This is a genomic window from Nocardia albiluteola, from assembly GCF_018860155.1.
Taxonomy (GTDB): Bacteria; Actinomycetota; Actinomycetes; order Mycobacteriales; family Mycobacteriaceae; genus Nocardia; species Nocardia albiluteola.
Map to the genome: position 1 here is coordinate 1 of NZ_JAHKNI010000017.1, position 112259 is coordinate 112259.

Consider the following 112259-nt stretch of genomic DNA (forward strand, 5'->3'; position numbering starts at 1 on the left):
CACACCACTACCGTTACTCATGGAACGTCCTCCTGCTCTTGCGATGGGACACCAAGCCCGACAAGCGCATCAGGAGGACGTTCCCCACGTCCCGGAAACCGACGCACTAAACGTCTTTCTATGCCGCTGGGCGGGTGTTCGCCGGAACCGCCAGGTGCTGTCGGTGTTCGCGAATAATGCCTTCTGCCGATTGGCGGTGCCGTCGAGATTCGTGAACAACTGCCGTCATAGATGACGAACAAAGCCACTGCTGACCCAGTCTACCTGCGTGGACTTCCTCGACGGGGTGTCCCGTTGCTGGCCACGGGTTTCGGCGGCACGTAGTTGCCGGTGAAGTTGGGTGCCCTCGGTGGTGAGCCAGTACACCGGCTCGGGCCGCTGGTGCCTGCCGGACACGTGCGAGGTCCCGGACTCCACGAACCCCTTGGTGATCAGCCAGCTCAGCGCGGCGATCGTCGGCCCGGTCCGGTAGCTGCCCGCCAGACTGCGAGCCGAAATCGGACCCCGGGTCAACGCGAGCGCGCGAACGGTCCGGATCAGTGCGGGCGACAACGTCGCTTCCCAGCGGGACAGGGGTCGGCGCTGGCCGGGCCGGGCATCGCCTCGTCGCCCAGGTGTTCGGCCACGAAGTCGGCGGCCAGGCTCAGCGCGGTGTCGTGCCCGTCGGCGGCCAGGGGCAGCCACGGCAGCGCCAATTCACTCAGTACCGCCCCGACGTGCCGGTCGGCCAGTGTCCGGAACCTTTGATTACCATCGCGGGTCTTGTTGGTGCCCAACGGGATATCCGGGTCGAGCTGGGTTCGGAAGATCAGGTTGTAACGATCGCTGTGCGTACGGGCGAGGGTTTCCAGATATGCCCATCCGTCCGGATCGGGGGACTCGCCGCGATACTCGAGCGCGGCCCGGTAGTAGCCCAACGCGTCCGGGACCGCGCGGTCAACCAGCACGACATCACCGTGCAGCCATGCCTCGAGTTCGTTGCTGATACCTCTGGTCATGATCCACAGGGTGGAGGTCCACGTGTGGTTCCACAGGATCGGCATGCCCATCCGTTGTGCCTGTTCCCCCAGGTCCGCGACCGTGGAGACTGACAGGCCCGACCGGCGCAGCTCGTGAGCCAGCCGGGCCAGAAAGGTGCTCTTACCGGTGGAATGGGTGCCGACCACTGCGATAGTGACCGGCTGATCGAAGGTGTTCACCACAAGCCTCCTTCGGGTTCGGATTTGGGCACGAATTCGGGCAGACCGGCGGCAGTGATCAGGCCCGGCCAGTCCAGCTCGCCATCGGTGATCAACGCGCACAACAGTTGCCAGGCCGCCCAGGTGTCGTACCCGGCACGGTGGTGGCCCTGCCCGGCAATCGCGCTGGTGTCGAGTTGGCCGCGTTCGATGAGCTTGTCCAGCGCGTACGAATCCAGGCCCCGCCACACCTTTTTCGCGAGCTTCAGCGTGTCCAGGATCAGCGGCGGATTCCAGTCCGGCAGATGGGCGGTGAGTACCTTCCGCTCCACGGTCGCGTTGTGGGCGACCAGCACTCGCCCGCACAGCGCTTCGTCGATTTCCTCGGCAACCCCGGGCCAGGGCGGGCAGTCGGCGAGGTCGGCGTTGGTGATCCCGTGCACCTTGCGCGTGACGATCGGTGTCACGGGCTGTTGCGGGTGAATCAGCCACGACCGCAACGCATCCGGGGTTGTCGGACCGTCGACCGGCAGGACCGCGATTTCGATGATCTCGGGCGGGTTCTGCCCGTTGCCCTCCACATCGACCACGGCCAACTGCCGGTCGTGCAGGGTTTTCGGGAACTCGAGCGGGTTGGTCATGATGGCTTGTTCTCCCTGGTGGTGGGCCAGCCGAGATCGGCGCGGCCGTGGCGGCGAGGGTGGTGGGGCTTATCGATGTCGTGGACCTGGTAGCCGTGACCGTGCTGGAGGGAGTAGCGGGGTTGCTCGTCCAGCCCGGCCACGACCGCGGCGCGGTCGTTGACCTCTACGAGGGTGCCGCCCAGCTCGGCCGCCTGCTCGGCGACATGCCGGGGCTCGGGCCGCTGCCACGATCGCGCGCACCGCCGCAGTTGAGCGGCCGGGCAGATATCGCACAGTTCCCGGATACCGAAGTGACCGTTGTAGTCCGCGAGACCGTGCGCGTAGGCGACCGCGCAACTGGTCTTGCGGAACAACGGCGAACCCGGACGGCCGACATCGGCCGCATCCAGAATGCGCCGCTCCAACACCTCGGGGAACACCTTGCGGCGGGCACCGTCCGCGTACGGTTCGGGCAGCCGGTGCGCGCGGTAGTAGTCGCGAATCTGATCCTTGAAGAACAAGCCGGTGAAGACCGTCGCGTGTGCGTGCTGGCTCAGCTCGAGCGCGCGGGCAAGGTGCGCATCCGAATCGTTGAGCCCCGGCACGATCGGCCGCCAGTACAACACCACCCGATATCGGTCCGCGTGTTCGAACGCCGTCACTAGCGACCGCGCCGCGATCCCCGAGTCCACCGGCTCGATACTCGGGTCGTCGATGCCCGAATGTGTCACCAGTACAGTGACTTTCAGGTTCGTGATCGAGTTCAGAACCGTACAGTCCTCGGGCTCGATCCGCCATCGGGTGATCACGAGAACGTGGTTGGTCAATCCGCGCGCGTCCAGCAGTTTGAGCATGTTGAAGGTGTGCTGTTTGACCCTGGGCAGCATCGGATCAGTTGCCCGGTTCAGCAGTTGAATCGGTGTGACGTGCGGCCGGAAATACCGATGCTCGGTCAACAGGTCGGCGGCCTGCTCGTCGTCCATCAACGCGCGCGGAACCTTCATCTCGAAGTTGTCGAACAGATGCCGCACGCAGTACCCGCAGTCCAGCGGGCACCCCACAATCCAGTTCACGCTGAGCCCGGACTTGCGGTACTCGATCACGTCCAGCAGTTCGGGCCGCATCCCGGCTCGTTGTGCGGTATCCAGCAGCGGAACACCATGACGGGTCGTCGTCGTTGCCATTGGCCTGCGCCTCCCACTCGATTCGGGCCGCCAGATTCGCCGTGCCCACATCGAGCAAAACGCCGCACCCGACCGGCAAGAAAGGTGGCAAGTCGACCGAAACCCCACTTGCCACCCCCGGGCGGTAGGCCAGAATGGACCCATGAACAGGGGGCTAACGACCGACCCAACCAGCCAGCCAGGACGGCAACCAGAGACAGTTGCCGACGAACTGGCGCGCGAAATCAAACGATTGCGAATCGATGCGGGCCTCAGTCAGCGCGCACTCGCGGCCCGGGTCGGATACTCACGCCAGTACGTCTCGATGACCGAGTGGGAAGACGCCACCCTTCCCTCACAAGAGCTCGTAGCGGTGCTCGACGCCGCTCTCAGCGCCAACGGCGCGCTGATCGCCCTTCGTGCCCAAGGCAAGAACGACCAGCAAACGAGACGGCGTGGTCGCACGAATGCACCCGGCACGGCGGTCGAAACCGGAGCGTCGCTCACTGCAAATGTGTTCAGCCCCTTCAACTTCGACAACTCGAGCAGCGACCCGCACGATGGCAGTATTTTTCATTTGCGGCGGGTACTTATGGGATGCATCCCAGATACTTCGCCAGGTACGCAGTCGGAGCTCGCGGCCGAGGTAGTGCGCACATGGGATCTGTTCTTTTCGGCTCGTTTTAGCGAAATGGAACGGACGCTTCCCACAGTCCTAGCAAGCGCTTACAACGCCGCTGAGGCGACCACGGGCGAGCCGCGACGTCGGATCAATATTTCGCTCGCTCAACTCTTGCACGCCTCATCGAACCTTCTCGGCTATGTGGACCAAAAAGACTTGGCGGCCTTGGCGCTTCTCCGTGCAGATGTACTAGCGGCAGAAAGCGGAGACGAACTGACCTGGGCCGCGATCAAAGGATCACAGTCCTGGCTATTGGCGAAAAACGGCATGTACGACGATGCGACAGCGTACGCCGAACATGCCGCTACCGAAATCGAGCCACGGCTGTCTACTGCCACACCACGCCATATCTCCATTTGGGGCGAACTTCTTTGCTACGCAGCATTCGCGGCATCTCGCACAGGAGACTACCGACAGGCGCGACGATACCTACGTTTATGCGAATCGGCCGAGACGCAACTAGAAGATGACTACATCAGCAGGCCTGAGGCGTCCAACATGTTCGATCGCACCTCAGCTGCAAGCTTCGGTGTCGTCAATGAGATGGCGGCGGACCAGCCGCGAGAAGCTCTCAAACTTGCTGCTGCCAGTGGGGCCACCTCAGGGATTCCACCTGTGTTACGCAGCCGCAGATTGATCAATGTCGCGCACGCCCAAGTCCATAACCGAGATAACGCGGAAGCGGTGATAACTCTTCGTCGGGCATGCTCGATGGCTCCAGAATTCGTCGGTTGCATCCCCCTGGCCCATACGCTGACCAATGAACTGCTGACCCGTCGAGGCGCGCAACGACTAGATGGAATTGTCGGAGTGGCGGAACAACTCGGCATATCCGTCTAACCCGTGAGGAATACGATGATCGTCAACCCCTCCGCGTTTACCGTCTTATGTTTTGGTGATTCCAATACTTTCGGCCAACGCTCGGAAGGGCGTGGCCGGTGGCCCGCTGATGTGCGCTGGACCGGTCGGCTACAAGAGCTATTGGGAAACGGGTATTCAGTTATCGAGGAAGGTCTCGGAGGCCGCACCACTGATTTGGACGACCCGGAGCGAAATGATCGCAATGGCCGAACCTACTTTCAACCCTGCCTACGTAGCCACTCGCCGCTAGACATGGTGGTAATCATGCTGGGGACAAACGATCTCAAAATAAGGTTCAATCGAGGACCAGAGGACATCGCCACCGCGTTGGACGGTTACATCGACAACATCGAGCGCACAGCTTGGACCCGCACGGGTGGAGTGCCTACCACCCTCTTGGTCAGCCCCATCCATCTCGATGCCACCAAGCCCGGATTTGCCGCGAACAGTTCGGAATACGATGCTCACTCCGTAGGCAAGTCACGCGAACTCGGCGCGGCAATACGCCGTGTCGCCGACAAACGTAATGCGCTGTTCGTAGACGCAGCTACCGCAGCGTGCCCAGGACATGATGGAACACACCTGAGCCGTGACTCCCACGAACCGCTTTCCAAGCTGATCGCCCAAGAAATCCATCGAAACAGTTAGCCTCGGCTCCCAGCGCCGCCGTCGACGTTTAGGGCGCTCGCCTCTGCCCTGGCCGAGAGTCCGACCGGGCGCATGCGCCGATGGGGGCCGTTACCCCAAATCCGACGGTTGCCGCATTTCCCCAGGTCAGCGAACTAACTATATGCCGATCGGAATGAACACCGACTACTACACGCACCTGGAGCAGGGGCTCGAGCGGCGCCCCTCCGCACAGATACTCGAGGCGCTGAGCCGGGTGCTGCTGCTGAACGAGGCGCTGCACGGCCATCTGTACCAGCTGGCCGGTATTGCACCGCCTGCGCGCGTGTCCTCGCACGAGACGGTCGGCGCCACCCTGCGGCAACTGCTGGAGAGTTATTCGGCCGCACCGGCTTTCGTGTTGAATCCGGCCTTCGACATGCTGGCCGTCAACGGGATGGCCGAGGCGTTCTTCTCGCCGTTCCCGCGAATCGACAATCTGGCGCGGATGACCTTCCTGGAACCGGTCGCCCGCCGCTTCTGCGTGGACTGGACCTGGACGTGCCGGGCGATGGTGGCGGGCCTGCGGCAGGCCGGCGCGCTGTATCCGGACGATTCCCGGATACGGCACGTGATCGGCGAACTCACCTAAGCCAGTGGCGAATTCGCCGAGCTGTGGCGTTCCTATTTTCGACGCGCGCGGGGCCGTGGGCCAGCGGCTGATGGTCTATCGGTCCGAGCCGGACAGTCCCAGTGCGGCCGCGCTGGCCCGATTGGCCGACGGTAGCCGGTCGTGGTGACCGTGTGCCTGGGGGCATCACACCCAGGCGCGCGGACGGCCACCGTGCCTACTATTTCCTGAGCCCGCTGCGAGCCGCTCTTGCAGCAATACCCTCGTGAAGCAGGAGGACTCGTGCCGGATATGCGGCCGACCGCGCCCGTACAGCCCCGTCGCCGGATTCGTCGTCGCCGGATCGCCCTGTCGTGCGCCACCTTTCTCACCCTCGCGGCCGCCGGTGTCGCGGGGCCCGCGATCGCGTGGTCGCAACCCGTGTCCTGCCCGCGTGCCACCGCGACCACCGTCGTCGCCGCGGGCATCCCCTATGTCGACTGGGCCGAGAATCTCGGCTACGACGCGCAGGGCAACCTGTGGGTATCGCGGCTGTACCGGAACGAGGTGCAACGGTACGACCGGGCGGGCCGCATCACCGCGACGGTCACCGTGCCCTCGCCGGGCGCGATCCGTCTCGGTCCCGATCGACTGCTCTACGTGGTCTACGGTGACAATTCGACGAATCTGCTGCCGGGCGTTCACGACAGCGGCGTCGTCCGGTTCGACCCCACCGCCGCCGCGCCACGGCCCGAGACCTTCGTGCGAGGACTCACCATGGCCAACGGCGCCGCGTTCGACGCCGCGGGCAATTTGTATGTGGCCGATACGGGATCCGGCGTCGTCCGTGTTCGCCGCGACGCTACCATCGACACGGCCTGGACCGCGCAGACCAAGGTTTTCGGAGTGAACGGCCTTGCGGTGGACGGTGATTCGGTCTACACGACGGTCTACCTGACCGGACAGGGGCGAATCCTGCGGATTCCGATCGCCGCTCCCTCCCGGAGCTACCCGGTCGCCGGCCTGGGCCTGGCCGACGACCTCGCCGTCGGCCCCGGCGGATTCCTTTATGTCGCAACCACTTCCGGTCATCTGGTCCGTGTGGCCCCCGGAGGCCGCGGCACCTGCACCCTGCTCACCGCGGGCCCGATGGCGGCGGTGACCACGGATTCCCGCGGCGATCTGATGGTCGCCACCGGCCGCGGCGACGTGCTGCGCGTCCAGCTCGACGGCTGAGGAGACCCGCGCCTCGGCGATCGGTCCATTCATGGTCATTAAGGTATGTCTGTGATTTGCCCCCACCCGGTGGTCGTTCGGCTGATTGCTCGGTAGCCTCGCCTCGGGCTTGAAATTGACCTGTTTCACATCATGCGGAAGGCTGGCTCTGCGGCATGGGACTCTTCGACGGCATCAATCGGCGTGACTTCCTCGCGAAGGCGATGACCGCCGGCGGGGTGGCCGCCATGGCCGCGCTGGCGAATCCGATCATCGAGCGGGCGTACGCCGCCGATCCCGCCGGCATGGGCGGGCTGGGGGACATCGAGCACTTCGTTTTGCTGATGCAGGAGAACCGCTCGTTCGACCACTATTTCGGGACGATGCCCGGGGTGCGGGGATTCGGCGACAAGTCGGCGGCCTGGCAGCAGCGCGGCTACGCACCCGGCGTCGGCCCCACCCCGAACGGACACATCGTGCCGTTCCGGCTCGACACCACCCGTGGCGCGAGCCTGGACGGGGAGTGCATCAACGATCCGGATCACACCTGGCCCGGCATGCACCAGGCCTGGAACGGCGGGCGCAACGATCAGTGGATGCCGATGTCGATCGCCAGCGTCGGCGCCGGAAACGGCCCCGCGGCGATGGGTTACTACACCCGCGAGGACATTCCGGTCCATCACGATCTCGCGGACGCCTTCACCCTCTGCGATCACTACCACTGCTCGGTGCTGGGCCCGACCGATCCGAATCGGCTCTACTGGATGTCGGCCCACATCGATCCGGAGGGCGTCGCCGGTGGCCCGCTGGTGGAGACGCCGACGACACTGCCGCAGAACGCCTACAGCTGGCGCACCATGCCGGAGAATCTGTCCGCGGCCGGGGTCAGCTGGAAGATGTACAACAACCGCGACGCCGGCCCGATCTCCTCGGTGTTCCTGGACGGCATGCTGGGATGTTTCAAGCAGGCCGCGGATCCGAACTCCGAATTGGCCCGGCGCGGCAAGGATCCGGTCTTCCCCGCGGATTTCGCCGCGGACGTGGCCGCCAACCGGCTGCCCTCGGTGTCGTGGGTGATCCCGCCGCTGCTCAATTGCGAACATCCGGCGCTGCCCCCCGCCTTCGGGGCCGTCGGCATCATGCAGGTACTGGATATTCTCACCTCGAATCCGCGTGTCTGGGAGAAGACGGCGCTGATCGTCAGCTACGACGAGAACGGCGGATTCTTCGACCATGTGACCCCGCCGACGGCGCCGCCGGGCACGCCGGGGGAGTTCCTGTCCGTCGATCTGAAGCGCGTGCCCGCGGCCAAGGGGGTCGCCGGACCCATCGGATTGGGTTATCGCGTCCCGTGTTTCGTCGTCTCGCCGTATTCGCGGGGCGGGCTGCTGGCCTCGGAGACCTTCGACCACACCTCGCAATTGCGTTTGCTGGAACGGCGTTTCGGTGTCGAGGTGCCGAATCTGACCGCCTGGCGGCGCAGTGTCACCGGCGATATGACCTCGGCCTTCGATTTCGCGTCCAAGCCGGATGCGGTGCCGCCGCGAATCACCGATCCCAATTCCAAGACCGCCGCCGCAACCGCGCAGTGCGGCCCGAATATGGCGCTCGGCACGGCGGACAAAGGCATTCCCTATCCGGTGCCGCCGAATTCGATGCCGACCCAGCCGCGGGGTACCCGGCGCCGGCCCAGCGGATTGGTGTAGCGGGTCCGGGCGGACGTATCAGACCGCGGTCGCGGGCACCCAGGGAACCGCGGCCAGGGCGGTGCGCCGGCGTATGGATGCCCAGCTGTGACGGGCCGGATTGATCAGAGCGATGATCCAGGTCCGGCGATATTGCGCCAATGCGGTGGCGACGGCGGGGTTTTCGAGGCAGTGCACCCCGCCCGGCGTACCCAGTCGGTGGCGCCCCGTCCGGATGTTACGGATGCCCAATGGTGTTCCTTTGCTTTGCTGGTCTGCGGCGAACATTAGCGGAACAAAAGTGTGCGGCAGTTGATTTTGATCGACTTGTGTCCCGGCGTGTCCGGAAGAATCGGGCTCCAGGTTGGCAATGTCCGGAAAAAAGTATCGAATCGGTATCGGCGTTGTCACGGAATGGGAAATGTGCCCGATATGCCGTGAAATGCGGTGGGGAACTGGGTAATCGGCGGAGTTGTCCGGCGCTGACGCCCACCGGACCATGGGGATGAGCTCGGCCGGTCGGTCCGGCGGGGTGAGCCCGGCACGTCGGCGGGACGGATGCGAGACTGAACGGATGTTGCGAATCGGTCTCACAGGCGGCATGGGCGCCGGCAAGTCGACGGTCGCGCGGATGCTCGTCCAGCGGGGCGCGGTCCTGATCGACAGCGATGCCATCGCCCGCGAGGTGGTGGCGCCCGGCACCGAGGGGCTGGCCGCGCTGGCGGAGGCATTCGGGCGCGGCATTCTCGCCGCCGACGGCAGCCTGGACCGCCCCGCGCTGGCGGCGGTCGCCTTCTCCAGTGATGAGGCCCGCGCCACCCTGAATTCCATCACCCATCCGCTGGTCGGCAGGCGCCAGGCCGAGTTGATCGCGGCGGGGCCTGCGGATGCGATTGTCGTGCAGGATATTCCACTGCTCGTCGAGAACGGGCTGGGCCCGGTGATGAGCCTGGTACTGGTGGTCATGGCCGACGTCGAGACCAGGGTGCGGCGGCTCGGGGAATTCCGCGGCATCGCGCGCGAGGACGCACTGGCGCGCATCGCGGCGCAGGCCACCGACGAGCAGCGGCGCGCGGCGGCGGATGTGCTGCTGGACAACAGCGGAACCCCCGACGAGCTGGAGCCGCAGGTGCACCGGTTGTGGGAGGAGCGGCTGGTGCCATTCGAGCGCAATCTGCGGACCCGGACCCGCAGCCCGCGCGGCGAGGTGCGTCTGGTCGCGCCGGATCCGGCCTGGCCGGCGCAGGCGCAGCGGCTGATCGGGCGGCTCGCGGTCGCCTGCGGGGCCGCGGCCCGCCGCATCGATCACATCGGCTCGACCGCGGTACCCGGCCTGCCTGCCAAGGATGTCATCGACATCCAGGTCACGGTCGCCGACCTGGCGGCCGCCGATGCGCTGCGGGAACCGTTGCAGGACGCTGGGTTTCCGCGCGCCCCCTATCTGGCCGACGATCCGAAGCCGGGCACCGATCCGGCGATGTGGGCCAAGCGCATCCATGTCAACGCCGATCCGGGTCGTCCGGCCAACATCCACGTGCGGGTCGACGGCTGGCCGGGGCAGGTGTTCGCGCTGGCGTTCCGCGACTGGCTGCGCGCGGAGCCCGCGGCGCGCGAGGAGTATCTGACGATCAAGCGCAAGGCGGAGATCAGCGCGGCGGCCGCGAGCGGCGAGGCGGCGATCGAGGCGTACCTCGCAGTCAAGACCCCGTGGTTCGACGAGGTCTATCCGCGGGTACTGGCCTGGGCCGAGCGGGCGGAGTAGCGCCGCGCTACATCCAGGTCAGCGTGATGCCGTGGGCCTCGGTGATCCAGCGCTCGAAGTTGTGCCCGTGCGCGGCGATGCCGTCGATGGCGGTGGTGGCGACCTCGATCGCGTGCTGCGCCTCGGCAAGGGTGAGGTAGCCGGCGGCATGGGCGGCCAGTAGTTCGTCCACGTCCAGCAGCTCGACGTCGCGGCCGGTGCGCACGGTCAGGTCCAGGTAGTGGTCGATCGAGCGCCAGCGGCCCGGCGACACCTCGGCGAAATCGCCGACGTCGATGTAGTAGTCCTGGTCCCGGTTGTGTGCCGGGGTGTAGTGAAAGACCGTGGCGCGCAACGACACCGACGGCAGGAACCAGGACTCCAGGTAGCGGAACTCGGTATGGTCGGCCGTGCGGGCCATGTACAGCCCCCACGGCTCGACGTGATAGCGCTCGACGGTCCGCACGAATCCCTTCGGATCGGTGTTGGTGAGCTCACCGATATCGAAGTACTCGACCTTCGGCCGATGCAGATGAACAGCCGGTGCCTGCGTCATGCCTGCATAATCTACCGGTGTTTGCGTCGGCGGTCAGTGTGTTTGCGCCACGGTGAGCAACCCCCGGGCCAACCACGGCGTCACAACCAGGTGAGGGTGATGCCGCGCGACCCCAGCCAGCGCTCGACGTGATAACCGTGTGCGGCGATGCCGGAGACCACGGTGTTGGCTCGCTCGATGATGCGCTGGGCCTCGGTGGCGTCGACATATCCCGCATCGTGGGCGGCAAACAGGTCGTCCACACCGTGCAGCTCCGGGGCGTGGCCGTTGCGGCAGACGATGTCGATGTAGTGGCAGATCGCGCGCCATCGCTTCGGCTCGATTTTCGAGTACTCGCCGACGTGGACGTGATACACCGGGTCCCGGTCGTGCGCGGTGTTGACGTGGCTCATCGTGATTCGCACCGCAGGTTCGGGCAGGAGCCAGGTCTCGGTGAAACGCTCGGGCGGGGCATCGGCCGAGCGCATCAGATAGAGCCCCCACGGCTCGGCGTGATAGCGCTCCACCGAGTGGACGAAGCCACGGGCATCGGTCTTGGTGCAATCCGCGATGTCGAAATATTCGGTCGACGGACGGTGCGGAACTCGCGCGGGCGCCTCGGCGGCTCGCGGCGTGGTGCTGTGCGGCTGCGCACTGCCGAGCAGGGTGCGTGCCGCAGTGCGCAATGGTTGGAGTCCGTTCATTGCACTGCCCTTCTGAAACTGCCTGGGAAACCGGGTTGACAGTACACCTGGATAGCCTGCCGCGCGTGTGCATAAACACACATGCGGCGCGTCGTGACGAATTCGCCACCGAGCGTGAACCAGCTTGCGGCACCGGACAATTCGGACACAATCGGAGCGATCCGGTCATGTGCAATTGATATTGCCCCGAGATGAGAGGGGGGTGGATGGTGTGATCACCCGGGCGTGTGGGTGGCGTCAGGCGCGCGTCGCGTCTTCATCGTCGGTGAGCGAGGGTAGTTCGTGAACCGTTCCGGAGAGGGTGATGCCCAGCGCGAACAGCAGCACGCCCGATGCCGCGGCAACCACATCGAATGCGGTGTCGGTGACGGCGAAGGCGAGCAGCACCGCCGCGGTGACCACGCCGGTGGCCGTCAGCACGGCCGTCCCGGCGATCGAGCGTCGCCGGCCCGGAGCGACGGCGATGTCCGGTCCGAGATTCGCGAGCATCCGGCAGCCGTTCGCCGCTGCCAACAGCCATGCGCCCCACCAGATTCCGAGCGTCGCAAGCCGTAGCGCCGGTGGCGAAGCGGCGGAAACTGTTCCGGTGTGAACCAGGAGCACCACCCCCGCGATGAGCACGGCGGGCAGCGCGAGGCCGAGCACGCAACGCCGGATCAGGACGCCGAGGGCGCGGCGACTCCCTCTGGGGCGCGGGGCGACCAGCAGCAGCCCCACCGCCAATGCCAGTCCGCAGCCGTGCAGGATGGGCGGGAAGCGGGAACCCCCGTCCTCGGTGGTGAGGTTCGCGACGAACCAGCCGTCGCCCGCGACCGCGATCGCCATGGCCGCGGCACGGGCGCGGCGCTGACCGCCGTGGCGGGTGGGCCAGAGTGTCGGATGCAGCCACATGTCGAGCGCCCCCTTCGCGACGTTCGGCCAGGAACGGAAACCGGTGGCACGAACGGTCTCGTGCAGTTCATCTCCCCAGCGCTCACGGCACGGCCTCGGATACAGCCGAATCAGTGCCCGTTCGACGACGCTCATGCCGGATTCACCCCGAGCCGCCGCAGTCCGTTCGACGCGAATCGGGCCATCGAACGCAACTCGCTTTCCAGCAGCTCCTGCCCCTGGTCGGTCAGGCGGACCGGGCGCTGCCGCCCGGAACCGTCGGCGGCCTCGATCAACCCCTTCGCCTCCAGCCGGGTCAGCGCTCCGTACAGACTTCCCGGACCGAGCCGCTGACCGGTGGACTGTTCGATGGCGGCATTGATGGCATAGCCGTGCAGCGGTCCTGCGGCGAGCGCGCACAGGACCAGCAACTGGGCATCGTTGGCGAGCATCGCCGAACCTCCTGGACTGCCGATGATCTCGCACACTAGTACATGTGACGTAATACGCGCTACGTACTACGCTCTGCGTACTAGACGTGTCCGATGAGCGAATACGAAAGTGGTGGTTGTTATGGCGGAGTCGGTGCCGGGCACTGACCTGGACCTCGAGCGGAAGATCGGGTCGGCGCTGCGATGGTCGCTGGTGGTGGCGGCAGGCTTCGTGGCATTTGCGTGGATCACCACGCAGGTGAAGACCGTTCGCGCCGCCAGCCCGTGGCAGAACGACCCCTACGACGTGGTGGTGTCCTTCACCGAATTCCTGGTCCCGGCCCTGGCCTGCCTGGTGGTGGCTCGAATGGTGTTGCGGCGCAGCGGGGAACCGCAGCCGAGGTATCGCACCGTGCAGCTGCTTCGTGCCGCGGCGGCCTCAACGCTGCTGGTGACGGCGACCATGATCGCCGATTGGATCGCCGTCGTGGTTCGAGCCGGCCTGCGCACGTGGAGCGCGCCGACCACGCCGTTGCTCGTGGGCGCGCTCGCGCTGCTCACGGCGGGTGCGGTGACAAATGCGGCGGTGCAGCGCAATGCATTGGGGCGTTTGCCTTCCGCGCACATTCGCCGCGGTGATTGGCTCGACGATCTGGTGCCGCTGGTGACGCTCGTGACCGGCCGCGATCCGGAGAACTGGGCCCATCGATGCGCGCCGATGATCGCATTCGTCCGCCGCCACTTCATTGCTGTCACCGCGCTCGCGGCGGTGACATCCGCACTGGCACTGGCGCTCACGCAAGCCGTCGGCGAGGGTTGGACCGATCCACTGTTGTTCGTGTTCGCGGTGGTCGTGGCCGCCGGGGGATTCTTCGCGGCCGCGGTCATGTGCAACGGGTACCTCGTCGTGGTGGCTCGTCCCCGGGCGACCGGGCGCGTCCGCCGGGCGCTCCGGGCGGCGGGCGCATGCGGAGCATTGGGTCTCCCCGCGACGGTTGCCGTACGCGCCGGGATCCTCCACGTCATCGGTCACGACCACGACGTTTCCGTAGCCCACTTGCTGGTGCTGATACTCGCGGGTGCCGCCTTGGCGGCGGCCGTGGCGTTCGCCGCCGCCCTCGTTCGCCGCCGGCCTCCGGCTCCGGAACGGTGACCGGCCCGGTCGGGGCGGTGAGCGGTGCTTGTTGTCGGTGGGTGGTCCTACTCTGTGGACATGGCTTTCGCATCCGAGATTCCCGCAGACGCCAACACGCCGCTGGCGCATTCGGAGTTCCGGCCCATCGGCGCGATCGAGCGGTCCGAGGGCCGGTTCGAGGTGGTCAGCGAGCACAAGCCCGCCGGCGACCAGCCGGCCGCGATCGAGGAGCTGGATCGGCGCCTGGCGGCGGGGGAGCGGGACGTGGTGCTGCTGGGCGCCACCGGTACCGGTAAGTCCGCCACGGCCGCGTGGCTAATCGAGCGCACCCAGCGGCCCACGCTGGTCATGGCGCCGAACAAGACGCTGGCCGCGCAGCTGGCCAACGAGCTGCGGGAGATGTTGCCGCACAACGCGGTTGAATACTTCGTCTCGTACTACGACTACTACCAGCCCGAGGCGTACATCGCGCAGACCGATACGTACATCGAGAAGGACAGCTCGATCAACGACGATGTGGAGCGGCTGCGGCACTCGGCCACGTCGAGCCTGCTCTCCCGGCGCGATGTCGTGGTGGTCGCCTCGGTGTCGTGCATCTACGGCCTGGGCACCCCGCAGTCGTACCTGGACCGGTCGGTGGAGCTCGAGGTCGGCACCGAGGTCGAGCGGGACAGGCTGCTGCGGCTGCTGGTCGATGTGCAGTACACGCGTAACGACATGTCCTTCACCCGCGGTTCGTTCCGGGTGCGCGGCGACACCGTCGAGATCATCCCCTCGTACGAGGAGCTGGCGATCCGGATCGAGTTCTTCGGCGACGAGGTCGAGGCGCTGTACTACCTGCACCCGCTCACCGGCGATGTGGTGCGCCAGGTGGACATGGTCCGCATCTTCCCCGCCACGCACTATGTCGCGGGCCCGGAGCGGATGGAGCGGGCGGTCGGCGATATCGAGACCGAGCTGGAGCAGCGGCTCGCCGAGCTCGAGCGCCAGGGCAAACTCCTCGAGGCCCAGCGCCTGCGCATGCGCACCCAGTACGACCTGGAGATGATCCGGCAGGTCGGGTTCTGCTCGGGCATCGAGAACTATTCGCGCCATATCGATGGCCGCGCGGCCGGCTCGGCCCCCGCGACGCTCATCGACTACTTCCCGGACGACTTCCTGCTGATCATCGACGAGTCGCACAACACGGTCCCGCAGATCGGCAGCATGTACGAGGGCGACATGTCGCGCAAGCGCAACCTCGTCGAATACGGCTTCCGGTTGCCGTCCGCGGTGGACAACCGCCCCCTCACCTGGGAGGAGTTCGCCGACCGCATCGGCCAGACCATCTACATGTCGGCCACGCCCGGCCCGTACGAGCTGGGCCAGAGCGCGGGTGAATTCGTCGAACAGGTCATCCGTCCCACCGGCCTGGTCGATCCGCACGTCGTGGTGAAGCCGACCAAGGGCCAGATCGACGATCTGGTGCACGAGATCCGGCAGCGGGCCGAACGCGACGAGCGGGTGCTGGTCACCACCCTCACCAAGAAGATGGCCGAGGATCTGACCGACTATCTGCTCGGCCTCGGCGTCCGGGTGCGGTACCTGCACTCGGAGATCGACACGCTGCGCCGCGTCGAGCTGCTGCGCCAGCTGCGCCTGGGCGAATACGACGTGCTGGTCGGCATCAACCTGCTGCGCGAGGGCCTGGACCTGCCCGAGGTGTCGCTGGTGGCGATTCTGGACGCCGACAAGGAGGGCTTCCTGCGCAGCACCACCAGTCTCATCCAGACCATCGGCCGTGCCGCCCGCAACGTCTCGGGCGAGGTGCACATGTACGCCGACAAGGTCACCGCCTCGATGCGCAACGCCATCGAGGAGACCGAGCGCCGCCGTGCCAAGCAGGTCGCCTACAACGAGGCGCACGGCATCGACCCCAAGCCGCTGCGCAAGAAGATCGCCGACATCCTCGACCAGGTGTATCGCGAGGCCGACGAGCCGGTCGAGGTCGGCGGTTCGGGCCGCAACGCGAGCCGTGGCCGCCGCGCCCAGGGCGAGCCGGGGCGCGCGGTCAGCGCGGGCGTCTTCGAGGGCCGCGACATCAAGTCCATGCCGCGCGCCGAGCTCGCGGATCTGGTCAAGGAGATGACAGACCAGATGATGAACGCCGCCCGTGAGTTGCAGTTCGAACTGGCCGGCCGGCTCCGCGACGAAATCGCCGACCTGAAGAAGGAGTTGCGCGGCATGGACGCCGCCGGGCTGAAATGAGTCCCTCGGGGGAGGGCTGCCAGCGACAACTCGCGGCGGATGAGCCTTCGTCAGGTTGTCGGTCAGCGCAGTTCGTAGTCGAACCAGATGCGATGGGTGTTGTCGGCGTCGACGGCGATGCCGCCGGTACCGGTGATTCCCGCGAGATCGCCGGTGCCGCTGGCGGGGACGATCGTGAAGAACTCCGCGGACCGGTCGGTTCCGGAGGTCGTGGCCGAGTGTGCGAAGCAGAAGGTACCCCCCGAGCCGTTCACGCTGCCCTCGAACGACTCCATCGCCAGATAGGTCCCGACCCCGGCGGCCTGATCGAACGCCGCAGTGAACAGGGTCGCCGCGCGTCCCGACACCTCGCCGTCGAACAACTTCTCCATCCGCGCAACGCCTACAGGCACGGCCGTGGGGATCGCGGGGTCGGGTTTCACGTCGGTCGGGACGAAGGATTTCACGCTGAATGTTCCGGTTGCTCGCATGGCCGGATCCTATTGGTCCGATTCGTTCGACTGGTTCGCCATCCACTCGTTGACGCGGCGCTCGGCCTCCTCGCGGGAGACGTCCTCGACGCGGGTCATGATCACCCACCGGTGGCCGAAGGGATCCATGACCAAGCCGAAGCGGTCGCCGGTGACGAAGGTCTCCGGATCGGTCACGCGCTTGGCGCCGTGCTCCCGGGCCAACTTCGTGACCGCGTCAACGTCGGGGCAGTAGTGCACGACGCTGGTGTGCACCCAGTCGGGGTTCGGGGCCAGCACGTTCTCGCTCGGGATGGGCATCCCCAGCTGGAAGGTGGAGTCGCCGACCTTCAGCTCGGCGTGCGCGGCCTGCCCGTCGGGCAGGTCGTTGCGGCTCAGCACTTCGGCGCCGAAGACCGCGCCATAGAACTCGATGGCGGCGTCGGCATCGGGCACGGCCAGGAAGCAGTTGATCGAGTGGTAGCCCTCGGGGATCGGATTCACGCTGTTCGTCATGTGCACAACTCTGCCGGTTTGCCGGGCGCGACTCTTGTAAGAACGCGACAGCGCGCGGATTGCGGGGCGGCCATCCGATGACGTCGCCTGCCGATCGCCCGAAAGGCCCTGTGCTGAAACGTGTTCCGGTCCCGCCGCCGGAGGTCACCAAGGGAATCCTGCGCCCGCGGCGGCAGGAGGAGCACCGCACGCTGACCAGGTTGCCTGCCGGGCCGGAACTGTCGCAATTCGTGGAGTGGTACTGGTGTGTGCAGTGGGATCTGCGCGGGCAGCCGCCCTATGTGGCCGAGGTGCTGTCGTATCCCAGCGTCAATGTCAGTTTCGAACGCACCACCTCCCGGACCGGCGGCTTCGTCAACGGGGTGTGCACCACGAAATTCACGCGTGAACTGTCCGAGGAGGGCGAGACGTTCGCCGTGAAGTTCCGGCCCGGCGGCTTCGGCGCGTTCACCGGCCTCGATGTCGGATCGTTCCGCGATGCGGCGGTCGAGCTGACCGAGGTGCTGCCGCGGGCGCGCGGTCTGACCGAACGGGTGCTGTCCGCGCCCACCGTCGAGACCCGCCGCGATCTGCTCGAGGACTTCTTCGGCGAGGCGGCCCGCACCGCCACCGTCGACGACGCCTACCGCCTGGTCCTGCGGATCATCGCGGCGATGGAGTCCGATCGCGAGTTGACCCGCGTCGACCAGGTCACCGAGCGTTACGACATGTCTATCCGCACTCTGCAGCGGCTGTTCCGGCGCTACGTCGGCGTAAATCCGAAATGGGTGCTGCGGCGCTATCGTCTGCAGGACGGCGCGCAAATGCTCGCCGACGGACGCACCGAGGATCTCGCCGCGCTCGCGGTCGAACTCGGCTATTTCGATCAGGCGCACTTCTGTCGCGAGTTCGCGACGGAGGTTGGAATGGCGCCGCTGGAATACGCCCGATCCGCAGTGTGACCGCCGGGACGCATTTGCCCGCGAGCCGTGCGGCGCTGCGTCGACGACCCTGTCACCGGGGGAATTTGGGACAATTCACGATAATCTCCCGGTATTTCCGGGCGAACCTCCAGCTGCCCGCGTGATCGGCTGCCCGCTCGCGCCGCTCGTGTGACGGAAATCCCAGTGCCGCAGGACCGTTCGCGATTGCGGTGTGCGTCGCGGCATTGCCCGGTCCGGCGGAATAGGCGCTGGTAGTGAAGGCCATTTCGGAAATGTGTGGCGTGCGCGACACGGCATGCCGGTGTGATGTGATGCAGTTTCGGATTTTTCCGGCTCGGCAGCGGTTATGGTCTAGCGCAGTTGCCGCGCGGAGGCCGAACATCGGGTTCCTCTGCGCCGCACCCGACCACTTGTACGTTTGGAGGAAAGATGACCACCGCCTACCGGTCCATTGTCGTCGGTACCGATGGCTCGGACTCGTCGTACGTCGCCGTCGAGAAGGCCGCCGCCCTGGCCGGCGCCGCGGGCGCCACCCTGTACGTCGCCTGCGCCTACTACCCGACCGACGACCGCGACGTTGCCGCCGCGGCCGATGTGCTCAAGGAGGAGGCCTATCAGGTTCGCGGCTCCGCGCCCACCAACGAGATCCTGCGCATCGCGCGCGACAGGGCCCTGGCTTCCGGCGCCACGAACGTCGTCGAGAAGGCTGTCGTCGGTGAGCCCGTCGAGTCGCTGCTGAACCTGGTGAAAGAGGTCGAGGCCGACCTGCTCGTCGTGGGTAACCGCGGCCTCAACACCCTCGCCGGGCGCCTGCTCGGCTCGGTCCCCTCGGACGTCGCCCGCAAGTCCCGCTCGGACGTCCTGATCGTCCACACCGTGCGGTAGGCATCGACAGGTCCGCAGACGAGTGACGGCCGCTCCCGATCGCCGGGAGCGGCCGTCGCGTATGCGTTCCGGTTACCGCGTGCGCCGCTGGAACAGCAGCCCCGCAACGACGCCTCCGATCACGGTGATTGTGCCGAATTCGACCAGGGCCAACCACAATTGGTTGCCGGCGGGTTGGTTCAGCAGGAGCTTCCGTAGCGCGTCGACCGCCTGGGTGACCGGTTGGTTGGCGAGTACGACCCGCAGCCAGCGGGGCATCGTGTCGGTGGGAACCAGTGCGCTGCTGAAGAATACGGGCAGAATGATCAGCGCGGCCAGCTGCTGGGTGACCTCGGGAGATCGCCCGAGCAGTCCGATAAGCGCGGCGAGCCAGGACATTCCGAGCGCCACGAGCACCAGCAGACCGGCCGCCGCAACCCATTCGCCGATGTCCGCGTGCGGGCGGAAGCCGATCGCGATGCCGACTCCGACGGTGACGATCACCCCGAACCCGCCGCGGACCAGGTCCGCGACGACGTGACCGGCGATCACCGAGGACTTGGCGATCGGCAGGGTGCGGAACCGGTCGACCACGCCGTCCTGTACGTCCGCCGCCACGCTGGTCGTGGTGGTGATCGCTGCGAATGCGATTGCGACGATGAGGATTCCGGGCATCACGTAGTCGATGTAGTGCTCGTGCCCGCCGGTGCTGATCGCGCCGCCGAGCAGGTAGTTCATCAGAATCACCGTCAGCACCGGCTGCAGCGTCACGTTGATCAGCTGTTCGGGATCGTGGCGAATATGTCGCAGGCTGCGCTGCGCCATTTCCCAGTAGTCGCTGAGCGCCCAGGCGAGCCGAGCCCCGGAGGGCGCGGGCGAGAGTGTGGTCATGCTGCTTCCTTCGCGTCGGCGGGTCGGGCGTGCCCGGTCAATTGGAAGTACACGTCGTCGAGGTCGGGCTCGCGAACCGCGTAGCTCTCGACGGCGACACCGGCGCGCAGGGCCGTGTCCAGCACCGCCCGCAACTCCCGCAAACCGTCGGAACCGCTGTCGGGCAGGGGGATTCGCACGGTGCGGTGATCGGCGTCCGCGACGGCGCGATGGCCGTCCAGCCCGGCGCCCAGCCGTGCGGCCTCGCGCGCGGACACGGTCGTGAGGACCAGCTGCGTGCTTCCGGCGCGCGCCTTCAGCTCGGCGGGAGAACCGGTGGTGATCAGCCTGCCCGTGTCGAGGAAGGCGATCGAATCCGCCAGCGCGTCGGCCTCGTCGAGGTATTGCGTGGTCAACAGCACCGTCGTGCCCTGGCGGACCTGGCCGCGGATCACGTCCCAGAGCGCGTGCCGGCTGGCCGGATCCAGGCCCGTGGTCGGCTCGTCGAGGAACAGGATCATCGGCTGGGCCATCAGGCTCAGCGCGAGATCGAGCTTGCGGCGCATCCCGCCGGAGTAGGTCTTGACCGCGCGCCCGCTCGCCGCGGCCAACTCGAACGTCTCCAGCAGGTGAGCCGCTCGCTCGCGCACCACGGGCCAGGGCAGTCGCTGCAGGCGGCCGAACATGCGCAGATTCTCGAGCCCGGACAGCTTGGCGTCGACGGCGATCGACTGCCCGGTCAGGCCGATCAGGGCCTGCACCCGCTCCGGCTCGCGCAGCGCATCGTGCCCTGCGACCCGGATATCCCCGGAGTCGGGCCGTAGGAGCGTCGACAGAATCCGCACCATCGTCGTCTTGCCCGCGCCGTTGGGGCCGAGCAGGGCGGTCACCGTGCCCGACGGGACTTCGAGGTCGATGCCGTGCAATCCGGTGCTGCCCCCGAACTCCTTGGTCACCCCCGTGGCCGCGATCGCGGCAGGGTCGGTGTCGGCCATGGTCATTCACTCCGCTCGTTGGGGCTTGCGGTGAGTGTCCCCGGGCCGGTGGCTGTCCCGGGCCGGTGGGGCACCCGGGTGACCGCGATCGCGGCCGGATCCGCTTGCGTCATCGTCGCTCGCCCTGTCCGAGGCGCCGGGCGATGGATTCCTGCAGGCTCACGAATACCCGCGGGGCCTCGGCGTGGTTGCGCTCGGCGCGGGCGTTGGAGTTCCAACGGGCCGCGCGCACGGCGGCGGCCTCGTTCCCGTCGGTGTTCCAGCGCCGCGCACGGGCCTTGCCGGCCGCGTTGCCGCGGGTGTTCCAGCGGACCGCGCGAACGCGGCCGGGGCGGTTCGTGTTTCGGTCGGCGGCTGCTTCGTGATCGGGGAATCCGGGGAGCCGGTGCATGGCGTCGTGGAGGAGATCGTAGCTCATGATGCGCTCTGTTCGTATGACGTACGCCCTATTCGTACGTGATACGAAAACCTTATTCGTATGCTGTACGCATGTCAACGGCCGACAACACACCGATCTGGGCGCGCCCCGAACCGTCGGGGCGCAAGCCCCGCTTCACTCGCGACCAGATCGCGGCCGCGGCCCTGCACATCGCGGACACCGAGGGCTTCGAGGCCGTGACCATGAAACGCATTGCCGCAGAGCTCGGCTCGGGCACGATGACGCTGTACTACTACGTGCGCAACAAGTCCGACATTGTGGCGCTGATGCAGGATGCGATCCTGGCCGACCAGCTCGTGCCCGACGCCGAGCTGCGCGCGGGCTGGCGCCCGGCCACGGCCGCGATTGCGCGTCGCACCCGCGCGGTGCTGATGGCGCACCCCTGGTCGCCGACCGCCCTCACCGATGCCACCTTCGGCCCGAATGCCATGCGGCACATGGAACAGAATCTCGCCGCCCTGGCCACCACGAGCCTCACCAGGCAGCGGAAGCTCGAGCTCATCGCCGCCGTCGACGCCTACGTGTTCGGCGTGTCCCTGCAGGCCATCGAGACCCTGTCCCGCGCGGACGCGGCCGAGGCGGATCCCGAATTCGCAGCCGCCGCGGTCGAATTCGGGATAGGGCTGCTGCGCACCGGCGAGTTCCCGCAGCTGAGCGCGCTGAACGACGAAGCGCCGGAGGGGGATTCCGCGGCGCCGCCGATGACCGCCGACGCCCTCACCGAGCAATTCGAGCGCGGCCTGGACGCACTGCTGGACGGCCTCGCTGCCCGGCTGTCGATCGCCTGACTCGGATTCCGGCGATGGCTAAGGCGCCCCCGGACCGCCGTCTTCCCATGTGCCACAGGCAGGTCATCCGGAGAGTTACCGTGCCGGCGCCGAGGCGATCAGTCGGCGGTGGGCGCTCGGCCCAGCGTGTGCAGGACTTCGGGCAGTTCCCCGCTGTACACCACCGACAGTCGCTGGGTGGCGCGGGTGAGTGCGACGTAGAGATCGTTGAGCCCGCGGGGGGATTCGTCGAGGATGTCCTGTGGCTCGACCAGGATCACCGCGTCGAATTCCAGGCCCTTCACCTCCGGGACCGTCAGGACGCGCACCGAGTCGCCCGCCAGCTCGGCATAGTCGCCGGCGATCGAGTGCGGAACCAGAACCGCGGTGGTGCCCGGACGGTCGGTCTCCGAATCCACCAGCGCGCGAACGGTATCCACCGATTCGCTGGGGGCGACGCGGACCGCGGTAGGGGCGCAACCGGATTCGCGCACCGAGCGGGGCGGGGTGGCGCCGGGGTCGATGGCCGCGAGCACGTCCGCCGCGACGGCCATGATCTCGGCCGGTGTGCGGTAGTTGACGGTCAGCTCGGTGAGCTTCCAGCGCTGGGCGACATAGGGTTCCAGCATGCGCTGCCAGGACGAGGCGCCCGCCGGATCGCCCGTCTGCGCGACGTCGCCGACGACGGTGACCCAGCGATTCGGGATGCGCCGCATCACCATTCGCCACGCCATCTCCGAAAGCTCCTGCGCCTCATCGACGATCACGTGGCCGTAGGTCCAGGCGCGATCGCCCGCGGCGCGTTCGGCGGTGGTCTGGCTGGTGCGCACGTGCTGGCGTTCGGCCAGCTGTGAGGCGTCGATCAGGTCGTAGGCCATCAGGATCTCCGGATCCAGATCGTCCTCGAGATCCTGTGGGGCGGAACCGGTCAGGATGTCCAGCGCGTCCTGGGCCTCGGCCAGCTGGGCGTGCCAGCGGCGGCGCGCCCGCTCGCGTTCCTCGGCGTCGTCGACGCCCAGCAACTCTGCCAGCTCGTCCAGCAGGGGCGCGTCCGCGGCGCCGAAGTTGCCGTCGTCCGGCCGGAACAGCTCCTTGCGGTCCTCCGGCGTGAGCTGGTCGGCGGCGCGCGCGAGCCGGGCCGGATCGGCCCACAGGCCCGCCAGCACCTCCTGCGGCGTCAGGATCGGCCACAGCCCGGCGATGGCGCGCTGGATCTCCGCATCGGCGCGCATCTCGTCGCGAATCTCGGTCAGATCGGCCTGGCTCAGCAGGTTCTGGCCGCCGGACAGGTCCCTGCCCATGGTCTGGGCCAGCTGATCGGTGAGCGCGTCGAGCACCGAGGCCGCGAAGACCGGCCGGGCCAGGTTGTGGGGCCGCCGCGACGAGCGCGCCCGCCCGCGGGCCTTGGTGACGATCCGGCGGTCGATGGTGATCTCGTAGCCGTCGAAGCTCAGCCGGATCGGCTCGGCGGGCACCTGCTGCCAGTCGCGCACGCCCTTCTTCAGCACCTCGATCATGTCCAGCGAACCCTTCAGCTCGCCGGCGCGCAGCGAATCCTCCAGCGTCGCACGCACTCCCGGATAGAGGTTACCGATCGTGGACAGCAGCACCCCGGTCTCGCCGAGGGACGGCAGCACCTGGCCGATGTAGTCCAGGAAGGTCGAGTTGGGCCCGATGATCAGCACGCCGGACTTGTCCAGCTGCTTGCGGTACGTGTACAGCAGGTAGGCAGCGCGGTGCAGCGCCACGGCGGTCTTGCCGGTGCCCGGCCCGCCCTGCACCACCAGCACGCTCCTGTGCTCGGACCGGATAATCGCGTCCTGCTCGTGCTGGATGGTCTCCACGATGTCGGCCATCTGCCCGGTGCGCGCAGCGTTGAGCGCGGTCAGCAGCGCGCTCTCGCTGCCCACGCCGGTGTCGGATTCGATTGCGCCTTCGGCGCGCGCCAGGTCCAGATCCAGGTATTCGTCGGTGACCGTGGTGATCGCGCGATTGCGCGAACGGATGTGCCGACGCCGCGTGACGCCGTCCGGGGTAGCCGTGGTGGCCAGGTAGAACGGGCGCGCCAGCGGCGCGCGCCAGTCCAGCAGCAGGGTGGCGTAGTCGTCGTCCTCGTCCAGGATCCCGAGCCTGCCGATGTAGCGCTGCTCGGCGGTGCCGTCCTCGGCCAGATCGATCCGGCCGAAGCACAGGCCGTGTTCGGCGGCGTCGTACTTGGCCAGGTCCTCGGTGTACAGCTGGGTGAACGACTCGCGCTCGCTGCGAGCCTGCGGGGTGCCGCCGGTCTCCAGCAGCACCGTGCGCAGCCGTCGCTGGGCGTATTCGCGCATTCCGTCCAGACGCTGGTAGAGCAGCGTGAGGTGGGTCTGCTCCCGCGCCAGTTCGGCGGTGTGGCCGGTCGCCGGGTGATCCTCGGTGAGGCGGTCGGGCAAGACGAACTCCTTGTCATCACGGTCGGCCGGGCGGGCCGCGACGCGAAGGGAAAACAGAGTTGTCGATTCTAGTTGGCATTGCCCGCGCTCGCCGTATTCGCAGGTGAACGCGGGGTTGCCGGGACGAATACCGCCCGGGAACCCGGGCTCAGGAGGCGTGTGTGCTGTTCGGCCGCAGCCCCATCGGCGCGCCGTCGCGATGCGCGGCCGGCTTGGCCTGGTACATCGCGACGTCGGCGTCGTTCAGCACCGCCTCGGGCGTGCGGGTGTCGCCGGGACGCAGCGGGGTGATCCCGATGGAGGCGTCGATGTGGATGCGGTGCCCGCGGGCGATGATCGGCTCGGCCATGGCCTGCCGCAGACGCAGGATCAAGACGTTCAGATCGACCGGCAGGGTGCGCCCGGACAACAGCACCAGGAACTCGTCCCCGCCGATGCGGCCTACGACGTCGTCCTGGCGCAGGCTGCGCTGCAGGCGCTGGGCCACGATCTGCAGCACGGTGTCGCCGATCGCGTGACCGAGGGTGTCGTTGATGCATTTGAATCCGTCCAGGTCGATGAACAGCACCGTAGACACGGGCAGACCCTCGCTGGTGCCCAGCGCGGCGGTCAGCCGGGAGAGCACCAGGGACCGGTTGGCCAGCCCGGTCAGCGGGTCGTGGGTGGCCTGGTATTCCAGCTGCCGCCGGCTGGCCCGGAACTCGGTGATGTCGTTGAACGAGGACACCGCGGGCGAGTCCGGATCGCCGGGATTCAGCAGCCGGGACGACCCCGAGAGCCAGCGGCGCTGCCCGTCGGGGCGGTCCACGCCGAAGACGTACTTGGCGATCGTCTCGCCGGTGGCGAGGGTGCGCGCGACGGGATGCCGGGCGGCGGACATCGGCTGGGCGTTCGCGTCCAGCAGGGACAGCGGCAGCGCCGCGATCGCCGTGCCGACCAGGTCCCCACCGTCGTGCCCGAAGATTCGCAGCGCGGCCGGATTGATCGACTCGATGCAGCCGCCGCGGTCGATGACGACCACACCCTCCTCCAGCTGGGACACGACGGTGGTGAAGTGCAGTTCGGCGCGGCGCTGGGCGGCCTCGGCGAGGCGCTGCGGGGTCAGGTCGTGGATCACCACCTGATAGGCGAGACGGTCGTACCAGACGGTCAGCACCGACACGGTTTCCACGTCGACCCGCCGGCCGTCGACGCGGATCAGGGTCATCTCGGCGGGTTCGGAGGCGTCACCGGTCTCGGTCAGGCAGGCGATGCGGGCCTGCATGCCGGGGGCGTCGCGGGGGTCGACGAAGCGGGCGACGGGTTGGCCGAGGAGCTCGGCGACGCAGGTAGCGCCCAGTAACCGCACGATTGCCGGATTTGCGTAGACGAGGTTGCCACGCTCGTGTACGACGACACCGTCCGGGCTGTGTTCGACCAGGGTGCGATACCGCTGCGCCAGCTGTTCGGCGTCGCTGGCGGCGTCACCCAGGTCGTTGCCCACCTCAACCACATGTGCCCCCTGATCATTGACTACTCATGTCATTTTCAGCGCGGGATCATTCGGAATCGGCGTGCAAAGGATCACAACGCCGACGCTATCGGATCGATCACAGTTCGGGTTCTACATCGGGGGTAGATCGGAGACCACTACAACCAAGAGTTTGCTCAGCGATGGCCGACAATTCGCTATCCTGCTCGAACCCGGTGAAGGAGCGAGCTATGCCAGGCAGCACCCCGAGACACCAAGATCATATGACGATTGCCGGGATCGGCGTCGTCAGCGGTTACGGCTGGGGGCGCGAGGCCATGTGGCGCGGGTTGCTCAGCGGAAAGTCGGCCGCTCGGCTACATCCAGGGTACGGGCCCGGACGCGACATGCACGCATGGGTGGCGCTGGTACCCGACGGCGGCGATCCCGCGATCAGTTCCACGCTCTACGGGCGGTCCACGCACGAGTCCGCGCGCGAGGCCGTCGAGGACGCGCTCGCGCGGGGCTGGCGGCCCGGCCGCACGGTCGGGGTCCTGCACGCGATCGTGCTCGGTGACGTGCGCAACTGGCGGGATTTCTACACCGTCGACGAGGGCCACCGGCGCTCGCGCGACTACCTCCGACTATTACCCTCCACGCCGATCGCGGTGCTGATGCAGGAATTCGGCTTCCACGGACCGTCGATGAACGTGTCCGCGGCCTGCAGTTCGGCGAACGTCGCGCTGATCACCGCCCGGATGTGGCTGGATCAGGGCATCGCCGACGACGTGATCTGCGTGACCACGGACCTGTCGGCGACCCCCGACATGCTCGAGCATTTCGTCAGGATGGGTGCGGCGGTGGACGACGCCGAGGCGCTCGACGCGTGCCGCCCGTTCCAGCAGGGTAGCCGCGGTTTCTGCATGGGCGAGGCGTCCGCGGCGTTCGTGCTCACTCGCGACGCGGACGCGCCGTACGCCGACGTGCTCGGCGGCGCCATGACCAACGACGCCTATCACGTGGTGTCGGTCGAGCCGAGCCACGAACAGATCTTCGACTGTGTCACCCGTGCCCTCGACGTCTCGGGGGTTTCTCCGGAGCAGGTGCGGTACTACAACGCGCACGGGCCCGGCACCCGCCAGTGTGACGAGGCCGAAACCGAGGTGCTGGCAAGGATTTTCGGTGATCGGCCGGAGATGTACTCGGTCAAGCCGCTGACCGGTCACTGCCAGGGCGCGGCCGCGGGGGTCGAGGTGGCGGTGGCCGCACTGGGTTACGAGCGCGGCATCGTGCCCGCCGCACCGATCGTCGCGACCGCGCACCCGCGGCTGCTGGATGGGCCGGTCCCGTGCGAGGGCGGGATCACCGTGAAGACGTCGCTGGGGATGGGCGGCCACAATTCGGTCGTCGTTCTGGGTGAGCATCGCGCCCAGTAGTCTGGTGTGTACGGCTGCGATCACGTCAGCCGAAATCCCTGGTCCGGCCCTCCCTTCGCCGCTGCGAAGCAAACTTGTCGGTGGGGGTGCCTAGCATGGCGGCGGGGTAGTAGTCGATGCCGGAAAGACGGATGGGAAGGGACGGCCTGTGGCGGATCGCCTGACGGTGCGGGGTGCGCGTGAGCACAACCTCAAGGGGGTCGATATCGACCTGCCGCGCGACAGTCTCATCGTGTTCACCGGCCTGTCCGGATCCGGTAAGTCGAGTCTCGCGTTCGACACCATCTTCGCCGAGGGGCAGCGCCGCTACGTCGAATCGCTGTCGGCGTATGCGCGCCAGTTCCTGGGGCAGATGGACAAGCCCGATGTGGATTTCATCGAGGGCCTCTCGCCCGCGGTCTCGATCGACCAGAAATCGACCAACCGCAACCCTCGCTCCACCGTGGGCACCATCACCGAGGTGCACGACTATCTGCGCCTGCTGTACGCGCGCGCGGGAACCCCGCACTGCCCGGTGTGCGGCGAGCTGATCGCCAAGCAGACCCCGCAGCAGATCGTCGATCAGGTGCTGGCCATGGAGGAGGGGATCCGGTTCCAGGTGCTGGCACCGGTGGTGCGCACCCGCAAGGGTGAGTTCGTGGATCTGTTCGATCAGCTGAATTCCCAGGGCTATTCGCGCGTGCGGGTCGACGGCGTGGTGTATCCGCTCACCGAGCCGCCCAAGCTCAAGAAGCAGGAGAAGCACGATATCGAGGTGGTCGTCGACCGCCTCGCGGTGAAGGCCGGCTCCAAGCAGCGCCTCACCGATTCGATCGAGACGGCGCTGCGGCTGGCCGACGGCATCGTGGTGCTCGACTTCGTCGATCGCGACGAGCACGCGCACGACCGTGAGCGCCGCTTCTCCGAGAAGCTGGCCTGCCCCAACGGGCATCCCCTGGACATCGAGGATCTCGAGCCGCGCTCGTTCTCCTTCAACTCGCCGTACGGCGCCTGCCCCGACTGCACGGGCCTGGGCATCCGCAAGGAGGTCGACCCGGATCTGGTCGTGCCCGACGGGGAGCTCAGCCTGAACGAGGGCGCCATCGCGCCGTGGTCGCGCGGGCAGACCGCGGAGTACTTCACCCGCCTGCTCTCGGGTCTGGCCGGGGCGCTGGGCTTCTCGATGGACACGCCCTGGAACGAGTTGCCACGGGCGGCCCGCAAGGCGGTGCTGGAGGGCAGCTCCGAACAGGTGCACGTGTCCTACACCAACCGCTACGGCCGCAAGCGTTCGTACTACGCCGATTTCGAGGGCGTGATGCCCTTCCTGCAGCGCCGGCTCGAGAACACCGAGTCCGAGCAGATGAAGGAGCACTACGACGGCTACATGCGCGATGTACCGTGCCCGGTATGCGACGGTGCGCGGCTGCGCCCGGAGATCCTCGCGGTCACGCTGAACAGCGAGGAGGGCCGCCGGTCGATCGCCGAGGTGTCTGATTTCTCCATCCGCGACTGCTCGAAGTTCCTGAACTCGCTGCGCCTGGGGGATCGTGAGGCCGCCATTGCAGGGCAGGTGCTCAAGGAGATCCAGGCGCGGCTGGGCTTCCTGCTGGACGTCGGCCTGGAATACCTGACCCTCTCGCGCGCCGCGGCCACGCTGTCCGGTGGTGAGGCGCAGCGCATCCGGCTGGCCACCCAGATCGGGTCGGGGCTGGTCGGCGTGCTGTACGTGCTGGACGAGCCGTCCATCGGCCTGCACCAGCGCGACAATCGCCGGCTCATCGAAACCCTCACGCGCCTACGGGATCTGGGCAATACCCTGATCGTCGTCGAACACGATGAGGACACGATCCACGCCTCGGACTGGGTGGTGGACATCGGCCCGATGGCCGGCGAGCACGGCGGCCAGGTGGTGTACAGCGGCCCCTATCCCGGCCTGCTGGAGGATTCGAATTCCCTGACGGGCGCGTACCTTTCGCGTCGCGAGCAGATCGACGTGCCGTTGGTGCGGCGTCCGGTGAACAAGAAGAAGCAGCTCACCGTCGTCGGCGCGACGGAGCACAATCTGCGCGACATCGACGTGGCCTTCCCGCTGGGTGTGCTCACCGCGGTCACCGGCGTCTCCGGATCCGGTAAGTCGACCCTGGTCAACGACATTCTCGCGACCGTCCTGGCCAACAAGCTCAACGGCGCCCGTCAGGTGCCGGGCCGCCACACCCGGGTCAACGGCCTGGACCATCTGGACAAGCTGGTGCAGGTCGATCAGTCCCCCATCGGCCGCACCCCGCGCTCGAATCCGGCGACATACACCGGCGTCTTCGACAAGATCCGCACCCTGTTCGCCGCGACCACCGAGGCCAAGGTGCGCGGCTATCAGCCGGGCCGGTTCTCGTTCAACGTCAAGGGCGGCCGCTGCGAGGCGTGCTCGGGCGACGGCACGCTGAAGATCGAGATGAACTTCCTGCCCGACGTGTACGTGCCGTGCGAGGTGTGCCACGGCGCCCGCTACAACCGCGAAACCCTCGAGGTGCACTACAAGGGCAAGACCATCGCCGAGGTGCTCGACATGCCGATCGAGGAGGCGGCGGAGTTCTTCGAGCCGGTCACCTCGATCCACCGCTACTTGAAGACCCTGGTCGATGTCGGGTTGGGCTATGTCCGCCTCGGCCAGAGCGCCCCCACCCTGTCCGGCGGCGAGGCCCAGCGCGTCAAGCTCTCGGCCGAGTTGCAGAAGCGCTCCACCGGCCGCACCGTCTACATCCTGGACGAGCCGACCACCGGCCTGCACTTCGAGGACATCCGCAAGCTCCTCAAGGTCATCAACGGCTTGGTGGACAAGGGCAACACCGTCATCGTCATCGAACACAATCTGGACGTCATCAAGACCTCCGACTGGGTGATCGATATGGGCCCCGAGGGCGGCTCGGGCGGCGGGACCATCGTCGCGCAGGGCACGCCGGAAGATGTTGCGGCGGTGGGGGATAGCTATACCGGGCAGTTCCTGAAGGAGGTTCTCGCCGCACCGCCCGCCCCCGCGAAGAAGGCCCCCGCCCGCAAGGCGGCCGCGAAGAAAGCGGTGGCCAAGAAGCCGGTCGAGAAGGACCCGAAGAAGGCCGCCGCCGCTCGTCGCAAGGCGGCCGCGCTGCGCTGAGAGCCGGTGCGGCGCTTCGGGTTTGCGGCGCGGGAGCTACGGCTCGAAGGTGTGGCAGACGAAGTCGCCGGGCTCGCTTCCAGCCTCCGCCAACGGAATTCCGGCGGCGGACCAGATTCCGGACCGGCCCGACGTCCAGTCGAAACCCCCGCCCGTCGGCCCGGCGAACGCGGCGGTGGCTGCCCAGATGCCGTGGTCGGCCGCGACCCTACGAGCGCGTTCGCCGTGCAGATCGGCCTCGTCGCGACCGTGCACCACACCTGCGACATAGCCGTCGATGCCGTACGCGACTGTCCGGTCGGCGTGCTCGGGTATGCCGGTATCACGGCAGACGGCCAGCCCCAACCGCCAGCCGTCGACTTCCAGCACCGCGGGCTCGCCCGGCCGGAATAGAGCGGCCTCACTGCCGTGCAGGTACACCTTCCGGTACGCCACCCGGGCGCCGGTGTGATCAACGGCGAGGATGCCGATGGATGGGCCGGGCACCGGAGCGCCCACCAGCGCAATCGTGTCGGTCCGCGCGCAGGCATCGACGATGGGAGCTAGCCGCGGGTCCTGCGGCTGGACGACCTCGGCGTCCAGTTCGTATCCGGTCAGCGACATCTCCGGAAAAACCACGACCCGCGCGTTCGCCGCAATGATCAGCTCCGCGTGCGCCTTCGCGTTGGTAGCGACATCGTGGGCCACGCACTTCGGCTGCGCCACCGCGATCCGCAAGGCTTTCCGCATTCCGTCCTCCGATCCGATCTTCGTGGAGAATAACGGACGATCGGCTGGCGCCCGGCGGCGTGCGGGCCTGGTATCCGGAGCCGAGGGGTGTCGGACGCTCGAAGGGCGGGCCGCACGACCTGGAGCGGGCGGTCGCCGATCTCGAGGAGGTGCGCGGGGCCGCGGGTGTCCAGGCGTGGGTGCTGTTGGGCCATTCCTGGGGCTCCGACCTGGCGGTGCGGTACGCGCTGGATCACCCCGATCGCATCCGGTCCGTGGTCGGCGTGGCGGGGCACAACTGGGAGCCGGCCGTTCACGCGGCACTCGGTGAGTCCTTCGTGCGTTGGATCCACGAGCCCGGCCTGCTGCGGCGACTGTCCGACTCCCGTGTCCACATGAAATTCATTGCCCCGCAGCATGATATCCGGCCCTCATGGCCGCTGCGGCAACTGGCGACGCTGGTGCCGCACGGTGCCTTCGAGGAGATACCTGGTGTCGCCCACAACTTTTGGGCGACGGATCCGCAGGTGTGGGCCGAGGTTGTCATGCGGGCTTGTGCTGCGGCATCTTCCGGGGCATAGGCGCTAGGGAGGGATCCGTGCAGAGTGTGTGGTCGGCGCTGCCCTCCGCTACTGCAGAGCCGCTTCCCGCCTACACCTCGAGTGCATCCGGATGTATTGGCCCTTGCTCAGATTGATCGACCCTTGCTGCGCGCCAGGCACGGATGGCCTCGGCCTGTGCTGCGGTGACGGTACGCGGCTCTAGCAGTGCGATCGCCGTGTCGTCGTCCTGTGCTTCTCCCGGGGGGATGTCCGGCGGGAACTCACCGGACCGGCGCACGGTGCTGTCGGGGTAGTAGCGCTCGCCTTCGTCGCCGATCAGATAGGCGTTCAGACTCTCCGCGAGCCGAGCGACGTCGGCCTCCACCTTCCACACGCGGACGACGATCTCGCCCTCCCGCCAATACAGCGACCCCGGCGAGCGCTCGCCGGGGTAAGCCAACGCGTAATGGGAGCGGTCGTGCCGGCTCATGCCCGGCCAAGCGTCGGCGGCCGCGCACCATTCCTCTTCGCTGATCGGGCGCTCGGAACTGCGCGACCAATCGGTGGTTCGAGTGATGTGGAGGTCGTAACCCATGGCATCAGCTTGGCACGGAACGCATCTCCCTCATCCGATGTGGACCACCCGCGCCCACGCGGGCGGCCGCTCCGGGATGTAATGCGGATTGTTCTCGCTCCATGAGCGCTCTCGGCGGAACAGGCCGACGACGGTGCGACAGGCCGGACGGCGGTCGGGCCACGGGGTGTAACCATCGGTCAGCACCACGACCACATCCGGGCGGGGTTGTGCGCGCAGGGCCTTGACGAAACCCGTCCGCAGATCCGTGCCCCCGCCGCCGATCAGCGGTATCCCGTCGGCGCGGCACAGCGGATCCGCGATCCGTGCCGCCGCGTCACAGGACAGCACGGTGAGCAGGTCGCGGCGACCGCCGACGGCGCGGGAGACGGCCGCGGTTTCCAGGAGCGCACTGCCCAACTCGGCGTCGCTGACCGAGCCCGAGGTGTCGATGACGACGCTGACCCGGGGCGGCAAGTGCCGCAGGCTCGGCAAGACGACACCGGGTAGCCCGGCCGAGCGGCGCGCGGGCCGACCGTACGTGTAGTCGTCGCCGATGCCGGGGGCCGAGGCCGCCGCGCGGATGGCGGCCCGCAACAGATCACGCCAGGGCTGGGGCGGATGCAGCGCCTCCTCCGCCCAGCGCCGCCACCCCCTGGGGGCGTCTCCCGGGTGGCCGGCAATGCCCTGTGCCACACGGAATCTGACCGCCTCGCGCTCCTGTTCGCTGAGCCCGTCCGCGCCGTCGGGGCCCAGGTCCCATTCCCGGTCGAGTCCGTCGGCGCCGCTGCCGCAGTCGAGCCATGCGAAGTCCTGCGTGTTGTGTCCCAGCCGGAACCGGCGCAGGTAGTCCTCCATGAGCTCGCCGGTGGGTAGCCCCAAAGTCTTTGGCATGACCGCCCCTTCGGGCTGGACCAATCCCTCGCCGAACGCGTCGTCGTTGATTTCGGCGTCGGCGGCGATGTTCATCCGCAGTCGTTCCGCGGGGCCTACCAGATCGTGTTCGCGGGCGAATCGGTCACTGCGCCGGTGATGTTCGCGCAGCAGATGCGACACCTCGTGCACCAGAATCGAGGCGAGTTCCTCCACCGGTGTGCAGTTCACGAACGCGGGCGAAACGTAGCACCGCCAGTACCGATCCACGCCCATCGTCGGTACCGCGTGCGACTCGAGCAGGTGTAGTGCGTACAGCGCGGTCGCCAGGTAGGGCCGGGCGCGCACGGACAGCAGGCGGGCGGTGAACAGCTTGTCGGTATCCAGTTCCATTGTCCCCATGGTCATTTCGCCGCTCCCGCCGCGATGCGGGCCGCGGCGCGTTCGGCTCCCCGGGATATCGACACCGCACCGGCGAGCTGTTCGATCGCCGCCGGTACCTCCCAGTCGTCCCGGCGCAGCGTGGCGAGGGTGGTCGCCGGGACGACCACCAGGTCCGGCGCCCCGGTCTCCACGGCCCTGACCAGCACCGCCCAGGCCGCGTCCCAGCGCGATCGCTCCGGTCGCTTGCGGACCGCGGCGACGACGCCGTCGAGCACCGCCTGGCGCAGGTCTCCGCGTTCGGGGAGGTCGGCGGCGGCCGGATCGGCGAGCAGCGTCTCCGGATCGGGCAGATCCATCCGGTCGATGCTGGTCAGCAGTTCGAAGCCGGGGCCGTCCCCGACGGCGCCCCGCACCAGCAGGGAGAGCACATCCGGTCCGGCGCCTGCGGCGGTGGCGAAGGCGACCAGCCGCAGGGTCATCTCCCAGCTGCGCGGTGAGGGCCACGCGCCGCCCCGGCGTGTCTCGCTGCCGGGCAGCTGATGCACGAGCTTGGGGCGGGCCGCGAGCAGTCCGCAGACCGCACGCCGAGCGAAAGCCACAGCGTCGGGCAGTTTTTCGGGATCGAGCGCGGGAAGGGTTGCACGCGGCCAGGTCCCGCCGAGGCCGCGGACGACCACGTCGTGGTCGTGGGTCCACTGCAGGTGCACAAAGCGATTGGCCAGCGGCGGGCTCAGCTCCCAGCCGTCGGCCGCCGACGAGCGCGGGTTGGCCGCGGCGACGATGCGGACACCGGCGGGGAGCCGGAGTGCGCCGATTCGCCGCTCCAGGACCAGGCGCAGGAGGGCGGCCTGCACCGCGGGCGGTGCGGTCGACAGTTCGTCCAGGAACAGCAGTCCCCGCCCGGTCCGCACGAGGCGCACGGCCCAGTCCGGCGGCGCCATCGGGATGCCCTGCGCGGCGGGGTCGTCTCCGATGATGGGCAGGCCCGAAAAGTCCGACGGCTCATGCACACTCGCGATCACGGTGGTCAGCGGAAGGTCCAGGGATTCGGCGAGCTGGGTCAGGGCCGCGGTCTTCCCGATGCCCGGCTCGCCCCACAGGAGCACCGGTAGGTCGGCGGCTACGGCAATGGTCAGGGCCTCGAGCTGGATGTCGGTGCGGGGCTCGGTGGTGGTCTCGCCCAGCAGGGTCAGCAGGTCGGCGGCGATGTCGAGCTGGGCGGCCGGGGACGGCAGAGCTACGTTCATATGCGAATCACCTTCGGGTAGAAAAGAATTGAGTGGATATCGCGGGTCGCAGGCTGGTGCGGCGCGCAATCAGCGCGTGGGAGTGGTGCGCATCGCGCGGCGCGGATGTGCGCGGCGCGGGCGCCGGGGAGCGTGCGTCGAGTCCGGACCCGGCGTCGTCAGCCCGGCCCGGAACAGCCCGTAGGTGATCCGCCGCCGCGCGGCCGACTCCAGTTCGTCTCGCAGCGCTCCGTCGCGCAGCGACGCGTCCGGTCCGAGCAGGCTCTCGACGACCGCCAGGGCACCGGCGACATCGCCGTGGCCCAGGCGTTCACGAACGCCCGCAAGACAATCCGGATGGCGATGTGCCTGGTCGATGGCCCGCAGGCAGGGCGCCGGAGTGCCGGTCAGTGCGACCAACAGCTCTTCCCGCCGAATCTCGGCCGGACTGTGATCCAGTGCGGTCAGCACCCCGTCCACCAGCCCGATTCGGTGCCACTCACCCCGGCAGTCCACCGGATACTCCCCGCTTGCCCGGTCGGCGTCGCCGGGAACCGCGTCCGGCGTGTGGCCGGGTACGAGTGCCGAAGCGACAAGCGGATGCAGCCGATCGGCCGAGATCGCCCCGGCGCGAATCAATTCCAGATCGGGCATCGTCCAGGTCGCCGCGTGCGGCAGCATCGGCAGCGCGGAAACTTCGGCGGGAGGGTATCTCTCGGCGATGCGCAGCACCGGGGGATCGTCTCCGTGCGAGGACAATTCGAGGACCATCCGCCGTCGAGCCCCGTATCGCACCAGCAGCGGACCGACGGGGCGGCCCTGCGCCCGCAGCAGAATTTCCGCCTCGGCCGCCCAGCGATCGATGGCGCAGCCCCGCGGTGCTCGCTCGCGGACCGCGGGGTCCACACCGTCATCGTGTGTGAATTGCTCTGCCCCGGAACGGATTCGTAACTCACCGACCTGGTCGGCGTCCCACAGGTGACGGTGGAGGTCGAGCCGGAAACGCGGGTCGGGCCGTGGATGCGGATGCGGACCGCTGCCGGGCCGGGATTCGTCCCACAGCGCGAGCCCGATGCGCTGGCCGCCATCCGCCCAGGCGGGTGCGGTGCGGACCACAAGATGCACCGAATCCATACTACTGGAAGGACTTCCGGAGATATCGGGACCGTACCGCAGCAACGACATCGTCAGGCCGGGCCGAAGCAGCCCGTCGGGAGCGATCCGGGGCATGTGCCACCGCAGCAGATCCGGCGCCAGCCGGCGCAGATCGGCCCGCACGCGCGCGGCAAGTTCCCGTCCACGGGTGCGGGCCAAGGATCGCAGGTCGATATCGACATCGAAACCGGCTGCCGCACATGCCCCGGCCCAGTCTCCGGCGCAACGCCGGGTGGTCGCGGTCTCGATCATGGAGGGCGGCACGGCGAACTCGCGCACGCGCAGCCAGAGTGAAATTCGGGAATCGTTCCCGTTCGTGGTCGGAGCGCTCATCAGCACTCACCCACGAACGAGACCCCCGATCTTTGATCGGAATGAATAGTCATCGCAACGACCATATACGACGGCCCCGGTTCCGGGCCAGGGGTAAATCATGCGGTGATGTTCTGGGGGAGTAGCGCTTCGGTGAGCAGTCGCCACTGCGGCATCGCCGATCGGCCCGGCTCGACGCCGATCACCTGCACGGCAAGGTGATCGGCGCCCGCGTCGATGTGCGCGCGCAACTTCTCGGCGACGGCGCCGGGTTCGCCCCAGTAGACCAGGTCGTCGACAAGGCGGTCGCTGCCGCCTCCGGCGATGTCGTCCTCCGAGTAGCCCAGGCGACGGTACTTGGCCACGTTGAAGGGGGTGGTGAGGTAGATGTGCAGGTGTTCGCGGGCTATCGCGCGCGCGGTGGCGGGGTCGGACTCGAACAGTGCCGCGTGTTCGACGCCGAGAAATGCGTTCGGCCCCAGTATTTCTCGCGCCCGGGCGGTGTGATCGACATTGACCTTGTAGGTGTGGGCGCCCGCCGCGCGGTCGCGCGCGAGTTCGAGCATCCGGGGGCCGTAGGCGGCCAGCACGCGGGGGATCCGCGGTTGCGAGGCACCGGCCGCGAGCGCATCCAGCTCGTCGAGGTAGCCGTTCATGGCGGCGAGTGGCGGTACTCCGGGTAGCCCGTCGCCGATGCCGAGGCCGAGGGTGTGCCGGCCGGGATAGGCGTCGGCGAGCAGCAGGGCGCCGCCCTGGGTGGCGGTGGCGGTGCGCTGCCCGATCCTGGCGATCCCGTTGACGATGCGCATCCGGCGGGTTGCGGCGAGCAGGAGGCTCACGAGCGTGAACGCCTCGCGGCCGCCGACCTCCGGGAACCACAGGCTCGGCCAGCCGAGCTCCTCCAATTCCTCGATATCGGAGCGGATCCCCGCGGCCGATCGGTGCTCGAACCCGAAGGCGTAGATCCCGAACCTGCCCAGGTTCTGGCCGGCGATGGTGTTCATCGGGTGACTCCTTACGATGCATCGTTAAATCGAAAACTCTCGATGTATCGTAGCATCGCAAATTATCGATATGAAAGACGTGGGGTTGCCTTCGCGCCGGGTGGTCCGGATCAGCTTGCGCCGCTAGAGATTTCGGCCGAGCGCGGTGACCAGCTCGGCGATGTGCTCTTCATCGCGGCGATAATGCGTCCACTTACCGATCCGCGTGGCGCGGACCAGTCCGGCGCGCTCCAGCTCGGCCATGTAAGCGGACACGGTGGACTGTGCCAGGCCGATCGTGGCCTGGATGTGGGTCACGCAGACGCCCACCTCGTGCGGATCGGCCATCGCCCCCTCCAGGACGAAGTTGGCCTCGGGATCCCGCAGCCACTGCAGTATCTGCAGGCGAATCGGGTTCGCCAGGGCTCGCAGCGCCTGGATCAGGCGAGGATCCGCTGTCGTCGGAGTCGTCGCCATGCCTCGAGTATAGGCGGCGATAATCGGCAATTCGAAGGACGTCGATATGTGTGGACCTCGTCGCGTCTTCGGGGCATGTCGAATCCGGGGCCGTCCGTTCGTATAGATCACGAGGGCCGGCGCAGGGCCGGTTCGGAGATGGGAGCGAACACAATGGACGTGATGACATCGGCGGCCGCCGGCGCGGTCCGTATCGATCGGCGCGACGAGGAGGGCACGGCATGACCAGGTATCTGCTCGGGATCTACCAGCCCGAGGGCGGGACGCCCCCGGAGAATCTGGACGAGATCATGCGCGAGGTGGAGGCGTTCAACGACGATCTGCGCGCCGCGGGCGCGTGGGTGTTCTCCGGCGGCCTGCATGCGCCCGACACCGCCACCGTGGTGCGGGCGGACCGGGGCGAGGCCCTGGTCACCGACGGTCCCTACGTCGAGAGCAAGGAGTATCTGGCGGGCCTGAGCATCATCGACGTCGCCGACCTGGACGCCGCCATGTCGTGGGGGCGGCGGCTGGCCGAGATCCTCGGCGGGCTCCCGATCGAGGTCCGGCCGTTCGTGGGTGAATAGATGAGTTCCGGTGCGGCGGAGTCGGTCTCGGCCATCGAGGTGGTGTTCGCCGAGCACTATGGCCGCGCCGTGGCGAGCCTGATCCGCGTCTTCGGCGATATCGATCTCGCCGAGGACGCGGTCCAGGACGCGTTCACCACCGCGACTCAGCGCTGGCCCACCGAGGGGGTGCCGCCCAGCCCGCCCGGCTGGATCATGACGACCGCCCGCAACCGGGCCGTCGATCGACTGCGGCGCGATGCGGCCGGGGCGGGGAAGCTGGCCGAGGCCGCGCGGCTGCGGGGCGGTGGGGCGGAGAAATACCTGGACATCGAATCCGACCCCGTCGAGGAGGGTGCGGTGCGAGACGACCGGCTGCGCCTTATATTCACCTGCTGCCATCCGGCGCTGGCGCCCGCCGGCCGGGTGGCGCTGACCCTTCGCCTGCTCGGCGGGCTGTCGACTCCACAGATCGCGCACGCGTTCCTTGTCTCGGAATCGACCATGGCGCAGCGCATCTCGCGAGCCAAGGCCAAGATCCGCGCCGCGCGCATCCCGTATCGGGTGCCGCAGGACGCCGATCTGCCCGAGCGCCTGCGCGCCGTGCTGACGGTGCTGTACCTGATCTTCACCGAGGGCCACACGGCCACCGCGGGTGAGGGTGTGACCAGGGCGGATCTGTGCGCGGAGGCGATCAGACTGACCCGCACCCTGGTCGAGCTGATGCCTGACGAGCCCGAGGCCCTGGGCCTGCTGGCCCTGATGCTGCTCACCGAGTCTCGCCGCGCCGCCCGCACCGCCGCCGCGGGCGTGCTGGTGCCGCTGGCGCAGCAGGATCGCCGGGAGTGGGATCCGGCGCTCATCGCGGAGGGGCAGGAGCTGGTGCGGAGGTGCCTGCGCCGCAACCAGCCTGGGCCGTTTCAGATACAGGCGGCGATCAACGCGGTGCACGCGGATGCGATCGAGACCGCCGCGACCGACTGGAGCCAGATCGCGCAGCTCTACGACCAGCTCATGGCCGTGGCGCCGAGCCCTGTCGTGGCACTGAATCGGGCCGTCGCGATCGCCGAGATCGACGGCGCCGCAGTGGGACTCGCGCTCGTCGATGGGCTGGAACTGGACGACTATCACCTGTATCACGCCGTCCGGGGTGACCTGCTCACCCGACTGGGACGCGACGACGAGGCGGAGGCGGCGTTCAATGCGGCGCTCGCGCTCACCGCCAATGCGGCCGAACAGGATTACCTGCGGGACCGCCTGCACGGCCTGCGGCGCGAGCCTTCGGACTGAGCCGCCGCCCCCTTATGCCGCGCCGGAATGCCGTGGCCTACCAGGGATTCCAGTTGTCGGCCGGGCTGTCGGCGGCGCCCAGGTGGCGACGGCTCTTGCGGCGCTGGTAGAAGACCTCCTCCACCGACATCGTCGGTGCGGCCTCGGTGATCGCGGAAAGTCTGGCGTCGAGGTGATGCTCGTGGATGTGCCATTGCAGCCCGGCGCGGCGCTCGGCCGAGAGCGTCGCCCAGGCCGTGCCGAACCGGTCCTGCACGGTCGGATCCGCAACCGCGATGAGCTGCAACAGCATCGGCCACATATCGGCCTCGGTGGCGCGCGTGGGCAGGTCGATCACGATCGCGTCCGGCAGCCCCGCCAGCAGGCGTGCCGTGCGCCGCTGCACATCGGTGCCGGTGCGGGCGGCTAGCGCGAAAAACCCTCGCCAGCAGTTCGGTTCGGAGTGGCCGCGCAGTGCCGCGACTATCGCGTCCATGGTGTCGTAATTGTCGAATGCCGGATTTGCGGCCATCTTCCCGAGCGACTGCCGACTCAGGTTTCCGGCCAGCACCAGCATCTCCGGGACCGCGCCGACGCGGATCGCGCCGGTGATGAGATTACCGATCGCCGGGGGTGATCCGACGGCGAACAGGATATCTCCGATGGTGCGGATCACCTCGGGCTCACAGCGGGCGAAGACCGATAACGCCGCTAGTTGCAGATCCGGCGGTCCGGCCAGGACGGTGCGCACCATCCGCGGAATCCGTTGTGCGGGACCGCTGACCAACTGGCGCATGATCGCACCGACGCTCTCGGCGGAGTAGGCGTAGGAGGCCGCGTGGATCAGGCCGGCGTCGTCCCGTGCGCCCTGTTCCAAGGCTGCGATCAGGCTCGGCGTCGCATGCGCCAGGAACGGGGCGAGCGTCACATAGTCGTGGCGGCGCAGGATCTCGTTCACGATCCGGATGAGCGGTGCGGCCGGGGCGACATCGGCCAGCTGCCCGAGCGTGGCGGGGTCCATGTAGGCGGCGCTGTCCGCGGCGTACGAGGTGCCCAGCAGCGCAATGGTTTCCGCGGCCTTCTTCGGGTGGTCGACGCCGACGGTGCCGGCCGCCCGCCCCGTGATGGCGGGCGGGATGATGCGCTGCACGAGCGGCATCGACACGTTCAGCGGGATCAACGGCACGAGCCGGCTGATGCGCTTGAAGGTCTCTTTGTGCTGCTCGAAGATGATGCCCGCCATGCGCTCCTGAATCTCATGCAGCGCAACGGCGCCGAGTCGTTCCAGATGGGCCAGCCGCTCCGGCGGCACCTGCAGCGTGCGCGCCAGCAGGATGACCTGTGCGCGGGTTACCAGATTGGTCATCGGTGAACGATGTCCCGGAACATGATTCGCCTGGCAACGGTGCGGAACGGGCGGGGCAGCACGTCGATCATGTCGTCGATGGCCGTGGCGAGGGCGACGGCCTCGGCCTGCTGCGCGGAACGGAACAGGGCCAGCAGATCCGCCGCTTCCTGATCTGTCAGCTGGTCGCACGCGGCGAGGGGACCGTTCAACTCCTGTGCGAGTTCGGCTTTCGCGTTCACGCCGCCGCGGCGCCGACGCTGCGCGTGGTCGTGCCCGCCATACCCTGTGCCCATCACTCGCTCACTCATGACTCTCCTGAACCTTGCGTCGGCGCGGGGATTACCCGTGCGCGCGCACCCCGAATCATAGGGTTGTCAGGCACTTTCGTCGCGGAAAACCATACCGGACCGAGTGATAGTCGTCACTGTGGCCGATTGTCCTGTGTCACAACGGCATGGCGGGCGGTCGTGTTCGTCAGTACACGGGGCCGGTGTACTTCTCGCCCGGGCCCTTGCCCGGCTCGTCGGGGTGGGCGGAGGCCTCGCGGAACGCGCGCTGCAACGACTGCAGGCCGTCGCGCAGGGGTCCGGCGTGCGGGCCGAGGTACTCCACCGAGGAGGTGATGAGCCCGGCGAGCGCGGTGATCACGCGGCGCGCCTCGTCCAGGTCGCGGCGCGCGCTGGTGTCGGGATCGGGGTCCGCGAGGCCGAGCTTCTCGGCGGCGGAGCTCATCAGCATGACCGCGGCGCGGCTGATCACCTCGACGGCCGGAATATCGGCGAGTTCGCGGACGTCCGGCTCGTCGAGGGGGGATTCACTCATGGTCGGTAGCATCCCATCGACGCCGATGTCGCAGGTCGCGGGGGACGCCGATTGGGAGTCCGCGGTGTGGCGATGTTAGGCTGTACGGCAACGACCGCCCCGGACTCGTGTCCGGGGCAGTAAGTGGAGCCCGACTCCCACCGTCTACCGGCAGCAATGCCTGGTTGAACGGTCCGGTCGCCCATCGTATAGCGATGGGTTTGTGTGCTGCTCGATGCGGCACAGGTCGATGTGGCGTGTGCGCATCGAAGGCCGGTCGACACTCGGGCCCCGTGGCGGTTGAAATACCGAAACGGGGCTTTCGTGTTGGATATGGGGTTGCAGTTACAGCGGTCGTTGGACGACACCGCTTGACCTAGGAGGCCCCATCAGCACTGAGACCCGCATCAACGATCGCATCCGCGTGCCCGAGGTCCGCCTCATCGGACCCGGCGGCGAGCAGGTTGGGATCGTGCGTGTTGAAGATGCACTGCGCGTCGCTCTGGAGGCAGACCTCGACCTGGTCGAGGTCGCACCGGACGCGCGTCCGCCGGTGTGCAAGATCATGGACTACGGCAAGTACAAGTACGAGACCGCGCAGAAGGCGCGCGAGTCTCGGAAGAACCAGGTCCAGACCGTGATCAAGGAGCAGAAGCTCCGCCCGAAGATCGACGACCACGACTACGCGACCAAGCGCGGTCACGTGATGCGCTTCCTCGAGGCCGGGTCGAAGGTCAAGGTGACGATCATGTTCCGTGGCCGCGAGCAGTCGCGGCCCGAGCTCGGATTCCGGCTGCTGCAGCGCCTGGCCGCAGATGTCGCCGATCTGGGTTTCGTGGAGACTTCGGCCAAGCAGGACGGCCGGAACATGACAATGGTCCTCGCGCCGCACAAGGGCGCGAAGACGCGGGCGAAGGCGCAGCAGACGGTGTCGCAGCAGTCGACCCCGCAGCCGCCGCCGGCCGCTCCGGAGGCCCAGGAAGCTCCTGCGGCTCCCGCGCCGGAGGCCGAAGCGGCCAACCCACAGTAGAACCGATACGAAAGTTGCCACCGGCGGCGCTGAGCGCTGCCCGTGGCATGAGACAGATATGAGGAATCCATGCCGAAGATGAAGAGCCACAGCGGCGCCTCGAAGCGATTCAAGGTCACTGGTCGCGGCAAGCTGCTGCGTCAGCAGGCGAACCGTCGCCACCTGCTCGAGCACAAGCCCACACGCCGGACTCGTCGTCTGGATGGCACGGAGGTCGTCGCGAAGGCCGATGTCCGTCGCGTCAAGAAGCTGCTCGGTATCTGAGCCGGCTCCCCGCGATCCGTTCCTCGGACGCATCCCCGACCACCTCGGGCGCTGCGAGCGCCCCACTATCGAACAAGGACTGACCAGTGGCACGCGTCAAAAGGGCCGTCAACGCTCAGAAGAAGCGCCGTTCCGTTCTCGAGGCCTCCAAGGGCTACCGCGGGCAGCGCTCGCGGCTGTACCGCAAGGCCAAGGAACAGCAGCTGCACTCGCTCACCTACGCCTACCGCGACCGCCGCGCGCGCAAGGGTGACTTCCGCAAGCTGTGGATCGCCCGCATCAATGCGGCGGCCCGCCTGAACGACATCACCTACAACCGCTTCATCCAGGGCCTGAAGGCCGCGGGTGTCGAGGTGGACCGCAAGATCCTGGCCGAGCTCGCCGTCTCCGACGCCGAGGCGTTCGCCGGCCTGGTCGCGGTCGCGAAGGCCGCCCTGCCGGAGGATGTCAACGCCCCGGCCGCCTGATCCGGCGACAGTTGAACACTCAGCATCGGGAACGACCCGTGGATGCGCTCTCCGAGCGCAATCCCCGGGTCGTTTCCGCTGTCAAGCTGCATCGCGGCGCCCATCGCCGCCGGACCGGGCTGTTCCTGGCCGAGGGCGCGAATTCGGTTGCCGCGGCGCTGGATACCGAGCGCGTCGAGGAGCTGCTCTATTCGAACCGCGCCGCCGAACGCGAGCACGAGCTGGTGGCGGGCGCCGCCGCCGCGGGTGTGCGCACCACGCTGGTGAGCGAGCGGGCCGCCGAGCAGCTGGGGGAGACGGTCACGCCGCCCGGGTTGGTCGCGGTATGCCGTCTGGTCGATGTGCCACTGGCGCAGCTGCTTTCGCCGCAGCCAGCGATGCTCGCGGTACCCGTCGAGATCGCCGATCCGGGCAATGCGGGCACCCTGATCCGGGTCGCCGATGCGGTCGGCGCGAACGGCGTTGTGCTGGCCGGTGATTCGGTCGACCCCCATAACGGCAAGTGCGTCCGCGCCTGTGCTGGAAGCCTTTTCCACGTGCCCGTCGCCCGCGACCGCGACATCGATTCCGTCCTGGCGGCATTGACCGAGGCCGGAATCACTGTCCTGGCCACCACCGCCCGCGGCGAGATCGATCTCGACGCCGCCGACGACATCCTGTCCGGCCCGGTGGCCTGGCTGTTCGGCAACGAGGCCCACGGCCTCGATCCCGCCGTCGCCGCCCGCGCCGACCACCGCATCCGCATCCCCATCCACGGCCGCGCGGAAAGCCTGAATCTGGCTGCCGCCGCGGCGATCTGCCTCTACGCGAGCGCCCGCGTCCAGCATCGCCGCTGACCGGACGACGGTCCGCGCGGGATAGATTCGCGGGCGTCGTCCGGCTGCGGTGTCACCGTGGTTCAGCCCGCGGTGGGGACCGAGATCTCCTCGGGATAGATCATGTGGGCCGGAGGATTGGCGGTGCGGCGGGCGAGGGGGTAGTAGAGGGCCGCAGTGACGACGATGCCGACAATCCAGGAGATGTCCGCGCCGCCAAGGGCTTTGGCGATTGGGCCGGTGTAGAGGGTCTGCGCGGTGAACGGGATCTGCGCGACGATGCCGATGACGTAGCAGGCCAGGGCCGCGATGTTCCAGCGGCCGTAGCGGCCGTTCGGGTCGTACAGCGCCGGGATGTCGAAGCGCTCGCGCGAGATCAGGTAGTAGTCGGTCAGGTTGATGGCGCTCCACGGGATGAACACCATCAGCAGCACGAGCACGAAATTCTCGAAGTTGCTGAGGAAGTCGGAGCTGGCGGCGATGGCGATGAGCATCGAGACGACGATGAAGCCGACGATGTACGCGGTCCGCGCGGCCTGCGTGGTGCGCGAGCGGGCGGTGAACGCGGTCACCGAGGTCAGGATCGACATGAATCCGCCGTAGGCGTTGAGGCAGTTCACCGTCAGCTTGCCGACCACGATCACCAGGTAGATCAGGATCCCGAGTACGGCCGGTCCGGCGAGGTTGCCGATGAAACCGACCTGGTCGCCCAGGAAGGCTTTGCCGGCCACGGCCGCCACCAGCGCGCCGAGCGTCATGGACCATTGCGATCCGAGCACGCTGCCGGCCAGAGTCGCCCAGAAGGTGGCGCGGGCGCTGGTCGAACGTGGCAGGTACCGCGAGTAGTCGGCGACATACGGGCCGAAGGTCAGCTGCCAGCCGGCGCCCAGCGAGATTGCCAGCACGAAGGTAGCGATGTCGAACGGCTTGGTCCCCACGTAGTGGCCGACATCGTGCTGGGTGAACAGGCGCACGGTCAGGTAGGTGAACCCGAGTGCGCCGGCGACGGTCGCTATCCGGCCGATGACGTGGATCAATCGATAGCCGGTCACCGCGACGACGGCGGTGAGCGCGCCGAAGACGATGATTCCGACCGCGGGGGTGTGGATGTGCAGTAGCTTGTCCACGGCCTGACCGGCGAGCACGCTGCCGGTCGCGGCGAAGCCGAGATACATCACGATCACCAGCACCAGCGGCACCACCGCGCCCAGCACACCGAATTGTGCACGGCTGGAGATCATTTGCGGCATACCCAGCCGCGGTCCCTGCGCGGAGTGCAGCGCCATCACGATGCCGCCCAGCACGTTGCCGATGAGCAGGCCGACGATGCCCCACAGCGCGTCGGCGCCGAAGACCACCGCCAATGCGCCGTCCACGATCGCGGTGATCTGCATGTTCGCCCCGAACCACAGGGTGAATTGATTGAACGGCGTGCCGTGTCTCTCCGCGTCGGGGATGACCTCGATGGTGCGGTGTTCGAGGGCCCGGCCGGTGCCGGACTGCTCGGTGGCTGACATGCGGTGCCTTCCGTGAGGAGGGGGAGCAACTACATCACGTGCGGCGAGGGATCTAGCATGCGTTCGATAGTGCTCTGGGTCACTGGATCGACCCAGAGGTATATTCCTGTATATACAGGTCGTTGTCAACCATCGGCGGCGAGTGGATCAGGCGTAGAAGCAGGCGGCGATCTCGTCGGCCCAGGGGGTCGGCACGGCGTTCGGGCCCACGACCTGCATCGCGGTCATGACGGTCATGAGCATGCCGGTCGCCAGGAAATGCTGTGCCTGGTCCGGGGTGGCACCGGTGAGCTCGCGGATCAGGCGGTAGATCCCGCCGAATCGGTCGCGGACCTCGGTGCCGATCGCGGGATCGGAGCTGGCGGAGAATCCGTGCAGCAGTACCAGCGGTAGTTCGGGTTCGGACAGGAATGTCTGGTATGCCCCGCCGAGGGTTCGCAGCTTGCCCGCGGGGTCGGCGTCGGCCGGAATCCGGGCGGCCGCCTGCCGGAAGATCTCCTCGATACGGTCGCAGGCGCGGTTCGTGGAGGCGACGAACAGGCGCTGTTTGGAGCCGAAGAGCCGGATGACGTACGGCTGGGATACTCCGGCTCGGCGCGCGATCTCGTCGGTTTTCGTTGCGGCGTAACCGGATTCGGCGAACGCGCCGACCGCGGCCCGTAGTACCTGCTCGCTGCGTTCCTCGGCGGTCAAGCGTATCCGGGTCGAGGTCATCGTCGCCCTCCTTGCTCGTATCTGCCGGAATTCGGGTCGTTGCGACCGGATCCCGGAGTTCTTGACATCTTATCAGTGGATGCATACTGTCGTCGGCATCAAGTTATCAGTCGATAACAACAAAGGAACTCACTCATGGCCACAACCCTCGACCCCGCGCGATCCGCGCGGCTCGCACCGACCGATTCCGGCCCCCGCGCGTCCATCGCTGCCGTCTTGGTCGCGGTGGGTGTCCCCATGTTCATGGTCACGCTCGACAACCTCGTCGTGACCAATGCGCTGCCGGTCATCAAGCACGCCCTCGGCGCCTCGCTGACCGATCTGCAGTGGTTCGTCAACGCCTACACGCTCTCGTTCGCCTCGCTCCTGCTGACCGCCTCGGCGCTCGGCGACCGGCTGGGGCGGCGGCGGATGTTTATGGGCGGCATCGCGCTGTTCACCGCGGCGTCCGCGGCCTGCGCGCTGGCGACCGAGCCGTGGATGCTCATCGCCGCACGCGCCGTCCAGGGTTTCGGTGCTGCGGCGGTCATGCCGCTGTCGCTGACGTTGCTCTCGGCCGCGGTGCCGGAGAACAAGCGCAGCGTTGCGATCGGAATCTGGGGCGGCATCTCCGGGCTGGGAATCGCGGTCGGTCCGGTCGTCGGCGGCGCGGTCGTCGACGGGTTGAGCTGGCAGTGGATCTTCTGGCTGAACGTGCCGATCGGCATCGCGGTGCTGCCGGTCGTCGCGCGGGTGATTGGCGAATCACGCAGCGGCAGTAGGCGTTTGGACCCGGTTGGGCTGGTGCTCGCCGCGAGTGGTGTGCTCGCCGTGGTGTGGGGCGTCGTGCACGGCTCGGGCGACGGGTGGACCTCGGCGCGGGTGCTGGTCGCATTGGTGACCGGCGGCGTGCTGCTCGCGGTCATGATCGGGTGGGAACTGCGGACGACGGATCCAATGCTGCCGCTGCGGCTGTTCCGATCGCGCGCGTTCGCGGTGACGAACGTGACGTCGTTCACCTTCGCGATCGGCGTCTTCGGCGCGATCTTCCTGCTGGCGCAGTACTTCCAGGTGGTGCAGCACCTCAGCCCGTTGCAGTCGGGTATCCGCACCCTGCCGTGGACGATGGTCCCGATGGTGGTGGCGCCGGTTGCCGGGCTGGTCGTCGATCGAGTCGGTGCGCGCACGCTGCTGGTGGGCGGCTATGCGCTGCTGGCTGCGGCGCTGGGCTGGATGGCGGCGATCACCACGGTCGGGTCGGGCTTCGTCGCGTTCGTCGGCCCGTTCGTGCTGGCCGGCATCGGCATGGGTTTGACCTTCGCGCCGGGTGCCACGGTGGTGATGGCGAGCGCGGCGCCCGAGGATCGCGCGATGGCGTCGGGCACCAACAACACCGTCCGCGAGGTGGGTGTGGCGATGGGCGTGGCGGTGCTGTCCTCGGTGTTCGCCTCGCGCGGGTCGTACCTGAGCCCGCAGGGTTACGTCGACGGGTTGGTGCCCGCGGTCTGGCTGGGCGCTGTGGTGGTGGCGATCGGTGTGGTCGTTGCATTGCTGCTTCCCCGCCGGATCGTCCCGGCGAGCTGACCGAATGCGATGCAGATGGACTGTGCCGCAACGCATTACTCGGCCAAATCAGCGCAGGTCAGTCCTTGAAGTAGTAGGGCGCGGCCAGATCCTCGTGCAGGGTCGGGCCGGTCGGCTGCCAGCCCAGCTGGTCCCGCAGGGAGCCGCTGTCGCCGGTGACGCTCATACCGAAGAAGGTGCCGACCCAGCCGAAGTGAGCCAGCGCGTCCTCGCGGGAGATCGACCGCACCGGCAGGTCGAGTCCCTTGCCGATGGCCTCGGCGATCTCGCGGGTCGGCACGCCGGATTCGGCCATCGCGTGCAGAACCGTTCCGGCGGAGGACTTTTCGATCGCGAGCCGGAACGCCCGCGCGGCATCCGAGCGGTGCACCGCGGGCCAGGTGTGCGTGCCGTCGCTGATGTAGCCGGAGATGCCGGTCGCCCTGGCGGCCTCGACGAGGGCGTGGACGAAGCCGTGATCGCCCTCGCCGTGCACCGTCGTCGGCAGGCCCATCACGACCGAGCGGACGCCGCGGTCGGCGAGGCGGATGGTGGCCGCCGCGGTGGCCGGGCGGATCATGTCGCCCGTGTCGATTCCGGGCTCGCCGATGTTGTGCGGGACCAGCCCGGAGGCGATGACCAGCGGCCGGTCCGAGCCGGCGAGCACATCTCCGAACGCGTCGACGACCGCGCGATCGATGCGCTGGTTCTCCTCGAAGTTCGAGAAATCGTGGATGAAGGCCAGGTGGATGACGCCGTCGGAATCCTCGGCGCCCGCGCGCAGGCCGTCGAGATCGTGCAGGTCTCCCCGGCGCACCCGCGCGCCGGTGGCGGCCAAGCGTGCGGCGGCGGCATCCGATCGCACCAGTCCGACAACATCGTGACCTGCGCTGATCAGTTCGGGAACGACGGCGGAGCCGACCCAGCCGGAGGCGCCGGTGACGAAAATGCGCATGAGAACAGCCTCTCTGCTTGCTTATGTCAGTGGATGACATCACTGTAGCAGTGATGGCAGTCGCTGTCATCAAGTGAATTCAGTGGGTGACATCACCGTTAGAATGGGGCCATGGCTCGATGGGAACCGAACGGACGAGGCCGCCTCCGGGATGCGGCGATGGAGCTGTACCTCGAGCGCGGTTTCGATCAGACCACCGTCGCGGACATCGCCGAGCGGGCCGGGTTGACCGAGCGCACGTTCTTCCGCCACTTCTCTGACAAGCGCGAGGTGCTGTTCGGCGGGCAGGATCTCCTGCACGAGCTGACGGCGAAAGCCATTGCCGAGGCGCCCGATTCGGCCGCGCCCATCGACGTGATGGAGTCGGCCCTGATCGCCGTGTGCGAGATGATCGGGCAGGATCGGGATTTTTCGCGGCAGCGGCAATCGGTGATCGACGCGAACGCCGCACTGCGCGAGCGCGAGCTGATCAAGCTCGCCGCGCTCGCGGAGACCAGCGCCGAGGCGCTGCGCGCCCGTGGGGTTCCCGAACCGGCCGCGAGCCTGGCCGCCGAGGTGGGCATCGCGGCATTCAAGATCGGATTCACGCGGTGGGTATCGGCCGATCGGGGCGGCACGCTCGTGGAATCCGCCTGTGCGGCGATGGCCGAGGTCAAGACCGTCACGGCCGGGTAGGCGCGCCTTCGCCGGCTCAGTGCCGGTTCGCGTTGCGGGCGGCGCCGCGGTGGGCCGGGACCGTCGTGGGATCCTCGGGCCAGGAGTGCTTGGGATAGCGGCCTCGCAGGTCCGCGCGGACCTGCGACCAGCCCGTGCGCCAGAAGGAGGCCAGATCGGCGGTGACCGCGACGGGGCGCTGGGCCGGGGAGAGCAGGTGCAGCAGGATCGGGACGCGGCCGTCGGCCAGGCGGGGTGCGTCGGCCCAGCCGAAGATCTCCTGAACCTTCACCGCGAGCACCGGTTGTTCGGCGGAGTAGTCGAGCCGGGGAGCGCTGCCGGAGGGTACCGAAAGGCGTTCGGGCGCAAGCTCGTCCAGCCGCGCGGCCGCGGGCCAGGGCAGCAGGCGGCGCAGTGCGTGTCCGGCGTCGATGCGTTCGAGGTCCGCGCGGCGGCGTGCGGTGGCGAGGTCCGGGCCCAGCCAGGCGTCGGTGTCGGCGAGCAGGGCCTCGTCGTCGACCGCGGGCCAGGGCGCGCCGAGGGTGCGGTGCAGGAAGTTGAGGCGGTCGCGCAGGGAGCGTGCGTCCGGATTCCAGTGCAGTACACCGAGACCCGATGAACGCAGGCCGGAATACACGGCCGCGCGGACCAATCGAGGATCCGGTTCGCGAATCGGTCTTTCCGACAGCACGATCGAGCCGAGTCGTTCCGTTCGGCGGGCCACCACGTCGCCGTCGACCCAGTCCACCTCGTCGGCAGTGGTCAGGAGGTTGGGCGCGGCATCGCGGGCCAGTCGTTCGTCGGCCACCGCGGCCAGTCGGACGAGCCCGTCGGAGCGGCCGGGATCCCGGGTCGCCACGGCGACGGCGAGCCACTCGGCGTCGCCCAGGCCCGAGCCTGGCGGCAGCGTGACCGCGGTGCCCCCAGCCATGAGATAGCTCGACGAGCCCGCGGCGCGGCGTCGTGCCAGTCGTTCCGGATGTGCCAGTGCGACAACGAAAGCGGGGTCGTCGGTGCCGGAACAGCGGTCGTCTCGGGTACCCTCCGTCGCGCCGCCTTTATCGCTGGTCGCGCCGCGCGATGCTCGACCCGACCCCGCGTCTTCGCTGCCCGGACTCCGGGTGCGAGGACTGTTCTGCGTGGAGTGAGCCTCGGTGCGCCGATCGCGCCCGGTCGACGGCCCGACGTCCGTTGCCGGCGCGCCCCGGGGGCCGTCGGCCGCTTGCTCGGCGAGTCGGGTGAGCCGCTCGACCTCGCGGACCCAGCGGGCGGGTCGTTCCCGGCGCAGCGTGCGCAGGCCGGATGCGAGATCGACTGCCGAGGTGAGGGTGTCGTCGTCGAGCATGGTGACGACCTCGGCCGCAGTACGGGCGCCCACCTCGGCCGCACCGTCCAGCAACGCTCGTGCGAGGCGGGGGTGCAGGCCCACCCGCGCGAGCCGTTGCCCGTGTTGGGTGACTGTGCCGTCGTCGTCCACAGCCTCCAAGGCGCGCAAGACATCTCGGCCCGCGGCCAGGCCGCCGGACGGCGGCGCATCCCACCAGGCCAGGGCGGTGCCGTCCGGGGTGCCCCAGCAGGCGAGCTCGAGGGCGAGACGGGTCAGGTCGGCCGTGCGGATCTCCGGCTCCGGGTAGGCGGGCAGAGTGGAATGTTCGTGCTCGGGCCAGCATCGCCAGGCGTGGCCGGGGGCCTCGCGCCCGGCGCGTCCGGCGCGCTGTTCGGCGACCGCCGCCGAAACGCGAACCGTGGCAAGGCCGGACAGTCCGCGGCCGCGGTCGATGCGCGGCACGCGAGAGAGTCCGGAGTCCACTACGGCACGCACTCCCGGCACGGTCAGGCTGGATTCGGCCACCGCGGTCGACAGCACCACCCGTCGCCGGGGGCCCCGACGCAGTGCGTCGTCCTGCCCTCCGGCGGACAGTCGGCCGTGCAGCGGCACCACGTCCACGTCGTGCAGATCGGCGAGTTGCTGTGCGGTGCGCCGGATTTCGGCGGCGCCGGGGAGGAATGTCAGGACGTCGCCGGATGTTTCGGCGAGTGCGGCCCGCACCGCGCGGGCCACCTGAGCCTCGATGCGTTCGCGGGGGAGCGGGGGAAGGTACGAGATCGGCACCGGGTAGGTCCGCGCGTGCACCTCGAGGACGGGCGCGCGGTCGTCCTCGCCCAGCAGCGTCGCGAGCCGGTCGGCGGCGACGGTCGCGGAGGTGGCCAGCACCCGGAGTTCCGGCAGCAGCCCGGCGCGGGCGTCTAGGAGCAGCGCCAGCAGCAGGTCGGCGTCGAGATGCCGTTCGTGGCACTCGTCGAGGATCACCGCGTCGACCCCGGCCAGTTCGGGATCGCCCTGCAACCGGCGTACCAGCAGCCCGGAGGTGACGACCTCGATCCGGGTGCCCGCGCTCACCCGTCGATCCCCGCGCACCGAATAGCCAACGGTCCGGCCCACCGGCTCACCCAGCAGTGCGGCCATGCGCGCGGCCGCCGCCCGAGCGGCCAGCCGCCGCGGCTCGGCCACGACCACCCGCCCGGTCATCGAGGCTGCGAGCGCCAGCGGCACCAGGGTCGTCTTGCCCGTGCCCGGCGGCGCGACCAGCACCGCGGTGTGCCGCTCGCGCAGTGTCGCGACGATCCGGTCGAGCGCACCCCGCACCGGCAGATCGGGAAGTTCGGGCAGTTCCATCGCCGACCAGTCTGCCGGGCGGCCCTCTGCGCACGGAAGTCGGTCGGCACGGTACGGATCTCCGCCGGCGACCCGCCCGTCGATCGGTCAGTAGAGCTCGACCTCCCAGGTTTCCAGTTCCGGCTCGCCCGGCGGGAGTTCGCCGGTGCAGTACCGGTACAACCAGGCCGCCGCGCGGCGCTCGGCATACTTCTCGTTGACCGGCTCGCCCGCGTCGTCGAGCTCCAGGACGTTGGCGAAGATTGCGAAACACGTCTCCATCTGCGACGGCGAATCGCGCAGCTCGTCCCAGTAGTCGACACCGGTGAGCATGGGGTGGCCGACGGAGCCCCGGGCGACCCATCCGGCGAATCGCCTGATCGCCCCAGACGCGCCGGCGCCTATCCGAGCAGTCACCGGCGGACTGTATCGCGCGGATCGATGTCGGTCGTGCATGTGAGATCTCGGCGAGATAAACGGGCGTGAGCCGGGGCGGGCGCATCGCCTACGATTCCACCAGCGACAATGTCAGCAAGAGGTACGAGGACAGACCCGGACGCAGGGGAGAGACGAACCATCGTGGCGCAGGACAACGCAGCCGACAAGGACCCGGCACAGCAGGCGGCGCTCAGCGAAGAGTCGCTGAGCGCGGCGGCCGAGGCGGCGGAGAAGGCTTTTGCCGCGGCCGCGGACCTCGATGCGCTCGCGGCCGCGAAGACCGAGTACATGGGCGGTAAGTCGCCGATCTCGCTGGCGCAGCGCTCGCTGGGCAGCCTGCCCAAGGAGGAGAAGTCCGAGGCCGGCAAGCGCGTCAACGTGGCGCGTTCCCGGGTCAGCGCGGCCTTCGAGGCCCGCCGGGCCGAGCTGCTCGCCGAGCGCGACGCCGCCGTGCTGGTCGCCGAGGCCATCGATGTGACGCTGCCCGCCCGGCGCGCCGCGGTCGGCGCCCGGCACCCGATCACCGCGATCTCCGAGCGCGTGGCCGACGTGTTCGTCGGGATGGGCTGGGAGGTCGCCGAGGGGCCCGAGGTCGAGACCGAGCACTTCAACTTCGACGCGCTGAACTTCCTGCCCGACCATCCGGCGCGCACCATGCAGGACACCTTCCACCTCGCGCCGGAGGGCTCGCGGCAGGTGCTGCGCACTCACACCTCGCCGGTGCAGGTGCGCTCGATGCTCTCGCGCGAGCTGCCGATCTATGTGGTGTGCCCGGGGCGTACCTTCCGCACCGACGAGCTCGACGCCACGCACACCCCGGTGTTCTCTCAGGTGGAGGGCCTGGCGGTGGACAAGGGCCTGACGATGGCGCACCTGCGCGGCACCCTGGACGCCTTCGCCCGGGCGCTGTTCGGCCCCGACACGCGAACCCGCATGCGGCCCAACTACTTCCCGTTCACCGAGCCCTCGGCCGAGGTGGACGTGTGGTTCCCGGACAAGAAGGGCGGGGCCGGCTGGGTGGAGTGGGGCGGCTGCGGCATGGTCAACCCGAAGGTGCTGATCGCCAGCGGGATCGACCCCGAGGTGTACAGCGGCTTCGCCTTCGGTATGGGTCTCGAGCGCACCCTGCAGTTCCGCAACGGTATTTCCGATATGCGCGACATCGTCGAGGGCGACGTGCGATTCACCCTGCCCTTCGGCATCCAGTCCTGACACCGGCCCCCGCAACACCGGGCACACGAGAAAGCGAAACGTCCAGTGCGAGTAGCGCAGTCCTGGCTGACCGAAATCCTGCAGCGCACCACCCCCGGCTGGTCGGTGACGCCGGAGGAGCTCGACGCGGGCTTCGTCCGGGTCGGCCTGGAGGTCGAGGAGCTCGACAAGCTCGAGCGCATCACCGGCGCGATCGAGCATCCGCTCGTCGTCGGCCGCGTCGCGGAGATCACCGAACTGACCGAGTTCAAGAAGCCGATCCGGTTCTGCAAGGTCGACGTCGGGAACCCGGATCTGCAGGAGATCGTCTGCGGCGCCCGCAATTTCGCCGTCGGTGACCTGGTCGTGGTGGTGCTCCCGGGCGGTGTGCTGCCGGGCGGCTTCGAGATCAGCTCGCGCAAGACCTATGGGCACACCTCGAACGGCATGATCTGCTCGGTCGCCGAACTCGGTATCGGCAAGGACCATTCGGGCATCCTGGTGCTCGAGCCGGGTACCGCCGAACCCGGCGCGGACGCGAACGAGCTACTGGGCCTGGACGATACGATCGTCGAGCTCAACATCACCCCCGACCGCGGCTACTGCTTCTCGGTGCGCGGGCTGGCGCGCGAGCTCGCCTGCGGTTTCGATCTGGAGTACGCCGACCCGGCCGCCCGGACGCTGCCCGACGACGAGGCCGAGGCGTGGCCGATCAAGGTCGAATCCGACTCCGGCTGCACGCGTTTCGCGGCGCGCCGGGTGACCGGCATCGACCCCACGGCGATGAGCCCGTGGTGGCTGCAGCGCCGGCTGCTGCTGGCCGGGGTCCGCCCGATCTCGCCCGCGGTCGATGTCACCAACTACGTGATGCTCGAGCTCGGGCAGCCGCTGCACGCGTTCGACGCCTCGAAGGTCAACGGGCCGTTGGTGGTTCGCAAGGCCAACACCGGCGAGACGCTGCGCACCCTGGACGAGTCCGAGCGGGTGCTGGACGGCGAGGACACCGTCATCGCCGACGATTCGGGCGTGATCTCGCTGGCGGGTGTCATGGGCGGCGCCACCACCGAGGTGAGTTCGGACTCGACCGATATCCTGCTCGAGGCCGCGACCTGGAATCCCCTCGCGGTCTACCGCACCGGCCGCCGCCACAAGCTGAGCTCGGAGGCCGGCAAGCGCTACGAGCGCGTGGTCGACCCCGAGGTGAACGTCGCCGCACTCGATCGCGCCGCCTCGCTGCTGGCCGAGATCACCGGCGGCACAATCGAACCCGCGCTGACCGACGTGCGCCTGCCGGTCGATCCGGCCGCGCCGATCCACATGGATCTGGATCTGCCCGACCGCACCGCCGGAGTGAGCTACCCGACCGGGACCGCGGCGCGGCGTCTGGCCCAGATCGGCTGCGCGGTCGACGTCGATGTCAGCGAGTCCGGGCACGGCCAGCTGGTGGTGACCCCGCCGAGCTGGCGGCCCGATCTGGCCCAGCCCGCCGATCTGGTGGAGGAGGTGCTGCGCCTCGAGGGTCTCGAGCAGATTCCGTCGGTGCTGCCGACCGCCCCCGCCGGCCGCGGGCTCACCGCCACCCAGCGCCGCCGCCGCGCGGTCAGCCGGGCGCTGGCGTTCTCCGGCTGCGTCGAGGTGCCCGCGCCGATCTTCCTGCAGGCCGGGGCGTTCGACACCTGGGGCCTGCCCGCCGGCGATCCGCGCCGGGCCACCATGCGCGTGCTGAACCCGTTGGACGTCGAGCGGGCCGAGCTGGCCACGACGCTGCTGCCGGGTCTGCTGGAGGTGGCCGCCCGCAACATCTCCCGCGGCGAGCGGGACCTGTCGATCTACGGCATCGGCCAGGTCGTGCTGCCGGGGCCCAACACCCGTCCGGTCGACGCGCTGCCGGTGGACCGGCGGCCCAGCGACGCGCAGATCGCGGAGCTGATCGACTCGCTGCCCACGCAGCCGGTGCACGTCGCCGCCGTGCTGACCGGGCGCCGCGAGCCGCGCGGCCCGTGGGGGCCCGGCCGGGCCGCGGAGGCCGCCGACGCCTTCGCCCTGGCCGACGCGGTCGCCGAGGCCGCCGGGGTGACCATCGAGCGCCGGGCGGCGGCCTATCTGCCGTTCCATCCGGGGCGCTGCGCCGAACTCCTCGTCGAGGGCGTCGTGGTCGGGCATGCGGGCGAGCTGCATCCCGCGGTGCTGGAGCGGGCTGGCCTGCCGCCGCGCACCTGTGCGGTGGAGCTGGACCTGGACGCCCTGCCGCTGCGCGAATCCCGGCCCGTGCCAACGGTTTCCCCGTTCCCGGCGGTGCTGCAGGACGTCTCGGTGAGCGTCGAGCGTGCGGTGCCCGCCGCCGCGGTCGAATCCGCGCTGCGCTCCGGCGCCGGTGAGCTGCTGGAGGACATCGCGCTGTTCGATGTGTACGAGGGCGCGCAGGCGGGCGAGGGGCGCACCTCGCTCACCTATGCGCTGCGCTTCCGTGCCACGGATCGGACGCTGACCGAGGACGAGGCGAGTGCGGCGCGCGACGCTGCGGTGGCGGCGGCATCCGCGTCGGTGGGAGCGGTGTTGCGCGGATAGTCGGTCGGCGGAATCGATTCGGCCGCCGGCCGTGTCGATTCGGCCGGGTTCGGTGCGTCGAAGTCGATGAGCCCGGTGAGCGTCACCGGGCCGATAGCGAGGAGCCGAGCATTGACAACATCAGCCCAGCCCACCGCCGCCGCTCCGAAGGCGCGCCTGCTCATCCTGTGGGATACGCCCTCGGACGCCGAGGCATTCGAACGGCACTACCGCGAGGTGCACATACCGCTGGCGAACCAGCTCCCGGGCCTGCGTCGATACACCCGGAGCCATGCTCCCACGGCGGTGCACGGCGACTCGTGCTACATGGTCGCCGCACTCGATTGGGATGATCGCGCGGCCCTGGATGCGGCCCTCGCGTCGGAGGCCGGGCAGGCGACCGGCGCCGACGTTGCGAATCTGACCCGCTACGCCGGGATCCACAGCATGATCCTGGATCTCGCCGACGTGTAAGCCGCGTCGGACGGCCCGCCGAGATACCGTGCGCTGCATGGGCGGTGGGGAGCGACTGCCCGATCACGGATGGAGCGCGCCCGGAGGGGATGTGCCTGGGCGGATGTGCCGCGCGATCCGCCCCGGCCGGCGGGCTCGCCGGTCCGCGCGGAGACGGACATGCCGACACGGACATATCTGTTGGGTACGAGGCGCGCAACGCCGTGCGGTTAAGCTCGGCCGGGTGAGTGTGTCCTGGAATCTCGTGCACCGCGTGGCCGTCTGCGCGGCGGTGCTGCTGGTGGCGGCCGGATGCGGACAGCAGCAGACCCGATCCGCAAGTGCCGTGCCTACGACCACGGTCGCACCGGCACATTCCGTGACCGCGCGACCGGTCGACTTCGGCCCGGGAAGTGCGGGGGCCGGGCTGCCCGCCGGGGTGCCCGTGCCGCCGCCGGGCACCGATCAACTGCTGACCGTGCTGGTGTCGGGGCCGGGCAGCACCACCGGGACCCTGCAGGGCTGGCAGCGCTCGGGCGGCGGCTGGACCAGCGCCGTCGGGCCGGTGTCCATCCGGGTCGGGACCGCCGGGGTGGGGCCGACGCACGAGGGGATGAACCGCACACCGGTGGGCACGTTCGGGCTGCCCTCGGCGTTCGGGCGGGAGCCGAATCCGGGTACGAGGCTGCTCTACCGGCAGATCGGCACCAGCGACTGGTGGGTGAGCGATCCGAAGAGTTCGCAGTACAACACCTATCAGCACTGCGCCCCGGGTACCTGCCCGTTCGACGAGCGCGACGGCGAGAACCTGGGCCAGGCCGGCACCAGTTACGACTATGCGATCGTGATCGGCTACAACACCGCGCCCGTCCGGCCCGGGGCGGGCTCGGCCTTCTTCGTGCACGTGGACGCGGGTATTCCGTCGGAGGGATGCGTCGAGACGCCGCGCGCCTCGGTGGTCGCCCTGCTGAAATGGCTGGATCCGGCGCAGCATCCGAACATCACCATCGCGTACCACTAGCGCGGCCTGGACAATGACTCGTATGCGACACCCGGCGACGCCGATCCTGAATGCGCTCACGTTCATGCCGGAGCGGCAGATCACCGTGACGCCGGCGGGGTTCGGGGTCGACTACGAGGACCTGTATTTCACGGCCGCCGACGGCACGCGGATCAACGGGTGGTTCGTGCGTGCGGCGAATGCCCGTCCCGCCGGATCCCCGCTGGGCCACGTCCTGTTCGCGCACGGCAATGCGGGCAATATCGGGGATCGCTCGCCGGTGCTCGCGCTGCTGGCCGCCGTCGGATTCGACGTGCTGGTCTTCGACTACCGCGGCTTCGGGCGCAGCGGCGGGCGCCCCAGTGAGCGCGGGGTCTACCTCGATGCGCACGCCGCGCGCGAGACGCTGCTCGCACAACCCGGGGTCGATCCGAATCGGGTTGTTTACCTGGGCAAATCGCTGGGCGGTGGGGTGATGACGGAGCTGGCCACACGCTACCCGCCCGCCGCGCTGATCCTCATGTCCACCTTCACCGGCCTGCGCGACGCGGCCGGGGTGGTCTACCCCTATCTGCCGAGACCCTTTGTGCCCGATGCATTTCCGAATCTGCGCCGGATCCGGTCGATGCGCAGCCCGGTGCTGATCATGCACGGCGACAACGACGAACTGCTGCCGGTCCGCATGGCGCGCGAATTGTACGAGGCCGCACCGGAACCCAAGCGGCTGCACATCTATCCGGGTGGGTGTCACAACGATCTGATCCTGATCCCGAGCTGGGCGCCGACGGTGGCGGAGTGGGTGTCCTCGGTGCTCGATGATGCCTCGGCGGTCCCGGAGTAGATCCGCGAGGCCCAATGGCAGGTTCGCGCACCCGGCGCGTCCGGCCCGGGGCGGGTGATTCTGCGTAGCCTGGGATACATGTCCGAACTGACGGATCTGGCGGCCATTCTCGCCGTGCTGCCGGACGAGGATCTGCTGAGCGTCGTGACGGCGGCGACCACGGGGCGGCCCGGCCTGGAACCGCTGCATCTGGTGGCGGTGGAGTTGTCCGCCCGGACCGGCCATGCGGGCCCGGAGTCCGATGTGACGTCGGACACGAGCCCGGCCGCCGAGGTCGCGGGCGGTCGCGCGGTGACCCCGTTCGACCAGCCGGGTCCGGTCACCGGAGCCGTCCTGACGCCGACCGGGTTCCCGGGCACCGGCTACTCGGATTCCGGTGTCCCTACTTTCGAGTCAGTTCGCGATAAGGTCGAGCGGCGCTTCGGTACCGCGCAGGGAATGGGCGAGCTCTCGGCGCAGACACCGGTGGGCCGCGGCGCGCAGGAACAGTGGCAGGCGCGGCAGAAGGCCGCGCGGGAACGCCTGGACGAGATCCGGAAGTCGATGCACCGCAACGACTCCGACCAGACGGGCGGTCCAGGAGAGACGAACTAGGGGAACGAATGGCCCAGCCGCGCGAAATCGCCGAGCGCCTGCTCGATGCGCAAGTGGACTTCCTGCTGGCGGAGGTGAGCGGCGACCGGTTCGCCGAGGTGATCGCGCGCGATGTGGAGGCCGTGATCGGCGTCGCGGACACCATGATCTTCCGCGACATCGTCGGCGTCGAGGATGCCCGGCAGACCGTGCGCACCGTGGTCGACCGGATCGGCGGCAGTCCGGTGATCGCGGATTCGGTGGGTGTGTTCGCCGATGCGATCTACGACAACATCGCCCGCAACGAGGATTACACGCTCGGTGACGTCGTGGAGCGCGAACCGGTGGAGGCGCTGCTGGAGAAGATCTTCGGCATGCACCAGGCCCAGGAGCGGATCTTCGAGCGCCTGACCGAGAGCCCGCTGGTCGCGACCGTCGCGTCGAAATTCGTGGACAAGCTGATCGACGACTTCATGGAGTCGAACCGGCAGATGGCCGCCAAGATTCCCGGCGTGGGATCGCTGGTCTCCTTCGGCGCCTCGGCGGCCAAGACGGCGCGCAAGGCGGCCGAGAAGGCCGCCGACGGCACCTTCATCGGCGAAATGGCCGGCAAGGGTGCGCAATACGCGCTCAAGCGCACCAACAATGCCATCCGCGAAATGCTCCGGGACGCGCCCGTGCACAGCGCGGCGATGGAATTCTGGGATCTGCACGCGGGTGAGCCCGTGAGCGGCCTGCGCGACTACCTGTCCCGGCAGGACCTGCGCGAGCTTGCCCAGATCGTGCACCGGATCGCGATCACCACCCGGGACAAGGAATACTTCGGCCTGCTCCTGGACGAATGCGTCGAGGTGTTCTTCACCAAGTACGGTGACCACACCCTGGCCGCGCTGCTGCCCGAACTCGGCCTGGACGCCGAGGACATCCAGGCCGAGATCCTGCGCTACGGCCCGGCGGTCGTCGAGGCCGCCAAGCGTAACGGCGTGCTGGCCAAGCTGATTCGGGAACGCCTGGAGCCGTTCTACACCTCGGACGCGGTGCTGGAGATTCTGGGCGCTGCCACGGCCTGAGACGAAAAGGACTGCGGCCCACCGTTTTCCGGCCGGGCCGCGGGGCCCGGCGTTCTATTGCGTGACGATCGCGACGGCGTCGATCTCCACGAGCATCTCCTCGCGGGGCAGGCCGGTGAAAACCGTTGTGCGCGAGGGAAGCACGCCGCAGGTGGTGTGCTCCTCGACGAACTTTCCGTACGCGTCGTTCATGGTCGCGAAGTCCTCGCGCTTGGTGAGGTAGACGCGCAGCATCACCACATCGTCGAAGCTCGCGCCCGAGGCGTCCACGATCGCCTTGACGTTCTGCAGGGTGCGCGTGGTCTGCGCGGCCACATCGCCCGGATACAGGTACTCGTTGGTGGCCGGGTCGACCGGGCCCTGGCCGGAGACCTGCACGAACGGACCCTTGCGCACGCCCTGGGAGAACGTGTGCGCGGGGGCGGGGGCGTCGGTGGTGTGGACGGCGGTCTTATCGGTCATGAAATGCCTTTCGTGAGTGGGGATTTCGAGTGGGATGCGGGGCGCGGGCTCCAGCCCAGCTCGGTCGAGATGGCCTCGGCCGTGGCATGCACGCGCGGCAGCAGGCCCAGCACCTGCTCGTGGTCCAGCAGCAGATCCGGAACCGACACCGACAGCGCGGCCACGACCGCGCCGGTGCCGTCGCGCACCGGGACGCCGATGCAGTTGACGAAGCTCTCGTGCTCCTCGTGGTCCTCGGCGAAGCCCTGGGCCGCAACGAGTTCCAGCTCGGCCAGGTACCGCTCCGGCGTGCGGATCGTGCGCTCGGTGAACTTGTGGTAATCCAGCCGCTCGGCGATCGCTCGCCATTGCTCGCGCGGATGCGCCGCGACCAGTACCTTGCCCACGGCCGTGCAGTGCAGCGGCGCCGGGCGCCCGACCCGCGAGTACATGCGCACGCTCTGGGTGGCGTCGAGCTTGTCGATGTAGATCGCCTCGCCCGATTCGTAGGTCGCCAGGTGCACGGTCTGCCCGGTGTCGGCGTTGAGCGCCTCCAGGTGGGGGCGGCCCAGCGTGCGCACGTCGCGGCGCTCGAGCGCGTGGTTGGCCAGCTCGAACAGCCGCGAGCCGAGCGTGTACCGGTGTGCCGCGTCGTGGGTGACGAAGCGGTCGGCCTGCATGGTCTGCAGCAGCCGCAGCACCGTCGACTTGTGCACGCCCAGGTGGGCGGCCAACTGGTCCAGGGTCTTCGGGTCCTCGCCGAGTTCGATGAGGATCGTCAACGCGCGTTGCAAGCTCTGACTCATGACGCCTCCTCGGATGTCACCGCAATCCACCGCATCGCGGCCCACCCCGAAGCGGTTGCCGCGGCGGCGGATTCGAGCACGGCGGGCGGGGGCAGCTCGGCCACGTCGCCGGTGCCGGTGAGCGCGGCCGCGGCGCACAGATGGCCGTAGCGCAGCAGCTGTTCGTGCGGACGTCCCTGCAGCAGCGCGGCCAGGTAGCCACCGGCGAACGCGTCGCCCGCGCCGATCGCCTCGGTGACCTCGAGGCGCAGCGCGGGCACCTCGAGGCGCAGCGCACCGAGGAAACCGGTGACCGAATGCCCGCTGTTCTTCACCACGAGATGCCGTGGCTGCGGGAACATCTCGCGCAGCCGTTCCGGATCGCCGGTGCCGAACACCTCCTGCGCCTCGTCGGCACCCAGGAACGCCACGTCGCTACCGCGCAGCTGGCGTGCCAGCGTATCCGCGGCGTTCTCCTCGCGCCGGATCCACAGTGCCGGACGGTAATTCAGGTCGAAGCTGATCAACCGCTCGCGCCGCGGCAGGGCGGTGAGCGCATCGGTGAGCGCGGTCGCCGACGGGGACAGTGCGGTGGTGATGCCGGTGAAGTGGATGAGCTCACACTGTTCCAGCAGCCCGTTACCGGCATCGAGGTCCGTGGGTGAGAGGGCGCTGGCGGCGGATCCGGTGCGGTAGTAGAGCATTCGGCTCGCCCCGGCGGCCAGATCGGCCGGATGCGACGATCCGCCGCCGCGCTCCTTGACGTAGAGACCGGTCGGCCGGGCCGAGTCTGTGTACACCGCGGAGGTGTCCACCCCGCGCTCGCGCAGGTGGCGAACCAGGTAGCGGCCGAATCCGTCGTCACCGACCCGCGACACCCAGGCGGTGCCGATGCCGAGCTGGGTCAGCGCGGTCGCGACGTTCAGCTCCGCCCCACCGGCGGTGCGATCGAAGGTGGGGGAGTCCTCGAGCGGGCCCGGCCGCGCGACCAGCACGGCGAGCCCCTCGCCCACGGTGATCGCCCGTATGCGGGGCGGCGTAGGCCAGATCACAGCCGTCTCCTTCGGATGCTTGCGACTATCGGTCATCACGTGCAGAATAACCACGGAAAACACGATGTGCAATATGCGTTGCAGATTGTGCAATAGCTGGACCGTATGACGTTCAGCCTACGAGGGAAGGAGTGTCGTGGCGATCGACGGCGACCTGCAGACCATCGACTCGGCGAAGGTGGCGGCCCTGCACGACCGGGTGCTCGGGCCCGAGCACAAATCGCTGCCGCCCGCGGCCTGGGGTTTGTCCGCGCGCGAATTCCTCGCCACCGCACCTCATCTGGACGATCTCGAGACCCCGGTGCTGACCATCGATCGCGCCGCGGTGGATGCGAATATCGCGGTGATGGCGGAGTGGGCGGCCGGCGCGGGGGTCCGGCTGGCGCCACACGGCAAGACCACGATGTCCCCTCAGCTGTGGGGCGAACAGCTCGCGGCCGGCGCCTGGGGGATCACCCTGGCCACGGGCTGGCAGGTGCAGGTGGCGCGGTCGTTCGGTGTCGCCCGCATCGTGCTCGCCAACGCCCTGGTCGACCCCGTCGGATTGGCCTGGCTCGCAGCCGAACTCGATCGCGATCCCGGTTTCGAGTTCTACAGCTGGGTCGACAGCGTCGCGACGGTGGAGGCCATGGACGGCCACCTGACCGGAGCCCCCGCGGGCGTGCGCGTGCCGGTGCTGATCGAACTGGGCGGCACCGGCGGGCGCACCGGTGCCCGTGGCGTCGAGGAGGCCCTGGCCGTCGCGGCGGCGGTGCGGAGTTCGGCGCGGCTCGAACTGGCCGGCGTCGGCGGCTACGAGGCCGCCTTGGCGCACGACCGCCGCCCGGACGCGGTCACCACCGTGCGCGACTACGTCGACGATCTGGCCCGCCTGCACCGCGAACTCGCCGCCGGGTACGAACGCCCCGCGATCGTGACCGCAGGCGGCAGCGCCTACCAGGATCTGGTCGTGGAGCGCCTGGCCGGCCTGGCCGACGAGCGCGGCGAGCACGGTCCCGCCACGACCGTGGTGCTGCGGTCGGGCGCGTACATCATCCACGACGACGGCTTCTACTCCGGCATTTCGCCGCTGGCCACCTCGCGCACCGAGCACCCGCTGCGCTCGGCCATGCACGGGTGGGCGCGCACGGTGTCCCGGCCGGAGCCGGGGCTGGCGCTGCTGGACGCCGGAAAGCGGGACCTGCCGTTCGATGAGGGGCTGCCGGTACCGCAACGGCTTTCGACGGGCCGGGGGCAGGAAGGGATGCCGAACGCGGCGCTGGTGTCCGCGCTCAACGATCAGCACGCCTTCCTGCGCCTGCCCGAGGGCGGCGAGGTGCCCGTCGGCAGCGTGGTGCGGCTGGGCCTGTCGCATCCGTGCACGGCCTTCGACAAGTGGCGGCTGATCCCGGTCGTCGACGACGCCGGCGCCGACCGTCCGCGCGTGATCGACTTGCTGCACACCTTCTTCTAGCGGGAGCGAACGAAGATGGGCAGCTTGCTGATTCGTGGCGTCGACATCGTCGACGGGACGGGGTCCCCCCGCTTCCGGGGCGACGTCTCGGTGGTCGGCGGCCGGATCACCGAGATCGCCGGGCCCGGCACCGTCGCCGGGGTCGAGCGCGTCATCGAAAGCGAATCTCTGGTGCTGGCACCGGGTTTCATCGATATGCACGCCCACTCCGATCTGCACCTGCTCACCGATCCGGGGCACTTCCCGAAGGTCAGCCAGGGCGTCACCACCGAGGTGATCGGCCAGGACGGGCTGTCCTACGCGCCCGTCGACGAGGCTGCCCTGGCAGTGCTGCGCCGCCAGATCGCCGGGTGGAACGGCAATCCCGTGGATCTGGACCTCTCCTGGCGCACCGTCGGGGAATACCTGGACCGGCTGGACGCGGGCATCACGCCGAACGCCGCCTACCTGGTGCCGCAGGGCACGCTGCGGTTGCTCGTCGTCGGCCCGGACAAGCGCCCGGCGACCGCCGCGGAGATCGACCGGATGGCCGAGCTGCTCGCGCAGGGGCTGGCGCAGGGCGCGGTCGGCATGTCCAGCGGCCTGACCTACACGCCCGGAATGTACGCCGGCACTTCGGAACTGGCGGCGCTGTGCCGGGTGGTCGCGGCGGCGGGCGGATTCTATGCCCCGCATCACCGCTCGTACGGCGCGGGCGCGCTGGACGCCTATGCCGAGATGATCGGCCTGGCCCACGACACCGGCTGCGCGGTACATCTCACGCACGCGACGATGAACTTCGCCGAGAACCGCGGGCGCGCACCGGAACTGCTCGCGATGATCGACGCCGCGCTCGCCGAGGGCTGCGACATCACCCTGGACACGTACCCGTATCTGCCCGGCTCGACGACCCTCTCGGCGTTGCTGCCCAGCTGGGCGTCCTCGGGCGGGCCGGATGCGGTGCTGGCGCGCCTGGACGATCCCGGCGAGCGGGAGCGCATCGTCGCCGACGTGACGGTCAGCGGCTCGGACGGGTGCCACGGGGTGACAGTCGACTGGGAGACCATTCAGATCAGCGGTGTCGCCCATGCCGGACTGGATCGGTACGCCGGGCGCACGATCGCCGCGATCGCCGCGGCGGAAGGCGTTGCGCCCGTGGACGTCTTCTTCGATCTGCTGCGCCGCGACGAACTGGCCACCACGATCCTGCAGCACGTGGGCCACGAGGAGAACGTGCGCGCCATCATGCGGCACCCGCGCCACATGGGCGGCAGCGACGCGCTGCTGGTCGGGGAGCGGCCGCATCCGCGGGCCTGGGGCACGTTCCCGCGCTACCTCGGGCACTACGTGCGCGAGCTGGGCGTGCTCGGGCTCGAGGAGTGCGTACACCACCTGACCGGCAGCCCGGCCGGGCGGCTGCGGCTGCGCGAGCGCGGCCTGATCCGGCCCGGCTACGCCGCGGATCTGGTGCTCTTCGACCCCGAAACCGTCCGCGACACTGCCACTTTCGACAATCCCAAACAGCAGGCCCGCGGTATCGAGTACGTGATCGTCAACGGCGAGTTCGCGATCGACGCCGGCAAGCCCACCGGCGCGCTGGCCGGTCGCGCGCTGCGTATGGACCCGACTCTGAAGGAGACACGTTGACCACCGCCATGGATGTCATCCGCGCCGACCGGGTGCTCACCGTCGTGCGCGCACCGCGGATACCCGATGCGAAGGCACTGGCCGAGGCGCTGGCCGGCGCCGGAATCCGCGCGGTGGAACTGACCTTCACCACGCCCGGCATTCTCGACGCCCTGGCCGCGGCGGCGGCCGCCGAGCAGGCGGTGGTCGGCGCGGGCACGGTGCTGACCGCGGAGCAGGCCGAACAGGCCATCGGCAGCGGCGCCCGGTTCCTGGTCACCCCGGGACTGCGGCCCGACGTGGCCCATGCGGCCGCGCGGCACGACATTCCGGTCGTGATGGGCGCTTTCACCCCGAGCGAGGTGATGGCCGCCCTGGACATGGGCGCGGCGGCGGTGAAGATCTTCCCGGCCCGCGCGCTGGGGCCCGGCTACCTGAAGGATCTGCGCGGACCCTTCCCGGACGCGGAACTGATCCCGTCCGGCGGCGTCAACGCGGGTAATGCCGCGGAGTTTCTCGCCCACGGCGCGGTGGCGGTCACGGCCGGCACCGACGTCGTCGCACCCACCGATGTCGCGGCGGGCCGATGGTCCGACATCGCCTCGCGCGCGGCATCTTTCGTTCGATCCATGAAGTGAGGCAAGTATGTCCGTCACCGTCGACTGGCTACGCACGAGCACACCCGGACTACTGATACTGTGCGGTCTCGCAATCGCGGTACTGCTGGTCGCGATCATCCGGTTCAAACTCGAGCCGTTCATCGCGCTGCTCCTGACGGGCCTGCTGCTGGCGCTGGCCGCCGGGCTGCCGGTGTCCAAGATCGTGGGCACCCCGCTGAAATCCTCGGATTCCATCCTGGAGACCGGATTCGGCAGCATCCTGGGCCACATCTCGGTGATCATCGGCCTCGGCACGGTGCTCGGCGCGATCATGGAACGCTCCGGCGGCGCGGATGTCCTGGCCGAGCGGCTGCAGAAAATATTCGGGCGCAAGGGCGCTCCGATCGCCATGGGACTGATGGGCCTCATCTTCGGTGTCCCCGTGTTCTTCGACATCGGCATCTTCGTGCTCGCCCCGCTGGTCTACGTGGCCGCCAAGCGCGGCGGCGGGTCGCTGGTGCTGTACGCGATGCCGATGGTCGCGGGCCTGTCCATGACACACGCGTTCCTGCCGCCGCACCCGGGCCCGGTGGCCCTGGGCGGGCTGATGGGGGTCAGCCTGGGCTGGCTGATCATCATGGGACTGATCTGCGGCATACCGGGATTCATCGCGGCGGGCCTGGTCTGGGGCACCTTCATCGGCAAGCGGATCGTGGTGGACGTGCCCGCCGAGTTCACCGTGCAGGCCGCGGCGACGGAGCCGGATTCGGAATCCGATGCGGCGCAGCGCAAGCCGCCATCGATCGCGCTGATCGGCGGCATCATCGCCATTCCGCTGGTGCTGATCCTGGGCGCGACCTTCGGCAGCCAGCTGCTGCACAAGGGCTCCCGGCTGCTGGAAGTGCTGACGTTCCTGGGCAATCCGGCCGTGGCGCTGCTGATCGCGGTGCTGTTCGCGTTCTATATGCTCGGCCTGCGGCGTGGATCGACGGTGCAGCAGCTCGGCGCGCTCACCGCGGAATCGCTGCGGCCGGTGGGCATGCTGCTGCTGGTGATCGGAGCGGGCTCGTTCTTCGGGGCGGTCATCTCGGCCACCGGCATCGGAAAGGTGCTGGCGCACACCATGTCCGAGGCCGGGCTGCCGGTGATCGTGATGGCCTACATCATCAGCTGCGGCCTGCGGATCGCGCAGGGCTCGGCGACGGTGGCCATCGTGACGACGGCGGGCATCGTCGGACCGCTCGTGGCCGGGCACGGATACTCCGAGATGTCCGTCGCGCTGATCGCCATGGCGATCAGCGCGGGATCGATCATTCTGAGCCACGTCAACGACGGCGGCTTCTGGATGGTCTCGAAATTCTTCAACCTGTCGGTGAAGCAGACGCTGCAGACCTGGAGCGTGCTGGAAACCGTGCTGTCGGTGGTGAGCTTCGCGGTCGCGGCCGTGCTGTTCGCGATCGTCAGCTGAGGAGTCCCGGACGCTAGGCGTCGGCGGTCTTCGGCTCGGTGCCCAGGCCGCCGAACATCTTCCGCTTGAGCGGAGGGATGGCCTCGACCACGCGGAACATCGTGCGGCCCAGGGCGCGGCCGACGCGGCTGGTCGACACCGACTGCTCGGCGGTCTTCAGTGAGGCACGCACCGCGGCGAAGCCGTAGCCGATCATCTCCGCCTCGTATTCGTGCAGCGCGTTCAGCAGCTCGCGCTCGCCGCGGGCGACCGCGACCAGGCGATCGCGCAGCTCGTGCGCGTCGCGCAGGGCCACGTTCGCGCCGATCCCGCGGAACGGGGTCATGCTGTGGATGGCGTCGCCGAGCAGCGTGACGTTGGTGGTCTCCCACGCTGGCACCGGGACCGAGGTGCGAATCGGCAACAGCGTGACCGTCTCTGGAGCGGTGCCGGTGATCAGCTCGCGGAGTTCGGGGGACCACTCCGCGGTGAGCCGGTCGGCCAGGTCCTGAAGTTCCTTGGGCTCCAAGGAGTCCAGCTCGCGATCGACCGGGTAGTCGGAGCGGCGCGCGGCATAGCTCCACAGTACGTAGGGCTCGGTGTTGTCGAACAGTGCGCCCGGATTCAGTTCGGCCGCACCGTCGTTGCCGCCGATGCCGCCGAGCGCGGAATCCGGCTTCTCGAAAACATGCGGGGCGACGAACATTCCGCCCGTCCGGGCGGGCATGACCGAGACCGGGGCTACCTGCAGACGCGGCGCGAGACGCTGGCGTCCCTCCGGGGTGAGCATGTATTTGCCCGCGATGCAGGCGATTCCGGTGTCGACCCGCTCGGCGTGCGGCAGCAGCTGGGCGCGTACCCGGGAGGTGGCGCCGTCGGCCCCGACGAGCACGTCGCCGACCGCCGTTGTCCCGTCGGCGAACTGGGCCTCCACCCGGCCGTCATCCAGCCGCCGGTAGCCGGTGATCGCCTTGTCGTAGTGCACGATGCCGTCCAGATCGGACAGCAGGACCTGGCGCAGGGTGATGCGGCTGACGCCGAAGTTGCGGTCGACGTCGTCGCCGGTGGTCGCGCCCTCGATCGCGTCCATGTCGAGCTCGAGCAGCATGTCGAGCTGTTCGGTGGCGAAACCGAAGCCGAACTCGCGGTCCATGTTTCCGGCGCCGGCCACGAACGCGCGATACAGATGCGCGGGCAGCAGTTCGTGCAGCGCCCGGCTGCCGCGCGGGCTGATGTGAATGCGGAAGCCCTGCAGCCGGTCGGTGCGGTGCCGGTCGCGTTCGTAGACCGCGACACTGACACCGGCGCCACGCAGGCCGTGGGCCAGCGCGAGGCCGCCGATGCCGCCGCCCGCGATGATGACGTGCAGAGATGCGTTGTCGGACATGGTATTACCCCAATCAATCCTGACTCCAGCGGAAATGCCGGCGCCTGCGTCGCGCGGCCTGCTGCTCCGCGCCGTGATGTGCCCAGTCCTGGATGAGCTGGGTGAGTAGCCGGGTCAGGGCCACCACGTCGTCCGCGGACCAGTCGGCGATGACCGCCCCGAAGACCTCTTCCCCGGCCGTGAGGAACTGCCGTAGTTCCTCACGGCCGACGTCGGTGGCCGCGAGCAGCACCGCTCGCCGATCCGCCGGATCCGGCTCGGTGGTCACCAGGTCGGCCTCGGCCAGCGCCTTGATATGCCGCGTGACCGAGGAGGGGAGGGCCCCCAGCCGCTCGGCCACCTCGCCCGCGCGGAGCGGGCCGTGGTCGACGGCCAACTGCAAGACACCCAGCCGGACCGGATCGAACGCCCGCGCCTGCCCCCGGCGATTGGCCTCGGCGAACAGGTTGACGGTGCGAGCGAGCTCCGAGATCTGGTCTTTGTTTGCTTGCATGAAACAACAGTAGATTACTTGCTCCAGTGAAACAAGTATTTTTTCCGGCCCTGCCGATGAATGGGATTGCACGATCGTGCATAATCATCACATGGCGGATACCTCGAGTGGGCCCGTGCTGCGGGTCGCGGTGGCTGGTGCGAGCGGATATGCGGGCGGTGAGGTCCTGCGACTGCTGCTGGGGCACCCTGAGTACCGAGCCGGGCGCCTCGAGATCGGGGCGCTGACCGCGGGATCCAATGCCGGCACCGCGCTGGGTGAGCTGCAGCCACATCTGCTGCCCCTGGCCGACCGCGTGCTCACCGAGACCACCCCGGAGATCCTGGCCGGGCACGACGTGGTGTTCCTGGGCCTGCCGCACGGGCAGTCGGCCGCGATCGCGACCGCGCTGCCCGAATCGACCGTGATCATCGACTGCGGCGCGGACTTCCGGCTCACCGACGCCGCGGCCTGGGAGAAGTACTACAAGACCCCGCACGCGGGCAGCTGGCCCTACGGGCTGCCCGAGCTGCCCGGCGCCCGCGAGGGACTGCGTGGCGCGACCCGGATCGCGGTGCCGGGCTGCTATCCGACGGTGTCCAGCCTGGCGCTGGCGCCCGCGGTCGCCGCCGGAATCGTCGAGCCGAGCGTGAACATCGTTGCGGTGAGCGGTACCTCGGGCGCGGGCCGGAAACTCGATGTGGGGCTGCTGGGCTCGGAGGTGATGGGCTCGGCGCGGGCCTACGGCATCGCGGGCGCGCATCGGCACACCCCGGAGATCGCGCAGAACCTGAAGGCCGCCGCCACGAGCTCGACGGCGGGACGCGAGTTCGACTGCGCCGGTGCGGATATCGCGGTGTCGTTCACTCCCGTGCTCGCGCCGATGGCGCGCGGCATCCTGGCCACCTGCACCGCGCCGACGCTCGTCGATGCCGCGCAGGCCCGGGCGGTGTACGAGAAGGCCTATGCCGACGAGCCGTTCGTGTACCTGCTGCCGGAGGGACAACTGCCGCAGACGGGTTCGGTGCTGGGCTCCAACGCCGTCACCCTGCAGGTCACCGTCGACGCCGACGCCGGGCTGCTGGTGGTGATCGGCGCGATCGACAACCTGACCAAGGGCACCGCGGGCGCCGCGGTGCAATCGATGAACCTGGCGCTCGGCTACGACGAGACCGCCGGACTTTCCACCGTAGGAGTGGCACCGTGACATCGACCGACAGACTTCTCCGGTCCCAGGGTGTGACCGCACCGCTGGGCTTTCGCGCCGCAGGGAATGACACTGCCGCGCTTCCCACCGTAGGAGTGGCATCGTGACTTCCGTTGACAAGCTCGTCCGGTCCCAGGGTGTTACCGCACCCCTGGGTTTCCGCGCCGCAGGTATTGCGGCGGGCATCAAGAAGAGCGGAAAGCCGGACCTGGCACTGGTATTCAACGAGGGGCCGGAATGCGCCGCAGCCGGTGTGTTCACCCGCAACAAGGTCAAGGCCGCGCCCGTGCTGTGGTCGCAGCAGGTGCTCACCGGCGGGCGGCTGCGCGCGGTGATCCTCAATTCCGGTGGCGCCAACGCCTGCACGGGCCCGGGCGGTTTCCAGGACACCCATGCCACCGCCGAGGAACTGGCAAAGGCATTGAGCAACTGGGGAACCGACACCGGGGCGGGCGAGATCGCGGTCTGCTCAACCGGTTTGATCGGCGACCGGCTGCCGATGGACAAGCTGCTGCCCGCGGTCACCGAGATCGTGCACGAGATGGGCGGCGGGCTCAACGGTGGCACCGACGCCGCGCACGCCATCATGACCACCGACACGGTCCCCAAGGAGGCCGCCTACCACCATCACGACAAGTGGAACGTGGGCGGCATGGCCAAGGGCGCGGGCATGCTGGCGCCCTCGCTGGCGACCATGCTGGTGGTGCTCACCACCGACGCGGTGGCCACCCCCGAACAGCTCGACGCCGCGCTGCGCAAGGCGACCGCGCGCACCTTCGACCGCCTGGATGTCGACGGCTCCTGCTCCACCAACGACACCGTGCTGCTGCTGGCCAACGGCGCCAGCGCCGTCGCGCCGTCCCAGGACGAGCTCGACGCCGCGGTGCTGGCCGTCTGCGACGATCTGGCCGCCCAGCTGATGGCCGACGCCGAGGGTGTCACCAAGCGGGTGCAGGTCACCGTGCGGGGCGCGATCGACGAGGACCAGGCCCTGATCGGCGCCCGCGCCGTGGCCCGCGACTCGCTGGTCAAGACCGCGTTCTTCGGCTCGGATCCGAACTGGGGCCGGGTGCTGGCGGCGATCGGCATCGCGCCGATCGAGCTGGATCCGGACCGGATCTCGGTGTCGTTCAACGGAAGTCCGGTGTGTGTCGACGGCATGGGTGCGGCGGGCGCGCGTGAGGTCGATCTGTCCGGCCCGGATATCCACGTCGTGATCGACCTCGGCCTGCACGAGGGCGAGGCCACCATCCGCACCACGGACCTCTCGCACGGGTACGTGGAAGAGAATTCGGCGTACAGCTCGTGAACGGAGCGAAGCGGAGTGAACCAATGAGCCAGCACGCCCCGGGCACGATGGAGCCGAGCGCCAGCGAGGCGGAGTCGTGAACGGAGCGAAGCGGAGTGAACCGATGAGCCAGCACGCCCCGGGCACGATGGAGCCGAGCGCCAGCGAGGCGGAGTCGTGAACACCAATGCGGCACGGGGTGTTCCGGCGGCCGTGGCCGGATTGTCGGCGCTGGACAAGGCGCACGTGCTGGCCGATGCGCTGCCCTGGTTGCAGAAGTTCCGCGACACCGTCGTGGTGGTGAAGTACGGCGGAAACGCCATGATCGACGAGGAGCTCAAGCGCGCCTTCGCCGCCGACATGGTCTTCCTGCGGACGGTCGGCGTGCATCCGGTCGTCGTGCACGGCGGCGGACCGCAGATCAGCGCCATGCTGAAAAAGCTCGGCCTGCAGGGCGAATTCAAGGGCGGGCTGCGGGTGACCACCCCCGAGGTGCTGGACGTCGCGCGGATGGTGCTGTTCGGGCAGGTCGGCCGGGAACTGGTCGGGCTCATCAACGCGCACGGCCCCTACGGCGTGGGCATCTCCGGCGAGGACGCGCGCCTGTTCACCGCCACCCGCCGCACCCTCGAGATCGATGGCCAGGAAACCGATCTGGGCCTGGTCGGCGACGTGACCGCCGTCGACCCGGACGCCGTGCTGGATCTCATTCGCGCGGGCCGCATTCCGGTCGTCTCGACCCTGGCGCCGGACGCGGACGGCGTGGTGCACAACGTCAATGCCGACACCGCTGCGGGCGCACTGGCCGCGGCGGTGGGCGCGGAGAAGCTGGTCGTGCTGACCGATGTCGAAGGGCTGTACACGAACTGGCCCGACCGGTCGTCGCTGACCACCCGCATCGACACCGATGCCCTGGCGAAGCTGCTGCCCAGCCTGGACTCGGGCATGGTGCCCAAGATGGAGGCGTGCCTGCGCGCCGTGCAGGGCGGCGTGCCGACCGCGCACGTGATCGACGGGCGCGTGCCGCATGCGGTACTGCTGGAACTGTTCACCGGGGAGGGGATCGGCACGATGGTTACTCCCTCGAGCCCACCCCGGACCCCCGCGAATTCCGCACCGCCGGAAGAGAATACGGAGATGGTATGAGTACCGAGGACCTGCAGCGGCGGTGGTCCGCCGCGCTGATGAACAACTACGGCACCCCGGCGGTGGCGCTGGTGCGTGGCAAGGGCGCGGAGCTCTACGACGCCGACGGCAAGCGCTACCTCGACTTCCTGGGCGGCATCGCCGTCAACAGCCTCGGGCACGCCCATCCGGCGATCATCGAGGCGGTCACCACGCAGCTGAGCACGCTCGGGCACGTGTCGAATCTGTATGCCTCCGAACCGGCTATCGAGCTGGCCGAGCGGCTGCTCGCACACTTCGGCGACGGTGTGGGCCGGGCGTTCTTCTGCAATTCGGGCACCGAGGCCAACGAGGCGGCGTTCAAGATCGCCCGGCTCACCGGCCGGGCCAAGATTGTGGCCTGCGAGGAGGCGTTCCACGGCCGCACCATGGGCGCGCTCGCGCTGACCGGCCAGCCCGCCAAGCGCGCGCCGTTCGAGCCGATGCCCCCGGGCGTCGTGCACGTCCCGTACGGCGATGCGGATGCCCTTGCCGCCGTGGTCGATTCCGATACCGCCGCGGTATTCCTGGAGCCCATGATGGGCGAGAGCGGCGTCGTGGTCCCGCCGCCGGACTACCTCGCCACCGCGCGTGCGCTCACCGCCGAGGCCGGCGCGCTGCTGATCCTGGACGAGGTGCAGACCGGCATCGGCCGCACCGGCCATTTCTACGCCCACCAGGCCGCCGGGCTGGTGCCCGATGTCATCACCCTGGCCAAGGGGCTGGGCGGCGGCCTGCCGATCGGCGCGGTGCTGGCCCAGGGTCGTGCGGCCGAGCTGCTGACTCCGGGTCTGCACGGCACCACCTTCGGCGGCAACCCGGTCTGTGCCGCGGCGGCGCTGGCCGTGCTGCGCACGATCGACAGCGAGGATCTGCTGCACCACGTCGAAACGGTGGGCAAGACCATCCGGGACGGCATCGAGGAGCTCGGGCATCCCCTGGTGGACCATGTGCGCGGTGCGGGCCTGCTGATCGGCATCCAGCTGACCGGGAACCGCTCCAAGCAGTTCGAGGAAAATGCCCGGGCCGCAGGCTATCTGGTGAATCCGGCCAAGCCCGACGTGATACGGCTCGCGCCGCCGCTGATCCTGAGCCGGGAGCAGGCCGAGGAGTTCCTCGGTGATCTGCCGGGCATACTCGATGCCGCCGTCCAGACGACAAAGGAGCCCGTGTGAGCATTCGGCACTTTCTGCGCGACGACGATCTATCCCCGGCCGAGCAGGCCGAGGTGCTGGCCCTCGCGTCGGAGCTGAAGCGAAATCCCTTCGCGCGGCGGCCGCTCGAGGGGCCGCGCGGGGTCGGGGTCATCTTCGAGAAGAACTCCACTCGCACGCGGTTCTCCTTCGAGATGGGCATCGCCCAGCTGGGCGGGCACGCGGTGGTGGTCGACGGGCGCACCACGCAGTTGGGTCGTGAGGAGACCCTCGCCGACACCGGGCGGGTGCTCTCGCGCTACGTCGACGCGATCGTGTGGCGTACCTTCGAACAGGTCCGCCTCGACGAGATGTCCTCGGCGGCAACGGTTCCCGTGGTCAATGCGCTGTCCAACGAATTCCATCCCTGCCAGGTGCTGGCCGACCTGCTGACCCTGACCGAGCGCAAGGGCGAGCTGCGCGGGCGCAGCCTGGCCTACTTCGGCGACGGCGCCAACAACATGGCGCATTCGCTGCTGCTGGGCGGGGTGACGGCCGGGCTGAACGTGACCATCGCCGCCCCGCCGGGTTTCGAGCCGCTGGACTGGGTGCTCGAGGCCGCCCGTAAGCGCGCGGCCGAGACCGGCGCGAGCGTCGCGGTGACGAACGATCCGGTCGCCGCGGCCACCGGCGCGGATGCGCTGGTCACCGACGCCTGGACCTCGATGGGACAGGAGGACGACGGCCTGGACCGGGTCGGCCCCTTCCGGCCGTTCCAGGTCAACGGCGAACTGTTGGCGCACGCCGCGCCGGATGCCGTTGTGCTGCACTGTCTTCCGGCGCATCGCGGCGAGGAGATCACCGACGAGGTGATCGACGGTGCGCACAGCGTGGTCTGGGACGAGGCGGAGAACCGGCTGCACGCGCAGAAGGCGCTGCTGGCCTGGTTGCTGGAGCGACGGCCGTGAGCGGAGCGAACCGATGGGCAGGGCTGAGCAGTTCGCTCGTGCCGGAACCGAGCGTCAGCGAGGCGCAGGCATGAGTGAACCGGCCAGATCCGGTCCGGCGACCGCGCGAACTCGTGCCGGGCGGCAGCAGCGCATCATCGAGATCCTGTCCGGGCACGCGGTGCGCAGCCAGACCGAGCTCGCCGCGCTGCTGGCCGCCGAGGGCATCGACACCACGCAGGCGACGCTGTCCCGGGACCTGGACGAACTCGGCGCGGTGAAGCTGCGCGCCGCGGACGGCGGCGCGGGGGTATACGTCGTGCCCGAGGACGGCAGCCCGGTGCGCGGGGTCACCGGCGGCACCGATCGCCTGTCCAAACTCCTTGGCGACCTGCTGGTTTCGACCGATCACAGCGGCAATATCGCGGTCCTGCGCACCCCGCCCGGCGCCGCCCACTTCCTGGCCAGCGCCCTGGACCGGGCCTCACTGCCGGAGATCGTCGGCACCATCGCCGGCGACGACACCATCGCCGTCATCGCCCGCGAACCACTGACCGGCGCCGAATTGGCCGCCAAGATCGAAAATTGGGCATAGCGCTCCGCACCTGTCCGCTGACCCCGATCCGATTGCGCCGGCGCTGCATCAATTCGGCGCACTGATGCTCGTAGTATGGCGCGGACGGGTGAACTCAGTCGGGTAGTGCCTGCCCGCGGGTTTCGGGAGCCAGGCCCACCAGGCCGACGCCGATCAGGAAGATGATCGCGGTCGCGCTGAGCGGAACGGCCAGCGATCCGGTGGCGTGGATGCCGTAGCCGATCAGGAAGGTTCCGGCCGCGGCGAACCAGCGCGAGAACGTGGTGGTGAACGCGAATGCGGTGGCGCGCATGCGGGTTGGATACTGCTCGGGCAGCCAGATGGTGAACACCGCGAAGTTCGCCCCGCCCAGCCCGAGCGCCGGCAGGAATACGAAGGTGAGTGCGATGGAGTGGGCCGGGTAGGCGATTCCGTAGACGCCGACCGCGCCGATGGCCATCAGCACGAACAGCCCGGCCAGCGTCGCGCGGCGGCCGAACCGGTTCGCGATCCGCGGGATCAGGAAACAGCCCGCGATCGTGAAGGCGGCCACGGTCATCGAGGAGATGCCCGCCAGCCGGATGGTGGCCGACGAGCCGTAGTGGGCGCGGTGGGCCAGATCGGTCATCGCGGTGGGCACATACGTGGATCCGGCCCACAGCCCGATCACACACACGACCAGCAGGGCCAGATTACCGAGCGTGCGGGCCAGGTACGGCGGGGTGAGCACGGCTATCACGGGCTGCCAGAGCGATTTTCGCCCCTGCTCGGCCGAATCCTGCCGCCAGCGTTCGGGTTCGGGGGTGGTGCGGCGAATGACGAAGACCGCCAGCGCCGGTATTCCACCGATCAGGAACATGCCCCGCCAGCCCAGTTCCGGTCCCGCCGCGAGATACAACGCCGAGACGACCAGCACCCCGACATACGCCGCGGAATGCATCGCGCCGCCCAAGCGCGCCCGCAGGCGCTCGGGCAGCACCTCGGCCAGCAGCGTTCCGGCCATGGCCCATTCGCCGCCGACGCCGATCGCGGCCAGGAAGCGAAAGGCGTTCCACTCCCAGAGATTGGTGGACAGGCCCGCCAGGGCGGTGAAGACGCCGTACATCGCGATCGACGCGGTCATCGCGGGCATGCGGCCGAAGCGGTCGGCGAGCGGTCCCCAGATCGCCGAGCAACCCCAGCCGAGCAGGAACAGCGCCGCGCTGATCTGTCCGTACCAGCCGATATTCGCGGCGGTCGCCGGAATACCCTCGCGGGGCAGCAGATCCGCCATTGTCGGGGCCAGGACCAGGCCGAAGACGGTCCAGTTGAATCCGTCCATCGCCCAGCCGCCGAAGGAACCCCAGAACGCGCGGCGTTGCGGGGCCGTCAGGCGCATGGCGGGGGCGGCATCGGCGGTGGCCTGGGCGGGATCGTCGTCGATCGTCACGGTGAAACTCGTTTTCGTGCGGACGGCGCCGCGCGTCCGCGGCGGTGTGATCGCACACACACTAGTGACTCGCGCCTCGATCAGCAGGCCCGCGGCGAATATTCCACTCGCGGCGGTGAATTCCGTAACCGTCGGTAACCATTGAATGCCCCACGCGGCGGCGATAGTGTTTGCGGACGCATCAATTGCATGTGGTTGTCGACGATCTGGAGGCCCTGACTCGTGCGGATAACGGTATTTGGGGCGGGTGGAATCGGACTGTACTTCGCGGGAATGCTGGCGCGCGCCGGGCATTCGGTGACCGTGGTGGGGCGGGCGGAGACCGTGCGCGCGGCGCAGGTGGGCCCGCTGCTGCTTTCCCGTGCGGGAGAGGAGAGTTCGGTCCCGGACGTGCGGGTGGTCACCGAATTCGGCTCGGGGGAGCCGGAGGCCGATCTGGTGATCGTCGCGGTCAAGGCCTGGCAGGTCCGGGAGGCCGCGGAGGCGTTGAGACCCGTTGTGGGCGAACGGACGACGGTGCTGCCGCTGCAGAACGGGGTGGAGGCCGCGGCGGATCTGGCGGCGGTGCTGGGCGCCGAGCGGGTGCTCGGCTGTACCTGCGTCGTGATCGCGCAGCGCGTGGCGCCCTGGTCGGTGCGCTGTCTCGGCGCGCACGCCGCGGTGGAAATCGGTGCGCTGGTACCGGATTCGGACGACCGGGTCGAGGCCGTCGTCGATGCGCTGGTCCCGGCGGGCATCGCGGTGACCCGCTCGGAGGACATCGAGGCCACGCTGTGGCGCAAGCTGATGTTCATCTCCTCCTACGGCGGTGTCGGCGCCCTGGCCCGGCAGCCGGTCGGGGTCACCTCGTCCGAGCCGGAGACGGTGGCGCTGGTCCGCGCGGCCATGACCGAGGTGCGGGATGTGGCCCGCGCCCGCGGCATCGCGCTCGGCGACGACGACGTCGATCGGATGATGAAGGTCTACGAGGGCCTCACCCCCGACACCACCGCCTCGATGCAGCGCGATCTCGCCGGGGGACACCCCTCGGAGCTGCACTATCAGAGCGGCGCGGTGGTGCGGTTCGGCCGGGCATCCGATGTGCCCACGCCGATCCACCAGGTCATCTTCGCCTCGCAGTTGCCCTCGGAGAACCGCGCGCGCCTGGGCTGACCGCCGGTCCGGTGAACATTCGCCTCCTCGACTGGCCCGCCCGCGTGTCCGGGGTCACACTGTACGTGTCGAATGCTCGATACGAGGAGGACAGATGCGGCGATTGATCCTAGGCGTGGTTGGGGTGGTGCTGATCCTGCTCGGAGGGCTGTGGGTCGGTCAGGGCACCGGCGCCGTGCACGGTTCGCCCATGACCGGCCACTCCCAGTGGACCTACATCGGCATCGTCCTCATCGTTGTCGGCGTCGCGGCCCTGGTGGTGACGGTGATGCGATCCTGGGCCCGATGAGGAATCAGGCCGCCCGGAACGTCTGGCGCATGCGCCCGATGCCCTCGATCTCGAGCTCGACGACGTCGCCGGGCCGCAGGTAGGGGAAGCGGCCCGAAAGCGCCACGCCCTCCGGGGTTCCGGTGTTGATGACATCGCCCGGCTCCAGCACCGCGTACTGGGACAGGTGCCAGACCAGATAGGCCACATCGAAGATCAGGTCGGCGGTCGTGGAGTCCTGGCGGGGTTCGCCGTTGACGAAGGAGCGCAGCCGCAGATCTTTCGGGTTCAGCTCGGACGCGGGCACCAGCGCCGGGCCCAACGGGTTGAAGGTCTCGCAGCACTTGCCCTTGGACCACTGCCCGCCGGACTGCTCCAGCTGGAAGGCGCGTTCGGACACATCGTTGGAGATAGCGTATCCCGCAACGTATTTCATCGCTTCCTCGGGCGAATCCAGGTAGCGGGCGCGGGCGCCGATCACCACCGCGAGCTCCACCTCCCAGTCGGTCTTCGCCGAGCCGCGCGGGATCAGTACGTCGTCGTACGGGCCGACCACCGTGTTGGGTGTCTTGAAGAACAGCACCGGGATCTTCGGCGGCTCGGAGCCGGACTCGGCGGCGTGCGCGGCGTAGTTCATGCCGATGCACCACACCGCCTGCGGGCGCGCGATCGGCGCGCCGATGCGCTCGCCGGAGATATCCGCGGGGGACAGGGTTCCCGCGGCCAGCGCCGCGGCCACCGCCGAGATCCCGTCGGCCGCAAGGAATTCACCGTCGATGTCCCGAGTGAGAGGGGACAGGTCGTAGGCCTGCTCCCCGTCGACGACGACCGGGCGTTCCGCGCCGGCCGCGCCGACCCGCTGCAACTTCATGCACTGACTCCTTCACTCGGGAACTGGGTGGTACCCGCCGGGGCGGGAAGCTGATAGACACGCGCCGCGGTGGTCCACAGCACGCGGGCGCGGTCGTCGGCGGACAGGCCCGCCAGGCTACCGTGGGTGGCCCGCCAGACCTCGCGGTAGGACGCGGCGGTGAGGGTGAACGGCCAATCGCCGCCGACCATCAGCCGGTCGGGCCCGAAGACCGCGAGGGCGTGATCGACATATCGCTGCCAGTCTGCGGCGGTGAACCCGGGCTCGGAAACCGTTGCCAGGCCGGAGATCTTGGCCACCACATTCGGCGCCGCGGCCGCGGCGGCCAGCAGATCCGCCCACGGCTGCCACTCGCCGGCGGCGATCGGCGGCTTGCCCAGATGGTCGAGAACCACCGTCAGCGTGGGATGTTCGGCGGCGATCACCGGGACCTGGGCCAGCAGTCCGAGGGTCTCGGCCACCGCGTCGAAACACAGTCCGGCCTCGGCCAGCATCGCCAGGCTCCGCGACACCTCGGGGCGTAGCAGGTATGCCGGATCGGGGTCGCGATGGATCATGTGGCGTACCCCGGCGAATCGGGGCCCGCGCAGCCGCGCCAGCTCGGCGGCGGTGCCGTCGGGATCGTGCAGGGGCAGCCATCCGACCACCGTGGCCGGGCGGGGCGCCGCGGCGGCGGCGTCCAGCAGGGCGTGGGTCTCGGCGAGCGAATCCGAGGCCTGCACCAGCACCAGCGCCCCGATGCCGTGCTCGGCCAGCTGCGGCTCGAGGTCGTTGAGGGTGTAAGTTCGATATAAAACATCCGATGTTTTTGTGAGCCAGTCGTACTCGACGTGGAATTTTCCGCCGTCGATGTCCCAGATATGGACATGGGCGTCTACAGTCATCGGAGGCATGTGTTCACATCCTCGGAAGCGAAGGTACGGGTTTGTCGGTCACGGACGATGCGATAGCGAAAATCAAGGCGATGATCGTCTCGGGCGATCTGCGCCCGGGTTCCCGGCTGCCGCGCGAGGCCGATCTTGCCGCCGAACTCGGCGTGTCGCGAAATTCGCTGCGGGAGGCCGTGCGGGCGCTGTCGCTCGTGCGGATCCTGGATGTGCGTCAGGGCGACGGCACGTATGTGTCCAGCCTGGAACCGAATTCGCTGCTGGACGCGATGAGCTTCCTGCTGGAATTCCATCAGGACGACTCGGTGCTCGACATCCTGGGAGTGCGCCGGATTCTCGAGCCGGCGGCCACGGCCATTGCGGCGCAGCGGATGTCCGACGCGGAGATCGCCGAGCTGCGCACGCTGGTCCAGCCCGAGGGTGCCTCGGTCACCGATCTGGTCGCGTTGGACCTGAACTTCCATGCCGCCATCGCGGCCGGATCGGGCAACAAGGTGCTTGCCTCGCTGCTGGATTCGCTGTCGATGCCGACCACGCGCGCGCGGATCTGGCGCGGTATCACCGAGGAGGGGGCGTTCGAGCGGACCGTGTCCGAGCACCGCGGCATCTGCGATGCCATTGCCGCGCGCGATCCGCAGCTGGCACAGGCGCGGGCGCTGGCGCACGTCGCGGGGGTCATGGAGTGGCTGCAGCGGGCCGCGGGCTGAGACGGTAACGCAGGGCTGGGCGTGGTGACCGGTCCGGGGGTGGTGAGGGACGTGGTGCGCGGGCCGGCAGCAGGAAGATCCGCGGTGTGTCGTGGCCTCGGGGGTGCATCTCACCAGAGCGCCCCGCCGTCGAGTTCGGCCCACAGTTCCTCGGGTACTGGAATGTTCAGCATCGCGACGCTGTCCTCGATCTCCGCACGCGTGCCCGACCCCAGCACGATCGCGTGCACTGCCGGATGACGTCGCGGGAACTGCATGGCCGCGGCCCGCAGCGGCACACCGTATGCGGCGCAGGCGGTTTCCATGGCCCGGGCCCGGGCGATGACCTCGGGATCGGCCGCGACGTAGTCGAAGGTGCCCTGCCGCAGCGGATCCGCCAGAATGCCGCTGTTGAGCACCCCGGCCACCAGCACCCGGACGCCGCGGCGCGCGCATTCGGGCAGCAGCTCGGCCTCAGCGCGCCGGTCCAGCAGTGAATACCGCCCGGCGATCAGCACCTGGTCGATTGGAGCCTCCCGGACGAACCGCAGCGCGGTCGCCACGTGATTCACGCCGACCCCGATGTTTGTCGTCAGACCCTCCGCACGGATTCGCTCGAGCTCGGGAACGGCCTGCGCGAGCGCCTGTTCCATGTTCTCCTCGGGATCGTGGATCAATAGCTGATCCACCCGGTCCAGGCCCAGTCGCAGCAGCGATTCCTCCAGCGAGCGCCGCACCCCGGTGGCCGAATAGTCCCGCCGACGTGAGCGTTTGGGCGCGCCGTAGAACTCCTCCGCGCCGTCGGGGGCGTCCGGGTCGTCGTAGAGCAGGCGGCCCACCTTGGTGGAGACTGTGTAGGCTGACCGGTCGCGGACGCGCAGGAACCGGCCCAGGCGCTCCTCGCTGAGCCCGCCGCCGTAGTGCGGCGCGGTGTCGAAGGCGCGGATTCCATTGTCCCAGGCGGTGTTCAGCGCATCTGTTGCGCCGACCTCGTCCACCGCGCGGTACAGCCCGGCATAGCCCGCCCCGCCGAGCACAACACGCGTGACCGACGGTCCCGGCATCCGCGGATCTGCCGCGGTCATCGGCTCATGCACGGCGTTGTCCTGTGCGTATCCGGTCGTAGGCCCGATCCCGGTGCCGCCCTCGTTCCTCGTCGGCGGGCAGCGCGCAACGCACACGGTGATCCTGGCTCGCCCCTGGCTGGGAGCCGTTGTCGACCAGTGGATTCCGGTCGGGGGCCGGGAATACCCGCGCCCCTCATTTGCCGGACTCCGCGGGGTTCAGCTCCCACACCACTGGCAGTCCAGCGTTGCCGTCCGAATAGTCGTGCGGCACATCCAGATAACCGCCCATCCGCGCCTGCCAGGCGATGTTCACCGGCAGGTCGGCCAGCCGCTCGAGCAGCAGCTCGTAGGACTCGCAGTCGATCACATGGAACAGGTCCAGCCCGCTGCGCCAGATCGTCCAGTCGGTGGCTCCCGCGGCGCGGATGGCGGCCACCAACTCGGGCGGGACCTCCCGGTGGGCGGCCTCGTATTCGGTTTCCGCGCCGGACTTTATCCTGGTGTGCAGAGCGATTCGCATCGTGCTCACTCCTGCCGCCGGCCGCTGGCGATGCGGGTGATGACGAGGGCGACCAGAATCAGTGCGCCGTTGATGAATTTCAGCGAATCGGCGCTGACCCCGCCGTAGGACAGCAGCTTCTGGATCAGCGTCAGGATCAGGATCCCGAAGAACGCGCCCAGGACAGAGCCCCGCCCGCCGTTGAGCGAGACGCCGCCGATCACGCAGGCGGCGAAGACGTTGAAGATCATCCCGTCGCCCTGGGCGACCTGCACGCTGGCGAACTGCCCGGAGTAGATGAGCCCGCCGATCGCGGCGAGGGCCCCGGCGATGATCAGCACCGTGATCACCACGCGGTCCGTGCGGATGCCCGCCGCGCGGGCCGCGCCCTGATTGCCGCCCACCGCGTACAGCGCCCGCCCGGCGGTGGTGTAGTTGAGCGCCAGATAGCCGATCGCGAACAGCGCCAGGCAGACCAGCACGTTGATCGGCACCGCGCCGATATGTGAATTACCCAGCCACAGCACCGAATCGGGAATCTTGGTGAGCGTGAAGCCGCCGGTGAGGAAGGTCAGCAGGCCGCGCAGCGCGATCAGCATGGCCAGCGTGACGATGAATCCGTTGAGCCCGAATCGCACGATCAGCAGCCCGTTCACCAGGCCGACGGCCAGGCCGACCAGCAGGGCGATCGGGATCGTCATCCACGGGGAGGCCCAGGTGAAGGCGCCGACCTTGGCGGTGCCCATGGTGACCCAGATCGCGACTCCCGGCGCCAGGCCGAAGGTCGATTCCAGCGACAGGTCCATGTAGCCGACCACCAGCACCAGCACCTCGGCCAGCACCAGCAGCGCGATGCCGCTCATGGTCGTGAGCACATTGGTCAGGTTGGCCGTGGAGACGAAGCTCGAGTTGATGAAGTACCCGACGATCAGCACCAGCACGATCGGCGGAACCAGCAGGAAATCACGGAGCGCGCCCCAGCGCAGGGCTGGCCGCGGGCGCGGGGCGGTCGCCTCCGCGGCGTCGGATCCGGTCGCGATCTGCGTCATGTTAGTTGAGTCCTTCCATGGCGGCGACCAGTTCCCGGTCGTCCCAGCCCTTCTCGTATTCGGCGTGCATGCTGCCCTGGAACATGACGTGCACGCGGTCGCAATCGCGAAGGTCGTCGAGCTCGTCGGAGACGACCAGCACCGCGGTGCCGCGGTCGGCCACGGCCCGCACGACCTCGAGCAGGGTCTGCTTGGATCGCACGTCGACACCGGCGGTGGGGGTGATCAGCACCAGCACCGCGGGGTCGGTGGCCAGCGCGCGGGCGAATACGACCTTCTGCTGATTGCCGCCGGACAGTTCGGAGACGCCCTGCGCCGGGCCCTCGGTCTTGATGTCCAGATCCCCGATCGCGGTGCGCACCAGGGCATCGCGGGTGTGGCGGGACAGCAGGCCCAGCGTGCCGAGCTTGCGGGGCACGGTGAGGGTGGCGTTGTCGGCCACGCTCATCCCCAGGACCAGGCCCTCGTCGTGCCGGTCGCGGGGCACGAATCCGATCCCGGCGTCCAGCGCCGCACGAACCCCGCTGCGGCGCAGCGGAACTCCTTGCACGCTCACCGATCCGCCGCTCGCGCGCCGCAATCCGACGATCGTCTCGGCCACCTCGACGCGGCCGCTGCTGCCACCCCCGGCCAGCCCGACCATCTCGCCGGGCCGGACCTCGAGCCCCACATCGGCGAATTCGCCGGTGCGGGTGAGCTTTTCCAGTCTCAGCGCCGGGGCGGCGGAGAGATCGGGCCGCTCCCTCGGCACCGCCTGGACGAGCTCGGTCGAGTCGCCGGTCATGGCGGCGATCAGCTCCGGTTTGCCCAGCTCAGCCACCGGGGCGGTGATCACATGCCGCGCATCGCGGAAAACCGTGACGTCGGAACAGATCTCGTAGGTCTCGTCCAGGTGATGGGAGATGAACAGGAAGGTCACCCCCTGCGCCTGCAGGTCCCGGATGCGCGTGAACAGCCGCTTGATCGCCGCGCCGTCCAGCTGCGCGGTCGGCTCGTCCAGGATGATGAACCGGGTTCCGTGCGAGAGCGAGCGGGCGATCTCCACCAGCTGCCGGTTCTCCACGGACAGCTCGCGGGCTGGAGTGTTCACGTCCACGGGCACCGACCAGGTGTCCAGCAGCTCCCGGGCCCGCGTCTTCATGGTGCGCCAGTTGATTATTCGCCCGCCCAGACCCTGCCGGTTGATGAACAGATTCTCCGCCACCGACAGGTCCGGGATGATCGTCGAATGCTGGTACACACATGCCACCCGGGAGCGCCAGGCGTCGCGGTCGCCCGGCGCGGGCGCGGGGCTGCCCTGGAAGCGCACCTCCCCCTCATCAGGAGCTGCGAGTCCGGTCAGGATCGATACCAGCGTCGACTTCCCGGCGCCGTTCCGGCCGACCAGGGCGTGGGTCCGCCCGGCGGTCACCGCCAGCTGGACTCCGTTCAGAGCGATGTTGCGGCCGAATCGCTTGGTGACGCCGATCGCTTCCGCGATCGGCGCCCCGGCGACCGGCGTGTGTTCCGAATCGGGTTCGGGCACTGCGGTTTCCGTCACTACATACCGGCCTGTTGATCAGTGCCCGCCACGACCCCAGAGGCTGGGGTCCGTGGTGGGCAGGGTGTCCATGTCGCCGACCTTGCCGCCGGCGCGGGTGACGACCGGCGCGGGCAGCTGATCCTCGAGCTGGCCGTTCACGCCGGTGTCCACGATCGTGGAGTTGTGGTCGGTGGGGCCGGGGGCGAACTTCTTGCCCTCGGTGGCGGCCTTGGCGTAGTAGACCGCGTACTGGGCGTACTGGTCCGCGGGCTGGGAGATCGTCGCGTCCATCTGGCCGCTGTCGATGGCGTCGAGCTCGGCCTTGACCCCGTCGTTCGACACGATCGTAATATGGCCGGGCTGGCCGGCCTTGACCAGCTTGTTCTCCCGCTGCAACAGCGCGACGGTGGGCTGCAGGTAGATGCTGGCCTGCATGTAGATGCCGTTGATGTCGGGATCGGTGAGCAGCTTGTCCTGCAGGCCGGACACGGCCTTGTCGGGCTTCCACTCGGTGGGGATCTCGATCACCTTGATGCCGGGATATTTCGACTTCATGCAGTCGGCGAAGGCCTCCGAGCGGTCGCGACCGTTGATCGAGGTCAGATCGCCCTGGAACTCCACGACCTTGCCGGTTCCGTGCAGCGTTTCGCCCAGGTAGGTGCAGGACTTGGTGCCGTAGGCACGGTTGTCCGCGCGCACCACCATGTAGGCGCCGCCGCTGTCGGGGCGCGTGTCGACGCTGACCACCGGGACGTTCTTCGCGGCCGCGTCGGCCAGCGCCGGCTTGACCGCGGCGGTGTCCTGCGGCGCGATGATCAGGGCCTTGACGCTCTTCGACAGCAGCGTGTCCACATTGGACTTGAGACGGTTGGAATCGTTGTCCGAGGAGGTGTTCGACAGCTTCACCCCGGCCGCGGCGGCCTTGGGGCCCATGTATCCGGCGTAGGCGCTCCAGAAGTCGGTGTCCGAGCGGGGCTGGTCGGCCCCGACGAGGACGCCGTTGTCCGCGCCGTTGCCGACGTTGACCGCGGGAGCCGCACTGCTACCGGTGGATTGGCGTGAGCAGCCCGCGGCCGGGGCGACGAGCAGCGCGGCGGCCAATGCCGCGCCGATGATCCTGGTGTTCATGAGTTTCCGTGCTCCTTTGGCGGATTCTGGGCTGCTGGTAGAGAAGTGGTCGGAGTCTGCCACGCGGCGCCGTCCGGATAGCTGTATTCGGCGAGCGAGGCCGGCAGCATTTCCGCGCTGAAACCCGGTGCACGCGGGGCACGATAGCGCCCGCGGTCGATCCGCACCGGTTCGCGGAAGTGTTCGTGCAGGTGATCGACGAATTCGATGGCGCGACCGTCCATGGTGCCCGAGATCGCGGCATAGTCGATCATCGCCAGGTGCTGCACCAGCTCACACAGCCCCACCCCGCCGGCGTGCGGGATCACCGGGACGCCGAACTTGGCGGCCAGCAACAGGATTGCCAGGTTCTCGTTGACGCCACCGACCCGGGCGGCGTCGATTTGCAACACGTCGACCGCATCGGCCTGCAGCAGCTGCTTGAACAGGATCCGGTTCTGGCCGTGCTCACCGGTCGAGATGCGCACTCCCGCAACGCCCCTGCGGATCGCGGCGTGGCCGAGGATGTCGTCGGGGCTGGTGGGCTCCTCGACCCAGGACAGCCGAGCGGGTGCCAGCCGCGAAATCCACTCCACCGCCTCGGCGACGCCCCAGCGCTGGTTGGCATCCACGGCCAGGCCGATATCGGGGCCGATGGCCTCGCGGGCGATCTTGACCCGCCGCGCGTCCTCCTCGACGTCGCGGCCGACCTTGATCTTGATGGTGCCGAATCCCTCCGCGACCGCCTGCTGCGCCAGGCGCGTCAGCTTGGCGTCGGAGTAGCCCAGCCAGCCCGCGGACGTGGTGTAGGCCGGATACCCCTCGGCGAGTAGGTGTTTCGTGCGTTCCGCGCGGCCCGGTTCGGCGCGGCGGAGGATTTCCAGGGCCTCGTCCGGGGTGAGGGCATCGGTGAGGTAGCGGAAATCGATGAGCCCGACGATCTGCTCCGGCGACATCTCCGAAACCAGCTGCCACACCGGCTTATCCGCGCGCTTGGCGGCCAGGTCCCATGCCGCGTTGATCACCGCGCCGATGGCCATGTGCATGACGCCCTTTTCCGGCCCCAGCCAGCGCAATTGGGAATCGGCGGTGAGCTCGCGAGCGAATCCGCCCAGATCGCCAAGGATTTCGTCGAGCTCCCGGCCGACGACCAGATGATGCAGGGCCTCGATCGCCACCCGCTGTACGTCGTTGCCGCGGCCGATGGTGAAGGCGAATCCGTGCCCCTCGAGCCCGTCCGGATCGTCGGTGCGCAGGATCACGTACGCCGCCGAATAGTCGGGATCGGGGTTCATGGCGTCGGAGCCGTCCAGCTGTGCCGACGTCGGGAACCGGACATCGAGCGTGTCCAGCGCCGTGAGGTGTGACATGGAAGGTGTCCTCGTTCCTGCAGTGATCTGAGTCACGACTATACATCGGATGTCTATCGGCACAAGTCGGGATCGGGATACTGCGAATATCGGCCGGTAGGCGGCAATTATTGGGCGAAATCCCACGGGCAGTGCTATGTTCGCCACCGTTAAAACATCGGATCAGTTGGCGATGGGGTCGATATGGCGCAGGGACAGTTCGGCGGGCTGGCGGCGGTGGTCACCGGCGGCGGTTCGGGAATCGGAAAGGCCGTTGCCGCAGCGCTGTTGGCGGCGGGCGCGCGCGTCGCCGTGCTGGATCTGGCCCCCGGTGACCCGCTCGGCACCGGGGATGGCATGGCGGCGGAGCTTGCGGAGCCGACGGGGTGGGTGAGCTCTGACTGCATGGCCCTGGCCTGCGACGTGTGCGACGACGAATCGGTGCGGGCGGCGATCGAGGCCGTCGCGGGCGCCTTCGGCCGCCTGGACATCGTGATCAACAACGCCGGGATCGGCGCGCAGGGCACCGTCGAGGACAACTCCGACGACGAGTGGCGGCGCGTGCTGGATGTGAACGTGCTGGGGGCCGTGCGGGTCTCGCGCGCGGCGCTGCCGCATCTGCGGCGCTCGCCGGCCGCCGCGATCGTGAACATCTGCTCGATCGCGGCCACCACCGGCCTGCCCGACCGCGCCGCCTACAGCGCCAGCAAGGGCGCGATCCTGGCCCTGACCCGCGCGATGGCCGCGGATCACCTGCGCGAGGGGATCCGGGTGAACTGCGTGAATCCGGGCACCGCGGACACCCCGTGGGTGCAGCGGCTGCTCGCCTCGGCGCCGGATCCGGCCGCGGAGCTCGCCGCGTTGAACGCGCGGCAGCCGCACGGACGGCTGGTCTCGGCCGACGAGGTGGCCGCCGCGGTGCTGTATCTCGCGAGCCCGGCCGCGGGGTCCACCGCCGGCACGATGCTCGAGGTCGACGGCGGGATGCACTCGCTGCGCCTGCGGCCCGCTCCCGCGCCGGATACCGCCGAGCCTGCCCGCTGAGCCGCATGAAGACCCGGAGCATCGGCCGAGTCGCGGCCGTCAGGGGAGCGCTGCTGTCGGCCCTCGATTGCGGTCTGGGTGCGCACCCGACCGCGCATGGTACGAATGCCGGAGAGCCCGCACGGCCGGAGATGACACAGCCACAGACGATTCATACCGGACAGGACGCCACTCGTATGACCACTCGCCGCATGCCCAAGCCCCGCGATCTGGCGCCGCTGATGAAGTTCGAGCAGCCGTTCCACGGCCGCGCGGGCAGGCTCGCCCGGGCCCAGACGATCTGGGATCTGCGCGAACTCGCCCGCAAGCGCACGCCGAAGGTCGCCTTCGACTACACCGACGGTGCCGCGGATGCCGAGATCAGCCTGCGCCGCGCCCGCGAGGCGTTCGGCGAGATCGAGTTCCGTCCGGCGATTCTGCGTGACGTCTCCGAAACGGCCACCACGGCAACGGTTCTCGGCAAGCAGGTGAGCCTGCCGTTCGGCATCGCGCCGACCGGATTCACCCGGATGATGCACTCGGCGGGGGAGATCGCCGGCGCGCGGGCCGCCGAGCGGGCCGGTATTCCGTTCACGCTGTCCACGATGGGTACCACCGCCATCGAAGATGTCGCGGCCGCGACGGGTTCCGGCGCCCGCAACTGGTTCCAGCTGTATATGTGGAAGGACCGCGAGCGTTCGCTGGCGCTCGTCGAGCGCGCCGCCGCGGCCGGGTTCGACACCCTGGTGGTGACGGTCGACGTCCCGGTGGCGGGGGCGCGGTTGCGCGATGCTCGCAACGGGATGACGGTCCCGCCCTCGATCACCCTGACCGGCGCCCTGGACGCGCTGCGCCGTCCCTGGTGGTGGTGGGATTTCCTGACCACCGAACCCCTGGCGTTCGCCTCGCTGGACCGCTGGTCCGGTACTGTCGCCGACCTGCTCGACTCGATGTTCGATCCCACCGTCGGCTTCGAGGATCTGAGCTGGATCCGGGCGAGCTGGCCGGGACGGGTGCTGGTGAAGGGCGTGCAGACGGTCGAGGACGCCAGGCGCCTGGCGGATCTGGGCGTGGACGGGATCGTGCTGTCCAACCACGGTGGCCGCCAATTGGATCGGGCCCCCATTCCGCTGTACCTGCTGCCGTCGGTGGTGCGGGAGGTGGGGCGCGACCTCGAGGTCCACCTGGACACCGGCATCATGCACGGCGCCGACATCGTCGCCGCGCTGGCGCTGGGCGCCCGCTTCACCCTGATCGGCCGTGCTTACCTGTACGGCCTGATGGCCGGGGGCGAGGCGGGCGTGGACCGCGCCATCGACATCCTGCGCACCCAGGTGGTCCGGACCATGAAACTGCTGGGGGTGAGTTCGGTGGCCGAACTGACCCCGGACCACGTGCGGCTGCTGCACGAGCGCTGACACGGTCGCGCCGGCGGGTGCCCGCGCGTGCTGCTCGGGCGGGGGTTCGGGCACGAGTCTCGGCCGAAAGTCCGAGCGTGACCCAAAGCCATTCACGCGGACTGCCTTTCGGTGCTCCCGTCAGCGCAACGACCGCATGTGCATCCACCACGTTCGGCCGGTCCGCACGGTTTCTTTCATCGCCATCGCGCGTCGGCCAGCTTTGGCAACTCGATCACCGACCGCAAACCGACCCGGTATGAGCATCAGGACGAGATCGACCGTGCCTACGATCTGACGACCTTCGCCGCGGTCGAGGCGGAGCTGATGGCGCGGCCGGGCTCCACATACCTGCGCCGCAGGTCGGGGCGGGCTTCAGTGCCCTTCGCTGCCCTAGGATTACTACCGGAACCCCTTGGTAGGGCATCCACACCGCCAGGGGTACCGGTAAGGATCGCGTCACCCGGTGCATGGCCGCCACGGCCGACCAGTCAAAGTGAAATGTATTCGCGGAGTTTTCCTTTGACGTGGGGCAAGGAATCGACGGTGGCAATTCCGAGGGTGGGGAAGTGCCGGGCAATCTGCACGTCGGACAGCGGCTTGGACAAGGCCTCCCCGATGTCGGCATAACCGTGGTTGTCGTGGTGTTCCACGTCACTCCCGGCTCGACGGCCCGCGCGCCTTTATGCTATAACGGATGCATCACGAAAATATATCGACAGCACAACGGTGCCGTCGGATCGACACGAATTAGGAGCAAGGGATGGGTTCCTCCGACCTCGGAAGCCTTCTGACCGCATTCGGCAACATCTTCAGCGGACTCGGCGGTCTGTCGACACTGTCCGCCAGCGGTAGCGGTAGCGGTAGCAAGTAAGGGCACGCACGCCGCACAACCTGCGACAACAGTCCGCTGGATTCGATCCGGCGGACTGTTGTGCGTTCCGGACCCGTCCGGTCGCCCACGTGCCACCGGACGGCATCCGGCCACACAAGATCAACGAACCGAATAGCTCCGGTCCGGCCGTCCATGATCAATTACTTCGGACGGTTCCGAGACAATTCAGCGAACTCGCTGCCGCGGAAGATAATTGGTCGGCTTTCGATATTCACTGCCCGGCATACGGCCGCAATGAGATCAATTACCCCATCGGGCATCTCGCGGTACTGCAATTGGCGTCGGCATACCAATCGATGTCGGGGTTTCGCAAACCGCCGCATCACCTTTCGCGAACCATCTGACCGCCGCCTCGGGTCATAACGGGCGCTGGGAACGGGTGGGCCCCATACGGCCCGTGGGACTGGCAGGCTCGCGGGCCCTCGATCTCGACGAGTTGGACCGATGCACTGAACGGCAGCCTCGGTCAGGGCGTTGCGCGATGCGAGCGCCGCCCTGGATCACAAGCTCCGGCCGCGACCGTGCGGCTGAGCCCCTCGCCCTGCGGAGACCGCCGGCGCCGTCACCTCTACCCGAGGGGGTACTGGCCGGGCGGGACCGCCCCGCCCCCGCCCCCGCCGCCGAGCCCGTTTCCGAGCTCGATCAGATCGCCGACCAGAGTGGCGATGGACTGCCCCATGCCCAGAATGTCGTATCCGATCGTGCTGAGGAACTCCCAGGCGCTGGACATTCGCCCCTCCTTGTGCGCAGATCCTGTTGTCCCTTCCACGATGACACAACAATCGCCTCGGAATGCGTGAATTCCGCTCGGCGACACCGGCTCTGCGCGTTTGATCCGGTTTGCGCCGAAGTTGCGATTGTGGACGGCCCGGGATCGGAGACCGGGGCGGCGCAATCGTGCGACGCGGCCGATCGTGGTGTTCGATGCGCTTCGGGACCCCAGTTATGAATGGGCTTGCATCGTCATGCATAATCATTTGTACGTGGTGCGGGCCGCCGTGGAGCGGGGCGCCGGCCGCACGCCCGGCGCTGGCGGGCACCCAGACTTGGATACGCACGAAGACTCAAGGAGCTTTGACATGGCCGATCGCGTCGTACTCGCCTACTCCGGCGGGCTGGACACCTCCGTCGCCATCAGCTGGATCGGCAAGGAGACCGGGGCCGAGGTCGTCGCGGTCGCGATCGATCTGGGCCAGGGCGGCGAGGACATGAACGTCGTGCGCCAGCGCGCACTGGATTGCGGCGCCGTCGAGGCGGTCGTGGTCGACGCGCGCGACGAGTTCGCCGACGAGTACTGCCTGCCCACCATCCAGGCCAACGCCCTCTACCAGGGCGAATACCCGCTGGTCTCGGCGATCAGCCGCCCGCTGATCGTCAAGCACCTCGTCGAGGCCGCCAAGTTCCACGGCGCCGGCACCGTCGCGCACGGCTGCACCGGCAAGGGTAACGACCAGGTCCGCTTCGAGGTCGGCATCGGTGCCCTGGCACCCGATCTGAACGTGATCGCCCCGGTCCGCGACTACGCCTGGACCCGGGAGAAGGCCATCGCCTTCGCCGAGGAGAACAGCCTCCCGATCAACGTCACCAAGAAGTCCCCCTTCTCCATCGACCAGAACGTGTGGGGCCGCGCGGTCGAGACCGGCTTCCTCGAGGACCTGTGGAACGCCCCCACCAAGGACGTCTACGACTACACCACCGACCCGACGGTCAACTTCGAGGCGCCCGACGAGCTGATAATCAGCTTCCAGCAGGGCGTTCCGGTGGCCATCGACGGCCGCCCGGTCAGCGTGCTCGAGGCCATCACCGAGCTCAACCGCCGCGCCGGCCGCCAGGGCGTGGGCCGCCTCGACATGGTCGAGGACCGGCTCGTGGGCATCAAGAGCCGCGAGATCTACGAGGCGCCCGGCGCCATCACCCTGATCACCGCGCATCAGGCCCTCGAGAACGTCACCCTCGAGCGCGAGCTGGGCCGCTACAAGCGCCAGGTCGAGCAGCGCTGGGGCGAGCTGGCCTACGACGGCCTGTGGTACTCCCCGCTCAAGCGGGCGCTGGACGCGTTCATCGGCGACACCCAGGAGCATGTCACCGGCGACATCCGGCTGGTGCTGCATGGCGGCAACGTCGTGGTGAACGGCCGCCGCAGCGAGGAGTCGCTGTACGACTTCAACCTGGCGACCTACGACGAGGGCGACTCGTTCGACCAGTCGCTGGCCAAGGGTTTCGTGCAGATCCACGGTCTGTCGTCGAAGGTTGCCGCGCGGCGCGATCTCAGCAAGTAGGGATCGCCGCGGCCGGACGGGAACTGCATCGGGCCGCCTGTCACCTTCGCTCGATACGCTCGCGCGAAGGTGATATTCGTGCCGGGCGGCGCATCGGGGTACCGGGCGATCGGGCGTCGGCGAACGGTCAGGAATCAGGCGTAGCGTCTACCCAAGCCCGTGGTTCGCGCAGGCGGCAGGTCGGCCGCCGCGCCACCGGCAGGACGACAGGAGGGTTCCGTGCGGACCGACAACGACAGCTGGGACATCACCGAGAGCGTCGGCGCGACCGCGATCGGGGTCGCGGTGATGCGCGCGCGGGAGACTCAGCGGCCCGACGCGCTGTTCCGGGATCCCTACGCGGAGAAACTGGTCGATGCGGCCGGATCCGGGTGGAGTCGCGTCCTGCGCGGCGAGGTCGACGTGAATTCCGTGCGCGCCGGGGCATACGGCCCGTTGGGCGGGTTCATGACCGCGCGCACGGTGTATTTCGACGAGTACTTCACCGCGGCCGCGCAATCGGGTATCGGACAGTTCGCGATCCTGGCCTCCGGGCTCGACGCGCGCGCCTATCGGCTCGAATGGCCCACGGGCGCGGTGGTTTTCGAGGTCGATCAGCCCAAGGTGCTGGAGTTCAAGGATCGAGTGCTCGCCGCGGACACGCCCCGGGCCGACCGCCGCGGGGTCGCGGAGGACCTGCGCAACGACTGGCCGCAGGCGTTGCGGGACAACGGATTCGACCCGACGCGCCCCACCGCCTGGCTGACCGAGGGGCTGCTGCGCTACCTCCCGCCCGAGGCGCAGGACCGGCTGTTCGAGAACATCGCCGAGCTGAGCGCGCCGGGCAGCCGGATCGCCCTGAACATGGGGATGGGCACGCGCACCCGCAGCGCCGAGGAACGCGAGATGCGGCAGCGGGTACTGGCCGAGGCCGGAATCACGATGGATATCGACGGCCTGTGGTATCCGTCGGAGGGCCGCACCGACCCCCGCGACTGGTTCACCGACCACGGCTGGATGGTCTCCCAGGCGGACCCGATCACCCTGCTGACCGACCGCGGCCGCGAGGTGCCCGACTCGGTGCACGAGGACTTGCGCCGCCACATCCTGATGACGGCCGTACGACCCTGACAGCGACCGGCCCGCGCGGAGTTGCGGGGCCCGAACGCGGTTGACACCGATACGAATACGACCCGAGGAGAAGACATCCGATGAGCGCTGGCGGCGGCACCAACGAGGGCGCGCTGTGGGGCGGGCGGTTCGCCGACGGCCCGGCCGCGGCGATGGCCGCGCTGAGCAAGTCGACGCACTTCGACTGGGCGCTGGCGCCCTACGACATTCGTGCCTCCAAGGCGCACGCGCGGGTGCTCAACAAGGCCGGGCTGCTGTCGGAGGGTGACCTCGAGGCCATGCTGGCCGGGCTGGATCGCCTTGCCGCGGATGTTAATTCGGGCGCGTTCGGGCCCGCGGAATCCGACGAGGACGTGCACGGCGCGCTCGAGCGCGGGCTGATCGAGCGCGTCGGCGCCGAACTCGGCGGCCGGCTGCGCGCCGGGCGTTCCCGCAACGATCAGGTGGCCACGCTGTTCCGGATGTGGCTGCGCGATGCCGTGCGCCGGGTCGCGGCGGGCGCGCTGGACGTCGTGGACGCGTTGACCGCGCAGGCCGCGGCGCATCCGGACGCGGTGATGCCGGGCAAGACCCACCTGCAGGCCGCGCAGCCGGTGCTGCTGGCCCACCACCTGCTCGCCCACGCCCATCCGCTGCTGCGCGATGTGGATCGGCTGCGCGACTTCGACAAGCGCGCGGCAGTCTCCCCGTACGGATCGGGCGCGCTGGCGGGCTCGTCGCTGGGCCTGGATCCCGAGGCGATCGCCGCGGACCTGGATTTCGATGCGGCCGCGGCCAATTCGATCGATGCCACCTCCTCTCGCGATTTCGCCGCCGAGGCCGCCTTCGTGCTGGCCATGACCGCGGTGGACCTGTCTCGCATGGCCGAGGAGGTGATCCTGTGGAGCACACCGGAGTTCGGCTACATCACCCTTGCCGACGCCTGGTCCACCGGCTCCTCGATCATGCCGCAGAAGAAGAATCCGGACGTCTCGGAGCTCACCCGGGGCAAGGCCGGCCGCCTGATCGGCAACCTCACCGGACTGCTCGCGACCTTGAAGGCCCAGCCCCTGGCCTACAACCGCGACCTGCAGGAGGACAAGGAACCCCTGTTCGACTCGGTCGCCCAGCTCGAACTCCTGCTGCCGGCCATCGCCGGGCTGGTCTCGACGCTGACCTTCCACACCGACCGGATGGCCGAACTGGCCCCCGCCGGTTTCACTCTGGCCACCGATATCGCCGAATGGCTTGTCCGCCAGGGTGTCCCGTTCCGTGTCGCGCACGAGGCGGCGGGCGGCTGCGTCCGTGCGGCAGAGGCCCGGGGTGTCGGCTTGGACGAGCTCACCGATGCCGAATTCGCCGCGGTGGACCCGGCTTTGACCCCGAAGGTGCGCGAGGTGCTAACCGTCGAGGGTTCCATCGCCTCCCGCAACGCGCGCGGCGGCACAGCCGGGGTGCAGGTTGCCAAGCAGCTCGAGGAGGTCCGGCAGTCTGCCGCCGAGGCCCGCGCCTGGATGAGCTGAGCGGTCTCGGCTCTTCCGGGGTCGTTTCGCTGACGTGCCCCTTGTCCTCGATATCCTCACCCGCGTCCGCCGACTACTTTTCGGCGATTCTGCACTGGGCGAAGGAGTGTGGCGACCAGCAGCGTGCGGCCCGGCGCATCATCGGTGTGCCGACGGTGGCGCACCCCGTGGAGCCCGCGATGTCGGCATGGCTCCGGGATCACCATGCCGACACGGCCGACCTGTTGGCCTGCGAGGCAACCGTCTTCGAGTGGCCGGTGTCCGCGATGGACCGAATATGGCGCTGATCGACGAAAACATTGCGTTCCGGGGGTAGTAGGCAGAACCTCAACGGCTTCAGCGTCGCTGGTCGGCCGCCCGGCCGCTCGGCGAGTATTTGGCCGCACAGTCCTCGGAATGACGGCCGCTGTCGCCGCGGTTCGGAGTACACCAGGTCGTCGGCTAGCTCCTGTGCGCGCGTAGGCCGTCGAGTATCACGCGGGTCAGGTGGTCGTCGGAGCGGGCGCCGCAACGGCAGACCGCTGCGTTGAGTACCCGCACCACCTCCGTCGGCGGCACGTCGGCGCGCAGGTCGCCCTGGCGCTGTGCGTCCGCTGCGACCTCGGTGATCAGCGCGGTGACCTCGGCCTCCAACTCGGGTAATTCGGGGCGTTCCGGTTCGCCGGTGATCAGGGACTTGGTCAGCGACAGCGGCAGGGTTACGCAGTGATCCACGATCCGCAGCAGTGCGTCCCACGCCGGAGTCCGGCCGACCTCCGCGCGCGTGGCCTCCACCAGTTCACGCAGCGAGTCGACCGCGATGTCCTCCAGGAGGGCGCGCCGATCCGGGAAGTGCCGGTACAGCGTGCCGACGCCGACCCCCGCCTCGCGTGCGATCTCCTCCATCGAGACGACCTCGCCCCGCTCACCGGCCAGCCGGAGGGCGGCGCTCGTGATCGCCGAACGATTGCGCTGCGCGTCCGCCCGCACCTGCACCTCCCATGAAGCGGAACTTCTAATTCACCTTATGCTACCTTCGCAGAAGCGGAATATTGAATTCACCTTGGAGGAACAATGCGGATCGGTCTGTACGTCGCGGATCAGAGTGGTGTCCCGGCCCAGCTCGCGCAGGCTCGCGCGGCGGCCGAACACGGTCTGGCCAGCGCGTTCTTCAATCAGGTCCTGGCCTCGGATCCGCTCACCGTCGCGGCGCTCGCGGGGGAGGCGGCGCCGGGGATCGAGCTGGGAACCGCCATCGCGCACACGTATCCGCGTCACCCGATCTCGCTCGCCGGGCAGGCGCTCACGGTCGCGGCGGCCACCGGCAACCGGTTCACCCTCGGCGTCGGGCCGAGCCACAAGCAGTTCATCGAGGGCGTGTACGGACTGTCCTACGACCGGCCCGCGCACCACACGCGCGAGTACCTGACCGCGTTGCGCGCCGAACTCTCAGGCGCCGGCCACGTCCGGGTGCCCGGCGCGCAGCCGCCGCCGGTGTTGCTGTCCGCGCTCGGCCCGGTGATGCTCCGCATCGCGGGCGAACTGGCCGACGGCACGGTCACGGTGTGGGCAACCCCGGCGACGATCGCCGGCCACATCCGGCCGCATATCGATGCCGTGGCGAAGGATCCGCGCGTCGTGGCGTCGGTGATGCTGAGCGTGACCGTCAGGCCGGACGCCGTGCGCGACGAGGTCGCCGGCGTGCTCGGCTTCGCGTCGGACCTCGCCAGCTACCGAACGCTCCTGGACCGTCAGGGACAGAGCAATGTCGTGGAGACCGTGGTCGCCGGGGACGAGGACACCGTCGCCGCCGCGGTCCGTGCCTACGCGGACGCGGGCGCGACCGACGTGCTGATCAGCCCTGTCGGCGACGATGACGAGAAGGCCAGGACACTGAAACTGGCAGGGGAACTGGCCCGCTCCCTGTAGGGGCTGCTTGCGCGGCCCTGCTACGTTCGGCGAACACCACGCCTCAGCGCGTAGCGGTCCGGAAACGGGCGCGGTAGGCGGACGGGGTGACGCCGAGGTGGCGTAGGAACGCGCGGCGCAGGGATTCGTCGCTGCCCAGGCCCGAACGCTGGGCGGCCGCGCTCACCGATGCGCCGGATTCGAGCATTGCCTGGGCCGCCTCCACCCGCGCGGATTCCACGAATGTTGCCGGGGTGGTGTCGAATTCGTCGCGGAACAGTCGGGTCAGGTGGCGCACGCTCAGGTGGGCGCGGTCGGCCAGCAGCGGGAGCGAGTGGTCGGCGGCCGGGTCCGCCAGGATCGAATCGAGCACCGCGCGCAGGTCGTCGCGGCGCGGGCGCCGGGTGCGGGTGGCAACGGAGAACTGGGACTGGCCGCCGGGACGCTGCAGGAACACCACCAGGTCGCGGGCCACTTCCCGGGCCAGTTCGGGGCCCTCGTCCTCCTCGACCAGGGCCAGCGCCAGGTCCAGGCCCGCGCTCACACCCGCCGAGGTGACGATGTGGCCGTCGCGAACGTAGATCGCATCCGGTTCCACGGTGGCCGAGGGGTAGGCCCGTGCCAGCCGCGCGGTGTGCCGCCAGTGCGTGGTGACCCGGCGGCCGTCCAGCAGCCCGGTCTGGGCGAGTGCGAAGGCGCCCGTACAGACCGAGGCCATCCGCCGCGCCGACCTGCCCGCGGTGATGGCCGTCAAGAGCTCCGGTGCGGCGGGTGTGAACGGGAGATGCGGCGCGCCGGGCACGATCACCGTGTGTGGCCGCGCCAGCTCCCTGTATGACGCCTCGGCCAGGAGTCGTGTGCCCGACGCCGTGGTCACCGGGCCCCCGTCCGGCGAGAACAGGACCGGCTCGTACCGCCCGCCGAGCGTGTTCGCGGTGGCGAACACCTCCAGCACCGCCGTCGTATCCAGGAGCCGCACCCCGTCGAACGCCAGCACCGCGACCCTTCTGCCACCCATCCCGCCAGGCTAGCAGTGCAGCATGGCCAGATCTGTGGCATTTCTGTCCGAATGGACATGGCGTCGACCCGCCGATCGCGACAATGCTCGAGGCATGACACAACTTGATGCACCAACCCTCCGCCCGCCCCTGCCGCCCTTCATCGACGAGGCCGCCGCACGCGCCAAGGTGCAGGCGGCCGAGGACGCCTGGAACACCCGCGACCCGCAGCGGGTGGCGCTGGCCTACACACCGGATTCGGTGTGGCGCAACCGCGACGAGTTCGTCACCGGCCGCGAGGAAATCGTCGCCTTCCTCACCCGCAAGTGGGACCGGGAACTCGATTACGCGCTGCGCAAGGAACTCTGGGGCTTCCGCGGCCACCGCATGGCCGTCCGATTCCAGTACGAATGGCACGACACCACCGGCCAGCACTGGCGCAGCTACGGCAACGAACTCTGGGAATTCGACGACACCGGCCTGATGCGCCGTCGCGAAGCCAGCATCAACGACCTCCGCATCGACGCGGCCGACCGCCGTATCCACGGCCCCCGGTCCGAGGCGGATCGCGATGCGCCCCTGCCGATTCGGTAGGTCAGCCACAAAATCCGGCCGGGCCGCCGCCCGCGCTCGCCGAGATCAGAGCAGCAGCGCGATGAGGCCCAACAGCGCACACATGAGGACGAGGACGACCAACTGGATTCCGGTCCTGAATGCGAGCCAGTCCGAACGCCACAGGCGTCTGGCCACCAGTGCGGTCTCGAGACGTCTTCTCAGAGGAGGCAGGCGGTAGATGAATTGCAACACCGTCATCAGCAGAATGTCCAGAACCGCTAGTGCCAGGAGAACGTTCGTCATTCCGCCCCAGCCTCTCCGCTCGGCAATGAATTGCCGTGTCACTCATATGGATCGGAAGCGACGTTACCGGCTCGGAGGCGGGACGGCAGTTCTGGGATGTTCGGATGAACTGCCCGTCAGGTGTTTCGGGCCGGCTCGGCCCGGTTGCCGCGATGCAGGGCCGCGTCGACCGCGGCGAAGGCCGCCGCGACCAGGATCAGGATGGCCGAGACCAGCAGCGCCACATCGAGTCCGTGGTGGAAGGCGGTCTTTCCGGTGTTGAGGACGTCGGAGACCTTCGACAGGTATTTGAGGTAGGGGGTGAGGTCGACGCCCTGGGGGATGCGGCCGCGTTCGACGGCGTCGATGGCGTTGGGCTGCAGGGGAGATGGGAGGCCGAGCTGGTTCATGCGGGTGGTGAGGTCGGCGGTGAGGACCGAATTCACCAGGGCGCCCAGGACCGCCACGCCGACGGCCGAGCCGACCTGGCGCATCGTGTTGGTGACGGCGGCGGCCATGCCCGAGTGCTCGGCGGGGACGCCGGACATCACGGCGGAGGTCAGCGGTACCACCGCGATGCCGAATCCGAAGCCCGCCACCGCCATTGCGGCCGACAGCGTGCCGTCGTGCAGGGTTCCGGCAAGTTCGTAGCGGGTCAGCAGGATGCCGGCGGCGCCGACCACACAGCCGGCGATCATGAGCATGCGCGCGCCGTAGCGGGCCACCCACAGTCCCGCGATCAGCGAGCCGACGATGATGGCCACGGCCATGGGGGCGAAGACCCCGGCCGTGTGCGCGGCCGTGTACGACCGCATCACCTGCAGATACAGCGCGGTGAAGAAGAAGATCGAGAAGACACCGAAGTAAACGGCGAACGCGACCACCAGCGCTCCTCGCACGGCCGGCGGGCGCAGGTAGCGGAAGTCGAGCAGCGGTGCGGCCGAACGGGTTTCGACCACGAAGAACGCGATGAAGGCCACGCCGCCGAGCACGAACAGCCCGATCACCGAAGGCGCGCCGTACCCCCGGTCCTCGCCGGAGGTGGCCGCGTAGATCACCGCCCCGAGCGCGAGCGCCCCGAGCACGATTCCGGCCCAGTCGATCGGTTCCGGCCGCGGATCCGAGCTCTCCGGAACGGACCACAGCGCGGCGACCAGCGCCACGGCCCCGATGATCAGGTTGAACCAGAAGATCGAACGCCACCCGTAGACGTGGACCAGTTCGCCGCCCAGCACCGGCCCGGCCGCCAGCGCCAGCCCGGACACCGCCGCCCAGACGCCCAGCGCCCGGGCCCGCGCCCGCTCATCGGGGAAGATGTGCCGCAGCACGGACAGCGTGCCTGGCTCCGAGGCCGCCGCGCCCAGGCCCATGATCGCGCGCCCCGCGATGAGGACCGCCACGCTGTCGGCCAGCGCCGCGACGACCGAGCCGGCGCAGAAGACCACCAGCCCGGCGATCATGACCTTCTTGCGACCCCACCGGTCGCCGAGCGAGCCGCCCGCCAGCATGAGCCCGGCGAAGACCAGCGTGTAGGCGTTCACCACCCACTGCAGCAGCATCACGTCGGTGCTGAGCTCGTGCCGGATATCGCCCAGCGCGACACTGACGACCGTCGTGTCGAGGAAGGTCACGAACAGCACGGCGGTCACCGACACCAGTGCGATGATCGGCCGTTTCGCTGTGCTCGGTGCGTACTCCGTTGGCGCCACGGGCACAGGTTACTGGTCCCGGCCCGCAAACACTGCCTTGGAGTGAACATTCCGATTGATACACGATGAACGTCCGGCCGCCGGCCGGAACGCTGGGGGGTAGCCGGGCCCGGTCGTTATTGTGCGGCAATGACCTTTCTGCTGCTTGGGCTCGCGATAGTGTCCGAAATTTCCGCTACGGTGTCGTTGCGCTTGTCCCAGGGATTCAGCAAGCTGGTGCCCTCGATCATCGTGGTCGTGGGATATGGGGCGTCGTTCGTCTTGCTCTCGCAGGCGCTGAAGCGGGGGATGCCCCTCGGCGTGGCCTACGGGGTGTGGTCGGCGATCGGGGTGGCGGCGGTGGCGGCGATCGGTGCGCTGTTCCTGAACGAGAGCCTGTCGCTGGTTCAGGTGGGTGGCATCGGGCTGGTGATAGTTGGGGTGCTGGCGCTCGAACTCGGTGGAGCGCACTGAGTACGCCCCGGGTGGCCACCGGACAGGTGACTACCGGACCACTCGTGCGGGCGGCTCAGCCGACGGCGACCGCCTCCGGCTCGAGCCCCTCATCGGCCCGCGTCACGGTGTCTCGCTCGCTGGTCAGGTCCAGCGACCGGCAGACGAGCAGATACACACCGGCCGCCACCGCCAGCCCGATCGGCATCATGGCTGCGAAGCCCACGCCGTAGGCCGGCAGCCCGCGCCAGTTCCAGCGGTGGTAGATGCCGCGCGGATTGACGATCTCCCGGATCGAATAGTGGCCGCGCCGAACGACATAGAAGTCGACGAGGTTGATCGCGGTCCACGGCGTGAACAGGTAGCCCAGCACCAGCAGGAAGTTCACCCCAACCGTCGGCGGCAGGTACCGTCAATAGTCTGAGACGTAGATCGACCAGGACAGCTGATACACCGCCGCGGTGAAAAACTGAATCAGGAAGAGGGTCAACGCGAAATGGTGCAGATTCAGCTGTTCGGCGGTGAACGGCGACACCACCAGGATGCCGACGCTGAATATCAGCAGCGCCGCGATCATCACCGCGGTCAGCCAGCGCTGCGCCCGGTGGATGAAGTCGTAGCCGACGATCGCCAGCACGATGCCGATTGCGGCGTAGCCGAGCGCGACCACCCACACCAGCAGCGCGCCCAGGAAGCCGAATTGCGGCCGGGACTGCACCATTTGGGGCAGGCCCAGCTGCGGGCCCTGGGTGGAGTGCAGCTGCCGCGGGTCGGCGAGATGCGCGACAAGTGGTCGGTGTGGATGCAGTACGTCACCACGACGGTCATGCGCGAGGTCCTCATCGGTTTCGTCCGCGATGAGCTCCTGGTGGCACGAGACCGGCGGGACGTGCTGGCATGACGAAATCGACTGTTGCCGAGAGCATCCGGCGCAACATCGCCGATTTCTCCCGCGTCGCGGCCGAAGGCGGCCGGGCCGCGGCCGTGGTGATCTGCGTGATCGACGACCCGGCCGAGCCGCATCTGCTGATGATCCGCCGCGCGTTCCGCGGCATGAACGGCGGCCAATGGGCGCTTCCCGGCGGGAAGATCGATCCCGGCGAGACCGCGGAGGCGGCGGGGCGGCGCGAGGTGAGTGAGGAGATCGGCCTGGAGCTCGGAGAGTCCGAAATCGTCGGCGCCCTGGACGATTTCGTCACCGATTCCGGATTCGTCATGACCCCGTTCATCGCCGTGACCCCCGCCCCCGTGCAGCCGCGCCGCAATCCGGCCGAGGTCGACTCGATCCACCGGATCCCGCTGGCCCGCCTGGTCCAGGACGATCTGCCGCGCTGGACGCCGGCCCCCTCGGGCCCACCCCTGCTGCAAATGCCCCTGCGCCGCAACATGATCGTGCATGCCCCCACCGGCGCCATTCTCTACCAATTCCGCGAGGTGGCCCTGCTGGGCCGCGACACCCGTGTGGCCGACCTGCGCCAGCCCGAATTCACCCGCGAATGAGCCTCGGCCGCGCAGGTCTCGGTCACCGTTGATGATCTTCGCGATTCGGACCCGGGCGTGACCGGTGAACGTTAACATCGGGCGGGCGGACCGGACGTCCGCTCAGTCGATGTTGACGGGGTGATCGCCATGCCTGCCGTGGTCCTGGAAGCCGAGGGGCTGGTCAAACGCTACGGGGGCGTGGAGGCGCTGCGGGGGGCGAACTTTCGGGTGTTCGAGGGTGAGGTCGTCGCGCTCATCGGAGACAACGGCGCCGGTAAATCGACGCTCGTGAAGTGCCTGTCCGGGGCCGAACAACCCGACGGCGGGCGCATTCTGCTCGATGGCGAGCCCGTGCGCCTGACCTCGCCGACCGAGGCGCGCAGGCTCGGGGTCGAGACGGTGTATCAGGATCTGGCCGTGGCCCCCGACCTGGATCCGGCCGCGAATCTCTTCCTGGGCCGGGAACTGTTCCGCCGCGGCATCGCCGGGCGCCTGGGCATGCTCGATCGCAAGTCGATGAAAACGCAGGCGACCGAGCACTTCCAGCGCCTCGGCGTGGTCCTGCCCCGGGCGGACGTGCCGATCGGGGCGCTCTCGGGTGGGCAGCGCCAGACCGTCGCGGTGGCGCGGGCGGTGATGTGGGCCAGCAAGGTCGTGTTCATGGACGAGCCGACCGCCGCGCTGGGCGTCATACAGCGCGAACGCGTGCTGGAGGTCATCCGCCGGGTGCGCGATCAGGGCATCGCGGTCGTGCTGATCAGTCACAACATGCCCGAGGTGCTGTCGGTGGCAGACCGGATCGAGGTGCTGCGGCTGGGAAGGCGCGTGGCGCGCTTCGAATCCGGCGCCACCCTCGAGCAGTTGGTCGGCGCCATGACCGGGGCCCTGAACACCGAGGATGCGGCATGAGCGGAGCGAATCGATGGCACAGCGCGTATCGCGCATGCCGGAGCCGAGCGTCAGCGAGGTGCAGGCATGAGCGGAGCGAATCAATGACACAGCGTGCATCGCGCATGCCGGACCCGAGCGCCGGCGAGGTGGAGGCATGAGCGAGCGGACCGACGACACCGGGCCGGTGGCAGCCAACGGCGCTGAGCGGGTCGATGTTCCCGGAAGCACTCTCTGGCAGCGCATTGCGGGCGCGAGCACGCTGTGGATCGGCATCGTGCTGGTGCTGCTGTACGCCGCCTTCAGCATCGTCAAGCCCGATGCCTTCCCGACCCGGTTCACGCTGCAGACCCTGCTGATCGAGACATCGGTGCTGCTGGTGCTCTCGATCGGCATGACCTTCGTCATCATCACCTCCGGCATCGATCTGTCGGTCGGCATGGTGCTGATCTTCGCCGGGGTGCTCGGCTCCAAGACCATGGAATGGCTCAGCCCGGGCGGTGACGCCGGTCATGCGGGCTGGGGTGTCATCGCGGCCGGGTTCGTGGTTGCCGTTGCCGGGGGCGGACTCTGGGGGCTGATCAACGGAGTCCTGGTGGCCCGGGCCAAGATTCCCCCGCTCATCGTCACCCTCGGCTCCTTCGGCGCGGCGCTGGGAGCCGCGCAGCTCATCACCGGGGGCGTCGACACCCGCACGGTGCCCGAGAAGCTTCGCAACTCGCTGGGTTTCGGCACCCTGCTGGGCGGTATTCCGGATCTGGTGCTCGTCGCGCTGGTGGTCACCCTGTTCGGCGCCTGGCTGCTGCACACCACCCGCTTCGGCCGCTACACCTACGCCATCGGGTCCAACGCCGAGGCCGCCCGGCGTTCCGGAATCGGGGTCACCCGGCATCTGATCCTGGTGTACCTGATGACCGGATTGCTCTCGGGGCTGGCCGGATTCATGAATCTGGCCTACTTCGGCACCACCACCATCGCCGGGCACGGCACCGACAACCTCGACGCCATCGCGGGTGTCGTCATCGGCGGCACCAGCCTGTTCGGCGGCACAGGCACGGTGGTGGGCACCGTGATAGGGGTGTTCATCCCGTCGGTGCTACGCAAGGGATTTGTCATCGCGGGAGTGCCGGTGTTCTGGCAGCCGATCGCGGTGAGCATCGTTCTCGTGGCGGCGGTCTGGTTCGACCAGGCCAGGCGGAAGGCGCGAGACCGGAAATAACACAACAGAACTGAAGGGTAAGGCGGAGATGAGAAGCGTGAAGCGGGCCGCCGCAATACTTGGTGTGGCCGTGACGGCCGCGGCCGTACTCGCGGGATGCGGCGGCTCGGTCGGCAATTCCGGCGGCACCAACGCCAAGAAACTCGTGCTTGTTCCGGGCGTTGCCAACGAGCCGTTCTACATTTCGATGCAGTGCGGCGCACAGGACGAGGCGAAGAAGCTCGGGTACTCGCTGGACACCCAGGCGCCGACGCAATTCGACGCCTCGCTGCAGACTCCGATCGTGACCGGCGTGATCGCCACCAAGCCGGGCGCGATCCTGATCGCCCCGACCCACGCCACGGCGATGGCGGCCCCGATCAAGCAGGCCAAGGACGCCGGCATCAAGATCATCGAGGTGGACACCGCGCTGGAGGATCAGTCGATCGCGCTGTCCTCGATCTCCTCGGACAACGTCAAGGGCGGCCAGCTGGCCGCGCAGACCCTGGCAAAGCTGGTGGGGGACAAGGGATCCACGCTGGTAATCAACACCAAGGCGGGCACCTCCACCACCGATCAGCGCGCCCAGGGCTTCGCCGACGAGCTGAAGAACCACGCGGGGATGAGCTCACTCGGCGTGCAGTACAACAACAACGACGCCGCGACGGCCGCCTCGATCGTCACCGCGACCCTCGCTGCCCATCCCGATCTGGCCGGCATCTTCGCCACCAATCTCAGCTCGGCCGAGGGCGCGGCGACGGGCCTGCGCAACGCGGGCAAGCTGGGCCAGGTCAAGATCGTGGGCTTCGATGCCAGCCCGCAGCAGGTGCAGGATCTGAAGTCCGGGGTCATCCAGGCGCTGATCGCGCAGGATCCGGCCACCATCGGTGTGGACGGGGTGGATCAGGCGGCCGCGGCGCTCACGGGTAAGCCGGTGACCCGGCACATCCAGACCGACATGGTCTCGATCACCCAGGCCGACATGGATTCTCAGTCGAAGTACTTCTACCGGAGCAAGTGCTGACGCTCACGACTCCACCTCGCTGGCGCTCGGCTCCGTCGTGCGCGAGGCGCTGCGCTGATGGTTCGCTCCGCTCACTCCTGCACGCGCACGGTGTATCCGGCGGTCGCGAGTGCCTCGATCACCTCGTCCCGGTGCGTGGGCCCGCGCGTCTCCAGGGTGAGCGAGACCTCGGCCTCGTCGACCGCCAGCCCCGCGCCGGTGCGGGAGTGCGCGATCTCGAACACGCTCGCGCCGGTGCGCCCGATCTCGGCCAGCAGCCGGCCCAGGCTGCCGGGGAGATCCGAAATCGTCACGCGCAGTACGAGATACCGGCCCGCGGCGCCGAGACCGTGGCCGATGAGCCGGGTCAGCAGCAGCGGGTCCACGTTGCCCCCGGACAGGATCGCGCAGACCGGGCCCCCGATGCCGAGTTCGTCGGCGTCGTAGGTCATCAGGGCCGCGACCGCCGCGGCCCCCGCGGGCTCGACGATGAGTTTGGCGCGCTCCATGCACAGCAGCATGGCGCGTGAGAGCGCATCCTCGTCGACGGTGACGATCTGGGACACCCGCCCGGCCACATGGGCGAACGGCACCTCACCCGGACGACCCACCGCGATGCCGTCGGCCATCGTCGACATGCGTTCCAGCGCAACGGGTTCACCGGCCTCGAGCGAACCGGGCCAGGCGGCGGCCCGGGCGGCCTGCACGCCGACCACCCGCACCTGCGGCGCCAGGTACTCGAGGGCCACCGCCACTCCGGCGAGCAACCCGCCGCCTCCGGTCGGCACGATCACGGTGTCCACCTCGGGCAGCTGCTCGAGCAGTTCCACCCCGACGGTCGCCTGCCCGGCGACGATGTCGGGATGGTCGAAGGGGTGGATCAGTATCGCCCCGGTCTGCTCGGCGAACTGTATTGCGGCGGTGAGGGATTGATCGACGGTCTCGCCGACCTGATGCACGGTGGCGCCGTAGGCCCGGGTGGCCACGAGCTTGGGCAGTGAGGCCCCGATGGGCATGAACACCGTCGAGGCGATCCCCAGGCTGGCCGCCGCCCAGGCCACCCCCTGCGCGTGATTTCCGGCGCTGGCCGCGACCACTCCGTGCCGCCGCTCGTCCTCGGACAGATTCGCGATCCGGTTGTAGGCGCCTCGAGGCTTGAATGATCCGGTGCGCTGCAGGTTCTCGCATTTCAGGCGAACCTCGTGCCCGGTGCGCTCCGACAGCACCCGCGCGGCCACCAATGGCGTCCGGCGCACCGCCGGGCCCACGAGCTTCGCCGCCGCCTCGATCTGATCCAGTCCGATGAGCTCCATGCCGGTCATAGTGCCAGGTGTCTGGTGGAAAAGCATGGCAATCGGTGTAGCAGTTGGGCTGATTGCTGGTATGTAGGGGCGCGCGGCGTCTCGCCGGAAGGGCGCCGCCGAAATGATATATATATCGTTTGCGCAATGCCGGGGAAATAAATGAGCAATGGTGAGGCAACGGGCCGGAATTACCGTTCGGCCCGTTAGTGACACCTTCGGATCGGATGCACCATGACCGAGACCATCGACCCCGCCGCCGGCACCCCCGCCGAGTATCCGGGGCTGACGAATCCCGACCCGCGCCTGACCAACGCCGACCTCGCGCCGTTGCCGGCGCAGCGCTGGGGCGCCTACAACATCTTTGCCTTCTGGATGTCGGACGTGCACAGCGTCGGCGGGTACGTGACCGCGGGCAGCCTGTTCGCGCTCGGCCTGGCCAGCTGGCAGGTGCTGGTGGCGCTGCTGATCGGCATCACGATCGTGTTCGGGCTGTGCAATCTGGTCGCCGCACCGAGCCAGCGCGCCGGAGTGCCGTTCCCGGTGGTGTGCCGTAGCGCCTTCGGCGTGCTGGGCGCGAATGTTCCCGCGATCATCCGCGGCCTGATCGCGGTGGCGTGGTACGGGATTCAGACCTACCTGGCATCGGCGGCGCTGATAGTCGTTGCGGTGAAACTGTTTCCGGGGCTGGCGCCGTACGCGGTCGTGCACGATTACGGTTTCGCCGGATTGTCGCTGCTGGGCTGGGGCGCGTATCTGCTGTTATGGGTGCTGCAGGCCGCGGTGTTCTGGCGCGGCATGGAATCCATCCGGCGGTTCATCGACTTCTGCGGTCCCGCCGTGTATGTCGTGATGTTCGCGCTATGCGGGTACCTGATCGCCAAGGCCGGGTGGGGCGCGATCGATCTGAACCTGGGACACGTGCAGTACACCGGCCTGCACTCGGTGCCGGTCATGCTCGGCGCGATCGCGCTGGTGGTGTCGTATTTCTCGGGCCCGATGCTGAACTTCGGCGACTTCTCCCGCTACGCCCGCTCGATGGCGGCAGTGCGGCGCGGCAATCTGCTGGGGCTGCCGGTGAACTTCCTGATGTTCTCGCTGCTCGTGGTGGTCACCTCCTCGCTGACCGTGCCGGTGTACGGCAAGCTCATCACCGATCCGGTGGAGACCGTGTCGCATATCGACAGCACGTTCGCAATCGTGCTGGGCGCGTTGACCTTTGCCGTCGCGACGATCGGCATCAATATCGTGGCCAACTTCATCTCACCGGCCTTCGACTTCTCCAACGTGAGCCCGCGCCGAATCAGCTGGCGCGCCGGCGGCATGATCGCCGCAGTCGGATCCCTGCTCATCACCCCCTGGAACCTGTACAACAATCCGGAGGTCATCCACTACACCCTGGAGGTGCTGGGCGCGTTCATCGGCCCGCTGTTCGGCGTGCTGATCGCCGACCACTACCTGATCCAGCGCCGCCGAATCGTGGTCCAGGACCTGTTCACCACCTCGGAATCCGGAACCTATTGGTACCGAAACGGATTCAACCCCGCCGCAATCGCCGCCACCATCGTCGGCGCCGTAGTAGCGGTGATCCCGGTCCTGGCAGGCAGCCTCCCCGGCATGTACACCGCGGCCCAGTACAGCTGGTTCATCGGCTGCGGCCTGGCATTCCTCACCTACCGGCTACTCGCCGCCCGATTCGTGCGGGTGAACACCGAGTTGCAGTAGACCTCGAGTAAGCGAGCATCGCTGCCCCTCACCAGTTCTCGATGACGGCCCGGAGCAAAGGCTCCGGGTCCTTGTCGTACAACGCCGCGGCAATCCCGACCCGCAGCTACTCCGCGGCCTGGGTGAAGATCGGCTCAGCTGAGTTCACGGGGTCGAACCCTGCCCTGTCCACACGCAGAATTCCAGCAGGAAGCGGCGGCTGTGAACCGCTTGTAAGACCGTCCAGCACCGCGCCACCGAAATCGCTGGGCAATCCCACTGCGAATGGTTTCTTCCAGAGCCGACTATGACAGGCAGGCAGACCCTCGGTGTCCAGAACATCGAAGCCCGCGACGGCCACCTCGATCTGCGTCGACTGACCGGCTCCCAAGACGAATCGACCGCCGAGCAGCGCTCTGGGCACGACTCCGCCGAGGCGACGTTGAACCTCGACCAGCATCCGGACATCTTCTACCCGACCGGGGATACCGGTTGCCGGTATCCCCGCTGTGAGCTCCCGCGCCGCCTGATGTAGTACGTCAGCTCGTGGCCGACCCGCCCGATGCTGAGGGGGAATCGAATCGTGGGCTGTCACCATCGGTCGGGTGGGTGATGGCGAGTACGCCGGGGAGCCATGGGGTGTAGCGGGTGGGGTCGGCCGCGACGATGGTGAGAAGTTCGTCCGGGGGGATCCAGGCGTAGTCCTCGATCTCCGCCGGGTCGGGGTGGGGTGGGGCGCCCTCGAAGTGGCCGATCAGGACGTGGTCCCATTCGTGCTCGACTCGGCCCGTGGCCGGGTCGGACGCCCGGTAGTGGAACACTCCGGCCTCGCGCAGGGAGGTTTCGATGCCGAGTTCCTCGGCCAGGCGTGCCGCCGCGGCGGCGGTGACGGGCTGGCCGGGGGCGGGGTGGCCGCAGCAGGTGTTGGTCCACAGGAGCGGGAACCTGGTCTTGACCGCGGCGCGGCGCTGCAGCAGCATCCTGCCCGCCGCGTCGAACAGCATCACCGAGAATGCCCGGTGCAGCCGCCCGGGCGCGGTGTGCGCCTGGGCGACCGGGCACGAGCCGATCGGCCGGCCCTGCTCGTCCACGAGCTCGACGGGCAGGGCCTCGCGGTCGATCGGCGCGGATTCGGCGTTGTCTTCGCGGGTGGCGGTCACCGCCCCACCTTATCGGCAGCGATCAGCAGGTATTGGAAACTACCGTCCCGGTACGAGCTCAGGAACGACTTTTCCACGCCGGTGGCCAGTTCCGAATGGGTGCGCAGCTCCCAGTACGGGATGGTGGCGGGGGTGAGATCCACTACGGCGATCGGGACCATGTTGTTCGCGGCCAGCGCGGTGAAGTAGTGGCTGCGCGGGTGGATCATGCAGCCGTAGTGCGCGTCGATCCAGCTCACCGCCGAGGAGCGCCCACCGATGACGTCGTTGGAGCAGCCGGTGACGCACACATAGCGCCCGCCCGGTTCGAGCAGCCGGGAGAACTCGCTGAACAGATCGGGCAGCTCCACGTACATATCGGTCTCGTTGGTCCAGATGCCGCGCATCGACCGCGACTCGAAGCCGGTGTCGAGCATGTTGCGGTAGTGGAACTGCACGCTGTCCGCCACACCGCGGCGGGCGGCCTGATCATTGGCGAACCCCACCTGATACTCGGAGATGCTCACCCCGTCCACCCGGCAGCCGAACCGCTCGTGCGCCATGATGCTGGTGCCACCGCGCCCGGAGCCACCGTCCAGCAGGCGGTCGCCGGGGCGGATCGCGCCGAGATGGTCCAGCAGCAGATCGGCCTGGGCGGTCTCGAGCCGGTGCAGTTCGCGCACGAGCCGATCCTGGCGGGTGTGCTCGGGGCCCTCCAGCACCGACAGGTCGGGCTCACCGATCCCGTAGTGATGGTGGTAGAGATCGTCGACTTCGCCCAGTTTGGTGTTGATGCGGTCGTCGTTGGGATTGTCGTTCCAGTACGCGGCGACCGAGCGCTGGTAACTGGTGTGCAGGACGCCATCGGTCTTGGGCTCGAGCATGGTCATGACGGATCAATCCTCTCGATCGGTGGTGCTGACAACGGCAATCGCCAGGAAATCGCGGGACGGTGGAGCCGGCCGGGAGATGGGTCAGGAGTACTCGCTGTAGCGGCGGCTGTCGGCGTGCCAGGCGCGGCTGCCGCCCATCCAGGCCCACAGCCCGCCCAGGAAGCGTTGCAGCGCAGGGGATCCGGTCGCCGCGAGCAATGCCGCCTCGCCCTCGAAGCGGTGTACCAGCTCGTCGTGCACCCGTGCCGTCTGCACGATCGCCTCGTGACGGCTGCAATTCTGTTCCGCGGCAAGCACCGTCGGCAGGTTGAATTCCCTGCCGCCGGACTGATCCTCGCGGGCCATCGAATAGAGGTCGTTGACCATCTGGGAGGCCAGGGCCGCGGTGGTGATCACCCGCCGCATGCGCGGATCGGTGTATTCGGCCGCGCTCAGCTCGTATCCGCCGACCACATCGATCGGCGCCATGCAGGGCAGGAAGCTGTGCGGCTGGCGGTTGGTCAGGTACTCCCAGACCTTCGGCATGCGCCCGGCCGCGCGCCACCCGCCCTCGGCGGCCAAAGCGATGAACCACCCGGCGATCTCGGTGCGCAGCCGGGCCAGCTGCGCGGGCGTCGCATAGTGCGCCAGGTGCTCGAACGAGGTCCGGAAGGCGCGCAGG

At 68.7% G+C, this 112259-nt stretch carries 115 protein-coding genes (1 of these 115 running past the window's edge); 58 read left to right on the top strand and 57 right to left on the bottom strand.

What is annotated here, in order from left to right:
- Positions 1–225: 225 nt before the first annotated feature.
- From KO481_RS35665 to KO481_RS35680, 4 genes are read right to left on the bottom strand one after another with little or no spacing between them, the layout of a single operon-like run.
- Entirely contained in the window at positions 226–552 is a 327-nt protein-coding gene (locus tag KO481_RS35665) for a hypothetical protein (RefSeq protein WP_215922940.1), read from the bottom strand.
- The gene (locus tag KO481_RS35670; RefSeq protein WP_215922941.1) at positions 537–1199 is read right to left on the bottom strand and encodes an AAA family ATPase; all 663 of its coding nucleotides are present in this window, start codon (positions 1197–1199) and stop codon (positions 537–539) included. The genes KO481_RS35665 and KO481_RS35670 overlap by 16 nt, the downstream gene beginning before the upstream one ends.
- Positions 1196–1819, bottom strand: coding sequence for a 3'-5' exonuclease (locus tag KO481_RS35675; RefSeq protein ID WP_215922942.1), 624 nt, complete (start codon positions 1817–1819; stop codon positions 1196–1198). The genes KO481_RS35670 and KO481_RS35675 overlap by 4 nt, the downstream gene beginning before the upstream one ends.
- Positions 1816–2985 (bottom strand): radical SAM protein, encoded by a 1170-nt coding sequence (locus tag KO481_RS35680; RefSeq protein WP_245402013.1) that lies wholly within the window; start codon positions 2983–2985, stop codon positions 1816–1818. The genes KO481_RS35675 and KO481_RS35680 overlap by 4 nt, the downstream gene beginning before the upstream one ends.
- Before the next feature lie 142 nt (positions 2986–3127).
- On the opposite strand from KO481_RS35680, the gene KO481_RS35685 reads away from it, so the two are divergent.
- From KO481_RS35685 to KO481_RS35705, 5 genes are all read left to right on the top strand, one after another.
- On the top strand, positions 3128–4486 hold the full coding sequence (locus KO481_RS35685; protein WP_215922943.1) for a helix-turn-helix domain-containing protein: 1359 nt from the start codon (positions 3128–3130) through the stop codon (positions 4484–4486).
- A 15-nt stretch (positions 4487–4501) separates the two neighbouring features.
- The gene (locus tag KO481_RS35690; RefSeq protein ID WP_215922944.1) at positions 4502–5155 is read left to right on the top strand and encodes a GDSL-type esterase/lipase family protein; all 654 of its coding nucleotides are present in this window, start codon (positions 4502–4504) and stop codon (positions 5153–5155) included.
- A 154-nt stretch (positions 5156–5309) separates the two neighbouring features.
- Positions 5310–5765: an MmyB family transcriptional regulator gene (locus KO481_RS35695; RefSeq protein WP_215922945.1), complete on the top strand. Its 456-nt coding sequence runs from the start codon at positions 5310–5312 to the stop codon at positions 5763–5765.
- Positions 5766–6026: 261 nt separating this feature from the next.
- A complete protein-coding gene (locus KO481_RS35700) occupies positions 6027–6959 on the top strand; it encodes an SMP-30/gluconolactonase/LRE family protein (RefSeq protein ID WP_215922946.1) in 933 nt (310 codons plus the stop codon).
- A gap of 155 nt (positions 6960–7114) precedes the next feature.
- Complete coding sequence (locus KO481_RS35705; protein ID WP_215922947.1) at positions 7115–8644, top strand: alkaline phosphatase family protein; 1530 nt, start codon at positions 7115–7117, stop codon at positions 8642–8644.
- A gap of 18 nt (positions 8645–8662) precedes the next feature.
- Here the strand turns inward: KO481_RS35705 and KO481_RS44940 are convergent, their stop codons facing one another.
- Positions 8663–9034: a hypothetical protein gene (locus KO481_RS44940; protein WP_372452171.1), complete on the bottom strand. Its 372-nt coding sequence runs from the start codon at positions 9032–9034 to the stop codon at positions 8663–8665.
- A gap of 163 nt (positions 9035–9197) precedes the next feature.
- Between KO481_RS44940 and coaE the strand changes: the two genes are divergently transcribed.
- Positions 9198–10385 (top strand): dephospho-CoA kinase, encoded by a 1188-nt coding sequence (gene coaE / locus KO481_RS35715; RefSeq protein ID WP_215922948.1) that lies wholly within the window; start codon positions 9198–9200, stop codon positions 10383–10385.
- Between the two features lie 7 nt (positions 10386–10392).
- On the opposite strand, the gene KO481_RS35720 is transcribed toward coaE, so the two are convergent.
- From KO481_RS35720 to KO481_RS35735, 4 genes are all read right to left on the bottom strand, one after another.
- The gene (locus tag KO481_RS35720; protein ID WP_215922949.1) at positions 10393–10920 is read right to left on the bottom strand and encodes a ribonuclease FAU-1 family protein; all 528 of its coding nucleotides are present in this window, start codon (positions 10918–10920) and stop codon (positions 10393–10395) included.
- An 80-nt stretch (positions 10921–11000) separates the two neighbouring features.
- Positions 11001–11603: a DUF402 domain-containing protein gene (locus KO481_RS35725; RefSeq protein WP_245402014.1), complete on the bottom strand. Its 603-nt coding sequence runs from the start codon at positions 11601–11603 to the stop codon at positions 11001–11003.
- Between the two features lie 237 nt (positions 11604–11840).
- Complete coding sequence (locus KO481_RS35730) at positions 11841–12629, bottom strand: hypothetical protein (RefSeq protein WP_215922950.1); 789 nt, start codon at positions 12627–12629, stop codon at positions 11841–11843.
- Complete coding sequence (locus tag KO481_RS35735; protein ID WP_215922951.1) at positions 12626–12925, bottom strand: PadR family transcriptional regulator; 300 nt, start codon at positions 12923–12925, stop codon at positions 12626–12628. The genes KO481_RS35730 and KO481_RS35735 overlap by 4 nt, the downstream gene beginning before the upstream one ends.
- 121 nt (positions 12926–13046) lie before the next feature.
- Between KO481_RS35735 and KO481_RS35740 the strand changes: the two genes are divergently transcribed.
- Positions 13047–14057 carry a hypothetical protein gene (locus KO481_RS35740; RefSeq protein WP_215922952.1) on the top strand — a complete coding sequence of 337 codons (1011 nt, stop codon included), beginning with the start codon at positions 13047–13049 and terminating at the stop codon, positions 14055–14057.
- 60 nt (positions 14058–14117) lie between these two features.
- Positions 14118–16286: an excinuclease ABC subunit UvrB gene (gene uvrB / locus KO481_RS35745; protein WP_215922953.1), complete on the top strand. Its 2169-nt coding sequence runs from the start codon at positions 14118–14120 to the stop codon at positions 16284–16286.
- Between the two features lie 62 nt (positions 16287–16348).
- On the opposite strand, the gene KO481_RS35750 is transcribed toward uvrB, so the two are convergent.
- Both KO481_RS35750 and KO481_RS35755 read right to left on the bottom strand, forming a co-directional pair.
- Positions 16349–16756: a DUF3224 domain-containing protein gene (locus KO481_RS35750; RefSeq protein WP_215922954.1), complete on the bottom strand. Its 408-nt coding sequence runs from the start codon at positions 16754–16756 to the stop codon at positions 16349–16351.
- A 9-nt stretch (positions 16757–16765) separates the two neighbouring features.
- Positions 16766–17251, bottom strand: coding sequence for a VOC family protein (locus KO481_RS35755; protein ID WP_215922955.1), 486 nt, complete (start codon positions 17249–17251; stop codon positions 16766–16768).
- Between the two features lie 110 nt (positions 17252–17361).
- Between KO481_RS35755 and KO481_RS35760 the strand changes: the two genes are divergently transcribed.
- Together KO481_RS35760 and KO481_RS35765 are read left to right on the top strand one after the other, a co-directional pair.
- A complete protein-coding gene (locus KO481_RS35760; RefSeq protein ID WP_308166903.1) occupies positions 17362–18192 on the top strand; it encodes an AraC family transcriptional regulator in 831 nt (276 codons plus the stop codon).
- A gap of 411 nt (positions 18193–18603) precedes the next feature.
- Positions 18604–19059 (top strand): universal stress protein, encoded by a 456-nt coding sequence (locus tag KO481_RS35765; protein ID WP_215922957.1) that lies wholly within the window; start codon positions 18604–18606, stop codon positions 19057–19059.
- 72 nt (positions 19060–19131) lie between these two features.
- Here KO481_RS35765 and KO481_RS35770 read toward each other — a convergent pair whose 3' ends face one another.
- The 3 genes from KO481_RS35770 to KO481_RS35780 all read right to left on the bottom strand — a co-directional run bounded on the left by KO481_RS35770 (position 19132) and on the right by KO481_RS35780 (position 21321).
- Positions 19132–19929 carry an ABC transporter permease gene (locus KO481_RS35770; protein ID WP_215922958.1) on the bottom strand — a complete coding sequence of 266 codons (798 nt, stop codon included), beginning with the start codon at positions 19927–19929 and terminating at the stop codon, positions 19132–19134.
- Complete coding sequence (locus KO481_RS35775; RefSeq protein ID WP_308166905.1) at positions 19926–20909, bottom strand: ATP-binding cassette domain-containing protein; 984 nt, start codon at positions 20907–20909, stop codon at positions 19926–19928. The genes KO481_RS35770 and KO481_RS35775 overlap by 4 nt, the downstream gene beginning before the upstream one ends.
- 103 nt (positions 20910–21012) lie before the next feature.
- The gene (locus tag KO481_RS35780) at positions 21013–21321 is read right to left on the bottom strand and encodes a hypothetical protein (protein WP_215922959.1); all 309 of its coding nucleotides are present in this window, start codon (positions 21319–21321) and stop codon (positions 21013–21015) included.
- 71 nt (positions 21322–21392) lie between these two features.
- Between KO481_RS35780 and KO481_RS35785 the strand changes: the two genes are divergently transcribed.
- Positions 21393–22130, top strand: coding sequence for a TetR/AcrR family transcriptional regulator (locus KO481_RS35785; RefSeq protein ID WP_215922960.1), 738 nt, complete (start codon positions 21393–21395; stop codon positions 22128–22130).
- A gap of 98 nt (positions 22131–22228) precedes the next feature.
- Here the strand turns inward: KO481_RS35785 and KO481_RS35790 are convergent, their stop codons facing one another.
- Both KO481_RS35790 and KO481_RS35795 read right to left on the bottom strand, forming a co-directional pair.
- Positions 22229–24541, bottom strand: coding sequence for a HelD family protein (locus KO481_RS35790; protein ID WP_245402015.1), 2313 nt, complete (start codon positions 24539–24541; stop codon positions 22229–22231).
- Positions 24542–24689: 148 nt separating this feature from the next.
- Positions 24690–26033: a diguanylate cyclase domain-containing protein gene (locus KO481_RS35795; RefSeq protein ID WP_308166906.1), complete on the bottom strand. Its 1344-nt coding sequence runs from the start codon at positions 26031–26033 to the stop codon at positions 24690–24692.
- Positions 26034–26275: 242 nt separating this feature from the next.
- Here KO481_RS35795 and KO481_RS35800 point away from each other — a divergent pair, with 242 nt between their 5' ends.
- Complete coding sequence (locus KO481_RS35800) at positions 26276–27427, top strand: beta-ketoacyl synthase N-terminal-like domain-containing protein (protein ID WP_215922961.1); 1152 nt, start codon at positions 26276–26278, stop codon at positions 27425–27427.
- A 148-nt stretch (positions 27428–27575) separates the two neighbouring features.
- Positions 27576–30557: an excinuclease ABC subunit UvrA gene (uvrA, locus tag KO481_RS35805; RefSeq protein ID WP_215922962.1), complete on the top strand. Its 2982-nt coding sequence runs from the start codon at positions 27576–27578 to the stop codon at positions 30555–30557.
- A gap of 36 nt (positions 30558–30593) precedes the next feature.
- On the opposite strand, the gene KO481_RS35810 is transcribed toward uvrA, so the two are convergent.
- A complete protein-coding gene (locus KO481_RS35810; protein ID WP_215922963.1) occupies positions 30594–31286 on the bottom strand; it encodes a carbon-nitrogen hydrolase family protein in 693 nt (230 codons plus the stop codon).
- Between the two features lie 29 nt (positions 31287–31315).
- Here KO481_RS35810 and KO481_RS35815 point away from each other — a divergent pair, with 29 nt between their 5' ends.
- Entirely contained in the window at positions 31316–31846 is a 531-nt protein-coding gene (locus KO481_RS35815) for an alpha/beta fold hydrolase (RefSeq protein WP_372452174.1), read from the top strand.
- Between the two features lie 70 nt (positions 31847–31916).
- Here the strand turns inward: KO481_RS35815 and KO481_RS35820 are convergent, their stop codons facing one another.
- From KO481_RS35820 to KO481_RS35845, 6 genes are all read right to left on the bottom strand, one after another.
- A complete protein-coding gene (locus tag KO481_RS35820; RefSeq protein WP_215922964.1) occupies positions 31917–32402 on the bottom strand; it encodes a hypothetical protein in 486 nt (161 codons plus the stop codon).
- Between the two features lie 30 nt (positions 32403–32432).
- Complete coding sequence (locus KO481_RS35825) at positions 32433–33647, bottom strand: vWA domain-containing protein (RefSeq protein ID WP_245402016.1); 1215 nt, start codon at positions 33645–33647, stop codon at positions 32433–32435.
- Between the two features lie 11 nt (positions 33648–33658).
- Entirely contained in the window at positions 33659–34885 is a 1227-nt protein-coding gene (locus KO481_RS35830; protein WP_215922966.1) for an AAA family ATPase, read from the bottom strand.
- Positions 34886–34954: 69 nt separating this feature from the next.
- Complete coding sequence (locus tag KO481_RS35835) at positions 34955–36352, bottom strand: hypothetical protein (protein WP_245402017.1); 1398 nt, start codon at positions 36350–36352, stop codon at positions 34955–34957.
- 98 nt (positions 36353–36450) lie between these two features.
- Positions 36451–37335 (bottom strand): TIGR03620 family F420-dependent LLM class oxidoreductase, encoded by an 885-nt coding sequence (locus KO481_RS35840; RefSeq protein ID WP_215922968.1) that lies wholly within the window; start codon positions 37333–37335, stop codon positions 36451–36453.
- A gap of 123 nt (positions 37336–37458) precedes the next feature.
- A complete protein-coding gene (locus KO481_RS35845) occupies positions 37459–37791 on the bottom strand; it encodes an ArsR/SmtB family transcription factor (protein ID WP_215922969.1) in 333 nt (110 codons plus the stop codon).
- Between the two features lie 221 nt (positions 37792–38012).
- On the opposite strand from KO481_RS35845, the gene KO481_RS35850 reads away from it, so the two are divergent.
- Together KO481_RS35850 and KO481_RS35855 are read left to right on the top strand one after the other, a co-directional pair.
- The gene (locus KO481_RS35850; protein ID WP_215922970.1) at positions 38013–38357 is read left to right on the top strand and encodes a YciI family protein; all 345 of its coding nucleotides are present in this window, start codon (positions 38013–38015) and stop codon (positions 38355–38357) included.
- The gene (locus KO481_RS35855; protein WP_215922971.1) at positions 38358–39626 is read left to right on the top strand and encodes an RNA polymerase sigma factor; all 1269 of its coding nucleotides are present in this window, start codon (positions 38358–38360) and stop codon (positions 39624–39626) included. It abuts the gene before it with no gap.
- Positions 39627–39663: 37 nt separating this feature from the next.
- Here the strand turns inward: KO481_RS35855 and KO481_RS35860 are convergent, their stop codons facing one another.
- The 3 genes from KO481_RS35860 to KO481_RS35870 form a co-directional block, all read right to left on the bottom strand.
- Positions 39664–40971, bottom strand: coding sequence for a hypothetical protein (locus tag KO481_RS35860; RefSeq protein WP_215922972.1), 1308 nt, complete (start codon positions 40969–40971; stop codon positions 39664–39666).
- Positions 40968–41261, bottom strand: a complete 294-nt coding sequence (locus KO481_RS35865; RefSeq protein ID WP_215922973.1) for a hypothetical protein — start codon at positions 41259–41261, stop codon at positions 40968–40970. Before KO481_RS35865 ends, KO481_RS35860 begins: the two co-directional genes overlap by 4 nt.
- Before the next feature lie 166 nt (positions 41262–41427).
- Positions 41428–41775 carry a DUF1844 domain-containing protein gene (locus KO481_RS35870; protein ID WP_215922974.1) on the bottom strand — a complete coding sequence of 116 codons (348 nt, stop codon included), beginning with the start codon at positions 41773–41775 and terminating at the stop codon, positions 41428–41430.
- A 310-nt stretch (positions 41776–42085) separates the two neighbouring features.
- On the opposite strand from KO481_RS35870, the gene infC reads away from it, so the two are divergent.
- The 4 genes from infC (at position 42086) to KO481_RS35890 (ending at position 44351) form a co-directional block, all read left to right on the top strand.
- Positions 42086–42784, top strand: a complete 699-nt coding sequence (gene infC, locus KO481_RS35875) for a translation initiation factor IF-3 (protein ID WP_215923065.1) — start codon at positions 42086–42088, stop codon at positions 42782–42784.
- Between the two features lie 69 nt (positions 42785–42853).
- The gene (gene rpmI / locus KO481_RS35880) at positions 42854–43048 is read left to right on the top strand and encodes a 50S ribosomal protein L35 (protein ID WP_215922975.1); all 195 of its coding nucleotides are present in this window, start codon (positions 42854–42856) and stop codon (positions 43046–43048) included.
- 86 nt (positions 43049–43134) lie between these two features.
- Positions 43135–43515 (top strand): 50S ribosomal protein L20, encoded by a 381-nt coding sequence (gene rplT, locus KO481_RS35885; RefSeq protein WP_025348785.1) that lies wholly within the window; start codon positions 43135–43137, stop codon positions 43513–43515.
- A gap of 38 nt (positions 43516–43553) precedes the next feature.
- Positions 43554–44351, top strand: a complete 798-nt coding sequence (locus KO481_RS35890; protein ID WP_215922976.1) for a TrmH family RNA methyltransferase — start codon at positions 43554–43556, stop codon at positions 44349–44351.
- A 62-nt stretch (positions 44352–44413) separates the two neighbouring features.
- On the opposite strand, the gene KO481_RS35895 is transcribed toward KO481_RS35890, so the two are convergent.
- Both KO481_RS35895 and KO481_RS35900 read right to left on the bottom strand, forming a co-directional pair.
- A complete protein-coding gene (locus KO481_RS35895) occupies positions 44414–45847 on the bottom strand; it encodes a purine-cytosine permease family protein (RefSeq protein ID WP_215922977.1) in 1434 nt (477 codons plus the stop codon).
- A gap of 147 nt (positions 45848–45994) precedes the next feature.
- Positions 45995–46561, bottom strand: a complete 567-nt coding sequence (locus tag KO481_RS35900) for a TetR/AcrR family transcriptional regulator (RefSeq protein WP_215922978.1) — start codon at positions 46559–46561, stop codon at positions 45995–45997.
- 135 nt (positions 46562–46696) lie between these two features.
- Between KO481_RS35900 and KO481_RS35905 the strand changes: the two genes are divergently transcribed.
- A complete protein-coding gene (locus KO481_RS35905; protein WP_215922979.1) occupies positions 46697–48124 on the top strand; it encodes a DHA2 family efflux MFS transporter permease subunit in 1428 nt (475 codons plus the stop codon).
- Between the two features lie 58 nt (positions 48125–48182).
- Here the strand turns inward: KO481_RS35905 and KO481_RS35910 are convergent, their stop codons facing one another.
- Positions 48183–49058: an SDR family oxidoreductase gene (locus tag KO481_RS35910; RefSeq protein WP_215922980.1), complete on the bottom strand. Its 876-nt coding sequence runs from the start codon at positions 49056–49058 to the stop codon at positions 48183–48185.
- 111 nt (positions 49059–49169) lie between these two features.
- On the opposite strand from KO481_RS35910, the gene KO481_RS35915 reads away from it, so the two are divergent.
- Complete coding sequence (locus tag KO481_RS35915) at positions 49170–49733, top strand: TetR/AcrR family transcriptional regulator (protein ID WP_215922981.1); 564 nt, start codon at positions 49170–49172, stop codon at positions 49731–49733.
- Between the two features lie 16 nt (positions 49734–49749).
- Here the strand turns inward: KO481_RS35915 and KO481_RS35920 are convergent, their stop codons facing one another.
- Together KO481_RS35920 and KO481_RS35925 are read right to left on the bottom strand one after the other, a co-directional pair.
- Positions 49750–52389 (bottom strand): ATP-dependent RNA helicase, encoded by a 2640-nt coding sequence (locus tag KO481_RS35920; RefSeq protein WP_215922982.1) that lies wholly within the window; start codon positions 52387–52389, stop codon positions 49750–49752.
- A gap of 87 nt (positions 52390–52476) precedes the next feature.
- Positions 52477–52785, bottom strand: coding sequence for a DUF7677 family protein (locus KO481_RS35925; protein ID WP_308166907.1), 309 nt, complete (start codon positions 52783–52785; stop codon positions 52477–52479).
- A gap of 162 nt (positions 52786–52947) precedes the next feature.
- On the opposite strand from KO481_RS35925, the gene pheS reads away from it, so the two are divergent.
- From pheS to KO481_RS35960, 7 genes are all read left to right on the top strand, one after another.
- Positions 52948–54018, top strand: coding sequence for a phenylalanine--tRNA ligase subunit alpha (gene pheS, locus KO481_RS35930; protein ID WP_215922983.1), 1071 nt, complete (start codon positions 52948–52950; stop codon positions 54016–54018).
- Between the two features lie 45 nt (positions 54019–54063).
- Entirely contained in the window at positions 54064–56565 is a 2502-nt protein-coding gene (gene pheT, locus KO481_RS35935) for a phenylalanine--tRNA ligase subunit beta (RefSeq protein ID WP_215922984.1), read from the top strand.
- A 111-nt stretch (positions 56566–56676) separates the two neighbouring features.
- Positions 56677–57018, top strand: coding sequence for an EthD family reductase (locus tag KO481_RS35940; RefSeq protein ID WP_215922985.1), 342 nt, complete (start codon positions 56677–56679; stop codon positions 57016–57018).
- A gap of 223 nt (positions 57019–57241) precedes the next feature.
- Complete coding sequence (locus KO481_RS35945) at positions 57242–58018, top strand: L,D-transpeptidase family protein (protein ID WP_215922986.1); 777 nt, start codon at positions 57242–57244, stop codon at positions 58016–58018.
- A 22-nt stretch (positions 58019–58040) separates the two neighbouring features.
- Complete coding sequence (locus KO481_RS35950) at positions 58041–58838, top strand: alpha/beta hydrolase (protein WP_215922987.1); 798 nt, start codon at positions 58041–58043, stop codon at positions 58836–58838.
- Positions 58839–58916: 78 nt separating this feature from the next.
- Positions 58917–59432, top strand: a complete 516-nt coding sequence (locus KO481_RS35955; RefSeq protein WP_215922988.1) for a hypothetical protein — start codon at positions 58917–58919, stop codon at positions 59430–59432.
- Positions 59433–59440: 8 nt separating this feature from the next.
- Entirely contained in the window at positions 59441–60481 is a 1041-nt protein-coding gene (locus KO481_RS35960) for a hypothetical protein (protein ID WP_215922989.1), read from the top strand.
- A 54-nt stretch (positions 60482–60535) separates the two neighbouring features.
- On the opposite strand, the gene KO481_RS35965 is transcribed toward KO481_RS35960, so the two are convergent.
- The 3 genes from KO481_RS35965 to KO481_RS35975 are packed head-to-tail and all read right to left on the bottom strand — an operon-like array spanning position 60536 to position 62795.
- Complete coding sequence (locus tag KO481_RS35965) at positions 60536–60943, bottom strand: RidA family protein (RefSeq protein WP_215922990.1); 408 nt, start codon at positions 60941–60943, stop codon at positions 60536–60538.
- Positions 60940–61728, bottom strand: coding sequence for an IclR family transcriptional regulator (locus tag KO481_RS35970; RefSeq protein WP_215922991.1), 789 nt, complete (start codon positions 61726–61728; stop codon positions 60940–60942). The genes KO481_RS35965 and KO481_RS35970 overlap by 4 nt, the downstream gene beginning before the upstream one ends.
- Positions 61725–62795 carry a sugar kinase gene (locus KO481_RS35975; protein WP_215922992.1) on the bottom strand — a complete coding sequence of 357 codons (1071 nt, stop codon included), beginning with the start codon at positions 62793–62795 and terminating at the stop codon, positions 61725–61727. The genes KO481_RS35970 and KO481_RS35975 overlap by 4 nt, the downstream gene beginning before the upstream one ends.
- Before the next feature lie 100 nt (positions 62796–62895).
- Here KO481_RS35975 and KO481_RS35980 point away from each other — a divergent pair, with 100 nt between their 5' ends.
- Genes KO481_RS35980 through KO481_RS35995 form a run of 4 tightly spaced genes read left to right on the top strand, consistent with a single transcriptional unit; the run spans position 62896 to position 67884 of the window.
- The gene (locus KO481_RS35980; protein WP_372452172.1) at positions 62896–64212 is read left to right on the top strand and encodes an alanine racemase; all 1317 of its coding nucleotides are present in this window, start codon (positions 62896–62898) and stop codon (positions 64210–64212) included.
- Between the two features lie 15 nt (positions 64213–64227).
- Positions 64228–65838 (top strand): N-acyl-D-amino-acid deacylase family protein, encoded by a 1611-nt coding sequence (locus KO481_RS35985; RefSeq protein ID WP_215922993.1) that lies wholly within the window; start codon positions 64228–64230, stop codon positions 65836–65838.
- 8 nt (positions 65839–65846) lie between these two features.
- The gene (locus KO481_RS35990) at positions 65847–66455 is read left to right on the top strand and encodes a bifunctional 4-hydroxy-2-oxoglutarate aldolase/2-dehydro-3-deoxy-phosphogluconate aldolase (RefSeq protein WP_215923068.1); all 609 of its coding nucleotides are present in this window, start codon (positions 65847–65849) and stop codon (positions 66453–66455) included.
- A gap of 7 nt (positions 66456–66462) precedes the next feature.
- Positions 66463–67884, top strand: coding sequence for a GntP family permease (locus KO481_RS35995; protein ID WP_215922994.1), 1422 nt, complete (start codon positions 66463–66465; stop codon positions 67882–67884).
- A 13-nt stretch (positions 67885–67897) separates the two neighbouring features.
- On the opposite strand, the gene KO481_RS36000 is transcribed toward KO481_RS35995, so the two are convergent.
- Together KO481_RS36000 and KO481_RS36005 are read right to left on the bottom strand one after the other, a co-directional pair.
- Positions 67898–69250: an FAD-dependent oxidoreductase gene (locus tag KO481_RS36000; RefSeq protein WP_215922995.1), complete on the bottom strand. Its 1353-nt coding sequence runs from the start codon at positions 69248–69250 to the stop codon at positions 67898–67900.
- A gap of 13 nt (positions 69251–69263) precedes the next feature.
- Positions 69264–69743 carry a MarR family winged helix-turn-helix transcriptional regulator gene (locus tag KO481_RS36005; RefSeq protein WP_215922996.1) on the bottom strand — a complete coding sequence of 160 codons (480 nt, stop codon included), beginning with the start codon at positions 69741–69743 and terminating at the stop codon, positions 69264–69266.
- A gap of 91 nt (positions 69744–69834) precedes the next feature.
- On the opposite strand from KO481_RS36005, the gene argC reads away from it, so the two are divergent.
- The 6 genes from argC to KO481_RS36035 all read left to right on the top strand — a co-directional run bounded on the left by argC (position 69835) and on the right by KO481_RS36035 (position 76056).
- Entirely contained in the window at positions 69835–70929 is a 1095-nt protein-coding gene (gene argC, locus KO481_RS36010) for an N-acetyl-gamma-glutamyl-phosphate reductase (RefSeq protein WP_215922997.1), read from the top strand.
- Positions 70930–71032: 103 nt separating this feature from the next.
- A complete protein-coding gene (gene argJ, locus KO481_RS36015) occupies positions 71033–72238 on the top strand; it encodes a bifunctional glutamate N-acetyltransferase/amino-acid acetyltransferase ArgJ (RefSeq protein ID WP_308166908.1) in 1206 nt (401 codons plus the stop codon).
- 156 nt (positions 72239–72394) lie between these two features.
- Positions 72395–73363 carry an acetylglutamate kinase gene (gene argB, locus KO481_RS36020; protein WP_308166909.1) on the top strand — a complete coding sequence of 323 codons (969 nt, stop codon included), beginning with the start codon at positions 72395–72397 and terminating at the stop codon, positions 73361–73363.
- Complete coding sequence (locus KO481_RS36025) at positions 73360–74556, top strand: acetylornithine transaminase (protein ID WP_215922998.1); 1197 nt, start codon at positions 73360–73362, stop codon at positions 74554–74556. Before argB ends, KO481_RS36025 begins: the two co-directional genes overlap by 4 nt.
- Entirely contained in the window at positions 74553–75482 is a 930-nt protein-coding gene (gene argF, locus KO481_RS36030; RefSeq protein ID WP_215922999.1) for an ornithine carbamoyltransferase, read from the top strand. The genes KO481_RS36025 and argF overlap by 4 nt, the downstream gene beginning before the upstream one ends.
- A gap of 70 nt (positions 75483–75552) precedes the next feature.
- On the top strand, positions 75553–76056 hold the full coding sequence (locus tag KO481_RS36035) for an arginine repressor (protein WP_215923000.1): 504 nt from the start codon (positions 75553–75555) through the stop codon (positions 76054–76056).
- Positions 76057–76150: 94 nt separating this feature from the next.
- Here KO481_RS36035 and KO481_RS36040 read toward each other — a convergent pair whose 3' ends face one another.
- Positions 76151–77464: an MFS transporter gene (locus KO481_RS36040; protein ID WP_215923001.1), complete on the bottom strand. Its 1314-nt coding sequence runs from the start codon at positions 77462–77464 to the stop codon at positions 76151–76153.
- 222 nt (positions 77465–77686) lie between these two features.
- Between KO481_RS36040 and KO481_RS36045 the strand changes: the two genes are divergently transcribed.
- Together KO481_RS36045 and KO481_RS36050 are read left to right on the top strand one after the other, a co-directional pair.
- Positions 77687–78616, top strand: a complete 930-nt coding sequence (locus tag KO481_RS36045; protein ID WP_308166910.1) for a ketopantoate reductase family protein — start codon at positions 77687–77689, stop codon at positions 78614–78616.
- 94 nt (positions 78617–78710) lie between these two features.
- Positions 78711–78905, top strand: a complete 195-nt coding sequence (locus KO481_RS36050; RefSeq protein WP_215923002.1) for a hypothetical protein — start codon at positions 78711–78713, stop codon at positions 78903–78905.
- A 4-nt stretch (positions 78906–78909) separates the two neighbouring features.
- Here the strand turns inward: KO481_RS36050 and KO481_RS36055 are convergent, their stop codons facing one another.
- Both KO481_RS36055 and KO481_RS36060 read right to left on the bottom strand, forming a co-directional pair.
- Positions 78910–79755, bottom strand: a complete 846-nt coding sequence (locus tag KO481_RS36055) for a fumarylacetoacetate hydrolase family protein (protein WP_215923003.1) — start codon at positions 79753–79755, stop codon at positions 78910–78912.
- Positions 79752–80648: an amidohydrolase family protein gene (locus KO481_RS36060; protein WP_245402020.1), complete on the bottom strand. Its 897-nt coding sequence runs from the start codon at positions 80646–80648 to the stop codon at positions 79752–79754. Before KO481_RS36060 ends, KO481_RS36055 begins: the two co-directional genes overlap by 4 nt.
- A 32-nt stretch (positions 80649–80680) precedes the next feature.
- Between KO481_RS36060 and KO481_RS36065 the strand changes: the two genes are divergently transcribed.
- Entirely contained in the window at positions 80681–81349 is a 669-nt protein-coding gene (locus KO481_RS36065) for a FadR/GntR family transcriptional regulator (RefSeq protein WP_215923004.1), read from the top strand.
- Between the two features lie 110 nt (positions 81350–81459).
- On the opposite strand, the gene KO481_RS36070 is transcribed toward KO481_RS36065, so the two are convergent.
- From KO481_RS36070 to KO481_RS36095, 6 genes are all read right to left on the bottom strand, one after another.
- Positions 81460–82425, bottom strand: coding sequence for an aldo/keto reductase (locus KO481_RS36070; RefSeq protein ID WP_308166912.1), 966 nt, complete (start codon positions 82423–82425; stop codon positions 81460–81462).
- A gap of 163 nt (positions 82426–82588) precedes the next feature.
- Entirely contained in the window at positions 82589–82915 is a 327-nt protein-coding gene (locus KO481_RS36075) for an L-rhamnose mutarotase (RefSeq protein WP_215923005.1), read from the bottom strand.
- Positions 82916–82920: 5 nt separating this feature from the next.
- Positions 82921–83943 (bottom strand): ABC transporter permease, encoded by a 1023-nt coding sequence (locus tag KO481_RS36080; RefSeq protein ID WP_215923006.1) that lies wholly within the window; start codon positions 83941–83943, stop codon positions 82921–82923.
- A gap of 1 nt (position 83944) precedes the next feature.
- Entirely contained in the window at positions 83945–85468 is a 1524-nt protein-coding gene (locus tag KO481_RS36085; protein WP_215923007.1) for a sugar ABC transporter ATP-binding protein, read from the bottom strand.
- Positions 85469–85501: 33 nt separating this feature from the next.
- Positions 85502–86593 (bottom strand): sugar ABC transporter substrate-binding protein, encoded by a 1092-nt coding sequence (locus KO481_RS36090; protein ID WP_215923008.1) that lies wholly within the window; start codon positions 86591–86593, stop codon positions 85502–85504.
- Positions 86590–87942 (bottom strand): L-fuconate dehydratase, encoded by a 1353-nt coding sequence (locus tag KO481_RS36095; protein ID WP_215923009.1) that lies wholly within the window; start codon positions 87940–87942, stop codon positions 86590–86592. The genes KO481_RS36090 and KO481_RS36095 overlap by 4 nt, the downstream gene beginning before the upstream one ends.
- 183 nt (positions 87943–88125) lie before the next feature.
- Between KO481_RS36095 and KO481_RS36100 the strand changes: the two genes are divergently transcribed.
- Together KO481_RS36100 and KO481_RS36105 are read left to right on the top strand one after the other, a co-directional pair.
- On the top strand, positions 88126–88965 hold the full coding sequence (locus KO481_RS36100; RefSeq protein ID WP_215923010.1) for an SDR family NAD(P)-dependent oxidoreductase: 840 nt from the start codon (positions 88126–88128) through the stop codon (positions 88963–88965).
- 176 nt (positions 88966–89141) lie between these two features.
- Complete coding sequence (locus KO481_RS36105; protein ID WP_215923011.1) at positions 89142–90362, top strand: alpha-hydroxy acid oxidase; 1221 nt, start codon at positions 89142–89144, stop codon at positions 90360–90362.
- A 470-nt stretch (positions 90363–90832) separates the two neighbouring features.
- Here KO481_RS36105 and KO481_RS36110 read toward each other — a convergent pair whose 3' ends face one another.
- Positions 90833–90994: a hypothetical protein gene (locus tag KO481_RS36110; protein ID WP_215923012.1), complete on the bottom strand. Its 162-nt coding sequence runs from the start codon at positions 90992–90994 to the stop codon at positions 90833–90835.
- Between the two features lie 810 nt (positions 90995–91804).
- Positions 91805–91966 (bottom strand): hypothetical protein, encoded by a 162-nt coding sequence (locus tag KO481_RS36115; protein ID WP_215923013.1) that lies wholly within the window; start codon positions 91964–91966, stop codon positions 91805–91807.
- A gap of 349 nt (positions 91967–92315) precedes the next feature.
- On the opposite strand from KO481_RS36115, the gene KO481_RS36120 reads away from it, so the two are divergent.
- The 4 genes from KO481_RS36120 to KO481_RS36135 all read left to right on the top strand — a co-directional run bounded on the left by KO481_RS36120 (position 92316) and on the right by KO481_RS36135 (position 96414).
- Positions 92316–93515 (top strand): argininosuccinate synthase, encoded by a 1200-nt coding sequence (locus KO481_RS36120; RefSeq protein ID WP_215923014.1) that lies wholly within the window; start codon positions 92316–92318, stop codon positions 93513–93515.
- Positions 93516–93734: 219 nt separating this feature from the next.
- Positions 93735–94625 (top strand): SAM-dependent methyltransferase, encoded by an 891-nt coding sequence (locus tag KO481_RS36125; RefSeq protein ID WP_308166913.1) that lies wholly within the window; start codon positions 93735–93737, stop codon positions 94623–94625.
- An 80-nt stretch (positions 94626–94705) separates the two neighbouring features.
- Positions 94706–96127 (top strand): argininosuccinate lyase, encoded by a 1422-nt coding sequence (argH, locus tag KO481_RS36130; protein ID WP_215923015.1) that lies wholly within the window; start codon positions 94706–94708, stop codon positions 96125–96127.
- Positions 96128–96168: 41 nt separating this feature from the next.
- On the top strand, positions 96169–96414 hold the full coding sequence (locus tag KO481_RS36135; RefSeq protein ID WP_215923016.1) for a hypothetical protein: 246 nt from the start codon (positions 96169–96171) through the stop codon (positions 96412–96414).
- A 154-nt stretch (positions 96415–96568) separates the two neighbouring features.
- Here KO481_RS36135 and KO481_RS36140 read toward each other — a convergent pair whose 3' ends face one another.
- A complete protein-coding gene (locus KO481_RS36140; RefSeq protein WP_215923017.1) occupies positions 96569–97096 on the bottom strand; it encodes a TetR/AcrR family transcriptional regulator in 528 nt (175 codons plus the stop codon).
- Between the two features lie 84 nt (positions 97097–97180).
- On the opposite strand from KO481_RS36140, the gene KO481_RS36145 reads away from it, so the two are divergent.
- Positions 97181–98035, top strand: coding sequence for a TIGR03564 family F420-dependent LLM class oxidoreductase (locus KO481_RS36145; RefSeq protein WP_215923018.1), 855 nt, complete (start codon positions 97181–97183; stop codon positions 98033–98035).
- A gap of 43 nt (positions 98036–98078) precedes the next feature.
- Here the strand turns inward: KO481_RS36145 and KO481_RS36150 are convergent, their stop codons facing one another.
- A complete protein-coding gene (locus KO481_RS36150) occupies positions 98079–99032 on the bottom strand; it encodes a GlxA family transcriptional regulator (RefSeq protein ID WP_215923019.1) in 954 nt (317 codons plus the stop codon).
- A gap of 94 nt (positions 99033–99126) precedes the next feature.
- On the opposite strand from KO481_RS36150, the gene KO481_RS36155 reads away from it, so the two are divergent.
- On the top strand, positions 99127–99606 hold the full coding sequence (locus KO481_RS36155; RefSeq protein ID WP_215923020.1) for a nuclear transport factor 2 family protein: 480 nt from the start codon (positions 99127–99129) through the stop codon (positions 99604–99606).
- 45 nt (positions 99607–99651) lie between these two features.
- Here the strand turns inward: KO481_RS36155 and KO481_RS36160 are convergent, their stop codons facing one another.
- Together KO481_RS36160 and KO481_RS36165 are read right to left on the bottom strand one after the other, a co-directional pair.
- Complete coding sequence (locus KO481_RS36160; protein WP_215923021.1) at positions 99652–99870, bottom strand: hypothetical protein; 219 nt, start codon at positions 99868–99870, stop codon at positions 99652–99654.
- A gap of 116 nt (positions 99871–99986) precedes the next feature.
- Positions 99987–101558: an MFS transporter gene (locus tag KO481_RS36165; RefSeq protein WP_308166915.1), complete on the bottom strand. Its 1572-nt coding sequence runs from the start codon at positions 101556–101558 to the stop codon at positions 99987–99989.
- A gap of 129 nt (positions 101559–101687) precedes the next feature.
- On the opposite strand from KO481_RS36165, the gene KO481_RS36170 reads away from it, so the two are divergent.
- Positions 101688–102011, top strand: a complete 324-nt coding sequence (locus tag KO481_RS36170) for a DMT family transporter (protein WP_215923022.1) — start codon at positions 101688–101690, stop codon at positions 102009–102011.
- 55 nt (positions 102012–102066) lie between these two features.
- Here KO481_RS36170 and KO481_RS36175 read toward each other — a convergent pair whose 3' ends face one another.
- A complete protein-coding gene (locus KO481_RS36175) occupies positions 102067–102378 on the bottom strand; it encodes a cytosine permease (protein ID WP_215923023.1) in 312 nt (103 codons plus the stop codon).
- A gap of 24 nt (positions 102379–102402) precedes the next feature.
- The gene (locus KO481_RS36180) at positions 102403–102711 is read right to left on the bottom strand and encodes a hypothetical protein (protein ID WP_215923024.1); all 309 of its coding nucleotides are present in this window, start codon (positions 102709–102711) and stop codon (positions 102403–102405) included.
- Between KO481_RS36180 and KO481_RS36185 the strand changes: the two genes are divergently transcribed.
- From KO481_RS36185 to KO481_RS36205, 5 genes are all read left to right on the top strand, one after another.
- A complete protein-coding gene (locus KO481_RS36185) occupies positions 102712–102891 on the top strand; it encodes a hypothetical protein (RefSeq protein ID WP_215923025.1) in 180 nt (59 codons plus the stop codon).
- A complete protein-coding gene (locus KO481_RS36190; protein ID WP_215923026.1) occupies positions 102888–103490 on the top strand; it encodes an NUDIX hydrolase in 603 nt (200 codons plus the stop codon). Before KO481_RS36185 ends, KO481_RS36190 begins: the two co-directional genes overlap by 4 nt.
- A gap of 129 nt (positions 103491–103619) precedes the next feature.
- Positions 103620–104381 carry an ATP-binding cassette domain-containing protein gene (locus KO481_RS36195; protein WP_215923027.1) on the top strand — a complete coding sequence of 254 codons (762 nt, stop codon included), beginning with the start codon at positions 103620–103622 and terminating at the stop codon, positions 104379–104381.
- Positions 104382–104517: 136 nt separating this feature from the next.
- Entirely contained in the window at positions 104518–105579 is a 1062-nt protein-coding gene (locus tag KO481_RS36200) for an ABC transporter permease (protein ID WP_215923028.1), read from the top strand.
- Between the two features lie 28 nt (positions 105580–105607).
- Positions 105608–106582: an ABC transporter substrate-binding protein gene (locus tag KO481_RS36205; RefSeq protein ID WP_215923029.1), complete on the top strand. Its 975-nt coding sequence runs from the start codon at positions 105608–105610 to the stop codon at positions 106580–106582.
- A gap of 71 nt (positions 106583–106653) precedes the next feature.
- Here the strand turns inward: KO481_RS36205 and ilvA are convergent, their stop codons facing one another.
- Positions 106654–107883, bottom strand: coding sequence for a threonine ammonia-lyase (gene ilvA, locus KO481_RS36210; protein ID WP_215923030.1), 1230 nt, complete (start codon positions 107881–107883; stop codon positions 106654–106656).
- Positions 107884–108096: 213 nt separating this feature from the next.
- Between ilvA and KO481_RS36215 the strand changes: the two genes are divergently transcribed.
- Positions 108097–109587: an NCS1 family nucleobase:cation symporter-1 gene (locus tag KO481_RS36215; protein ID WP_215923031.1), complete on the top strand. Its 1491-nt coding sequence runs from the start codon at positions 108097–108099 to the stop codon at positions 109585–109587.
- A gap of 286 nt (positions 109588–109873) precedes the next feature.
- Positions 109874–110101: a hypothetical protein gene (locus KO481_RS36220; RefSeq protein ID WP_215923032.1), complete on the top strand. Its 228-nt coding sequence runs from the start codon at positions 109874–109876 to the stop codon at positions 110099–110101.
- Between the two features lie 4 nt (positions 110102–110105).
- On the opposite strand, the gene idi is transcribed toward KO481_RS36220, so the two are convergent.
- The 3 genes from idi to KO481_RS43635 form a co-directional block, all read right to left on the bottom strand.
- Positions 110106–110726, bottom strand: a complete 621-nt coding sequence (gene idi / locus KO481_RS36225; RefSeq protein WP_308166916.1) for an isopentenyl-diphosphate Delta-isomerase — start codon at positions 110724–110726, stop codon at positions 110106–110108.
- Entirely contained in the window at positions 110723–111595 is an 873-nt protein-coding gene (locus KO481_RS36230) for a geranyl diphosphate 2-C-methyltransferase (RefSeq protein WP_215923033.1), read from the bottom strand. The genes idi and KO481_RS36230 overlap by 4 nt, the downstream gene beginning before the upstream one ends.
- An 84-nt stretch (positions 111596–111679) precedes the next feature.
- A protein-coding gene (locus KO481_RS43635) for a family 2 encapsulin nanocompartment cargo protein terpene cyclase (RefSeq protein ID WP_245402021.1) crosses the window boundary here: on the bottom strand, positions 111680–112259 show its 3' portion. The gene runs 1019 nt beyond the window's last position; only the last 580 of its 1599 coding nucleotides appear in the window; its start codon lies beyond the right edge, outside the window — the gene reads right to left on this strand; its stop codon occupies positions 111680–111682.

Bases quoted from the DNA above. Each gene is read 5' to 3' on its own strand.
- KO481_RS35685 (WP_215922943.1), top strand. From the start codon at position 3,128: ATGAACAGGGGGCTAACGACCGACCCAACCAGCCAGCCAGGACGGCAA.
- KO481_RS35680 (WP_245402013.1), bottom strand. From the start codon at position 2,985: ATGGCAACGACGACGACCCGTCATGGTGTTCCGCTGCTGGATACCGCA.
- KO481_RS36190 (WP_215923026.1), top strand. From the start codon at position 102,888: ATGACGAAATCGACTGTTGCCGAGAGCATCCGGCGCAACATCGCCGAT.
- KO481_RS35705 (WP_215922947.1), top strand. From the start codon at position 7,115: ATGGGACTCTTCGACGGCATCAATCGGCGTGACTTCCTCGCGAAGGCG.
- KO481_RS35755 (WP_215922955.1), bottom strand. From the start codon at position 17,251: ATGACGAACAGCGTGAATCCGATCCCCGAGGGCTACCACTCGATCAAC.
- KO481_RS35870 (WP_215922974.1), bottom strand. From the start codon at position 41,775: ATGAGTGAATCCCCCCTCGACGAGCCGGACGTCCGCGAACTCGCCGAT.
- KO481_RS35900 (WP_215922978.1), bottom strand. From the start codon at position 46,561: ATGACCTCGACCCGGATACGCTTGACCGCCGAGGAACGCAGCGAGCAG.
- KO481_RS36220 (WP_215923032.1), top strand. From the start codon at position 109,874: ATGACAGGCAGGCAGACCCTCGGTGTCCAGAACATCGAAGCCCGCGAC.
- KO481_RS36150 (WP_215923019.1), bottom strand. From the start codon at position 99,032: ATGGGTGGCAGAAGGGTCGCGGTGCTGGCGTTCGACGGGGTGCGGCTC.
- ilvA (WP_215923030.1), bottom strand. From the start codon at position 107,883: ATGACCGGCATGGAGCTCATCGGACTGGATCAGATCGAGGCGGCGGCG.
- KO481_RS35960 (WP_215922989.1), top strand. From the start codon at position 59,441: ATGGCCCAGCCGCGCGAAATCGCCGAGCGCCTGCTCGATGCGCAAGTG.
- KO481_RS35920 (WP_215922982.1), bottom strand. From the start codon at position 52,389: ATGGAACTGCCCGAACTTCCCGATCTGCCGGTGCGGGGTGCGCTCGAC.
- KO481_RS35955 (WP_215922988.1), top strand. From the start codon at position 58,917: ATGTCCGAACTGACGGATCTGGCGGCCATTCTCGCCGTGCTGCCGGAC.
- KO481_RS35840 (WP_215922968.1), bottom strand. From the start codon at position 37,335: ATGAACACCATCGCCGGCCAGAACCTGGGCAGGTTCGGGATCTACGCC.
- KO481_RS36035 (WP_215923000.1), top strand. From the start codon at position 75,553: ATGAGTGAACCGGCCAGATCCGGTCCGGCGACCGCGCGAACTCGTGCC.
- KO481_RS35820 (WP_215922964.1), bottom strand. From the start codon at position 32,402: ATGGGTTACGACCTCCACATCACTCGAACCACCGATTGGTCGCGCAGT.
- KO481_RS35990 (WP_215923068.1), top strand. From the start codon at position 65,847: ATGGATGTCATCCGCGCCGACCGGGTGCTCACCGTCGTGCGCGCACCG.
- KO481_RS35765 (WP_215922957.1), top strand. From the start codon at position 18,604: ATGACCACCGCCTACCGGTCCATTGTCGTCGGTACCGATGGCTCGGAC.
- KO481_RS36100 (WP_215923010.1), top strand. From the start codon at position 88,126: ATGGCGCAGGGACAGTTCGGCGGGCTGGCGGCGGTGGTCACCGGCGGC.
- KO481_RS35750 (WP_215922954.1), bottom strand. From the start codon at position 16,756: ATGCGAGCAACCGGAACATTCAGCGTGAAATCCTTCGTCCCGACCGAC.
- KO481_RS36145 (WP_215923018.1), top strand. From the start codon at position 97,181: ATGCGGATCGGTCTGTACGTCGCGGATCAGAGTGGTGTCCCGGCCCAG.
- KO481_RS36090 (WP_215923008.1), bottom strand. From the start codon at position 86,593: ATGAACACCAGGATCATCGGCGCGGCATTGGCCGCCGCGCTGCTCGTC.
- KO481_RS36195 (WP_215923027.1), top strand. From the start codon at position 103,620: ATGCCTGCCGTGGTCCTGGAAGCCGAGGGGCTGGTCAAACGCTACGGG.
- KO481_RS36120 (WP_215923014.1), top strand. From the start codon at position 92,316: ATGGCCGATCGCGTCGTACTCGCCTACTCCGGCGGGCTGGACACCTCC.
- KO481_RS35905 (WP_215922979.1), top strand. From the start codon at position 46,697: ATGGCCACAACCCTCGACCCCGCGCGATCCGCGCGGCTCGCACCGACC.
- KO481_RS35855 (WP_215922971.1), top strand. From the start codon at position 38,358: ATGAGTTCCGGTGCGGCGGAGTCGGTCTCGGCCATCGAGGTGGTGTTC.
- KO481_RS36055 (WP_215923003.1), bottom strand. From the start codon at position 79,755: ATGAAGTTGCAGCGGGTCGGCGCGGCCGGCGCGGAACGCCCGGTCGTC.
- KO481_RS35910 (WP_215922980.1), bottom strand. From the start codon at position 49,058: ATGCGCATTTTCGTCACCGGCGCCTCCGGCTGGGTCGGCTCCGCCGTC.
- KO481_RS36155 (WP_215923020.1), top strand. From the start codon at position 99,127: ATGACACAACTTGATGCACCAACCCTCCGCCCGCCCCTGCCGCCCTTC.
- KO481_RS35800 (WP_215922961.1), top strand. From the start codon at position 26,276: ATGACGATTGCCGGGATCGGCGTCGTCAGCGGTTACGGCTGGGGGCGC.
- KO481_RS35810 (WP_215922963.1), bottom strand. From the start codon at position 31,286: ATGCGGAAAGCCTTGCGGATCGCGGTGGCGCAGCCGAAGTGCGTGGCC.
- KO481_RS36230 (WP_215923033.1), bottom strand. From the start codon at position 111,595: ATGACCATGCTCGAGCCCAAGACCGATGGCGTCCTGCACACCAGTTAC.
- KO481_RS35775 (WP_308166905.1), bottom strand. From the start codon at position 20,909: ATGACCATGGCCGACACCGACCCTGCCGCGATCGCGGCCACGGGGGTG.
- KO481_RS35860 (WP_215922972.1), bottom strand. From the start codon at position 40,971: ATGACCAATCTGGTAACCCGCGCACAGGTCATCCTGCTGGCGCGCACG.
- KO481_RS35785 (WP_215922960.1), top strand. From the start codon at position 21,393: ATGTCAACGGCCGACAACACACCGATCTGGGCGCGCCCCGAACCGTCG.
- KO481_RS35865 (WP_215922973.1), bottom strand. From the start codon at position 41,261: ATGAGTGAGCGAGTGATGGGCACAGGGTATGGCGGGCACGACCACGCG.
- argH (WP_215923015.1), top strand. From the start codon at position 94,706: ATGAGCGCTGGCGGCGGCACCAACGAGGGCGCGCTGTGGGGCGGGCGG.
- KO481_RS35950 (WP_215922987.1), top strand. From the start codon at position 58,041: ATGCGACACCCGGCGACGCCGATCCTGAATGCGCTCACGTTCATGCCG.
- KO481_RS35780 (WP_215922959.1), bottom strand. From the start codon at position 21,321: ATGAGCTACGATCTCCTCCACGACGCCATGCACCGGCTCCCCGGATTC.
- KO481_RS35915 (WP_215922981.1), top strand. From the start codon at position 49,170: ATGGCTCGATGGGAACCGAACGGACGAGGCCGCCTCCGGGATGCGGCG.
- coaE (WP_215922948.1), top strand. From the start codon at position 9,198: ATGTTGCGAATCGGTCTCACAGGCGGCATGGGCGCCGGCAAGTCGACG.
- KO481_RS35690 (WP_215922944.1), top strand. From the start codon at position 4,502: ATGATCGTCAACCCCTCCGCGTTTACCGTCTTATGTTTTGGTGATTCC.
- KO481_RS36200 (WP_215923028.1), top strand. From the start codon at position 104,518: ATGAGCGAGCGGACCGACGACACCGGGCCGGTGGCAGCCAACGGCGCT.
- KO481_RS35970 (WP_215922991.1), bottom strand. From the start codon at position 61,728: ATGAGTCAGAGCTTGCAACGCGCGTTGACGATCCTCATCGAACTCGGC.
- KO481_RS35770 (WP_215922958.1), bottom strand. From the start codon at position 19,929: ATGACCACACTCTCGCCCGCGCCCTCCGGGGCTCGGCTCGCCTGGGCG.
- KO481_RS36105 (WP_215923011.1), top strand. From the start codon at position 89,142: ATGACCACTCGCCGCATGCCCAAGCCCCGCGATCTGGCGCCGCTGATG.
- KO481_RS36215 (WP_215923031.1), top strand. From the start codon at position 108,097: ATGACCGAGACCATCGACCCCGCCGCCGGCACCCCCGCCGAGTATCCG.
- KO481_RS36160 (WP_215923021.1), bottom strand. From the start codon at position 99,870: ATGACGAACGTTCTCCTGGCACTAGCGGTTCTGGACATTCTGCTGATG.
- KO481_RS35995 (WP_215922994.1), top strand. From the start codon at position 66,463: ATGTCCGTCACCGTCGACTGGCTACGCACGAGCACACCCGGACTACTG.
- KO481_RS36205 (WP_215923029.1), top strand. From the start codon at position 105,608: ATGAGAAGCGTGAAGCGGGCCGCCGCAATACTTGGTGTGGCCGTGACG.
- KO481_RS36075 (WP_215923005.1), bottom strand. From the start codon at position 82,915: ATGCGAATCGCTCTGCACACCAGGATAAAGTCCGGCGCGGAAACCGAA.
- KO481_RS36080 (WP_215923006.1), bottom strand. From the start codon at position 83,943: ATGACGCAGATCGCGACCGGATCCGACGCCGCGGAGGCGACCGCCCCG.
- uvrB (WP_215922953.1), top strand. From the start codon at position 14,118: ATGGCTTTCGCATCCGAGATTCCCGCAGACGCCAACACGCCGCTGGCG.
- KO481_RS35825 (WP_245402016.1), bottom strand. From the start codon at position 33,647: ATGGAACTGGATACCGACAAGCTGTTCACCGCCCGCCTGCTGTCCGTG.
- KO481_RS36095 (WP_215923009.1), bottom strand. From the start codon at position 87,942: ATGTCACACCTCACGGCGCTGGACACGCTCGATGTCCGGTTCCCGACG.
- KO481_RS36000 (WP_215922995.1), bottom strand. From the start codon at position 69,250: ATGTCCGACAACGCATCTCTGCACGTCATCATCGCGGGCGGCGGCATC.
- KO481_RS35830 (WP_215922966.1), bottom strand. From the start codon at position 34,885: ATGAACGTAGCTCTGCCGTCCCCGGCCGCCCAGCTCGACATCGCCGCC.
- argC (WP_215922997.1), top strand. From the start codon at position 69,835: ATGGCGGATACCTCGAGTGGGCCCGTGCTGCGGGTCGCGGTGGCTGGT.
- KO481_RS35965 (WP_215922990.1), bottom strand. From the start codon at position 60,943: ATGACCGATAAGACCGCCGTCCACACCACCGACGCCCCCGCCCCCGCG.
- KO481_RS35895 (WP_215922977.1), bottom strand. From the start codon at position 45,847: ATGTCAGCCACCGAGCAGTCCGGCACCGGCCGGGCCCTCGAACACCGC.
- KO481_RS35720 (WP_215922949.1), bottom strand. From the start codon at position 10,920: ATGACGCAGGCACCGGCTGTTCATCTGCATCGGCCGAAGGTCGAGTAC.
- KO481_RS36060 (WP_245402020.1), bottom strand. From the start codon at position 80,648: ATGCCTCCGATGACTGTAGACGCCCATGTCCATATCTGGGACATCGAC.
- KO481_RS35695 (WP_215922945.1), top strand. From the start codon at position 5,310: ATGAACACCGACTACTACACGCACCTGGAGCAGGGGCTCGAGCGGCGC.
- KO481_RS35730 (WP_215922950.1), bottom strand. From the start codon at position 12,629: ATGAGCGTCGTCGAACGGGCACTGATTCGGCTGTATCCGAGGCCGTGC.
- KO481_RS35850 (WP_215922970.1), top strand. From the start codon at position 38,013: ATGACCAGGTATCTGCTCGGGATCTACCAGCCCGAGGGCGGGACGCCC.
- KO481_RS35975 (WP_215922992.1), bottom strand. From the start codon at position 62,795: ATGACCGATAGTCGCAAGCATCCGAAGGAGACGGCTGTGATCTGGCCT.
- rpmI (WP_215922975.1), top strand. From the start codon at position 42,854: ATGCCGAAGATGAAGAGCCACAGCGGCGCCTCGAAGCGATTCAAGGTC.
- KO481_RS36050 (WP_215923002.1), top strand. From the start codon at position 78,711: ATGCGGCGATTGATCCTAGGCGTGGTTGGGGTGGTGCTGATCCTGCTC.
- KO481_RS36025 (WP_215922998.1), top strand. From the start codon at position 73,360: ATGAGTACCGAGGACCTGCAGCGGCGGTGGTCCGCCGCGCTGATGAAC.
- KO481_RS36180 (WP_215923024.1), bottom strand. From the start codon at position 102,711: ATGGTGCAGTCCCGGCCGCAATTCGGCTTCCTGGGCGCGCTGCTGGTG.
- KO481_RS35835 (WP_245402017.1), bottom strand. From the start codon at position 36,352: ATGAGCGCTCCGACCACGAACGGGAACGATTCCCGAATTTCACTCTGG.
- KO481_RS35735 (WP_215922951.1), bottom strand. From the start codon at position 12,925: ATGCTCGCCAACGATGCCCAGTTGCTGGTCCTGTGCGCGCTCGCCGCA.
- KO481_RS35725 (WP_245402014.1), bottom strand. From the start codon at position 11,603: ATGAACGGACTCCAACCATTGCGCACTGCGGCACGCACCCTGCTCGGC.
- KO481_RS35740 (WP_215922952.1), top strand. From the start codon at position 13,047: ATGGCGGAGTCGGTGCCGGGCACTGACCTGGACCTCGAGCGGAAGATC.
- KO481_RS36005 (WP_215922996.1), bottom strand. From the start codon at position 69,743: ATGCAAGCAAACAAAGACCAGATCTCGGAGCTCGCTCGCACCGTCAAC.
- KO481_RS35985 (WP_215922993.1), top strand. From the start codon at position 64,228: ATGGGCAGCTTGCTGATTCGTGGCGTCGACATCGTCGACGGGACGGGG.
- KO481_RS35845 (WP_215922969.1), bottom strand. From the start codon at position 37,791: ATGGCGACGACTCCGACGACAGCGGATCCTCGCCTGATCCAGGCGCTG.
- KO481_RS36170 (WP_215923022.1), top strand. From the start codon at position 101,688: ATGACCTTTCTGCTGCTTGGGCTCGCGATAGTGTCCGAAATTTCCGCT.
- KO481_RS35675 (WP_215922942.1), bottom strand. From the start codon at position 1,819: ATGACCAACCCGCTCGAGTTCCCGAAAACCCTGCACGACCGGCAGTTG.
- KO481_RS36115 (WP_215923013.1), bottom strand. From the start codon at position 91,966: ATGTCCAGCGCCTGGGAGTTCCTCAGCACGATCGGATACGACATTCTG.